This is a genomic window from Reichenbachiella ulvae (genome assembly GCF_025833875.1).
Classification (GTDB): Bacteria; Bacteroidota; Bacteroidia; order Cytophagales; family Cyclobacteriaceae; genus Reichenbachiella; species Reichenbachiella ulvae.
In genome coordinates this window covers 3690974-3806316 of the sequence record NZ_JAOYOD010000001.1, presented here as the reverse complement: position 1 = coordinate 3806316, position 115343 = coordinate 3690974, and the positions used below count along the sequence as shown (strand labels likewise).

Annotated in this window: 100 protein-coding genes and 2 tRNA genes (2 of these 102 running past the window's edge); 46 read left to right on the top strand and 56 right to left on the bottom strand. The window is 42.3% G+C overall.

Annotated elements, in window-relative coordinates; translation table 11 throughout:
• A protein-coding gene (gene acs, locus N7U62_RS15355) for an acetate--CoA ligase (RefSeq protein WP_264138882.1) crosses the window boundary here: on the bottom strand, nucleotides 1-1699 show its 5' portion. Its footprint begins 197 nt before the window's first position; only the first 1699 of its 1896 coding nucleotides appear in the window; its start codon is at nucleotides 1697-1699; its stop codon lies beyond the left edge, outside the window.
• Nucleotides 1700-1930: 231 nt separating this feature from the next.
• Here acs and N7U62_RS15350 point away from each other — a divergent pair, with 231 nt between their 5' ends.
• Nucleotides 1931-3103, top strand: a complete 1173-nt coding sequence (locus tag N7U62_RS15350) for an AIR synthase related protein (RefSeq protein WP_264138881.1) — start codon at nucleotides 1931-1933, stop codon at nucleotides 3101-3103.
• A 129-nt stretch (nucleotides 3104-3232) separates the two neighbouring features.
• Nucleotides 3233-3916 (top strand): toxin-antitoxin system YwqK family antitoxin, encoded by a 684-nt coding sequence (locus tag N7U62_RS15345; RefSeq protein WP_264138880.1) that lies wholly within the window; start codon nucleotides 3233-3235, stop codon nucleotides 3914-3916.
• A gap of 38 nt (nucleotides 3917-3954) precedes the next feature.
• Here N7U62_RS15345 and N7U62_RS15340 read toward each other — a convergent pair.
• Nucleotides 3955-4031, bottom strand: a tRNA-Ala gene (locus N7U62_RS15340).
• Between the two features lie 139 nt (nucleotides 4032-4170).
• Between N7U62_RS15340 and asnB the strand changes: the two genes are divergently transcribed.
• Both asnB and N7U62_RS15330 read left to right on the top strand, forming a co-directional pair.
• Nucleotides 4171-6045 carry an asparagine synthase (glutamine-hydrolyzing) gene (gene asnB / locus N7U62_RS15335; RefSeq protein WP_264138879.1) on the top strand — a complete coding sequence of 625 codons (1875 nt, stop codon included), beginning with the start codon at nucleotides 4171-4173 and terminating at the stop codon, nucleotides 6043-6045.
• A gap of 66 nt (nucleotides 6046-6111) precedes the next feature.
• Nucleotides 6112-6975 carry a universal stress protein gene (locus N7U62_RS15330; RefSeq protein ID WP_264138878.1) on the top strand — a complete coding sequence of 288 codons (864 nt, stop codon included), beginning with the start codon at nucleotides 6112-6114 and terminating at the stop codon, nucleotides 6973-6975.
• Here N7U62_RS15330 and N7U62_RS15325 read toward each other — a convergent pair.
• Complete coding sequence (locus N7U62_RS15325; protein WP_264138877.1) at nucleotides 6972-7535, bottom strand: hypothetical protein; 564 nt, start codon at nucleotides 7533-7535, stop codon at nucleotides 6972-6974. The two genes, N7U62_RS15330 and N7U62_RS15325, sit on opposite strands and share 4 nt — an antisense overlap.
• 183 nt (nucleotides 7536-7718) lie before the next feature.
• Here N7U62_RS15325 and prfA point away from each other — a divergent pair, with 183 nt between their 5' ends.
• The 4 genes from prfA to N7U62_RS15305 all read left to right on the top strand — a co-directional run bounded on the left by prfA (nucleotide 7719) and on the right by N7U62_RS15305 (nucleotide 15256).
• Nucleotides 7719-8786, top strand: coding sequence for a peptide chain release factor 1 (gene prfA / locus N7U62_RS15320; RefSeq protein ID WP_264138876.1), 1068 nt, complete (start codon nucleotides 7719-7721; stop codon nucleotides 8784-8786).
• A gap of 105 nt (nucleotides 8787-8891) precedes the next feature.
• Nucleotides 8892-10193, top strand: a complete 1302-nt coding sequence (locus N7U62_RS15315; RefSeq protein ID WP_264138875.1) for a hypothetical protein — start codon at nucleotides 8892-8894, stop codon at nucleotides 10191-10193.
• Nucleotides 10168-11157, top strand: coding sequence for a ComEA family DNA-binding protein (locus tag N7U62_RS15310; protein ID WP_264138874.1), 990 nt, complete (start codon nucleotides 10168-10170; stop codon nucleotides 11155-11157). The genes N7U62_RS15315 and N7U62_RS15310 overlap by 26 nt, the downstream gene beginning before the upstream one ends.
• Before the next feature lie 58 nt (nucleotides 11158-11215).
• Entirely contained in the window at nucleotides 11216-15256 is a 4041-nt protein-coding gene (locus N7U62_RS15305; protein WP_264138873.1) for an AAA domain-containing protein, read from the top strand.
• On the opposite strand, the gene N7U62_RS15300 is transcribed toward N7U62_RS15305, so the two are convergent.
• The 4 genes from N7U62_RS15300 to recQ form a co-directional block, all read right to left on the bottom strand.
• The gene (locus tag N7U62_RS15300; RefSeq protein ID WP_264138872.1) at nucleotides 15253-15732 is read right to left on the bottom strand and encodes a gliding motility lipoprotein GldH; all 480 of its coding nucleotides are present in this window, start codon (nucleotides 15730-15732) and stop codon (nucleotides 15253-15255) included. The genes N7U62_RS15305 and N7U62_RS15300 overlap by 4 nt on opposite strands.
• A complete protein-coding gene (locus tag N7U62_RS15295) occupies nucleotides 15729-17012 on the bottom strand; it encodes a PSP1 domain-containing protein (RefSeq protein ID WP_264138870.1) in 1284 nt (427 codons plus the stop codon). The genes N7U62_RS15300 and N7U62_RS15295 overlap by 4 nt, the downstream gene beginning before the upstream one ends.
• Before the next feature lie 83 nt (nucleotides 17013-17095).
• On the bottom strand, nucleotides 17096-18379 hold the full coding sequence (purD, locus tag N7U62_RS15290) for a phosphoribosylamine--glycine ligase (RefSeq protein WP_264138869.1): 1284 nt from the start codon (nucleotides 18377-18379) through the stop codon (nucleotides 17096-17098).
• Between the two features lie 84 nt (nucleotides 18380-18463).
• The gene (gene recQ, locus N7U62_RS15285) at nucleotides 18464-20647 is read right to left on the bottom strand and encodes a DNA helicase RecQ (RefSeq protein WP_264138868.1); all 2184 of its coding nucleotides are present in this window, start codon (nucleotides 20645-20647) and stop codon (nucleotides 18464-18466) included.
• Between the two features lie 175 nt (nucleotides 20648-20822).
• Between recQ and N7U62_RS15280 the strand changes: the two genes are divergently transcribed.
• Complete coding sequence (locus N7U62_RS15280) at nucleotides 20823-21896, top strand: mannose-1-phosphate guanylyltransferase (RefSeq protein WP_264138867.1); 1074 nt, start codon at nucleotides 20823-20825, stop codon at nucleotides 21894-21896.
• Here N7U62_RS15280 and rlmB read toward each other — a convergent pair.
• Nucleotides 21893-22669, bottom strand: a complete 777-nt coding sequence (rlmB, locus tag N7U62_RS15275) for a 23S rRNA (guanosine(2251)-2'-O)-methyltransferase RlmB (RefSeq protein ID WP_264138866.1) — start codon at nucleotides 22667-22669, stop codon at nucleotides 21893-21895. The two genes, N7U62_RS15280 and rlmB, sit on opposite strands and share 4 nt — an antisense overlap.
• Nucleotides 22648-23838: a GWxTD domain-containing protein gene (locus tag N7U62_RS15270; RefSeq protein WP_264138865.1), complete on the bottom strand. Its 1191-nt coding sequence runs from the start codon at nucleotides 23836-23838 to the stop codon at nucleotides 22648-22650. The genes rlmB and N7U62_RS15270 overlap by 22 nt, the downstream gene beginning before the upstream one ends.
• 63 nt (nucleotides 23839-23901) lie before the next feature.
• On the opposite strand from N7U62_RS15270, the gene N7U62_RS15265 reads away from it, so the two are divergent.
• The 7 genes from N7U62_RS15265 (at nucleotide 23902) to N7U62_RS15235 (ending at nucleotide 31403) form a co-directional block, all read left to right on the top strand.
• Nucleotides 23902-24675 (top strand): class I SAM-dependent methyltransferase, encoded by a 774-nt coding sequence (locus N7U62_RS15265; protein ID WP_264138864.1) that lies wholly within the window; start codon nucleotides 23902-23904, stop codon nucleotides 24673-24675.
• 134 nt (nucleotides 24676-24809) lie between these two features.
• Nucleotides 24810-26255, top strand: coding sequence for a glycoside hydrolase family 28 protein (locus N7U62_RS15260; protein WP_264138862.1), 1446 nt, complete (start codon nucleotides 24810-24812; stop codon nucleotides 26253-26255).
• A gap of 18 nt (nucleotides 26256-26273) precedes the next feature.
• Nucleotides 26274-28391: a hypothetical protein gene (locus tag N7U62_RS15255; RefSeq protein WP_264138860.1), complete on the top strand. Its 2118-nt coding sequence runs from the start codon at nucleotides 26274-26276 to the stop codon at nucleotides 28389-28391.
• An 85-nt stretch (nucleotides 28392-28476) separates the two neighbouring features.
• Nucleotides 28477-28551 (top strand) — tRNA-Val (locus N7U62_RS15250).
• Nucleotides 28552-28938: 387 nt separating this feature from the next.
• Nucleotides 28939-29934 (top strand): WD40/YVTN/BNR-like repeat-containing protein, encoded by a 996-nt coding sequence (locus N7U62_RS15245; RefSeq protein WP_264138859.1) that lies wholly within the window; start codon nucleotides 28939-28941, stop codon nucleotides 29932-29934.
• Between the two features lie 6 nt (nucleotides 29935-29940).
• Nucleotides 29941-30390: a 3-oxoacyl-ACP synthase gene (locus N7U62_RS15240; protein WP_264138858.1), complete on the top strand. Its 450-nt coding sequence runs from the start codon at nucleotides 29941-29943 to the stop codon at nucleotides 30388-30390.
• A gap of 281 nt (nucleotides 30391-30671) precedes the next feature.
• Complete coding sequence (locus tag N7U62_RS15235) at nucleotides 30672-31403, top strand: GIN domain-containing protein (protein WP_264138857.1); 732 nt, start codon at nucleotides 30672-30674, stop codon at nucleotides 31401-31403.
• 58 nt (nucleotides 31404-31461) lie between these two features.
• On the opposite strand, the gene hisIE is transcribed toward N7U62_RS15235, so the two are convergent.
• From hisIE to N7U62_RS15180, 12 genes are all read right to left on the bottom strand, one after another.
• Nucleotides 31462-32076: a bifunctional phosphoribosyl-AMP cyclohydrolase/phosphoribosyl-ATP diphosphatase HisIE gene (gene hisIE / locus N7U62_RS15230; protein ID WP_264138856.1), complete on the bottom strand. Its 615-nt coding sequence runs from the start codon at nucleotides 32074-32076 to the stop codon at nucleotides 31462-31464.
• 55 nt (nucleotides 32077-32131) lie between these two features.
• Entirely contained in the window at nucleotides 32132-32887 is a 756-nt protein-coding gene (gene hisF, locus N7U62_RS15225) for an imidazole glycerol phosphate synthase subunit HisF (protein ID WP_264138855.1), read from the bottom strand.
• Complete coding sequence (gene hisA, locus N7U62_RS15220; RefSeq protein ID WP_264138854.1) at nucleotides 32877-33599, bottom strand: 1-(5-phosphoribosyl)-5-[(5-phosphoribosylamino)methylideneamino]imidazole-4-carboxamide isomerase; 723 nt, start codon at nucleotides 33597-33599, stop codon at nucleotides 32877-32879. The genes hisF and hisA overlap by 11 nt, the downstream gene beginning before the upstream one ends.
• Nucleotides 33599-33895: a type II toxin-antitoxin system RelE/ParE family toxin gene (locus N7U62_RS23265; protein WP_404818026.1), complete on the bottom strand. Its 297-nt coding sequence runs from the start codon at nucleotides 33893-33895 to the stop codon at nucleotides 33599-33601. The genes hisA and N7U62_RS23265 overlap by 1 nt, the downstream gene beginning before the upstream one ends.
• Nucleotides 33877-34116 carry a hypothetical protein gene (locus N7U62_RS15215; RefSeq protein WP_264138853.1) on the bottom strand — a complete coding sequence of 80 codons (240 nt, stop codon included), beginning with the start codon at nucleotides 34114-34116 and terminating at the stop codon, nucleotides 33877-33879. The genes N7U62_RS23265 and N7U62_RS15215 overlap by 19 nt, the downstream gene beginning before the upstream one ends.
• Nucleotides 34117-34169: 53 nt before the next feature.
• On the bottom strand, nucleotides 34170-34757 hold the full coding sequence (hisH, locus tag N7U62_RS15210) for an imidazole glycerol phosphate synthase subunit HisH (protein ID WP_264138852.1): 588 nt from the start codon (nucleotides 34755-34757) through the stop codon (nucleotides 34170-34172).
• Entirely contained in the window at nucleotides 34754-35887 is a 1134-nt protein-coding gene (gene hisB / locus N7U62_RS15205; RefSeq protein WP_264138851.1) for a bifunctional histidinol-phosphatase/imidazoleglycerol-phosphate dehydratase HisB, read from the bottom strand. Before hisB ends, hisH begins: the two co-directional genes overlap by 4 nt.
• 24 nt (nucleotides 35888-35911) lie before the next feature.
• The gene (gene hisC, locus N7U62_RS15200) at nucleotides 35912-36958 is read right to left on the bottom strand and encodes a histidinol-phosphate transaminase (protein WP_264138850.1); all 1047 of its coding nucleotides are present in this window, start codon (nucleotides 36956-36958) and stop codon (nucleotides 35912-35914) included.
• Nucleotides 36955-38256: a histidinol dehydrogenase gene (gene hisD, locus N7U62_RS15195; protein ID WP_264138849.1), complete on the bottom strand. Its 1302-nt coding sequence runs from the start codon at nucleotides 38254-38256 to the stop codon at nucleotides 36955-36957. The genes hisC and hisD overlap by 4 nt, the downstream gene beginning before the upstream one ends.
• The gene (gene hisG / locus N7U62_RS15190; RefSeq protein WP_264138848.1) at nucleotides 38253-39110 is read right to left on the bottom strand and encodes an ATP phosphoribosyltransferase; all 858 of its coding nucleotides are present in this window, start codon (nucleotides 39108-39110) and stop codon (nucleotides 38253-38255) included. Before hisG ends, hisD begins: the two co-directional genes overlap by 4 nt.
• A 281-nt stretch (nucleotides 39111-39391) precedes the next feature.
• Entirely contained in the window at nucleotides 39392-40135 is a 744-nt protein-coding gene (locus N7U62_RS15185) for a ZIP family metal transporter (protein WP_264138847.1), read from the bottom strand.
• The gene (locus tag N7U62_RS15180) at nucleotides 40132-40908 is read right to left on the bottom strand and encodes a class I SAM-dependent methyltransferase (RefSeq protein ID WP_264138846.1); all 777 of its coding nucleotides are present in this window, start codon (nucleotides 40906-40908) and stop codon (nucleotides 40132-40134) included. The genes N7U62_RS15185 and N7U62_RS15180 overlap by 4 nt, the downstream gene beginning before the upstream one ends.
• A 133-nt stretch (nucleotides 40909-41041) precedes the next feature.
• On the opposite strand from N7U62_RS15180, the gene N7U62_RS15175 reads away from it, so the two are divergent.
• Nucleotides 41042-41455, top strand: a complete 414-nt coding sequence (locus tag N7U62_RS15175; RefSeq protein WP_264138845.1) for a hypothetical protein — start codon at nucleotides 41042-41044, stop codon at nucleotides 41453-41455.
• A gap of 25 nt (nucleotides 41456-41480) precedes the next feature.
• Here N7U62_RS15175 and N7U62_RS15170 read toward each other — a convergent pair whose 3' ends face one another.
• The gene (locus N7U62_RS15170) at nucleotides 41481-42500 is read right to left on the bottom strand and encodes an FAD:protein FMN transferase (protein WP_264138844.1); all 1020 of its coding nucleotides are present in this window, start codon (nucleotides 42498-42500) and stop codon (nucleotides 41481-41483) included.
• A 144-nt stretch (nucleotides 42501-42644) separates the two neighbouring features.
• Between N7U62_RS15170 and ruvB the strand changes: the two genes are divergently transcribed.
• Both ruvB and queG read left to right on the top strand, forming a co-directional pair.
• Nucleotides 42645-43673, top strand: coding sequence for a Holliday junction branch migration DNA helicase RuvB (ruvB, locus tag N7U62_RS15165; RefSeq protein WP_264138843.1), 1029 nt, complete (start codon nucleotides 42645-42647; stop codon nucleotides 43671-43673).
• Entirely contained in the window at nucleotides 43673-44602 is a 930-nt protein-coding gene (gene queG, locus N7U62_RS15160) for a tRNA epoxyqueuosine(34) reductase QueG (protein ID WP_264138842.1), read from the top strand. The genes ruvB and queG overlap by 1 nt, the downstream gene beginning before the upstream one ends.
• A 127-nt stretch (nucleotides 44603-44729) precedes the next feature.
• On the opposite strand, the gene N7U62_RS15155 is transcribed toward queG, so the two are convergent.
• Complete coding sequence (locus tag N7U62_RS15155) at nucleotides 44730-45242, bottom strand: outer membrane beta-barrel protein (protein WP_264138840.1); 513 nt, start codon at nucleotides 45240-45242, stop codon at nucleotides 44730-44732.
• 152 nt (nucleotides 45243-45394) lie between these two features.
• On the opposite strand from N7U62_RS15155, the gene N7U62_RS15150 reads away from it, so the two are divergent.
• Nucleotides 45395-47434 (top strand): M3 family metallopeptidase, encoded by a 2040-nt coding sequence (locus N7U62_RS15150; protein ID WP_264138839.1) that lies wholly within the window; start codon nucleotides 45395-45397, stop codon nucleotides 47432-47434.
• A gap of 6 nt (nucleotides 47435-47440) precedes the next feature.
• Here N7U62_RS15150 and N7U62_RS15145 read toward each other — a convergent pair whose 3' ends face one another.
• Entirely contained in the window at nucleotides 47441-47866 is a 426-nt protein-coding gene (locus N7U62_RS15145; protein ID WP_264138838.1) for a hypothetical protein, read from the bottom strand.
• A gap of 209 nt (nucleotides 47867-48075) precedes the next feature.
• Here N7U62_RS15145 and N7U62_RS15140 point away from each other — a divergent pair, with 209 nt between their 5' ends.
• Both N7U62_RS15140 and N7U62_RS15135 read left to right on the top strand, forming a co-directional pair.
• A complete protein-coding gene (locus tag N7U62_RS15140; RefSeq protein WP_264138837.1) occupies nucleotides 48076-49482 on the top strand; it encodes an MATE family efflux transporter in 1407 nt (468 codons plus the stop codon).
• A 48-nt stretch (nucleotides 49483-49530) separates the two neighbouring features.
• Nucleotides 49531-51492: an ATP-binding protein gene (locus tag N7U62_RS15135; protein WP_264138836.1), complete on the top strand. Its 1962-nt coding sequence runs from the start codon at nucleotides 49531-49533 to the stop codon at nucleotides 51490-51492.
• A gap of 48 nt (nucleotides 51493-51540) precedes the next feature.
• On the opposite strand, the gene gpmI is transcribed toward N7U62_RS15135, so the two are convergent.
• The 6 genes from gpmI to N7U62_RS15105 form a co-directional block, all read right to left on the bottom strand.
• Nucleotides 51541-53061, bottom strand: a complete 1521-nt coding sequence (gene gpmI / locus N7U62_RS15130; protein ID WP_264138835.1) for a 2,3-bisphosphoglycerate-independent phosphoglycerate mutase — start codon at nucleotides 53059-53061, stop codon at nucleotides 51541-51543.
• Between the two features lie 107 nt (nucleotides 53062-53168).
• A complete protein-coding gene (locus N7U62_RS15125; RefSeq protein WP_264138834.1) occupies nucleotides 53169-54371 on the bottom strand; it encodes a murein hydrolase activator EnvC family protein in 1203 nt (400 codons plus the stop codon).
• Nucleotides 54355-55104, bottom strand: coding sequence for a lipoprotein insertase outer membrane protein LolB1 (gene lolB1 / locus N7U62_RS15120; protein WP_264138833.1), 750 nt, complete (start codon nucleotides 55102-55104; stop codon nucleotides 54355-54357). The genes N7U62_RS15125 and lolB1 overlap by 17 nt, the downstream gene beginning before the upstream one ends.
• The gene (locus N7U62_RS15115; RefSeq protein WP_264138832.1) at nucleotides 55097-56845 is read right to left on the bottom strand and encodes a tetratricopeptide repeat protein; all 1749 of its coding nucleotides are present in this window, start codon (nucleotides 56843-56845) and stop codon (nucleotides 55097-55099) included. The genes lolB1 and N7U62_RS15115 overlap by 8 nt, the downstream gene beginning before the upstream one ends.
• Before the next feature lie 93 nt (nucleotides 56846-56938).
• Entirely contained in the window at nucleotides 56939-58456 is a 1518-nt protein-coding gene (locus N7U62_RS15110) for a lipopolysaccharide biosynthesis protein (protein WP_264138831.1), read from the bottom strand.
• Nucleotides 58457-58471: 15 nt separating this feature from the next.
• Nucleotides 58472-59257 (bottom strand): enoyl-CoA hydratase/isomerase family protein, encoded by a 786-nt coding sequence (locus N7U62_RS15105; protein WP_264138830.1) that lies wholly within the window; start codon nucleotides 59255-59257, stop codon nucleotides 58472-58474.
• Between the two features lie 202 nt (nucleotides 59258-59459).
• Here N7U62_RS15105 and N7U62_RS15100 point away from each other — a divergent pair, with 202 nt between their 5' ends.
• On the top strand, nucleotides 59460-60590 hold the full coding sequence (locus N7U62_RS15100; protein ID WP_264138829.1) for a T9SS type A sorting domain-containing protein: 1131 nt from the start codon (nucleotides 59460-59462) through the stop codon (nucleotides 60588-60590).
• A 1-nt stretch (nucleotide 60591) separates the two neighbouring features.
• On the opposite strand, the gene N7U62_RS15095 is transcribed toward N7U62_RS15100, so the two are convergent.
• Nucleotides 60592-61521: an NAD-dependent epimerase/dehydratase family protein gene (locus N7U62_RS15095; protein ID WP_264138828.1), complete on the bottom strand. Its 930-nt coding sequence runs from the start codon at nucleotides 61519-61521 to the stop codon at nucleotides 60592-60594.
• A 284-nt stretch (nucleotides 61522-61805) separates the two neighbouring features.
• Here N7U62_RS15095 and N7U62_RS15090 point away from each other — a divergent pair, with 284 nt between their 5' ends.
• Genes N7U62_RS15090 through N7U62_RS15070 form a run of 5 tightly spaced genes read left to right on the top strand, consistent with a single transcriptional unit; the run spans nucleotide 61806 to nucleotide 66280 of the window.
• The gene (locus tag N7U62_RS15090; protein WP_264140461.1) at nucleotides 61806-62054 is read left to right on the top strand and encodes a hypothetical protein; all 249 of its coding nucleotides are present in this window, start codon (nucleotides 61806-61808) and stop codon (nucleotides 62052-62054) included.
• Nucleotide 62055: 1 nt separating this feature from the next.
• Nucleotides 62056-63243, top strand: coding sequence for a glycine C-acetyltransferase (gene kbl / locus N7U62_RS15085; RefSeq protein ID WP_264138827.1), 1188 nt, complete (start codon nucleotides 62056-62058; stop codon nucleotides 63241-63243).
• Nucleotides 63244-63987 (top strand): tRNA pseudouridine(38-40) synthase TruA, encoded by a 744-nt coding sequence (gene truA / locus N7U62_RS15080; protein ID WP_264138826.1) that lies wholly within the window; start codon nucleotides 63244-63246, stop codon nucleotides 63985-63987.
• 15 nt (nucleotides 63988-64002) lie between these two features.
• Nucleotides 64003-65772, top strand: coding sequence for an ABC transporter ATP-binding protein (locus N7U62_RS15075; RefSeq protein WP_264138825.1), 1770 nt, complete (start codon nucleotides 64003-64005; stop codon nucleotides 65770-65772).
• Nucleotides 65773-65776: 4 nt separating this feature from the next.
• Entirely contained in the window at nucleotides 65777-66280 is a 504-nt protein-coding gene (locus N7U62_RS15070; protein ID WP_264138823.1) for a shikimate kinase, read from the top strand.
• On the opposite strand, the gene N7U62_RS15065 is transcribed toward N7U62_RS15070, so the two are convergent.
• Both N7U62_RS15065 and N7U62_RS15060 read right to left on the bottom strand, forming a co-directional pair.
• Nucleotides 66277-67848 carry an OmpP1/FadL family transporter gene (locus N7U62_RS15065; RefSeq protein WP_264138822.1) on the bottom strand — a complete coding sequence of 524 codons (1572 nt, stop codon included), beginning with the start codon at nucleotides 67846-67848 and terminating at the stop codon, nucleotides 66277-66279. The two genes, N7U62_RS15070 and N7U62_RS15065, sit on opposite strands and share 4 nt — an antisense overlap.
• Nucleotides 67849-67883: 35 nt before the next feature.
• Nucleotides 67884-69302 (bottom strand): hypothetical protein, encoded by a 1419-nt coding sequence (locus N7U62_RS15060; RefSeq protein ID WP_264140460.1) that lies wholly within the window; start codon nucleotides 69300-69302, stop codon nucleotides 67884-67886.
• Nucleotides 69303-69416: 114 nt separating this feature from the next.
• On the opposite strand from N7U62_RS15060, the gene proS reads away from it, so the two are divergent.
• The 3 genes from proS to floA all read left to right on the top strand — a co-directional run bounded on the left by proS (nucleotide 69417) and on the right by floA (nucleotide 72448).
• Complete coding sequence (gene proS, locus N7U62_RS15055; protein WP_264138821.1) at nucleotides 69417-70901, top strand: proline--tRNA ligase; 1485 nt, start codon at nucleotides 69417-69419, stop codon at nucleotides 70899-70901.
• 75 nt (nucleotides 70902-70976) lie between these two features.
• Nucleotides 70977-71450, top strand: coding sequence for an NfeD family protein (locus N7U62_RS15050; RefSeq protein WP_264138820.1), 474 nt, complete (start codon nucleotides 70977-70979; stop codon nucleotides 71448-71450).
• Nucleotides 71451-71452: 2 nt separating this feature from the next.
• Complete coding sequence (gene floA, locus N7U62_RS15045; protein ID WP_264138819.1) at nucleotides 71453-72448, top strand: flotillin-like protein FloA; 996 nt, start codon at nucleotides 71453-71455, stop codon at nucleotides 72446-72448.
• 266 nt (nucleotides 72449-72714) lie between these two features.
• Here the strand turns inward: floA and N7U62_RS15040 are convergent, their stop codons facing one another.
• The 6 genes from N7U62_RS15040 to N7U62_RS15015 form a co-directional block, all read right to left on the bottom strand.
• Nucleotides 72715-73617: a Cbp1 family collagen-binding glycoprotein adhesin gene (locus tag N7U62_RS15040; RefSeq protein WP_264138818.1), complete on the bottom strand. Its 903-nt coding sequence runs from the start codon at nucleotides 73615-73617 to the stop codon at nucleotides 72715-72717.
• 284 nt (nucleotides 73618-73901) lie between these two features.
• Entirely contained in the window at nucleotides 73902-75239 is a 1338-nt protein-coding gene (locus N7U62_RS15035; protein WP_264138817.1) for a sigma-54-dependent transcriptional regulator, read from the bottom strand.
• An 11-nt stretch (nucleotides 75240-75250) separates the two neighbouring features.
• Complete coding sequence (locus N7U62_RS15030; RefSeq protein WP_264138816.1) at nucleotides 75251-77716, bottom strand: ATP-binding protein; 2466 nt, start codon at nucleotides 77714-77716, stop codon at nucleotides 75251-75253.
• Between the two features lie 102 nt (nucleotides 77717-77818).
• Nucleotides 77819-78580, bottom strand: coding sequence for a phenylalanine 4-monooxygenase (locus tag N7U62_RS15025; RefSeq protein ID WP_264138815.1), 762 nt, complete (start codon nucleotides 78578-78580; stop codon nucleotides 77819-77821).
• A 183-nt stretch (nucleotides 78581-78763) separates the two neighbouring features.
• Complete coding sequence (locus N7U62_RS15020) at nucleotides 78764-79714, bottom strand: methylenetetrahydrofolate reductase (RefSeq protein ID WP_264138814.1); 951 nt, start codon at nucleotides 79712-79714, stop codon at nucleotides 78764-78766.
• Between the two features lie 9 nt (nucleotides 79715-79723).
• Complete coding sequence (locus N7U62_RS15015; RefSeq protein ID WP_264140440.1) at nucleotides 79724-80887, bottom strand: cystathionine gamma-synthase; 1164 nt, start codon at nucleotides 80885-80887, stop codon at nucleotides 79724-79726.
• Between the two features lie 101 nt (nucleotides 80888-80988).
• Between N7U62_RS15015 and N7U62_RS15010 the strand changes: the two genes are divergently transcribed.
• Nucleotides 80989-81657 carry a TVP38/TMEM64 family protein gene (locus N7U62_RS15010; RefSeq protein ID WP_264138813.1) on the top strand — a complete coding sequence of 223 codons (669 nt, stop codon included), beginning with the start codon at nucleotides 80989-80991 and terminating at the stop codon, nucleotides 81655-81657.
• Here N7U62_RS15010 and N7U62_RS15005 read toward each other — a convergent pair.
• On the bottom strand, nucleotides 81641-83257 hold the full coding sequence (locus N7U62_RS15005; protein ID WP_264138812.1) for a mechanosensitive ion channel family protein: 1617 nt from the start codon (nucleotides 83255-83257) through the stop codon (nucleotides 81641-81643). The two genes, N7U62_RS15010 and N7U62_RS15005, sit on opposite strands and share 17 nt — an antisense overlap.
• 384 nt (nucleotides 83258-83641) lie before the next feature.
• Here N7U62_RS15005 and N7U62_RS14995 point away from each other — a divergent pair, with 384 nt between their 5' ends.
• The 4 genes from N7U62_RS14995 (at nucleotide 83642) to N7U62_RS14980 (ending at nucleotide 88469) form a co-directional block, all read left to right on the top strand.
• Nucleotides 83642-85090 (top strand): BatD family protein, encoded by a 1449-nt coding sequence (locus tag N7U62_RS14995; protein ID WP_264138810.1) that lies wholly within the window; start codon nucleotides 83642-83644, stop codon nucleotides 85088-85090.
• Nucleotides 85091-85166: 76 nt separating this feature from the next.
• The gene (gene aroC, locus N7U62_RS14990) at nucleotides 85167-86243 is read left to right on the top strand and encodes a chorismate synthase (RefSeq protein WP_264138809.1); all 1077 of its coding nucleotides are present in this window, start codon (nucleotides 85167-85169) and stop codon (nucleotides 86241-86243) included.
• Between the two features lie 121 nt (nucleotides 86244-86364).
• Nucleotides 86365-87771, top strand: a complete 1407-nt coding sequence (locus tag N7U62_RS14985) for a dicarboxylate/amino acid:cation symporter (protein ID WP_264138808.1) — start codon at nucleotides 86365-86367, stop codon at nucleotides 87769-87771.
• 98 nt (nucleotides 87772-87869) lie between these two features.
• The gene (locus N7U62_RS14980; RefSeq protein ID WP_264138807.1) at nucleotides 87870-88469 is read left to right on the top strand and encodes a NifU family protein; all 600 of its coding nucleotides are present in this window, start codon (nucleotides 87870-87872) and stop codon (nucleotides 88467-88469) included.
• Nucleotides 88470-88513: 44 nt separating this feature from the next.
• Here N7U62_RS14980 and lipB read toward each other — a convergent pair whose 3' ends face one another.
• Nucleotides 88514-89230 (bottom strand): lipoyl(octanoyl) transferase LipB, encoded by a 717-nt coding sequence (lipB, locus tag N7U62_RS14975; protein WP_264138806.1) that lies wholly within the window; start codon nucleotides 89228-89230, stop codon nucleotides 88514-88516.
• 72 nt (nucleotides 89231-89302) lie between these two features.
• Here lipB and N7U62_RS14970 point away from each other — a divergent pair, with 72 nt between their 5' ends.
• The gene (locus N7U62_RS14970) at nucleotides 89303-90067 is read left to right on the top strand and encodes a hypothetical protein (protein WP_264138805.1); all 765 of its coding nucleotides are present in this window, start codon (nucleotides 89303-89305) and stop codon (nucleotides 90065-90067) included.
• A 5-nt stretch (nucleotides 90068-90072) separates the two neighbouring features.
• Here N7U62_RS14970 and N7U62_RS14965 read toward each other — a convergent pair whose 3' ends face one another.
• Nucleotides 90073-90708: a carboxypeptidase-like regulatory domain-containing protein gene (locus tag N7U62_RS14965; RefSeq protein WP_264138804.1), complete on the bottom strand. Its 636-nt coding sequence runs from the start codon at nucleotides 90706-90708 to the stop codon at nucleotides 90073-90075.
• A 115-nt stretch (nucleotides 90709-90823) separates the two neighbouring features.
• Between N7U62_RS14965 and N7U62_RS14960 the strand changes: the two genes are divergently transcribed.
• The 5 genes from N7U62_RS14960 (at nucleotide 90824) to N7U62_RS14940 (ending at nucleotide 95069) form a co-directional block, all read left to right on the top strand.
• The gene (locus N7U62_RS14960) at nucleotides 90824-91201 is read left to right on the top strand and encodes an ArsR/SmtB family transcription factor (RefSeq protein WP_264138803.1); all 378 of its coding nucleotides are present in this window, start codon (nucleotides 90824-90826) and stop codon (nucleotides 91199-91201) included.
• Nucleotides 91194-91922 carry a YjjG family noncanonical pyrimidine nucleotidase gene (locus N7U62_RS14955; protein ID WP_264138802.1) on the top strand — a complete coding sequence of 243 codons (729 nt, stop codon included), beginning with the start codon at nucleotides 91194-91196 and terminating at the stop codon, nucleotides 91920-91922. The genes N7U62_RS14960 and N7U62_RS14955 overlap by 8 nt, the downstream gene beginning before the upstream one ends.
• A gap of 50 nt (nucleotides 91923-91972) precedes the next feature.
• Nucleotides 91973-93580: a sensor histidine kinase gene (locus N7U62_RS14950; protein WP_264138801.1), complete on the top strand. Its 1608-nt coding sequence runs from the start codon at nucleotides 91973-91975 to the stop codon at nucleotides 93578-93580.
• On the top strand, nucleotides 93577-94266 hold the full coding sequence (locus N7U62_RS14945; protein ID WP_264138800.1) for a response regulator transcription factor: 690 nt from the start codon (nucleotides 93577-93579) through the stop codon (nucleotides 94264-94266). Before N7U62_RS14950 ends, N7U62_RS14945 begins: the two co-directional genes overlap by 4 nt.
• 65 nt (nucleotides 94267-94331) lie before the next feature.
• Nucleotides 94332-95069 carry a 1-(5-phosphoribosyl)-5-[(5-phosphoribosylamino)methylideneamino]imidazole-4-carboxamide isomerase gene (locus tag N7U62_RS14940; RefSeq protein ID WP_264138799.1) on the top strand — a complete coding sequence of 246 codons (738 nt, stop codon included), beginning with the start codon at nucleotides 94332-94334 and terminating at the stop codon, nucleotides 95067-95069.
• Between the two features lie 13 nt (nucleotides 95070-95082).
• Here the strand turns inward: N7U62_RS14940 and N7U62_RS14935 are convergent, their stop codons facing one another.
• The 4 genes from N7U62_RS14935 to N7U62_RS14920 form a co-directional block, all read right to left on the bottom strand.
• Nucleotides 95083-96555 carry a DUF5723 family protein gene (locus N7U62_RS14935; RefSeq protein ID WP_264138798.1) on the bottom strand — a complete coding sequence of 491 codons (1473 nt, stop codon included), beginning with the start codon at nucleotides 96553-96555 and terminating at the stop codon, nucleotides 95083-95085.
• A 2-nt stretch (nucleotides 96556-96557) separates the two neighbouring features.
• Nucleotides 96558-98156, bottom strand: a complete 1599-nt coding sequence (locus N7U62_RS14930; protein WP_264138797.1) for a hypothetical protein — start codon at nucleotides 98154-98156, stop codon at nucleotides 96558-96560.
• 185 nt (nucleotides 98157-98341) lie between these two features.
• Nucleotides 98342-98824, bottom strand: a complete 483-nt coding sequence (purE, locus tag N7U62_RS14925; RefSeq protein WP_264138796.1) for a 5-(carboxyamino)imidazole ribonucleotide mutase — start codon at nucleotides 98822-98824, stop codon at nucleotides 98342-98344.
• Nucleotides 98825-98837: 13 nt separating this feature from the next.
• On the bottom strand, nucleotides 98838-99974 hold the full coding sequence (locus tag N7U62_RS14920; RefSeq protein ID WP_264138794.1) for a 5-(carboxyamino)imidazole ribonucleotide synthase: 1137 nt from the start codon (nucleotides 99972-99974) through the stop codon (nucleotides 98838-98840).
• A 479-nt stretch (nucleotides 99975-100453) separates the two neighbouring features.
• Here N7U62_RS14920 and N7U62_RS23340 point away from each other — a divergent pair, with 479 nt between their 5' ends.
• Nucleotides 100454-100765, top strand: a complete 312-nt coding sequence (locus N7U62_RS23340; protein ID WP_507173544.1) for an immunity protein CdiI family protein — start codon at nucleotides 100454-100456, stop codon at nucleotides 100763-100765.
• A gap of 278 nt (nucleotides 100766-101043) precedes the next feature.
• Here N7U62_RS23340 and N7U62_RS14915 read toward each other — a convergent pair whose 3' ends face one another.
• The 5 genes from N7U62_RS14915 to N7U62_RS14895 all read right to left on the bottom strand — a co-directional run bounded on the left by N7U62_RS14915 (nucleotide 101044) and on the right by N7U62_RS14895 (nucleotide 106742).
• Nucleotides 101044-101517 (bottom strand): hypothetical protein, encoded by a 474-nt coding sequence (locus N7U62_RS14915; protein WP_264138793.1) that lies wholly within the window; start codon nucleotides 101515-101517, stop codon nucleotides 101044-101046.
• 238 nt (nucleotides 101518-101755) lie between these two features.
• Complete coding sequence (locus N7U62_RS14910; RefSeq protein ID WP_264138792.1) at nucleotides 101756-103546, bottom strand: MutS-related protein; 1791 nt, start codon at nucleotides 103544-103546, stop codon at nucleotides 101756-101758.
• A gap of 90 nt (nucleotides 103547-103636) precedes the next feature.
• A complete protein-coding gene (gene feoB, locus N7U62_RS14905; RefSeq protein ID WP_264138791.1) occupies nucleotides 103637-105748 on the bottom strand; it encodes a ferrous iron transport protein B in 2112 nt (703 codons plus the stop codon).
• A 6-nt stretch (nucleotides 105749-105754) separates the two neighbouring features.
• Nucleotides 105755-105976 (bottom strand): FeoA family protein, encoded by a 222-nt coding sequence (locus N7U62_RS14900; protein WP_264138790.1) that lies wholly within the window; start codon nucleotides 105974-105976, stop codon nucleotides 105755-105757.
• A 121-nt stretch (nucleotides 105977-106097) separates the two neighbouring features.
• Complete coding sequence (locus N7U62_RS14895) at nucleotides 106098-106742, bottom strand: PH domain-containing protein (RefSeq protein WP_264138789.1); 645 nt, start codon at nucleotides 106740-106742, stop codon at nucleotides 106098-106100.
• A 141-nt stretch (nucleotides 106743-106883) separates the two neighbouring features.
• Between N7U62_RS14895 and radA the strand changes: the two genes are divergently transcribed.
• Entirely contained in the window at nucleotides 106884-108263 is a 1380-nt protein-coding gene (gene radA / locus N7U62_RS14890; protein WP_264138788.1) for a DNA repair protein RadA, read from the top strand.
• Nucleotides 108264-108324: 61 nt separating this feature from the next.
• Nucleotides 108325-108858, top strand: coding sequence for a DinB family protein (locus N7U62_RS14885; protein WP_264138787.1), 534 nt, complete (start codon nucleotides 108325-108327; stop codon nucleotides 108856-108858).
• 71 nt (nucleotides 108859-108929) lie between these two features.
• Here the strand turns inward: N7U62_RS14885 and N7U62_RS14880 are convergent, their stop codons facing one another.
• The 5 genes from N7U62_RS14880 to N7U62_RS14860 all read right to left on the bottom strand — a co-directional run bounded on the left by N7U62_RS14880 (nucleotide 108930) and on the right by N7U62_RS14860 (nucleotide 115115).
• Nucleotides 108930-109349, bottom strand: coding sequence for a DUF1987 domain-containing protein (locus N7U62_RS14880; RefSeq protein ID WP_264138786.1), 420 nt, complete (start codon nucleotides 109347-109349; stop codon nucleotides 108930-108932).
• 214 nt (nucleotides 109350-109563) lie between these two features.
• Complete coding sequence (locus N7U62_RS14875; protein WP_264138785.1) at nucleotides 109564-111600, bottom strand: CHU_0125 family OmpA-like outer membrane integrity protein; 2037 nt, start codon at nucleotides 111598-111600, stop codon at nucleotides 109564-109566.
• A 30-nt stretch (nucleotides 111601-111630) separates the two neighbouring features.
• A complete protein-coding gene (locus tag N7U62_RS14870; RefSeq protein WP_264138784.1) occupies nucleotides 111631-112113 on the bottom strand; it encodes a hypothetical protein in 483 nt (160 codons plus the stop codon).
• A gap of 44 nt (nucleotides 112114-112157) precedes the next feature.
• On the bottom strand, nucleotides 112158-113186 hold the full coding sequence (locus N7U62_RS14865; protein ID WP_264138783.1) for a TerC family protein: 1029 nt from the start codon (nucleotides 113184-113186) through the stop codon (nucleotides 112158-112160).
• Between the two features lie 141 nt (nucleotides 113187-113327).
• Nucleotides 113328-115115, bottom strand: coding sequence for an ABC transporter ATP-binding protein (locus N7U62_RS14860; RefSeq protein WP_264138782.1), 1788 nt, complete (start codon nucleotides 115113-115115; stop codon nucleotides 113328-113330).
• 130 nt (nucleotides 115116-115245) lie between these two features.
• On the opposite strand from N7U62_RS14860, the gene N7U62_RS14855 reads away from it, so the two are divergent.
• Nucleotides 115246-115343: the 5' portion of an LOG family protein gene (locus N7U62_RS14855; protein WP_264138781.1), read on the top strand. Its footprint extends 484 nt past the window's final position; the window shows 98 of its 582 coding nt (coding positions 1-98); the start codon lies at nucleotides 115246-115248; the stop codon falls past the right edge of the window.

Below are 115343 nucleotides of genomic sequence, written 5' to 3'. Positions count from 1 at the left end.
TCGCGCGAATTTCCTCTTTCAAGTTCGCCTCGGTACGGCCTTCCATATCACAGATTACATAAGCGTATATGCCCTGACCTTTGATATCGTGAGGGTATCCTACGACTGCTGATTCTACCACTTTTGGATGCTCATTGATGGCATTTTCCACTTCAGCGGTTCCCATTCTATGGCCAGAGACATTGATTACATCGTCTACACGTCCCAGGATTCTGTAGTAGCCATCCTCATCTCTTTTTACACCATCTCCTGTAAAGTACATGCCTTTGTAAGTGGAGAAATAGGTGTTCTTGCAACGCTCATGATCCCCATATGTCGTTCTGATCATGGATGGCCAGGGTTTACTGATGCAGAGGTTTCCTTCCACTCCATTTCCTTTTAATTCTTTGCCGTCCGCATCGACGATCACTGGTAGTATACCCGGCAGAGGTAGCGTGGCATAGGCCGGTTTAGTCGGAGTATGCCCTGCCAATGGAGAGATCATAATTCCTCCTGTTTCCGTCTGCCACCATGTATCTACGATTGGGCATTTGCCCTTGCCTACATGGTCATGGTACCAGTGCCAGGCTTCTTCGTTGATCGGTTCACCCACTGTACCTAATACTTTCAGTGAATCTAACTTATAAGGCTCTAATGGTTCCAGGCCGTAGGCCTGAAGGGCTCTGATCGCAGTTGGAGCGGTATAAAATTGATTGACTTTATATTTATCCACGATTTGCCAAAAACGTCCTGCATCAGGGTAGGTAGGCACACCTTCGAACATTACGGTCGTGGCTCCTGAAAGTAACGGTCCATAGACAATATAGGAGTGGCCCGTGATCCAACCCACATCGGCTGTACACCAATAGACATCATCCGAATTGTACTGGAAGACATTTTGGAAAGAAAACTGAGAATAGACCATGTAACCACCGGTCGTATGAACTACTCCTTTCGGTTTGCCAGTCGACCCAGAGGTGTAGAGAATGAAAAGCATATCCTCTGAATCCATTTCTTCAGCAGTATTTTTGCTCGATGCTTTGGCTACTTCTTCGTGCCACCAAAGGTCTCGACCTGCCTTCATTTCCACAGGTGTTTTGGTTCGCTCTACAACTATTACCTTTTCTATCGTGCTACACTTTTCCAGTGCTTCGTCCACTACTTTTTTTACTTCGATGGACTTGGCTCCTCTAAAATTCCCATCTGAGGTCAGGACCATTTTGGCTTCACAGTCTATAATTCGATCAGCTAAAGCTGAAGATGAAAAACCTGCAAATACCACCGAGTGAACGGCACCTACTCTAGCACATGCCAGCATGGCTATGGCCGCTTCTGGCACCATCGGCATATAGATGATCACACGATCTCCTTTTTCTATACCATGGCTTTTCAGCACATTCGAAAATTCACATACCTTATCAAATAATTCGTGGTAAGTCAAAGTGATATTTGCCTCTTTGGGATCGTTGGGTTCCCAGATGATGGCAGGTTTGTCTCCATGGGTGAAGAGGTTTCTTTCGAAGATATTTTCAGTGATGTTGAGTTTTCCATTGATAAACCATTCTACTTTGGCCTCCTCAAAATCAGATTCAACAACTTTATCCCATTTTTTTCTCCAATAAAATTGATTGGCTACCCGCTCCCAAAAAGTATCGGTGTTCGCAATACTCTTTTCGTAAGCGAGAAAGTACTCACTTAAGTTTTCTACCTTATTTAGCATTTAATAATTATTTAGTCTTTGGTTTCTTGTTTTTGTGTTCACCTATTCGGCTACTTGAACTGACAATTTTTTAAAAATTTAATTCTTTTCCTACATCCCGAATGATTTATTCGCTGGGATGCAAAGAATTGGGGCTAAGTGTCTTCAAGTTACGGCTAATAAAGCTGGAAGTATTTCTGAGAAGGCAAAGCATAGTTTATTAGCTTTGCGGCAATATTCATTGCACGGATCATGGACGAAAGATATATGCAAAGAGGGGTTTCTGCCTCTAAAGAAGACGTACACAACGCGATTAAAAACATTGACAAAGGGGTATTTCCAAATGCCTTTTGTAAGATCGTGCCCGACATGCTGGGTGGTGATGCAGATTACTGCAATATCATGCATGCAGATGGTGCAGGAACTAAATCGTCTTTGGCGTATATGTACTGGAAGGAAACAGGAGATCTTTCCGTCTGGAAAGGAATCGCCCAAGATGCCGTGATTATGAATACGGATGACCTGCTTTGTGTAGGTGCCGTGGACAATATCTTGCTTTCTTCTACCATTGGCAGAAATAAAAACCTGATTCCGGGAGAAGTGCTAACTGCATTGATCGAGGGCACTGAAGAGGTGCTGCAGATGCTCCGTGACAATGGAGTGGATATTCAATCCACAGGAGGTGAAACTGCTGACCTGGGAGATCTGGTCCGAACAGTGGTTGTGGATAGTACGGTTATTGGCCGCATGAAAAGGTCAGATGTCATTAGCAATGAAAAAATTCAGGGTGGTGATGTGATCGTCGGGCTAGCATCTTATGGCCAAGCTAACTACGAATCGGAATATAACGGGGGAATGGGCAGTAATGGACTGACCTCTGCACGTCACGATGTGTTTGCTAAGAAATACATGGAGAAATATCCGGAGTGCTTCGATCCATCAGTTCCCGAAGACTTGATTTACTCAGGTAGCAAAGACCTTTTGGACAAGGTAGAAGGCTCGCCCCTGGATGCAGGCAAATTGGTCTTGTCTCCTACTCGAACTTATGCTCCGATTATCAAGAAAATATTTGAGCAGGGGCATCGATCAGCCATTCACGGAATGGTGCATTGTAGCGGTGGGGCACAGACTAAAGTGCTACACTTTGTAGATGGAGTTCATGTGATAAAAGATAATCTTTTCGAAATCCCTCCTTTGTTCAAGTTGATCCATCAGGAAAGTGGTACAGATTGGAAAGAAATGTATAAGGTATTCAATATGGGTCACCGCATGGAACTATATGTACCGGAAAACCTTGCTTCAGAAATCATCCAAATATCTGAATCTTTTGGAGTAGCAGCTCAGGTGATCGGTCGCGTTGAGCAATCAGAAACCACGAAGGCTACCATTCAGACCGAGAATGGTGAGTTTGAATATTTGAAGTAAGAGCTAGTTTTTCTTCCTAAGGAGTATGTCTGAACATACTTTTTTATATCTCTAAGGGGACTTAAGGCGGCCGTACTATTATTAGTGCGGGCAATCCACTATATTTATGCTATACCTAATCTTGATAGCATGAAATTTAAGCTGATCCTACTCCTAATAACTTTTCTGCCTTTTATTCTTTCCGCCCAGGATTCTGAGATTCTTTCCCATAGAGATATTGAGCAAAGAGGAGATGATCTTTACTATTTAGTCGATTCTGACAAACCTCTTGATGGTGTGGTTAGGTATAAGAAATTCGGGACTAAAATCATTGAGGATACGTATAAGAAGGGCGTTAAAGATGGGCTCAGTACCGTTTACTATAAAACAGGAGAAAAGAGATCAGAAACGCACTATTCTAAGAATAAAATGGACGGGCCATTTGTAGAGTGGTATGCCAATGGCCAAAAAATGATCGAGATGACCTATGTCAATGATCTGGCAGAAGGGAAAGTGACCAAATGGTATGAGAATGGCCAAAAACGATTTGAGGCTCATTATGTCAAGGGCGAATTTGAGGGAACAGATACCTGGTGGTTTGATAATGGGAAGAAGAAATCAGAAACCAATTACAAAAAGGGTCGAAAAGACGGCCTGCATACTGAATGGTATCCTAATGGTCAGATTGCTGCCAAACTCAAATATGTAGATGACAAAGTCCAGGGCTACTGCGCACGATGGCACTCGAATGGTCAGCTAGAAGCAGAATTAACTTTTAAGGATGGCGAAATCGTTGAGAAAAAATATTGGGACGAGAACGGAAATGAGCGCTGAAAAATAAAAAAGCCGACTCGTATGAATCGGCTTAAGGGTGGTGGAGCATATCGGATTCGAACCGATGACCCCTACGCTGCCAGCGTAGTGCTCTAGCCAGCTGAGCTAATGCCCCATGCGGGTGGCAAATATATGTCGATTTTTTAATTTCTTATTGTTTCGCTCACAGCTTTCGCAGGTTTTTCTGATTGCTCCAGATAAATCATCCAAAAGACAATAGGCTTTCATTATTATTGTGAGCAAATCAGTCTTATATGTGCGGCATTACCGGTATTTGGTGTTTCAATGAAGTGGGGCGTTTTCAGATGACTAATCTGGAAAAATCCACTCGATCTCTCGAACATAGAGGGCCAGATGATCATGGTACATGGAATGATCATTTGGTTGGTTTGGGACATAGAAGACTTTCCATTATTGATACTTCTGATCTTGGACATCAGCCGATGCAAATCCTCGATGGAAGATACATCATGGTCTTCAACGGGGAGATTTTTAACTACCAGCAGTTAAGAAAGGAACTAGAGAGTAAAGGCGTAAGATTCGAATCTGAGACGGATACTGAGGTAATCATGCATCTCTATGCTCAAGAAGGTAAAGCGTGCTTGTCCAGGCTGAATGGTTTCTTTGCTCTGGCCATTTATGACACTCAAAAGAAGACCTGTCTGATCGCTCGTGATCGTATTGGGATTAAACCCTTGCTCTACTATCAAGATGAATTTAAGGTGCTTTTTGCGTCTGAGATGCAGGCCATATTGGCATATGGGATGGATCAAAAAGTCGATAAAGATGCACTGCATTATTACCTTCAACTCAACTATACCCCTGCTCCTCTCACGATGGTGGAGGGAGTGAAAAAGTTGATGCCAGGAGAATGTATAGAGATCATTGATCAGGAGATTCGCTTGAGTCGGTATTATCATGTGGATGAGACAAGATCTCCATTGACAGAATTGAGTTATGAGCAGGCGATCAAAGAATTGAAGAGTCGCCTGGATGCATCTGTGCAAAAAAGAATGATGGCTGATGTACCACTAGGTGCTTTTTTGAGTGGGGGGATCGATAGTAGTGTCATCAGCAGTTTGGCAGCAAGACATACAGATCATCTGTCTACATTTTCAATAGGGTTTGAAGGAAATAAATTCTTTGATGAAACCCAATATGCAGAAGCTGTAGCCAAGAAAATAGGGTCCAATCATACCACTTTTCGTCTTAGCAATGATGAGATATTTTCCAATCTGGATGATTTTGTTAGGCATATAGACGAGCCATTTGCAGATTCGTCCTCTTTACCTGTTTACATATTGAGCAAAAAAACCAGAAGGCATGTCACGGTGGCTTTGTCAGGTGATGGAGCTGATGAAATATTTTCGGGGTACAACAAGCATGCTGCCTGGTATGAAATGGAAAATGGCGGATTGAAGAGTCTAATGATAAAATTGATGCTGCCAATGGCTAGCAGAATGCCCAAATCGAGATCAGGATTTTTGGCCAATAAAATGCGCCAGGTCATGCGGTATGAGGAGGCGAAAAAATTATCTCCGAAGGATCGCTACTGGTTTTTGGCCTCTTTGGGGTCTGCAGAACAATCCAACAACTTGGTCAGGGAGCCTAGTTTAGATTCAGAATACTTTGAAAGATGGATGACGGGGATGAATGAGTATAAGGACATCAATGATCTGATGAAAATGGATGCTGCATTTGTGCTACCCAATGACATGTTGAAAAAGGTAGATATGATGTCTATGGCGGCTGGGTTAGAAGTTAGAGTGCCCTTTTTAGACCATGAATTGGTTGAGTTTGTTCAGCGTTTGCCATTTGAATATAAAATCAATGGCAAGATGAGAAAGCGAATTCTTCAGGACACATATAGAGATATTCTTCCGCCAGAGCTATATCGTAGACCCAAAAAAGGTTTTGAAATGCCCTTGTTGGATTGGTTGAAGAGTTCATTGAGAGGTGAGTTGGATCAATACCTTTTTGATCAGGAAAGAATTGAAGACGGTGGTGTTTTTAATTGGAATCAAATAAAGAATTTAAGGGAGAAATTACACTCCTCAAATCCAGAGGATAGTCATGCTCATGTTTGGGCATTGTATGTTTTCCAAAAATGGCATTCCCGTCATTTTTAATTCGCCGGGTTCTTGCGATCCATGCTTTTTAACTTAATTTTAATTCATAAATAAACTGCTACTTGAATGCTGAATCTCGACAATCTGCTAGTCTGCCTGGATGGTACCAATCTTGACGATAATCTTCTCGAATATGCCTCCATGATGGTAGGTTTTTTCAACAATAGGAAAACTACTTTTATACATGTAGCTCCTACCAATATGGACACCAAGCTACATCACGAGCTGAAGGCAAAGGTTGATGCCAAGTTCAAGGTGGATTGTGAGAAAGAGGTGGTCGTGATTCAAGGAACGGGTGCCAACCATATTCTAGGTTGGGAGGGTCTGAAGGATATTGATTTAGTAGTGTTAGGTATAAAGCCGCGTAGCATTTCTACTGGTGTCAATGCAACTAAGGTTTTGAATGGGTCTTTGTGCTCGGTGATGTTGGTACCAGTGACAGACAAGTTTGAAGTCAATCGAGTGTTAATTCCGCTGGACTTCTCAGAGAACTCCCTTCGCTCGCTTAATACCGCCCTCCGCATCAAAGAGCACACGGACATTAAGATATTCTTGCAGCACGTGTATTTCGTACCAACAGGGTATAGCAGTACAGGTAAGACCTACGAAGAGTTCGCCGAAATCATGCTTAAGAACAAGAAGAATGAATATGAGGCTTTTAAGAAGCAAAACGATCTGGATGACAGCAAATTTGAAGTGATATTTACTTTAGACAATGATCAAAAGCCGTCGGACAATATCTATGAAATGGCTCAGGAAAAAAATGTTGACTTGATCATTATCGCTTCAAAAGGCAGAACCAAAGCTGCCTCAATGCTTTTGGGTAGTACAGCGGTTAGCCTAGTACATTATGATGAAGACGTGCCGTGCCTGGTCGTAAAGGACAAAAATGAAAGCATGAGCTTTTTCGATGCCCTTTTGAAAATCTAGAGCTTAACTTTTCCTCTGATTTGATAGCCAGTTGAATCTAAAGCAATGATTTTTTGAAGTCCTTGTAGTTGATAGTTTGAAATAAGTCCCTCTGATTTATCAAAATCAAATTGCGCTTCATTTCGTGTGCGATACAGATAATTGTCCCTCTCTTCGATCAAATAAAGTTGGGTTAATTGATCATCGTCAAAGGTCAGCTGAAGGAGCAGAGGCCCAGCATATTCTTCGGGTTTTCGTTGGTAGGTGGTTATGTTGCCTTCCTCGGTTTTGGTGTAACCGCCATTGGTGAAGATATAATCGAACTTTTTGTTGTTCAGTACCTTGAATTCTGATTTTACAAAGCTGGTATCAATTTGGATATCTAGGGTCTCTTGCACGCCGTTGATACTGCCAGATTTACTCAGGCTTTTTCCGTCAAGCCCGGTTTTTTGAAGATTAATGAGGGAATCTACCAGCGCCAATTTTTGATCAGACTTCACTACAATTTCTTTCTGATCAATACAGGAAGAAAGTATTAGGGTTAAAAGAAAAAGGGAAGTAATTAAAAAGTTTATTTTCATATTGTCATCGATCAGCGGCTAAATTAAACGAAATATGCGGGAGAGGGTTAGTCAATTGAGGCAACTTGAGATGAATTGACATTCTATAGGGATTCAATGCTAATTTGACGTAAAGTTTCGCTTGTGAAACTTTAGATTTTTTAGAAGGATTCCATTCATTAGTTTTGTAGAAAATAAGAATACATGATTGACAAGCTAGAAGAAATAAAGCATCGTTTTGAGGAAGTTGGCCAATTGATCGTTCAGCCTGACGCTATGAACGACATGAGCAATTATTCGAAGCTCAGCAAGGAATACAAGGACCTGGAAAAGATTGTCAATAAGTATAACGAGTATAGTATTGTGCTCGAAAATCTAAAGAACTCCAAAGAGATCCTTGAGAATGAAAAAGATCCTGAGTTCAGAGAAATGGCCAAAATGGAGCTGGATGAATTGAATCCAAAGAAGGAGGAATTGGAAGATGTTTTGAAAGAGATGCTGATTCCAAAAGATCCTAACGACGATAAAAATTCTATTTTGGAAATCCGTGCTGGAGCAGGAGGGGATGAGGCGGCAATATTTGCTGGAGATCTGTTCCGTATGTATCAGCGCTATGCAGAGAAGCAAGGCTGGAAACTCAATGTGATGGACCTAACCGAGGGACCTTCTGGTGGATATAAAGAAATCATCAGTATGGTAACTGGCGAGGATGTATATGGCAAATTGAAGTTTGAATCAGGAGTACATCGAGTTCAACGTGTACCTGCCACGGAAACTCAGGGTCGTGTTCATACCTCAGCTGCCACAGTCGCAGTACTACCCGAAATGGAGGAAGTGGATGTGCAGATAGATATGAATGACGTGCGAAAGGACACTTTCTGCTCTAGTGGGCCAGGTGGACAGTCTGTGAATACCACTTATTCGGCCATTCGTTTGACTCATATTCCTACTGGTTTGGTGGTTTCTTGTCAGGATGAGAAAAGCCAAATCAAGAACCTTGAAAAAGCTCTGAAGGTTCTTCGCGGAAGGATTTATGATATCGAGCTACAAAAACACAACGATGAAGTAGGGGCCCAGCGAAAATCTATGGTGGGTAGTGGAGACCGCTCTGATAAAATCAGAACCTATAACTACGCTCAGGGTCGTGTAACGGATCATAGAATTGGTTACTCTCAGCACAACCTACCCACTGTGATGGATGGCGAAATTGGTAACTTCATAGAGGAACTACGAATCGCTGAGAATGCAGAAAAAATGAAAGACGGTGCTTAATTCAAAAAATTGAAATTTCGGTCCCCCCTATTTTTACTTGCCATTATCTGGTGTTGTCTGCAGGCTTGTGATCCGGTGGAAGAGCAAATCTCAAGAGACAGCTCGATGCAACTTCAGTTTTCCACTGATACGGTTCGATTCGATACCCTACTGAGTAGTGTAGCCAGTATTACGCGAAGATTTCGAGTTTATAATCCCCATAAGCATGCCGTTGAGATCAATCAACTTTCGCTGGGGCGATTGAATGATTCTCCTTATTCCTTGACTGTAAACGGAATTAAAAAAGAGCGCTTTGATCATGAAGTGATATTTGGTAAGGATAGTTTGCTGGTGTTGGTTGAGGTTTTGATTGATCCCATGGACGAGGACTTGCCCTACTTGGTGAAGGATTCAGTAGTATTTGATTATAATCAGAATCAGGATCATGTGAAGCTGGTAGCCTGGGGTCAGGATGCTAATTTCTACGACCGTGAGGTCATAGAATGCGATGCAGTCTGGACAGCAGGAAAACCCTATGTGCTATATGATACAGTGCTAGTTGCGGAGAATTGCCGATTGACAGTTGAGCCAGGGGCCAGAATTTTGATAGATAATAATTCTGCTCTGGCTATTGCAGGTACGTTGCAGATACAAGGAACAGCAGAAGATAAGGTGCTCATTAGAAATACTCGCTTTGATGACAACTACGATATTGCACCCGGACAGTGGAATACCATTTTATTTTTAGAAGGAAGCAAGGACAATCTGATTGATCATGCAGAAATCAGAAATGGAGTAATTGGTCTACGAGTTGGGAGTCCGGATGATGATGATGAGTATGATTTAGTGGTATCCAATACCAGTATCGGTCATATGTCTTCATCGGGGATATTGGCATTTACCTCGGATATTTATGCCTATAATACGGAGGTCTTCAACTGTCAGGCAGAGTTGCTGGGCAACTACATCGGGGGCAACTACAAGTATGAGCACTGTACCTTTTCGAATGAACCTAACCTTTATACTAGAGATATTCCTTCGGTGATATTATCAGATTATATCGATTTGGGAGATGGAAATACATTGGTGGAGGATTTGAATCTGGAGATGACCAATTCGATCATCTGGGGTGAGGAAGATGAAGAATTGTTAATCGCTGCTTCGGGTCAGTCGAATGTTACCATTTTGCTCAACAAAAACCTGATTAAGTCTGAAAATGAAGATTGGGTGACATTAGGCAATTATATCGCTCAAGGGCGCAATTACCCAGAGTTTTATTCGCCTGCCTTTTACAATTTCCAGATCGATTCTTTGTCTCCCGCCAGAGATTCGGCAGCTGTTTCTAGCATCACGATGGATCTATTGGGTACCCCAAGAGATGAGTTTCCGGACATCGGAGCTTATGAAAGAAAGGATTCTATCCCTTAGGATTTCTTTCCGAATTCATTATTTTAGATGGATGACCAGCCGAATTGCCAACTATCTCCGCCGATACTTCGGTTTTTCCAGCCACGAAATCAGAGGCTTTTTTGTCCTCATCCCTTTGCTGATTTTAGTGCTTGTACTTCCCCGGTTTTACAAAATGTATTTGCTCTCACAACCCGATGACTCTTCGGAAATCGATGAAGCGATATTGGTTGAGTGGAAAAAGGAGATTGAAGCCTCTCTTACTCAAAAGGAGAATCAATTTGAAATTACTGAGCGTTTTGATCCCAATATAATAAGTGCCGAAAGATGGGAGCAGTTGGGTTTTAAGCCCTATATAGCTGCCAGAATCAGGAAATACCTGGATAAAGGAGGGAAGTTTTGGGAGGTAGAGGATGTGAAGGCCATCTATGGAATAGACGAAAGTCGTGTGGATGAGATAGCAAAATGGATGATATTCCCGGAAAAACAAAGAACATATAAGAGGCCTGTTAGAGATAATAATCCGAGCTGGAAGTCTAGTGAGAACTCCTCTACCAAGTCAGCGTCTCCGGCAAAAGAAAAGACCATATATGAATTGAACCTGGCGGATACCGCCCAATTGCAAAGCATCAGGGGAATAGGTTCTTATTGGTCCAATAAAGTGGTGAACTATCGAGAGGCGCTGGGAGGATTTGTCGATCGTATGCAGATCTATGAAATATATTACATGAAAGACAGCGTGGCAGATTTGATCATTGACAATACGCGTTTCGAAGTGCAAAATATTAGGCAACTGAATGTGAATGCGGCAGATCAGGAAACACTTTCGAAACACCCCTACATGGATTACAAACTAGCGAATGCCATAGTCAAATACAGAAATCAACATGGTGATTACCAATCCTTAGAGGAGTTGAGAAAAATCTATATCTTGACCCAAGAGGATTTTGAAAGACTTCAGCCCTATTTAAAAATTTCAGATTAAATCAGGATGCCGATGTAATGTCCCGGCACTTCCTTATTTTAGGATTTGAAGCTTCGCTATGCAAGAGATACTTAAGTCATACCTGTTACGTCTAACCAATCTTTCGGGCAACAATCGTTCATTGCTTCTGATGAAATTGTTGAGAGAGCAATTTGTCGACCTCCATGATTTTGATTTTGCTCTTAACGCCCCTTCATTTGAAGTTTTAGAGGGAGTGATAGCACGTAAGTCCAAGATTCCATTGTGTAGTATTCAGGATAGTCGCGATGCTGATAGTAATCGGCTGTCTACCCGTTTGAAAAGGTTGCAACGTATAGATCGAATGGTCTTCGAAGAGCGGGGGGCAAAAGATCTCTACATTGGCTGGCCGTTCGTCAAAGGCAAATTCAATGACGGTACTTTGGTTCGTTGCCCACTTATGTTTTTTCCAGTCACCTTGGAGTCAGATGAGAAGCAATGGTCCTTGAAATTCCGAAAGGATGTAAACATCACGCTGAACAAATCTTTTGTACTGGCCTATTCATTCTACAACTCACTTCCCTTAGATGAGGCTCTTTTGGAACGTGTATTCGATGATTTTGATCGTGAAAGCCAGGGTTTCAGAACAGACCTGTATGAATTGCTAAAGGAGCACAACCTTGAAATCAATTTTAATCAGGATAATTTTCAGGATATACTTAGGCGCTTTGAAGACTTCAAAAGACAGGATTTGGAGCTTCATGAAAAAGAAGGAGTTTTAAAACTGTTTCCAGAGGCGGTTTTGGGGATTTTTCCACAAGCAGGGTCTTATTTGGTCCCGGATTATTTGACGCTCCAGCAACAGGACAGATATAAAAACCTGGAGGAATTTTTTCTTGAAAGAAACCTGGATGAGTCAGTGGATGAAGAAAAAGGTTCTGCCTCTTACTACCGGTTTTTGAAAAAGGTGAAGGAAGATCAGACTTTCACTCCTTTCAAAATGGACGCCTATCAGGAGAATGCGATCAAGGCTATCAAAAAAGGGAATTCTGCAGTAGTACAGGGCCCTCCCGGAACGGGCAAGTCGCAGTTGATTTGTAACCTCGTGGCAGACTACATAGCCAGAGGCAAAAACGTGCTCGTGGTAAGTCAAAAAAAGGCAGCTCTGGATGTAGTTTTTCAGCGTCTGAAAGAAAAGCAATTAGATCGTTTTTTGGGTTTACTTCATGATTTTAAAAATGATAGAAAGCCCATCTACGAACAGCTAGAGGGACAGGTCAATCGGTTGGAGGACTACATGAGCATGAACAATTCTCTGGATGCCATTCAGATTGAAAGAAGTTTTCTCAAAACCAGTCGCAGGATAGATCAAATCGAGGAGGAACTGGAGGAGTTCATGACCGCTTTGTTTGATGAAAAAGAATGCGGCGTGTCGGTCAAAGAGCTTTATTTGTCTTCCGATCCGAATGCCAGGGCCTTTCCTCTTAATCAAGAATATAGAAATATCACCTTTGATAAGGTCGATGATTTATTAAAGAAAATAAAGTCATACGGGCAGTATGCTTCTCGCTTCTTGAATGAGAGATATGCCTGGTACAAGCGAAAGTCATTTGCCAAAATGAATATGACCGACCTCAATACCATGATCAAAGATCTGGATGAAATGGAGAGTTATATTCATGTATTAGAAACCGTGACTGAGAAATCTGTTGGAAAGAAGCTGAAGTTTGAAGATGCAGTAGAGATCATCGACAAGCAGGAAGAGATAAACCACCTGTCCGAGTTGCTATATGAGTCTGAGGTATATAATGGTGTGCTTCGTTTGCAAAAGAATACCATACGTCCCATCACTAAGAAGGAGGTGATCGATGTGGAAAAAATCGCTATGCAATTCTTTAAAGGGGCTGGACCGGAATTGTCACTGCAAAGTGCTGAATTGGGAAGGTTTCAGGAGGTTTTGGAAAGAGGTATTGATGCGCGGCAAAACATCTTCAAATGGTTTATGTGGAAGTTTTTCTCCAAGGACAAAATTTTTATCACGCGAGTGCTGGTAGCCAACCAGATGAAGAACAATAAGGAGGATTTTAGTCGTTTGGTTCAGATGGTCGACAACCGGCTTAATCTGGAACATAATTTCTCAAAATTCAAAGACAGAGAAGGATTGAATCGTTTGCCAGAAACCTACAATCGCATCAATGTTCAGAACTGGTTCTTCTTCCAAAAACAAACGATAGAAGCAAGAGATCTTCTCAATCAAGTGAGGCCCCTGAGAGATTACATAAGTCTCGAATCACATGATGAAAATACCTATACAGAGAAACTAAAGAAGCTGGTAACCTCTCTGAAACCGATAGCTGAGAAACTGGATAAGTGGCTGGAGCATTTTAGCATTCCTCAAATGCGAGAGGTTTTTTCTAAGCAGGTGGATACGGAGTTTTTGTTGTCCACTCTGAAAAAGGACTTTGATTCTCTCTGTGAATTTGACCTCCTGAGTGAAAACCTGAGGGAAGAGGAAAGAGGCGTGATTGAAAAGCTGAAGGACGAATCAGAGGAAATCGATTCTGATATATGGCAGCAGTTGTTTTTGAATTCTCTAAGGCTAGCATGGATCGATCACATCGAGCTCAAGTACCCTATCCTACGTGCAGTAAGTTCGAGTAAGTTGGAGGAACTGCAGGCGGAACTTCAGGACTGTGTGCGCGAAAAGCTGAGGTTGAGCAACGAAATATTGCTGATCAAAGCGAGAGAGCGTGTATATAAAAACGCTGAGTACAACCGCCTCAACAATATGGTCACCTATCGAGAATTGTTTCATCAGGTCACCAAAAAAAGAAGAATCTGGCCAGTGAGAAAATTGATGGCCAATTTTCCTCGGGAGATTTTTGATTTGATGCCTTGTTGGCTGGCTTCACCTGAATCCGTTTCCGCCATTTTTCCCATGGAGAAAATGTTCGACCTTGTAATATTTGATGAGGCCTCTCAATGTTTCGTCGAAAATGGTCTTCCAGCCATGTACAGAGGAAAACAGGTGGTAATCGCAGGTGATGACAAGCAGCTAAAACCCAACGACCTCTATCAAGTGCGATGGGAAGAAGAAAATGAGGAGGAGCTTCCAGAGCTCGAATTTGATTCTTTGTTGAATCTGGCGAGTCAGTACATCATGTCTGTTCAACTCAACGGTCACTATCGAAGTAAGAGTCTTGATTTGATTCGTTTTTCTAATGAACATTTTTATGGTGAGAGGCTAAAGATGTTACCTGATTTCGAGGAGGTCAATCGCCATGAACCTGCGATAGAATATATGAAGGTAGATGGGGTCTGGGAAAAGAATAGCAATGAAGTAGAAGCAGAGCAGGTTTGTCGACTAACAAAAAAATTGCTTGAAGAAAGGCCTGATATAGAAATAGGAATCGTGACTTTCAATTCCCGACAGCAGCTTTTCATCATGGAGTATTTGGAGAATTATGCGGTGGCTCAAGATTTCCTGATTCCGGAATCATTAATTGTAAAGAACATCGAAAATATCCAGGGGGATGAAAAGGATGTGATCATTTTTTCTACTGTCTATGCTCCTGATTTGACAGGTAAGATGAATATGCAGTTTGGTAGCTTGAATGCGGATGGTGGGGAAAATAGGCTGAATGTAGCAATTACCAGAGCACGAGAAAAAATATATTTGGTGTCAAGTATTCACCCTCAGCAGCTGCGGGTTGAAGATGCCAAAAATGAAGGGCCAAAGCTGCTGAAGAAATATCTTGAATATGCCCATAAGATCTCGAATAAGGAGTTGCTGCACTATGATTCTCGTGATACCCCGCATTCGGAAGCATGGTATCTAAAGACACGCCTAGCTGAACTCGGTTACGAGCATTTCAAAAATGTCGACCTTATACAGCATTATCCCAATATTGATCTTACGATTAGAGAAGGGAAGGATTATGTGGGTGCAGTTCTGACAGATGATGACGACTATCGACAGTCAGTATCTGTCAAAGATGCCCATGTATATCGTGAGTTTAATCTAAGACAAAAGAAATGGCCTTTTACCAGAATCTACAGTAGGCAGCTTTGGGTGGACCCAGATCATGTCAAGGAAAGAATCAACCGACTCATCTCCCGAAACATCAAAGAGGAGAATTAATCTTCGTTTTCAGTTACTTTTAATCCAAAGGATAGAATGCCCGGAAGCTCTTGCATGCGCATGTAATGCTTGACTTTAAAATGGTATTTCATGGTTTGGTCAAAAGTGTAATCCTCAAAAATTTTGACCTCCCGATCATACAAATCCCCTAAGCCAGTACCTAGAGGCTGTCCTGTGGTTTTGTCAAATAGAATCAGCTCCTGTTGTTGTGAGTTTAGAATATTCCCAACGGAATCCTCCAGATAATAGGTCACATATAAGTTGTAATAAGGATAGTCAACGGCATACCTGACCAGATAGGAGATGTCATATTTAAGAGTGGTATCCTCTATCACATAATCGAAACTAGCCAAAGAGTCTACGTGCCATACACCTTCAGACATATCCTGACTTTGATCAATAAGCGTACCTCCAGAGCATGAATATAGTGCAATAGCAACTGCAGTGCAGCAAATTAACAACAGGTGTTTTATCATGATTGATCTGGTTTCTTAAAGTTTTTGTTTGGCTTCTTCTTCCTTCTTTTTTTGCCCTTTGGTTTGTTTGTAGCAGTCGGATTATCAGGTTTTTGAACCTGTGTGGCTTGTGGTGTTTGCTCCTGTCCCTTAGGCTTATTGAATTTCTTTTTATTCTTATTTTTTCTCTTCTTGCTTGGGCCAGATTTGGATTTCTTTTTGAATTTCTTATCCATTTGTTCCAAGTCGCTATTCAAAGATTGGAACTCGTTGTTTTGGCCTCCTTTGGAATCTTCTAAAAGTGTTTCTGGTTTTTTACCTTCCGCATTTTGTTTTTGAATCTCGATTACTCTTTCTGTATCCAGAGGGATCCATGCATTGTCGTTCTTGTAGCCAAACCACATGATTTTTCTAAAGATATCCGTCTTTTGCAAGCGTGCCTCTCCTTTTTCTGTTAGCAAGCCTTTTTCTACTTTCGGGATATGCTCCAGTGCCTCCATGTATGTTTCCAGCTCGTAATTGAGACAGCACTTTAAGCGACCACACTGACCTGAAAGTTTGCTTGGGTTCAATGAAAGGTTTTGATATCTCGCGGCAGAGGTCGATACACTCTTGAATTCTGACAACCAGGTAGAACAGCACAATTCCCGACCACAAGAACCGATACCTCCTAGTCGACTGGCTTCTTGTCTTAGGCTAATCTGACGCATCTCGACGCGAATTTTAAACTCAGCAGCTAGTTGCTTGATCAACTCTCTAAAATCGACTCTTTCGTCTGCCGAATAATAAAAAGTTGCTTTTGAGTTGTCAGCCTGATATTCGATGTCCGTGAGCTTCATTTTCAGATCAAGTTGGTCTATGATCTCACGAGTTCTGAAGAGTGTTGGGTTTTCGCGTTTTTTTACTGATTCAAATTTTTCTAAATCCTTTTGATTGGCCAGGCGATAGATGCTACGAATGTCATCGTTGTTTTTGACTTTCTTTTTTTGCATCTGCAACCTTACAAGCTCGCCCTGTAAGGATACGTGACCTAGATGATGGCCATTAGGCACATCTACGACCACCGCATCGCCAGGGTAGATTTCTAGATCGTTAGAGTTTCGGAAGAAGTCTTTGCGTCCATTTTTGAAGCGAACTTCTAGAATGTCGAACCTGGACTCTACAGGTTGATCCATATTGGATAACCAGTCGAAGACATTCATTTTGTTGCATCCTCCGCTACTACAGCCACCATTATTCTGACAGCCCTTGACCTGGCCGTCTGCTGCTGTTAGTACTCCACACGAACTACATCCTGACATAGATTCTATTGATTTAGATAGCCCTAAATATAATGAAGATTTACAAGGTTAAAAGCAGGGCCGTACTTTGATCGCTGCAGATGTTACGAAATGTAGGGTAAAAGGTCCTGACCGATATCTTTTCTGTAATTCATGCCGTCCCAGTCGATTTTTTCTAAATTGGCATAAGAACCTTTAAGGGCTTCTTGGATCGATCCTGCCAGAGTTGTTGCGGCAATCACACGCCCTCCGTTAGTCACTACTTGGCCATCATTTTCTTTGGTTCCTGCATGAAACACAATGCCTTCTTTTATTTGATCAAATCCTGAAATTGGAGTGCCTTTTTCATAGGACCCAGGATATCCGCCAGCTACTGCGACCACTGTTGTTGCAGTCTCATTTGAAAACTCTATCGTTTCATTTTTAAGTTCCTTTTTTGCGGCTGCAATCAAATGCTGTAGCAAATCAGATTTGATTCTTGGCAAAACAGCCTGTGTTTCTGGATCCCCCATTCGTACGTTGTACTCGATCACGTTAGGTTCACCATCCTTGTTCATCAATCCGATAAAAATAAAGCCAACATAGTCGATATTATCTTTGGCCAATCCGGCTACAGTTGGCTTGATTACTTTCTCTTCGACTCTTTTCATAAAGGCTTCATCGGCAAAAGGAACAGGTGAAACGGCTCCCATACCTCCAGTATTTGGTCCAGTATCACCATCGCCGATTCGTTTATAATCCTTGGCTTCTGGAAGGATCAAATAGTCTTTGCCATCAGTCAATACAAAAACGGAAAGCTCAATGCCATGTAGGTACTCCTCGATCAAAACTTTGCTACTTGCGTCTCCGAATTTTCCAGCCAGCATTTCGTCTAACGTGTCCTCAGCTTCTTTGATGTCTTCTGTAATGATCACACCTTTTCCAGCAGCCAAGCCATCGGCTTTTAGGACATAAGGAGCTTCCACTTCTTGAAGGAAAGCCTTGCCTTCTTTAATATTTTCTTTGGTGATGGTTTTGGCACCAGCAGTTGGAACGCCATGTCTTTGCATGAAGTCCTTTGAGTAGTCTTTGCTACCTTCTAGACGAGCACCTTTTTCTTCAGGACCGACTAGCAGAATGTCTTTCAAGTCTTCGCGAGAGGTGAAGTAATCGCGAATTCCTTTTACCAAAGGCTCTTCCGGACCTACTACCACCAATTCGATGTTGTGTTCCAGAACTGCACTTGCGATTTGTTCAAAATCATTGACGCCAAATGGAAGGTTAACCGCTAAATCTTTAGTGCCAGCATTACCAGGCGCAGCATAAATGTCTCCACAAAGTGGACTTTGTTTGATTTTCCAAATTAGGGTGTGTTCTCTTCCTCCTGAGCCTATGACAAGTACATTCATCTTCTATTTTGCTTTGATTTCGACTCGCAAAATTAACTGAATTTACTTATCCGCCACATGCTGCAGGATTAATTCAAAAAAGAATTAATTCGCATATTCAGACATGAATTTGATCCGCATGAGCCTTACTTCTTCTTCGCTATATCCATCATCCTCCAATTCGTCCATTGCTACATCCAGATCGTCAGTGTCTGCTGTCAGGAAGTAGTCCAGCAGGTCATCCTGCCTTTCTTCATCAATGAAAGAGTCGATGTAGTAATCCAAATTCAACTTGGTGCCTGAGTAACAGATGTTTTCTATTTCAATAAGAATATCATCAAAGCTCATGTTTTTGATTTCGGCAATTTCCTCCAAATCTACTTTTCGGTCGATTTGCTGAATCAGAAAGATCTTGATTTTGGATTTGTTAACAGCTGATTTGATTACTACATCTGATGCAGTTGTTAGGTCATTTTCCTCTACATAATTAGCGATCAAGTCTATGAAAGGCTTTCCGAACTTCATCACTTTACCCATACCCACTCCGTTGATCTGAGCCAGATCATCATTGCTAGTTGGGAAGGTTGTTGCCATTTCTTCGAGCGATGGATCTTGAAAAATCACATAAGGAGGTAGATTTTTTTGTTTGGCTACCTTTTTTCTGAGGTTCTTCAGGAGTTCAAATAACTCTTTGTCGTGAGCCTTCACTGCCGATTTTTCCTCATGTTCGAGTTCTTCAGCTATGTAATCGTGGTCTTTGGAAAGCTGAATCGAGTAAGGATTTTTCAAGAATTCCCTGCCCTTATCTGTTACCCTTAAGATACCAATATTCTCAATGTCCTTTTCAAGAAATTCATTGAGAAGCGCTTGTCTCACTACCGATCTCCAAAACACTTCTGTGTCGTCTTTGCCAATTCCAAATACATCTAATTTGTCATGGCTATAGCTTTTTACATATTGGCTTTCGATCCCTCTGGCGACATTGACAATATGTTTGATGCCAAATCTTTCCTCTGTCTTTCCAGCTATATCAATGGCATGTTGGATGTAGTCTTTTCCTTCAAATATCTCTTTGGGGTGAGCACAGTTGTCGCACATGCCCTCTTCTGAGCAATTGCTATCGGTGTACTCCTCGCCAAAATAATGCAGAAGCTGTTTTCTACGACAAACAGAAGATTCTGCATAGGATGACATTTCTTCCAGTAGCAATTTGGCATTCTCGCGCTCAGTTACCGGTTTGTCTTTGTTGAATTTTTCTAGTTTGATAATGTCATCCAGGCTGTAAAACATGATGCATTTACCTTCCAGGCCATCTCTTCCTGCCCGTCCGGTTTCTTGATAGTAGCCCTCTAGTGATTTTGGTGTGTCATAGTGGATCACGAAGCGAACATCTGGCTTGTCAATGCCCATCCCAAATGCTATGGTCGCTACAATTACATCTACATCTTCGTTGAGAAAATCATCCTGGTTCTTCATGCGAACAGAACCGTCTAGACCCGCATGGTAGGGAGCTGCATTGATGCCATTTACTTTGAGTAATTCAGCAATTTCTACTACCTTCTTTCTGCTCAAGCAATAAATGACTCCTGATTTTCCTTTGTGTTCCTTTACAAATCGGATCAGCTGTTTGTTTACATCAACCTTAGGGCGAATTTCATAATAGAGATTCGTCCTATTAAAGGAAGATTTGAAAACATCTGCATCCTCCATTTGTAGGTTTTTTTGGATGTCCAACTGGACTTTAGGAGTGGCAGTAGCGGTTAAAGCTATGATTGGAATATTGCCCAACTGTTCTACTATCGATTTTATCCTTCTATACTCTGGTCGAAAATCATGTCCCCATTCGGAAATACAGTGAGCCTCATCGATGGCCACAAAAGAAATTTTTGCCTGACTTAAAAATTCTACATTTTCTTCTTTGGTCAAAGATTCCGGAGCAACATATAGGAGCTTAACTTCTCCTTCAAGAGTCTCTTTTTTGACCCTTTTCATTTCCGTTTTGTTGAGCGTAGAGTTTAGGAACTGAGCGTTTATACCAAATGCATTCAACTGATCCACCTGATTTTTCATCAAAGCGATCAAAGGAGAAATAACTATGGCTGTTCCCTCTTTGATAGTTGCGGGGAGCTGATAGCACAGCGATTTCCCAGCACCAGTTGGCATAAGAACGAAAGTGTTTCTTCCATTTAGGATATTGTTGATAATATCCGCTTGATTTCCTCGAAAATTACTGAACCCAAAGGTTTTCTTCAGTTGTTCACGAAGTTGTTCCTCCTGATTAACAACCATTATACTTATTGTTTAATGTCACATAATTTAACCATAATCCATTGAAATTGGAATGGTATTTATGTTCTGACATTTAATTGAACCAAAATTTTTCTCGTAATAACTTTTTTCACTTCTGCCTCCTGTGCTCAATAAGCCTGTTATATTTGCCTCCTAACTCATAGTAATTAGAACCATGAATTCGAATACGCATATAGTAATAATGGCTGGTGGAGTCGGGAGTAGGTTTTGGCCATACAGTAGAAACACTAAACCCAAACAATTTATTGATGTTATGGGCATTGGTAAATCGCTTCTACAGCTAACCTATGAAAGGTTCCTGTCAGTTTCAAACAAAGATAATATAATAGTAGTTACAAACCATGATTATGCAGGCTTGGTAAAAGAGCAACTGCCTGATCTATCCGATGATCAGGTGCTTTGTGAGCCAAGTAGAAGAAATACAGCTCCTTGTATCGCCTATGCAGCCTATAAAATTCATAAGAAGGACCCAAATGCTGTAATGGTAGTCACTCCTGCAGATCATGTGGTGCTACAAGAAGAAAAATTTGCAGGAATTGCTCAAACTGCTATCGAGGGCGCTACAGGAAAGGATAGTATCGTGACTATAGGAATCAAACCCACCCGTCCAGAAACGGGGTATGGTTATATTCAATATCTGGAAGGCTCAGAGAGGGTTAAAAAAGTAAAGACGTTTACTGAAAAGCCAGAACTAGAACTGGCAAAAAAATTCATCGATAGTGGCGATTTCGTTTGGAATGCGGGGATTTTTGTTTGGTCTACAAGCACAATTATTAAAGCATTCGAGATGTATTTGCCTGAAATGGCGGAGACTTTTGCTGAGGGTAGTGATAAGTATTTTACTGACGAGGAGCAAACTTTCATAGACAAGGTCTATCCTGCATGTCAAAATATTTCCATTGATTACGGCATTCTGGAAAAGTCACAGAATGTTCATGTAATCGAGGGTGATTTTGATTGGTCTGATTTGGGATCTTGGGATTCTCTTCATGAATTGAGAGAGAAAGATGAGGATCAAAATGTGATCGATGGAGATCCAATTATGTTTGATTGTCAAAATAATATCGTTCGCAGCGAATCAGATCGCTTGGTCATCCTTGATAATCTAGATGGCTATTTGGTGGGGGATTTCAAAGACGTATTGATTGTTTGTAAAAAGGACAATGAGTCCAAGTTTAGAGAGTACGTAGCTAAGGTGAAAGAAGAAGGGAGAGACAAATATCTTTAAGATCTTTGTCTCATGCTTTCGTAAAGAATAACCCCTGCTGCTACCGAAACGTTGAGAGAATCGATATTTCCCATGATTGGAATTTTTACTTTCAGATCAGCTGCATTGAGTAGCTCTTCCGAAATTCCGTCTTCTTCTGAGCCCATAATGATAGCAGTAGGGATGCTCAAGTCAGCACCATATACAAGTTCGTCTGTCTTTTCGGTACAGGCGAGCACTTGAAATCCGCTGTCTTTCAAATATTTAACAGATTCTAAAAGGTTGGCTTCTTTGGCAATGGATAAATAATTCAGGGCCCCCGCAGAAGTTTTTACTGCATCGCTATTAATCATTGCTCCGCCTTTGGACGGAATGACAACTCCATTTACTCCGACACATTCGGCAGTTCGGCAAATCGCCCCAAAATTTCTAACGTCAGTCACTCTGTCAAGTATAAGTACCAGAGGTGCAAGTCCATTTTCGTAGCTGGTGGCAACAATGTTGTGCAATGGAACAAAGTCGATCGGAGAGACAAAGGCGACAACTCCCTGATGATTCTTTCTGGTAAAGCGATCCAGTTTTTCAACTGGCACACGAGCCACAATCCCCATAGAGCCACGAAGCAATTCCAATAGTTCATTGGTTAGCTCATTACTTATGCCTTTCTGAAGAAAAATTTTATCGATCGTCTTTCCAGACTTGATGGTTTCGATTACCGCTCTGGTACCAAAAACCATGTTGTCATATTTGATCGCCTTTGGGCGATTTTTATTTACAAAATTCCTTTTCTCCATTTTTTTACTTCGCTAAACCAAATACCCGAATAGCTCTTGTCTCTCTCTAAAACATAGTGATATTGGGTAAACAGATTTTTATGTTTGGCAAAAGTAAAGGTTATCTCACCCTGATAGACCGAATATTTCCATATTTCTTTTTGTTCCTCTTTGTCTACCACATCAGGTGGCCCATAAATAGTGTATATCATCCCTTGATCGGTCTTCCAGCCTTCCTTATAAGAGGTAAATAGGGAATTGGCCTCCTCGATTCTTTGATAGTATTCTTTTATCGTATTAGCAGCTGTTTTTTTCGAAGGAATAATTTTCAGCCAGAAGTTTTCGAAGGCTTCTTTTTTGTCCTCTGCCGTCATTACTTTTTGATATTCTTCGCTAGTACTGATGTAAACCAAGGGCACAATCACTTCTTCTATCAAGGTCAGTTTTGGGTAAGTCCCTGAAGAAGCGAAGCACATTTGTCCCACACTGCTCTGTTCATTTTTTTGAATGAAACTCAATCGGTCTAATGAATCCAGAATAATAGAATCGCTTTTCAAAACTCTCTTTTTGATATCGAGAGGTACTTGCGTACTGTCAGGAAGAGTCAAAACCATAGGTGGGACCGAGTTATCAAAAGCATGTTTATCGTATTGAAAAATGAAAACAGTTTGCTGACTAGTATCTTGGTCTATCAATGATATCTTTTCGCCTGGAGAGAAATCATTGTGCATGCGGTTCGTGTCAGGTTGAACGCATAGAAAATCGGCTAGAGGAAAAGCCAGATTTTCGTTGATAGGGATATCAAAGTAGTATTGGCGAGTGGCATATTCGAATGCTACCACCAGATAGTTGTGGATTTGTTCTGTTTCAAATCGCATCTCGAATTCTTCACCAGGAACCAATCGCCGTTTTTTCATTCCATCCAATGGGATTTCGGTATGTTTGGAAGAGTTGAATTTTTCTTGTGAGAGTAACTGAAAATTTTCAATCTTGTCTAATCCTGAATAGCGTTGAAACCTCAGGGCAACAATCAAATGATATTCGCGACCAGTTTTCGCTATACTGTGAGAAAACCGAACCCCACTTTTACGGTAATTGTTGCTGTGATTGATCTTTGAAAGGTCGATGGCTTGGGCAGGTTTAAAACTCCAACCCAAAAGGAATAGGACCATCAAAATGGTTTTAATCATTGGCATGAGCTAAATATAAATGATTTTCATGTTTTGAGTTGATGAATGAATTAGTTTTGCCGGATGTCAACATTTACTACGGAAATAGCATCGGACAAAATTGTCTCTGACAATCCTATCCATCAGCGTTTACTCAAGGCATATATCGAGGCAAAACCATTTGTCAAAGGCAAAGTTTTAGAGCCTGGTTGTGGAGAAGGCAGAGGGATTGAGGTTTTGTCTCCTTTGGCCGATGAGTATGTGGCATTGGATAAAATCACAGAAGTGATCGATGCGCTAAAATTGAAATATGAGGGCATTGATTTCCGTCAGGCTGTTTTTCCTCCATTCAGTGATTTGGAGGATGATTCCTTCGATACTGTTATTAGTTTTCAGGTAATCGAACACATTAAGGAAGATCATCTTTTTTTGAAGGAGATACATCGTGTTTTGAAACCTGGCGGCAGAGCGATCATCACTACGCCTAATATCAAGATGTCCTTGTCTAGAAATCCATGGCATGTAAGAGAATATACAGGCGCCGAGTTGAAAAAACTAGCGGCTACTATTTTCAGTGGTGTCGAAATGAAAGGTATAGCCGGAAACGAGAAAGTGATGGAATACCATGAAGAAAATAGAAAATCTGTAAACCGAATTATGCGATTTGATATTTTCGATCTTCAATACAGATTACCAGCACCAGTTTTGAGATTTCCGTACGAAATTCTGAACCGTTTTAATCGAAACAAATTACAGGATCAAGACGCAGGTCTGGTTTCTCAAATCCATCATAGTGATTTCTATCTAGCAGATGCATCAGATGAAAATCTTGATTTATTCTGTATCTTAACTAAGTGAGCCAATACGACCAATACGAACCTGAAAGTGAAAGAAGAAATAAATTTTGGGGCGTGATACTGTTCATTATTGTCATGGGCATACCCTGGTTGATTTATTATTTTTTTGGTTGACTCTAAGAAACTTAAGCCGATTTGCCCAACCCCGGACAATGCAGTAGTTTAGAAGATCGTTTGGTGCATGCCTATGCGTTTGGTGCCATTCAGTATAGACTAATTGCGATTCGAATTATGAGCAAATACTTGCTAATACTCTTGGCGTCAGCCTTACTTCGCTGTTCACCAGCTAACCCACAGGTTTTTGATGTGAAAAAATATGGAGCTATAGGAGATGGTGTCACCAATGATCAAAAGGCCATTCAGAAAGCCATCGATGCCTGTCAGGGTAGTGGTAAGACCGTTCTTTTCCCTCCAGGAACATACCTTACTGGCCAATTGATGCTAGGTAGTAATATGACCCTACAAATCGATTCAGCGGCCACCATTCTCGGAGTTCAGTCCGATTCAGAGGAGGTCTATCCACACGGCATGATTGAGACTAAGTATCCCAACCGAATGCTAGAGGACTGTCAGCGCCGTTTGATCTATGGTGACCATGTGCAAAATGTAACTATCACTGGGAAAGGTAAAATCGATGGCCAGGGTGATTATGAGTCATGGATGAATGTCAAGGAGCTAGGCACAGAAAAAGATCGTCCTTCCATTCTGGCTTTCGTAGGATCCCAGAACATAGAGGTGTCTGGTATCACTATGGTCGATCCGGCTTGTTGGACTCAGGTTTACATCGAATCGGACAGCATCACCATCCGAGATATCAAAGTTCACACAGGCAACCTCACACCTAATCGCGATGGTATAGATATCGTGGATTGTCATCATGTACTGATTGAGGGCTGTGACATCAAATCTGAGGACGATGGCATTTGCTTCAAAAGCGGAAGTGAGTACGGTTGTAAGGATGTGGTGGTGCGTGATTGTGTCATCGATAAGCTGAATGTAAATGCCGGTAATTGCTTTAAGTTTGGTACCGACGGGCTGGGTAGTTTCATGAATTTTGAAGTCTCTGGATTGACCCTGAAAAATGCCCATCAAAACTCCGCACTGGTGATTGAATCTATGGATGGGGCCTACATCAACAATATTAACATCAGCGATTGCGACATTACCAACTGTGGTCAGGCTATATTCATGTTGCTGGCAAACCGGAGAAGAAACGTCCCTGGCAGAAAGACCCGGATCGGCAGTATCTCCAATATACATTTCAAAAACATCAGGGGTAAAGATTTTACACAGCAGTATCCATCCATCATCACTGGGATGGAAGGGCACCGGATTCAGAATGTGACTTTCGAAGAATTGAATCTAGAGCTAAAAGGCGGAGTAGAAAGCAATGAGCAAACCGTGATGGAGTATGATGGCAAATACCCTGAGGGAAGCAAATTTGGCAACACCAGTGCCTATGCTTTTTTTACCCGGCATGTGGATCAAGTTAATTTCATCAATTGTGAGATCACCAGTGAGCAGCCTGATGCACGCCAATGGCTGGTGCAGGAAGATGTTGGAAGTGTGAACATTCAGTAATCAAAAATGATCATTCGTATGAAGAAATTCAGTATTTATCTACTTGCAGTTGCTTGTCTCTCCTGCACTAGAGCAATAAATGAAAAAGGTGCGATCGACCGAGAGGCCTTAGTGACCAGACATAACATCAGCCATCAGCAGATCGATTCATTAGCGGTGCTGACGGTAGGCAACGGAGAATTTGCCTATAGTGCAGACATCACGGGCATGCAGACTTTTCCTGATTTTTACGAAAATGGGATTCCTCTAGGTACCCAGTCGCAGTGGGGCTGGCATTCTTTTCCTAATCCAGAGGATTACTCGTTGGCGGATGTGCAGACCCACTACTGGAACGGGCAAGATTCGGTTTATTACTTCGATCAGCATAGCAGTGGCTCGGCAAGAAAAGTAGGCGCTACTGACTGGCTGAGGCAAAATCCACACCGTCTCCACTTAGGGCTCATAGGTCTGGAAATAGAAGGGTTGGACGAAATACGCAAAGTGGAAAACCCAAAACAAAGCCTCAATCTCTGGACGGGTGAGCTCAAAAGTAATTTTCAGGTTAATGGAGAGGCGGTAGAGGTTATCACCTATTGTCATCAGGATAGGGATCAAGTGGCCTTTAGGGTGCAGTCTAATCTGATCAAGCAGAATAAACTCCGAGTGAAAATTCGTTTTCCCTATGCCAGTCACGAAAAATTTGATTCTGGACTGGACTTTGATCATCCGGATGATCACCAAACGAAGGCAGTCACAACGACCGACACTGGCGTATTTTTCGAACGTAAGTTGGATGATGCAACTTACTACAATCAATTAGAATGGTCAGCGGGCACATTGGATGAGGAAAAAGCACACCAATATTTGATCACTCCTGATTCATCCGGCGATCAGTTTGAGCTTGCAGCCTCTTTTTCAAACAAACCAATAAAGTCAAGACTCGTGAACTTCTCTGAGACAGAGTCTAACAACAGGGAAAAGTGGAAGACCTTTTGGGAGAGTGGTGCTGCCGTAGATTTTTCGCAGTGCAGTGATCCCCGAGCGGAGGAGCTGGAGAGAAGGGTGGTCTTATCTCAGTACTTGACTAAAATCCAATGTACAGGTCGGTATCCTGCTCAAGAAACAGGACTAACCTACAACAGCTGGCATGGCAAGTTCCATCTGGAGATGCACTGGTGGCACGCGGCCCATTTTATTAAGTGGAGACGGGCCGAACTCATTACTCAGCAGTTAGATTTTTATTTTGATATCTATGATCAGGCAAAAAAAACGGCGGAAATGCAAGGTTATGAAGGCATACGCTGGCCCAAGATGATCGACCCTTCAGGTAGAGAAAGCCCTAGCGGCATAGGAGTTTTCTTGATCTGGCAGCAGCCCCATATTATCTATCTTACCGAAGCACTTTATCAGCAGAAGCCTAGCCATGAGCTGTTGAAAAAGTACAAAAAGCTGGTTTATGCCACGGCTGATTTCATGGCATCCTACGCTCGTTTGGATTCAGCAAGAGGAGCATACGTTTTAGGCCCTGCCTTGATCCCTGCGCAGGAGCGATTTCATCCAGAGACCACTCTGAACCCAGCTTTTGAACTGGCATACTGGTACTGGGGATTGAAAACTGCTCTCCAATGGCAGGATCGGATGGGAGAAACAAGAAACCCAAAATGGGAGGAAGTGCTGAATCAACTGGCTCCACTGCCTGTTCAGGATGGCCGCTACTTGTTTACCGAAGATGGTACGGACTCTTATGATAACCCACGATATCTTACAGATCATCCTATAGTATTAGGTGTGGCAGGTTTCGTACCCCTCACGAATAGGGTGGATACTTCGATCATGAAAACTACCCAACAAGCCATCATCGAAAAGTGGGATTGGCCCACGACCTGGGGTTGGGATATGCCACTAGCTGCCATGAATGCTAATGCTTTGGGACAACCCGAACAGGCAGTAGATTTTTTACTGATGGACACACCCAAAAACACCTATTTGATGAATGGGCATAATTATCAGAGAAGCAGTTTAACTCTTTACTTGCCAGGTAATGGAGGATTGTTAGCGGCAATTGCAGATATGTGCATATCGAAAGATGGATGGCCTAATAACGGAAGTTGGAATGTACGTTATGAAGGTTTTTCTCAAGGAGAAACATTGGAGTAGATTAGTTTTGATAATCTAATATTTTTCATGGTTGCTTTTTTGTTATGCCGTTTGTTTGGGTGATATTTGTCCGCTCCTAAATAATGGGGTATTAGCTCAGCTGGTTTAGAGCGCTGCCTTGACAGGGCAGAGGTCACTGGTTCGAATCCAGTATATCCCACATATCTCCCTTCCTTATTACAATCCTACCATCTCTGCTGCCTTGACAGGTCAGAGGTTGCTGCGGTTCGGCGTTCCGATTCGAATCCAGTATATCCCACAATTTCGCCTTTCGCTAATCGCTTTTCGCCATTGGCTTATCGCTCTTCGCACAATCTACCCTACTAAATTGATTGCCTTGACAGGTCAGAGGTTGCTGCGGTTCGGCGTTCCGATTCCAGTATATCCGATTACAATCGGATTCATCCTGTCTTCTATTGCTAAAGATGTGTTGAGAAGCCCTTCTTTCATGTCGTAGAATTTTTAGTTTTTGATTATCCAAACACATTTCCATATTGATCTTTAAGGATATATTCCGATTCAGTTAGAATTTGATTATTTTGTATCGATGAAAACCCCTCTTCTCCTTCTCCTTTGCCTACCCATTTGGTTACAGGCACAAACTGTTGTGGATTCTACTGCCTCCCTTCGAGGGATATCTGTATTGGATGAGAATGTCATCTGGGTCAGTGGAAGCAACAGCACAATTGCCAAAACGGAAGACGGAGGCACCACCTGGGTCAAAATATCAATACCAGAAACAGATGGATTAGATTTTAGAGATGTGGAGGTGTTTTCGGCAACTGAAGTTTTGGTGATGAGTGCTGGAGAGGGCGAATTATCCAATATTTTTAAGACAGAAGATGGGGGCACCACCTGGGAAAAGGTGTATGCTAATTCGGAACCCAAAGGATTTTTCAACGGCTTCAGTTTTGATAAAGACGGAAGAGGAGTGCTGACTGGAGATCCAGTAGATGGAAAACTATTCGTTTTAAAAACTAAGAATAAAGGAGCTAGCTGGAAGAGAGTTAGAGCTGATAAGTTGCCACTGATGGCTCAAGACGAGGCAGGGGGCTTTGCAGCTAGCGGCAGTCACTTGTATCTGGGAGAAGAATTTTTTATCAATGGGACAGGAGGTCGAATGTCTAGAATAATTAAATCAAATCGATCTTTAAGCGTTTGGAAGCCCATATACGTTCCTATGATTCAAGGAGAGTCCAGTCAGGGAATCTTTTCTATAGACTTTTGTGATAAGAATAATGGAATAGCTGTGGGAGGAGACTATACTCAACCAGACATAGGTGAAGATAACGTGATGATTACCTCTGACGGTGGTGAAGTATGGGTTCCGGCTGATAATTTTCCTGTTTATCAATCTTCTGTTAAATACTTGAATTGTGATCGGGTTATTTCTACAGGGCCATCTGCTACTTATTTGTCAAATGATGGCGGGTTCACCTGGGAGAGGGTTGATGCCCCGGGGTTTCACACCCTGGGAGTTGGGCCTGATGGCAATATTTGGGCTGCCGGCAGTGGTGGACGAGTCATGAACATCAAATTATAAGTAAAGTTGAAAAAGAAGGAGTTGCTCTTTCGTGCATGTATGGATGTACTAGAGCAGAAAATCGCTATTGCTAAGGACGGCATGCAGGCCGCTCAGGATTCGGCTAACAATGAAACCAAATCATCAGCGGGAGATAAATACGAGACAGGTCGCGCCATGAGTCAAAATGAGCGTGACATGTATGCAAAACAGTTAGCCGAGTTGCAGCATCAATACAAAATGCTGAAGTCAATAGATCCAAAAAAGAAGTTGGATCGAATCGAAACAGGCGCATGGGTGACTACCGAAAGTGCTGAATTTTTCATATCCATTGGTCTTGGATTAGTCAAATGGGAGTTACAATCGATCATGGCCATATCACCGGTATCCCCAATTGCACAACAGTTACTTGGAAAGGGAGAGGGAGATAGCTATTCCTGGATGAATAAGGACTTCAAAATTCTAAAAGTACAGTAAAAAGAAACGGCACCATGATTATGGTACCGTCAGCAGCATTTATTCGAGAAAAATTATCTTGTAGACTTGATTTATTTATTCGACTACAATTCAAAGGTGGGCAATCTGCTGACTTAATTCAATACCCAAATTTGGGTATATTTTATAAAACTTGCAGAAAAGTTGGATTAAATGGCATCCCAAAAATCAGCGTATCAACATGTTATGTAGTGTTGTGCAATTATGGCATACTTCTTGTCAATTCATGTTTGAATAAAATATTGTGACTAAACAAGAAGAAGATGAATACCAGTTATAAAAATTTGATGGGAGGATTGATGGCAATGGTTGGACTATTGATTTTTTCCTCCTGTGAAGATGAAATTAGTCCTTCCTCTACTGTAACTACCGAGGAGTTTACTGTTGGCGATTTTCATGCTGTAGAAGTTTCCAATGATTTTGATGTGGAGATTTTTTACTCTGATGAAGAGTATGTTTTAATCGAATCCAATGAAAATTTACATGATTTTATCACGGCAGTTCAGGAAGATGGGAAATTGAGAATCAGTTTGGATGGTGTCAATGTTAGTGGAAATACCATTTTGAAAGCGAGGGTTTATACCAACAATCCTCTTGATTTTATTTCTGTAAATAACGCTTCTAGATTAACCGCTACAGAAGCTATTTTTTCTGATCAGGTAGAGCTGCATGTGAACGGCGCGAGTTTTTTGAGGACGCAACTGGATGTGGAACGACTGGATGTAGAAGTCTCGAATGCATCTAATTTGGAAATTCAAGGTAGCTCCAATCATATCGGCATGGTTGTAAAAGCCGGTGGTATGGTTCAGGATGATAGATTGGTAGTCAATTTTGCGAATATGGACTTGTCTGGGGCTAGTAGCGCGGAATTGGTGATCAATCAGGAGATCAGATTAACTGCCAGTGGGTCTAGTGTACTACGATATGCAGGTGATGCCGTCATCAAGGCAATAGATCTTTCTACCGGTGCTACCATAGAAAAAATTGATGCCTAAAAAGATCATAACACGAAACAAATAGAAAAGGTCCCGGAACTATTCGGGACCTTTTTCTTTACTTGTGTCTTTCTTCGAGAACTTTTACCACATCCTCCAGATCATAACCTTTGGCACGTAGCAAAATCATATAGTGATAAAGAAGATCCGCAGATTCGTTTAGGAATAATTCTTCGCTGTTGTCCTTGGCTTCTATCACCACTTCTACGGCTTCTTCTCCTACTTTTTGGGCGACCTTGTTGATTCCTTTTTTGAATAGGGAAGAGGTGTAAGACTTCTCGTCTGGGTTATCATGGCGGTCTTTGATTACTGCCTCCAGTTTGGAAAGAAAGCTGAAATTCGATTTGTTTTCTTCTGCCCAGCAAGTATCTGTACCCTTGTGACAAGTAGGTCCGATTGGATTGGCTTGAACTAGGAGCGTGTCATTGTCACAGTCCAGTTTTATATCTACCAGTTCTAGAAAATTACCACTCTCTTCGCCTTTGGTCCAGAGCCTTTCTTTGGTGCGGCTGTAGAAAGTCACTTTGCCACTCTCCTGAGTTTGAGTCAAAGCTTCTTCATTCATATAGCCTAGCATCAAAACGTTTTTCGTTTTCGCATCTTGAATGATGGCTGGCACTAGGCCTTCAGTTTTATTCCAATCGATATTCATAGTCAATAGTCTGTAGACCATAGTCAGCAGTCGAGTTTTGTCAATCTATTGACTATCGACTCTGGACTCTCGTCTGTTATATTCTTACAGGTATTCCCTGCTTTTTCAATTCGTTTTTCAAGGTTGGTATTTCGATTTCTTTGAAGTGAAAAACACTAGCCGCTAATGCCGCGTCTGCTTTTCCTTCAACAAAGGTATCTGCAAAATCCTGAATGCTTCCTGCTCCCCCAGACGCAATGATCGGAATACTCACCATGTCCGATAGTTTTGCCAAGGCTTCATTGGCAAAGCCATTTTTCGATCCATCATGATCCATAGAGGTAAATAGCACTTCGCCAGCACCACGGCTTTCGGCTTCTTTTACCCAATCGAACAGATCAATTTCAGTTGGCACTTTGCCGCCTACCAGGTGAACCTTCCATTGTCCATCGATTTGTTTGGCATCTACAGCCAGTACCACGCACTGACTCCCAAACTGCAAGGCCAATTCGTCGAGTACTTTTGGTTCTTTTACCGCCCAAGAGTTGATAGAAATCTTGTCTGCTCCCCTGTGCAGTAGTTCATAGACATCCTGCACAGATTTGATTCCTCCTCCTACGGTGAATGGAATATTGACTTTCTCGGCAACCTTTTCTACCAGCTCAGCTGTCGTTTTTCTGCCGTCACCTGTTGCTGTGATGTCCAAAAACACGAGCTCATCCGCCCCTTGCTCAGAGTAGATGGCAGCCAGTTCTACCGGGTCACCTGCATCTCTTAGATTTACAAAGTTGACGCCTTTCACGGTACGTCCATCTTTGATGTCCAGGCAGGGTACGATTCTCTTAGTCAGCATAGGCTTCCAGTTGTTTCAGTGAAATTTTGTTTTCGTAGATGGCTTTACCGATGATGATGCCATCCATGTTCAGAGCAGCGGCAGCTTCTACATCTTTGATGTCCTTAACTCCGCCGCTCGCGACTATTTTTTGGGAAGGGAAAGTAGCCATTAAGTCTTTGTATAAGTCTACGGCTATGCCTTGCAACATTCCATCTTTGCTGATATCGGTGCAAACCATGTATTGGTTACCCATTGCTTCATATTCTTTGATCAGATCGAAAAGATCGACTTGAGATTCTTCCTGCCAGCCGTTGATGGCTATTTTTCTGTTAGTAGAATCTGCACTGAGGATGATCTTTTCAGCTCCAAACTTTTTCAGCCATTCGCCATAGAGCGTTTTGTTCTCCAGAGCGACACTACCCAAATTGACCTGAGTAGCTCCAGCATTGAAAGCAATGTCTATGTCCTTGTCAGATCGAATGCCTCCACCAAAATCGATAGTTAGTCCAGTATTCGCAGCGATGTTTTCCAGCACAGCGGCGTTTTTGATCTCTCTGGCTTTCGACCCGTCCAGATCCACCAAATGAAGATACTTGATACCAGCATCTTCGAATTCCTTGGCTACTTCCAGAGGATTCTCATTGTATACTTTCTTTTGGTCATAGTCGCCCTTCGTCAATCGGACACATTTGCCATCTATTAAATCTATTGCGGGAATAATACGAATCATTATAACTTTAGTTTATTGGGATCTTGTCGAGCATCCCAAACTCTTAATATTGTAATGGTGTTTTCTGAAAATTGATAATACAGAATGTAATGTTTGACTACTCTTGCCCTAGTGTATTTATGTTCTGTTAGACGACCGGATCGAGGGTAAATAGCTAGAGTTTCGATTGATTTATTGAACAGCTTCTCTAGTTTTTTACCATAGCTGTGATTGTTCAATTCATTAAACCAATAACTATAAATTTGGATTTTATCCTCTAATGCAATCTGAGACCAAACTATTTTCCTTCGAACCACTTATCGATTTTTTGTTTGGCTTCTTCATGTGTTAAAACACGGCCGTTGGCAACATCGTCCAATCCTTCTTCTATCGCTGCTTTTTGGGATTGGGTCAATTTTAGAGGTATTTCCTCATTATTTAGCTCAATTTCCAACTGGAGCATTTCAAGAATATTGGAGAGAACCTCTTCTTCATGAATTTGGTCTAGTTTTTCCTTTATTAAATCCTTTGTGCTCATAACATAAAAATACTAATTTCTTTGATCAATCATTCTATTAGACGGTCGACCGATTACATTCTAACAAAATTCTCTAAAATCTTCTGACCAAAAGACCCGCTCTTTTCAGGGTGGAACTGGCAGCCATAGAAGTTATCCTTGTGAAGTGCGGCACTGAAAGGGGCCGGATAGTTCGCTTTGGCAATGGTCCATTCCGAATCTGGCACATAGTAAGAGTGCACGAAATACATGTACTCCTTTTCCTCTAGACCATCGAAAATGGGTGTCTGTAAATCTTCTACCTGATTCCAGCCCATGTGAGGTACTTTGACATCTGTGCTGTCAAATAATTTCACCGGAAGAGGAAAAATTCCCAACCCCTTGGTGTCGTTTTCTTCTGAAGACTCACACATCATCTGCATGCCCAAACAAATGCCTAAAAACGGCTGCTTGGCATCTTTGATTACTTCGGTAAGCCCATATTCTTCCAGTGCCTTCATCGACGAGCTGGCTTCACCCACACCAGGGAAAAGCAGTTTGTCTGCAGACTGAATGGTCTCCGCAGAGCGCGATAGCTCATACCCGATACCTAATCGATCCAGGGCGAATTTCACAGATTTGACATTGCCTGCACCGTAATCTATAATTACTATTTTGCTCATAGCATTCCTTTCGTAGAAGGTAAAATCATTTTGTCTTTGTCTTGTTTCACTGACATTTTGATAGCCTTAGCAAAGGCTTTAAAAATGCCTTCGATCTTGTGGTGTTCATTGTCTCCTTCCGCTTTGATATTCAGGTTGCATTTTGACGCATCCGAAAAAGATTTGAAGAAGTGAAAGAACATCTCTGTTGGCATCTTGCCTACCATTTCTCTTTTGAATTCGGCATCCCAGACAATCCAGTTACGACCACCAAAATCCAGTGCTACCTGACACAGGCTATCGTCCATCGGAAGGCAGAAACCATAGCGTTCGATTCCTTTCTTGTTGCCGAGGGCTTCCAAAACAGCTTCGCCCAGCGCTATTCCAGTATCCTCGATGGTGTGGTGCTCGTCTACCTCCAGGTCACCTTTCACTTTTATTTTCAAGTCGAGAAGGCCATGCTTGGCAATCTGGTCCAGCATGTGATCAAAGAATTTGATTCCCGTATCGATATCAGCCTGACCTGTACCGTCTAGTTCTACTTCTATGTCGATATCCGTTTCTTTGGTGGTGCGTTTTACGCTACCTTTTCTGGATCCTCGACTTACCAGATTGTATATATCTTCCCAATCCGTAGTGGTGAGGGCGATGCAGCTCTGCAACTCTTCCACCTTAGAAGAAATTTCTTCAGCACCTAAACCTTCTTGGTTTTGGATAAAAATAGCTTTGCAGCCCAGATTCTTCGCAAGCTCCACATCGGTGATTCGATCGCCAATGACGAAAGAGTTTTCCAAATCATAACTGCCATCCATGTATTCGGTTAGCATGCCTGTTCTAGGCTTGCGAGTAGGTGCATTATCAGCAGGAAAACTGCGATCGATCTTTACATCATCGAAGATCACCCCTTCGTTTTCAAAGGCCTTCATGCACTTGTTGTGTGCTGGCCAGAAGGTGTCCTCTGGAAAGGAGTCTGTACCCAAACCATCCTGATTGGTCACCATGACCAATTCGTATCCTAACTTGGCGATTTTAGACATCCACTGGAATACGCCTGGATAAAATTCCAGCTTCTCCAAAGAGTCCAGTTGGTAATCAACTGGTGGTTCCAATACCAGGGTGCCGTCTCTATCTATGAATAATACTTTTTTCATTTTTCTGTTGCTTGCAGCCTTGGGCTATTCGCCTTGAGCACTTTCATATTCTTTAATTCCGTCTATCAATCGATCATTTTCCTTTGGCGTACCAATCGTGAAACGCAGACTTTCTTCGCATAGATACTGGGTCGAGCGATTCCTTACAATCACTTTTCGTTCCAATAGAAAATTATACAAAGCCTTGGCATTGTCTACTCTAGCCAGTACAAAATTGGAAACGGTAGGAAAAACCTTCGAAACACAACTGGCGGCTTCCAATGCAGCAATTACCTTTATTCTTTCGCTTAGAATGATAGCTACTTGTTCCTTAAATGCCGGCTCATTATTCAATACTTCTAATGCTGCCTTTTGTGAAAGCACATTCACGTTGTACGGCGGCTTGATGGCATTGAATACAGCTATGATTTCCTCCGATGCGAAACACATACCCATTCTCAATCCAGCCAATCCCCAGGCCTTAGATAGTGTCTGACAAACGACGAGATTTGGGTAATGGTCTAGCTCGTGTATCCATGATTTTTCCTCAGCAAAGTCGATATATGCCTCATCGATCACTACGATTCCTCTCTTCAAATCCAGGATTTTTTTGATCTCATCCTTTTGTAGCAAGTTGCCCGATGGATTGTTAGGAGAGCAGATGAAAAATAGCTTCGTATATTCGTCGGAAGCATCAATCATCGCCTGGGAATTTAGCTGAAAGCCTTCTTCCAGATTGACCTTGCGCAGTTCGATATCATTGATCTCAGACAAAACCGGATACATACCATAGCTCGGGTTGTGAGAGATGATATTGTCCAATCTAGGTTCGCAAAAGGCACGAAAGATGATGTCCAGTACTTCGTCACTACCATTGCCTAGCAGGATTTTCTCTGGAGCAATCCCTTTGATCTCGCTCAGACGTTTTTTGACCTCTTTTTGATAAGGATCTGGATAGCGGTTCATGCCATTCTCAAATGGATTTTCATTAGCATCCAGATAAACATCCGCTACATTGTCGAACTCATCACGTGCTGAACTGTAGGGAGTCATTGCCTTGATATTGGCTCTCAAAAGATCTCTCACATTCATGATTTTAGATTTTTCGAGTTGAGGTATGCCAGTCTTTTGGTCACCGCATTTTTGTGTGCATCCAGTTGCTCTGCTGTGGCCATTTGCTCGATGGCTGGACCGATTCCTAATATCCCCTTTTCAGTGATTTTTTGGAAAGTGATCTTCTTCATGAATGCATCCAGATTCACACCGCTGTATGATTTAGCGTAACCATTGGTTGGTAGGGTGTGATTGGTACCAGATGCGTAATCACCTGCACTCTCCGGCGTATAATTACCGATGAAAACAGAACCCGCATTAATCACTTGGTCCAGATAGAAATCTTCATTCTGCACACAAAGGATGTAGTGCTCTGGTGCGTATTCGTTGATGAAATCGACACAGTCCTGATCCTCTGGTAAACAGATGATTTTGGAGTTTTCTATCGCCTTTTCAGCTATTTCTTTCCTTGGGAGTAAAGCCAATTGTATCTCTAGTTCCTTTTGTATGGGTTCGACTTGTTCCTCGCTTTTGACAACACAGATCACCTGACTGTCAACACCGTGTTCGGCTTGAGAAAGTAGATCCGATACCACGAATTCAGGCACAGCCGTTTCGTCAGCCATCACCAACAGCTCTGAAGGACCCGCAGGCATATCGATCGCCACGCCCAATTGTGCAGCACGCTGCTTGGCGGCAGTCACATATTGGTTGCCCGGACCAAAGATCTTATCCACTTTCGGAATCGACTCTGTTCCAAATGTCATCGCCCCGATGGCCTGAATGCCACCTACTTTAAAAATCTGTTTGACGCCTGCATACTTCGCTGCAAACAAAATGGCAGGATTGATTGAGCCGTCTGGGCCGGGAGGCGTACATAGCACGATTTCTTTGCATCCAGCAATTTTCGCTGGAAGTGCTAGCATGAGCACAGTAGAAAATAGGGGAGCTGTGCCTCCAGGGATATAAATGCCCACTTTTTGGATGGCTTTGGCTTCTTGCCAGCAAGTAACCCCAGGAGCCGTTTCTACTTCCACTCTTTGTGGTTTTTGGGCCGTGTGAAAGGCCTCAATATTTTTTGCAGCCAGCTCGATCGCTTCCTTTAATTCACCACCGACCAATTGATCGGCATACTGTAGTTCTTCTTCACCAGCTACGGTGTTGATCAGGGTAGCATTGTCGAATCTCTTAGTGAATTCGAGTACAGCCTTATCCCCATCGGATTGGATTGACTTGAATACCTCATCGACTGTGGATTGCAGATTTTGCTGCTCCAGGGCAGGGCGCTCAGCCAGTTGCTCCCACTCTTCTCTTTTTGGATTAATAGCAACTATCATAGTACCATTTTTTCGATTGGAACGATCAAAATACCTTCTGCTCCAGCTGCTTTTAGCTGGTCAATGATTTCCCAAAATTCTCCTTCGCCGATCACCGTGTGCACCGAACTCCAGCCTTCCTCTGCCAATGGCAGTACCGTTGGGCTGCGCATCCCCGGCAATAGTTGAATGACCTGCTCGATTTTGTCATTCGGTACATTCATCAGTGCATATTTGGATTTTTTCCCTTTCTGCACTGCATCTAGACGAAACAAAAGCGTGTCCAATAGCTCCTCTTGTTCTACAGTCAGGTTTTTATTTTTAACCAATACTGCCTGAGATTTGAGGATCAGGTCTGTTTCTTTTAGCCCGTTTTTGAACAAGGTGCTACCTGAGCTAACCAGGTCACAAATCCCTTCAGCCAGACCAATGTTTGGCGCGATTTCCACAGAGCCCTTGATCACGTGGATGTCTGCATTTACCTTGTTTTTAGCAAGAAATTTTTTCAGTGTATTAGGGTAGGAAGTTGCAATTTTCTTTCCCTCAAAAAATTCTACGCCAGGATAGTCAACCTCCTTTGGCACAGCCAGAGACAACTTGCATTTAGAAAAGCCCAGCTGTCTAACCGTTTCAATATCATTTTCTGTTTCCTCGAGTAGATTTTCGCCGACTATGGCTATATCCGCCACACCATCTTCTACATACTGTGGAATGTCTCCATTGCGGAGGTAAAGTACGTCCAGAGGAAAGTTGGAAGCACTGGCTTTCAATTGGTCTTTGCCATTGTCGATGTGGATACCACAGCTCTTTAGAAGGTCGATTGATTCATCGTTGAGTCTTCCGGATTTTTGTACTGCGATTTTAAGCTTGCTCATGGTTTTTGATTTAATGTCTTCTCAGTGTTTGGAGGGACTATAAACAAAAAATCCCGTCCAAAATTAATCAGACGGGATTAGTGAAATATTTTTATAGACATACCTCTACCACCTCGCCTGTGCGATCATTGTATGGTGATGATGTTGTCTGTTAGTAATCATAATTATTTTCTTGCGAGGCAAATTTATAAAAGTTGTTGGAATATTGTCTTTTTGCTGTAGAAATATTCAATGATTTCTGTCATTTGTTTTGACTGTCACAATTGACACATTTGTTATTGCTAAAACAAAAACTCGGACAGTACGGCCAACCCCGCTCCCAGCAGGCTGATTAAAAGCTTTTTCGTGCTCCAGCTGTGTTCAGGACTAGATTCGATAAATATGGTGGTCGATATGTGTAGGAAGTTACCTGACACAAAAGCAAAAAGAAAGGTCATCGAGGCGTGATCCATCCATCCAATATCCTCCATGAAATGCCCTGCAAATAATCCAAGAGGAGAAGCCATCGCAAATATAGTGAGCAGAAACAGTTGCGTTTTTCGAGACTGGTACTGACAGGAAAGCACCGAAATCAAAGCCAGAGCAGCCGGCACCTTGTGAAAGATGATGCCTGCCAGTAAAGTTCCTTCGGTATGATTGCCATGCACACTTTCTGGGTGGGCCAGGAGTGTTCCTTCTAACAAACCATGAATACTAAGCGCTACGATTAAGGATAGACTTTTCAGGCTGGAGTGCTTTTCTCCATGATGATGATGGTGCATATGTCCATGCTCTACACCGTCGGTAAAATACTCCAGCACCTGTTGGAAAAAGAAACCCAACAGAATAAAGAGTCCGATATGAAGATGGTTGTCTCCTGCTTCAAAGATTTCGGGTAGAATATGAATGACTGTAATGGAGAACAAAAAGGATCCCGCAAAAACCAGCAATATCTTGATGTTTCTTTTGACAGCATCTACAGAGTTGATTGCTAGTAGGCCACCTAGCATGGCCGAAAGGAATAATATGATAGCAGATTTGATCATGCGGGTTTTTGAATGACGAAGATTAAACGTTCAGATTGGTCATTGATATAAGGATTGAGTTGATAGTCTCCGAATATGTCCAAAAGCTTAAGTCCAATTTGATCAAAATAGTTCAAAAAATCTGTTCTTCGGATCGCCTTTACTTTTTCCATGTATTCAAAATGCTGGCCATGATCATCCACTTCGATGTTTTTGACGATATAGTCGTCTTTGGTATGCTCCCTTGTGATTTTGAAATGAATGTTGTCAATGGTTTTGTCTTCCTCGCTCACCAGTTGATTGATTACTACATAGGGATTGAGGAAATCGATAAGCAATTTCCCGCCAGGTTTCAAAGATTCGCAGGTGGCTCGAATTACATCCAGGTTTTCTTCTTTAGAATCAAAATAACCAAAGGAGGTAAATAGGTTGAAAACATAATCGAAAGTAGCAGGCTGAAAAACCTCCCTCATATCATGAATGTGGAAGTGCAGCGAGTCATTTGCTTTTTGTCGGGCAAAGGCGATGTTTTGCTCCGATAGGTCTACACCAGTTACATCAAAACCCCTATTGTTTAAATAGATCGAATGGCGCCCTTTACCACAAGCAAGATCCAAAATTTTGGCATCCTTAGGCATTTCAAAATAATGGATGAGCTTGTCCAAGAACTTGCCAGCTTCTTCGTAACTCCGGTTTTTGTATAAAATATGGTAGTAAATGGTATTGAACCATTCATCGAACCATTCTTTCTTTTGTGTTTGCTCCTCCATCATAGTGCGCTGCAATATTAACATGCATTGCTTTCAAGACCTAGTCGCTCGGTTGACGGGAGTGAAATAAATCAATATCCATAATGATTTTGGTCATTGTCCAGATTTATTGGCTCTCCTACTTTTACGCCTCATTTAAACGCAAACAAATAAAACGATGGATCAAGACATTAACCAGGTAAGGCTCAGCTATGGCCGATGCGTAGCTTCGCCCACATTTTTCGACGATTTTTATCAATTCTTTCAATCTTCATCACCAGCTGTCAAGGACAGGTTCAAAAATACAGACATGGTCAAGCAAAAGGATCTTTTGAGGCATGGGCTGTCGCACTTGATCATGTTTGCCGGTGGTAGTAAATCTGCTGAAATGAAGGTGGAACAACTTTCGACTTCTCATGACAAAGACCATATGAATATACCCGGATGGATGTACCGAAATTGGTTAGACGCTCTGCTTCGTACGGTCAAACTTCACGATAAAAAAATGACACAGGAACTAGACGCTCAATGGAAGTCCGTTCTTCAATTGGGTATTGATAAAATGATCGCTGCTCATAGTAGAACAAAGTAATCCATCCAATAGAGTCAATAAACCCTTATTCTACAATCTCAATTATTGATGTGATCCCTTCGGATGCATAATAGTTGAGGTTGCCCTTCTCGTCAGAAAATATCAATAGTCCTTCCAGTTCGTTATTGGATTCAATCATAGCAATAGATTTGTCTACACCCAGCACCATGCAAGCAGTCGCAAAACCATCTGCCAGTGCACAGCTCGGAGCATAAATAGAGGCGCTCAGGAGATTGTGTCTAATAGAGTAACCGGTATATGGGCTGATGGTGTGAGAAATAATTCTACCCTCTTCTTTGTAGTAATTGCGGTAGTTTCCAGAGGTGGCCAATGCCGTGTTTTTCACAAATGTAGTAGCATATAGGTCACTCATTTCGGGTGACATGTCTGGTTTTTCAATACCTATTTTCCAGTAGGTGTTTTTGTCATTTTTACCATTGCAAACCACTTCTCCACCAATCTCAACCATAAAGTTGTGGATGCCCATCTCTTCTAGAAAACTGGCTACTACATCCACTGCATAACCCTTGGCAGTCGCACTGAAGTCTAAATATACGCCCGGTAGTTTGGCCGCTTTCTTATTGTCAAATAGTACATTGTCAAATCCAACTGTCATCAATAGGGAATCAACCAAAGCACTGTCCAGGGTAGATTTTTTCTCTGGCCCAAATCCCCAGGCATTTACCAATGGCCCGATGGTGGGATCAAAAGCTCCTTCGCTTTTCTCAAAGATATCCTTGCTGATATTGAGCATAGGATAGAAGTATGGCGTACGATAGTAAATCGAATCTGTGCGGTTAAATTCGGAAACCTCTGAGTCATGAATGTAGGTAGATAACGATTGGTTAAAATCAACGAGTAAGGAATCAATCTCCTCTTTATAATCTCTCTCTGCCATGTCAAGGTACTTAACAGAATAGGGAACCACGCCCATAGTTTCTCCTGTCAAATGAATCAACTTTGCCTCTTCCTCCTTGTGCAACTGTCTCCACACAATCAGTATGCCCAGTGCGAGCACTACCAATAAAATTCTTCTCTTCTGCATTTTCTTCTTTTACTACCGGTGCGCAAAGAAACTTAAGTTTAATAGAAATAAGAAATTGACCTGCAGACTTATGCCCTCCTTTGTCTTTCATTCTCACTACTTTTGCAGGCAAATGGCTATTTTAGCTGATATTAATTGGATTAAATGAGAGAAGATTATTTAGACCCGGATGGGGAGGACATGATGCCCGAAGAAGTAGAGTTTGAGAAAGCGCTGAGACCGCTCTCTTTTGACGACTTTGCCGGCCAGCAAAAGGTGGTAGACAACATCAAGGTGTTTGTGCAAGCTGCCAAGCAACGGGCAGAACCACTGGATCATGTGCTTCTGCATGGACCTCCTGGCTTAGGAAAAACTACGCTTTCTCATATCATCTCCAATGAACTTGAGTCCAGCATCAAGATTACTTCAGGACCAGTGTTGGACAAACCGGGAGATCTGGCTGGTTTGTTGACTAATCTAGAGCCAAACGATGTACTGTTTATAGATGAAATACACAGGCTGAATGCTGTCGTGGAAGAGTATCTTTATTCGGCGATGGAGGATTTCAAAATTGACATCATGCTGGATACAGGGCCCAATGCGCGATCGGTACAGATTGGTTTGAACCCCTTTACACTGATAGGTGCGACGACACGATCTGGATTGTTGACCTCACCCCTTCGTGCCCGCTTCGGGATCAATGCGCGATTGGAGTATTACGATGCGGAATTGTTATCCGGCATTGTTAAAAGGTCCTCAGCTATTTTGGATACTCCAATAGAAGAAAACGCTGCTTTGGAATTGGCAAGAAGGAGTAGAGGGACGCCTCGTATCGCGAACAACCTCCTACGCAGAACGAGGGATTTTGCACAGATCAAAGGCAATGGTACCATAACCAAACCCATCGCGGATATGGCATTAGAAGCTCTAGATGTAGATGCCAATGGGTTGGACGAAATGGATAACCGCATCCTTTCTACGATCATCGAAAAATTCAAAGGGGGGCCGGTTGGCCTCACCACGATTGCCACTGCATGTAGCGAAGAGGCTGACACGATAGAGGAGGTCTATGAACCCTTCCTGATCAAAGAGGGCTATATCAAAAGAACCAGCAGGGGTAGAGAATGCACCGAATTGGCATACAAGCACCTGAAGATTGTGCCGCCTTCGAGAACCGGGACCTTGTTTGACTGATGTCGAATCAAAGCAAGCTTACACAATTCATTAAAAACAAAGCATCAGAAGAGGGCTTTCAGGCTTGCGGTATTGCTCGGGCTGAATTTCTCGAAGAGGAAGCGCCAAAACTCGAAAAGTGGTTGAATCAGGGCATGCATGGTGAGATGGCCTATATGGCCAATCACTTCGACAAACGACTCGATCCTCGTAAGTTGGTGGATGGCGCCAAATCTGTCATTTCTCTGGTCTATAATTATTTCCCAGAAAAGGATCTGGCTGAAGAGGGCAATTATAAGATTGCCAAATATGCTTATGGCAAGGATTATCACTACATCATCAAACCAAAGCTGAAGACCATCCTAAATGAAATCATCGATCAAGTCGGTGAGGTCAATGCCCGAGTATTTGTGGATTCTGCTCCCGTGCATGAAAGGGCCTGGGCTGCCAAATCCGGTTTGGGCTGGGTAGGGAAGAACTCCCTCTTGCTTAACAAGCAGATGGGTTCATTTTTCTTCTTGGCAGAGATTATTCTGGACGTAGAGTTGGACTATGATGGGCCTGTGACGGATCACTGTGGCACCTGTCGCAGATGCATGGATGCCTGTCCTACTGATGCGATTCCAGAGCCCTATGTGGTGGATGGCAGCCGTTGCATTTCTTACCTTACCATAGAATTAAGAAACGAAATCCCTGCTGAGTTTGAAGGCAAGATGGCGGATTGGGTTTTTGGATGTGACATTTGCCAGGACGTTTGTCCTTGGAATCGTTTTTCCAAATCGCATCAAGAGCCCGCGTTTGATCCTCATGAGCAATTGCCCGATATGAAAAAATCTGATTGGGAAGAAATTAGCGAAGAACTTTTCCGAGAGCTTTTCAAAGGTTCGGCGGTCAAAAGAACAAAGCTTTCAGGTCTACAGAGAAATATAAACTTCGCTAAGAAGAAGTGATTGAGCCCTTTTAAAGGGCTCAGAGTTGTTTTTTGCCCTTTCGCTTCAATGAGCTTTAATAAAAGTCAAGCCTGATAACTAGTCGTCGGGAGCTATCAGGCCAGAAGTTCTAATGACAATTTTGGGTTTAACCATTGCCTCCTTTGATTGTATAGAGAATCCCCACGTTGAAAAGGGGTTGCTCGGTCATGTTCACGTCCAGGATGAAGCTGTTGTTGATTGCACCGAAGCGAGCCAGTCGACCAATGATCTGCCACTTAGGGGCGATTTGATATCCAATCCCTGCATCGGCATAAAAATCCGTAACCGAATTGGTATTGCCCGGGTCTTGGGTGATATAATTTACCTTGAGGTTTGCGCCTACATAAAGGCCAAATTTTTCAGTAATAGGAAACCAGTAGCGACCATATACATGAGGTGCTACGGTTGATTCATCTAGTCCCGCAACTCTTTTGTCATTTTCTATGGTAAAGGACGCACCTAATTGGATTTGATCGGTAATCCAATAGCCACCTTCAGGAGCTAACTTCCAATAATTCTCCTGAAAACTGAGGGCTCCACCTCCGTAGATATTTCCTTCTTGTGCATACAATGCGGAAGTGGCACATAGTAGTACCACTAGTGTTAGCATTCTTTTCATGATGTTTAAATAATTATATTTTTTACAAAAATTGTTATAAAAGAATTCTTGACAAATAGTAGCACATAAAATGTCGTGTAAAAGATTTCGATCTCAGGTGAAATACTTTCGTATGCTATAATTTAGCATTCTCAAAATTGTATTGAATCAGTATGAACAATCCTTTATTAAAGCCCTTTGACGGGCCATTCGGAGTGGCTCCCTTTTCTACCATAGAGCTTCAACATTACAAACCAGCCATTGAGCAATTGATTAAGGAATCACTCGAGGAGATCGATCAGATTGCGAATAATGAGCAGACTGCAACTTTTGAAAATACCATCGTAGCATTGGATCGCAGCGGCAAGCAATTGGATAGTGTTGCAGAAGTGTTTTTTAATCTGAACTCAGCGGAGACTTCAGATGAGATGCAGGCCTTAGCGGCGGAACTATCGCCCATGCTCACAGATTTTGGGAATCAGATCATGCAAAATGAGGCCCTATTTGCCAGGGTAAAGGAAGTCTATGAAAATGCCGACCGATCCAATCTTGACAAAGAGGATTTGATGCTATTGGAGAAATCCTACAAGGGATTCATCAGAAGTGGTGCTAACCTAAGCAAAGAAGAAAAAACCAAATATGGCGAGATATCTAAGGAGTTGTCCAAACTGCAGCTGAAGTTTGGGGAGAACGTTTTGGCCGAAACCAATTCCTATGAACTGATCATCGAAGACGAGGCGGATTTATCGGGATTACCTGACGGAATCAAAGAAGCAGCCGCTATGACTGCCAAATCTAAAGGGCATGAGGGCAAATGGTTGTTCACCCTACAGGCGCCTAGTTTCGTACCTTTCATGGAGTACGCAGACAATCGCGAATTAAGAGAAAAGCTCTATAAGGCTTACATGTCCAAGGCCTTTAAAGGAGACGAGCGAGACAATCAGGAAAATGTCAAGGCTATAGTCAAGCTGAGAAACGAAAAAGTAGGCCTATTGGGCTATGCGACATATGCGGACTATGTGCTGGAAGAAAGAATGGCAGAATCTGCTGAGAAGGTGAATGGCTTCTTGAATGATCTGCTAGAAAAGGCACTACCTAAGGCCAAAGAAGAAGTGAAGGAAGTTCAGGCCTTTGCTAAGGCCAATGGACTCGAAGGAGATTTAGAAAGATGGGATTGGGCCTATTATTCTCAAAAGCTCAAGAACGAAAAGTTCCAAATCAACGATGAGATGCTCCGCCCTTATTTCAAATTGGAATCGGCGGTAGAAGGCATTTTCGAAGTAGCCAAAAGACTCTATGGACTGACTTTCAAAAGAAACGAGTCCATTCCGGTTTATCACCCAGACGTTAAGGCCTATGAGGTTTTGGACGATGAAGGTAAACATGTTTCGGTATTCTTTGAAGATTATTTCCCAAGAGAAGGCAAAAGAGGCGGTGCCTGGATGACTTCCTACAAGAGCCAATACAAGGACGAAAATGGAGATCACAGACCGATCGTTTCTATCGTTTGTAATTTTACACCTGCATCGGCCAGTAAGCCTTCCCTTTTGACCTACAATGAAGTGGAAACGCTCTTTCATGAGTTTGGTCATGCCCTGCACGGGATGTTGGCAGATAGCAAATATGGTTCACTGAGTGGCACGAGTGTGTACTGGGACTTTGTAGAGCTGCCATCGCAGATTCTGGAGAATTGGTTGCAGGAAAAGGATTGTCTGGATCTATTTGCCAAACACTACGAAACAGGAGAAGCCATCCCAGAAGAGTACATCCAAAAAATCAAGGACTCTTCCAACTTCAATGAAGGTTATCAAACTATGAGACAGCTAAGCTTTGGTTTGATGGACATGGCCTGGCACTCGCTACAGCAAGAAGAAATCGATGTGGAAGATGTTGCAGCATTTGAGCAAAATGCCATGGCTAAAACGGAGCTTTTCAAAAAAATACCGGGCACCTGTATGAGTACCCAGTTTAGCCACATTTTCCAGGGAGGATATGCTGCAGGGTATTATAGTTACAAATGGGCTGAGGTCCTGGATGCAGATGCTTTTTCCGTATTTAAGGAAAAAGGAATTTTCAATCCAGAGGTGGCACGCTCCTTTAAGGAAAATATATTGTCCAGAGGTGGAAGTGAGCACCCAATGGAGCTTTACAAAAGATTCAGAGGACAGGAGCCTACTGTAGAAGCATTGTTAGAAAGAAGTGGCTTGAAATAGCCACTTCTATATTTTCTCAATTAATAAAGTCACGGTATTTGGGTGTGTAGCATCTACTTTGTCATCAGAATTGACAGGGTAAATAATTGCTTCCAATTGTATTTTATATCCATGGACAGTATCCGTGCTGGGAAGGCCTAAATCTCCAATTGATAATTCAGAAGAGCTACTAGCGAATTGAAGGCTCATGGTGAAATTACCTTGTCGTATGCACACCAGATCCTGAGGACATAGTGAGTTTTCTTTCACTTCTTGAAAAACGATAGAAAAACCGGAAGAATCCAAAAGGTGTTTGCTTTGACCTTCTGTTATTTCGAAGGGCACCCCAAGTTCAATGGTGTTTTCGCCCTCTTCTTCGCACGACGTGATCCATAGCGAGACTATGATAGCAGCCACTATGGTGCCCAGATATAGGATGAGTTTTCGTTTCATATTGTTAAAGACACCACATGAGATTGAATGGTTGGAAAGAAAATATATTATGAGTACGTGTGTAGTTATTATTGAAAAACTGCTTACCTTGCGGCACTTATTAAAATAATAGTGTCATGTTAATTGTAAAAAAGAAGTCCGTCAACTGCACCTGCGTCTAATCCCAGACGCTGCAATAGTTTCTTTTTTTACATTTAACATTTACAACCTTGACACATTTCATTCAATCTATAAGAAAAGCCTATCATTACTTTTTTCTCGCCTTGAAGGGGGAAGAAACCGAATTTACTACTGGTAGCATCAACAAAGCCATCTTCTTGCTTTCGGTACCTATGGTGCTGGAGATGATCATGGAGGCATTGTTTGCAGTAGTGGACGTCTACTTTGTAGGCAAAGTCAGCGTGGACGCTGTAGCGACCGTTGGTCTTACTGAGTCTGTGATGATGATCGTTTACTCTATTGCCATCGGTTTGAGCATGGCAGCTACTGCGGTTGTTTCTCGTCGAGTAGGCGAGAAGGAATATAAGCGCGCGGGTGATGCGGCTTTTCAGGCCATAGCGATAGCTGCTGTGCTATCAATAGTCATTTCCATAGTTGGGATCGTTTATGCAGAGGATATTCTCCGATTGATGGGAGGATCTGAAAAACTGATCGCCAATGGTTTTGGATACACCAGGGTGATGCTGGGAGGTAATCTATGTATCATGCTTTTGTTCCTGATCAATGCCATCTATCGGGGAGCAGGAGATGCATCTATGGCGATGCGCTCGCTCTGGATTGCCAATGGATTCAATATTATCCTTGATCCGATTTTCATATTTGGTTTGGGTCCTGTTCCGGCATTTGGAGTAGAGGGTGCTGCCATTGCTACCACCATTGGTCGCTCTTTGGGTGTGTTCTACCAGCTATTCGGATTGCTAGGAGGTGAAAGAATCATTCAACTAGGAGTAGATAATATCAGACTCAGATGGAGTACTGTAAAAAATATCTTTGGTATCGCCATGGGAGGTATGGGGCAGTTCTTGATAGAGTCTGCCAGCTGGTTATTCCTCGTGCGTATTATTAGCGAATTTGGCTCTGCTGCCCTGGCGGGTTATACGATTGCCTTCAGGATCATCATATTCACCATTCTACCTTCATGGGGAATGGCCAATGCGGCAGCTACCCTGGTTGGGCAAAATTTGGGAGCTAAAAAGCCTGATCGTGCGGAACGTTCTGTATGGATCACAGCACACCTCAATACGGGGTTTTTGTTTTGTGTGTCAGTTTTGTTTTTCATCATGGCGCCTGAGTTTGTAGCCATATTTACCACAGATGCTGTTGCTGTGGAGCATGGTTCCCTTGCACTTCGAATCATCTGTGTAGGCTACATTACTTTTGCATATGGTATGGTGATCAGTCAGGGATTCAATGGCGCAGGTGATACCAAGACACCAACGATCATGAATGTGCTCTTTTTCTGGTTGATTCAAATTCCATTGGCTTATTTTTTAGCTATTTATATGGATTTTGGGTTTCCAGGCGCGATAGTCTCTGTTTCGGTTGCTTTTGGATTACATGCCATGGCCTGCATCTATTGGTTTAGAAAAGGAAAGTGGAAATTGATTGAGGTCTGATTAAATTTTAGGCTTTGTTCAATTAGAAAAATATGTATCTTTTCAATTATGAAGAGATGCATATTGCTTTTATTCTTCTTGTCGAGTTTTTCAACTGCTTTTTCTCAATCAACATGGATTGATAGTCTTCGCAATGCATCAAATTCTCTTCCCAATTCCTCAGAAAAAGTAGATGCCCTCAATCACCTGGTCTTTGAGTTGAGTTATGGGGACAAACACGAGGCGTTGGAAAAATTGCGGGAGTCTATTCGCTTATCTCAAGAACTAGATTATCAAAAAGGCTTGAATCGAGCCTATCAAATACTCGGAATAATTTATTTGGATAAGGGGGAGCTTGATTCGGCAGAGATTTATTTTCATAAGGCACTTGGCTATTTTGAAAAAACTCAGGATAAAGCGGAGCTCTTTAAAATTTATCAAAAATTGGGTCAGGTTCAGTCTTCACGAAATAGTTTTCAGCTGGCTGGAGATTATTATGAGCGAGAAATGCAGATCGCCCGGTCTTTGGGAGATACCATTATGCTGGGCAATGCCTACAACGATCGAGCTGCCCTGTTAATAGAGCAAGGATGGCATGCGATAGAAAGAAGTGATAGTTCCATTTATCAGCAATATTTTGAGGAGGCCATACCGCTTATCTATAGAGCCATCGATGAATTTAGAAAAGCGGGCTATGACAAAGGGGTCGCCCTGGCTTATGCCAATCTGGCTCTACTCCAAGATGAACTTAACGAACCTGATGCTTCGATACATAGTATGAAGGCCGCCCTTCAATACTTTGAGGAGATGAACTACAAAGTGTATATGGTGAGTGCCTATAACCATCTCAATAAGGTAATGCAGGGCCAGCAAGACTATGATTCGGCCTTGTACTATGTCAATTTGAGCTTAGAACTATCGAAGGAAATTGAGAGTAAAGTAGATCTGAGGAATGCATATGGCCAATTGAGCCAGTTGTATGAAGCGATGGCGCATTATGAAATGGCGCTGAAGTACCATAGAGAATATGATTTGTTGAATGATGAGATATTTTCGGAAGGGAAACAGGAAACGATTGAAAAATTAGAAATGCAGTTTCAATCCAGAAAACAACTTGATGAGATTGCTTTTCGGGAAGTTGAAAATAAGAATCAGCGCTACATCATTTTTTTAGCCGCGATATTGGTCATACTTATGATGATTTCGACCTTTATTTTTTGGAGAAAGAATTTGTCAAAAAAGCGTTTCAATCTGCAATTATCCAAGCAGTCGGCACAGCTCAGAAAAAGTCATGATCTGATCGCTCAGAAAAACGCAGAGATAACAGAGTCTTATAATGAGCAAAAGAATTTAATGGCTATAGTGGCTCATGATCTGCGTTCTCCTTTAAATAACGTCAAGGCACTGATGGTTTTAATGAAGGATTCGGGGCCTTTGAACGAGGAGCAAGATATGCTCTTGAGCAAGGCTTTTCAGGTTCTGGAGGGAGGGGATTCATTGATCAGCGATATGGTGAACCTATCACGATTTGAAAGTGGCACCAATATCAATTTGGAAGATATTCATTTGAATAGCCTGATTGCTGAAATTTTAGAAATACACACCTCATATGCAGAGCGAAAAAGTATTTCGTTTGAGATGCATGCCAACGACAATGAAATTTACCTTGAATCAGATCAGGTGAATCTTTCTCGTATTATGGACAATTTGATTTCCAATGCCATCAAATTTTCACCTTACAACAGTAAAATTAAAGTCGTCCTTTTTGAAGCCACAGATGAGGTCACCATTAGCGTGATTGATCAAGGTCCAGGTTTGTCAGAAGACGATATTGCTAATGCTTTTAAGAGGTTTAAGAAATTGTCTGCTCAGCCGACGGGAGGAGAGAATTCAACTGGACTAGGGTTATCAATAGTTAAAACATTGGTTGAAAAGATACAAGGAAAAATCAGTATCGAATCCAGATTGGGACGTGGAGCCTCGTTTCATATAAGGCTTAAGAAGAAACTTTCTATTTCAAAAGAGCAATAAAAAAGCCGAAGCAAATTGCCTCGGCTTTTTATTAACCTTAATTATTCTTTAGATCAAGATGTCTCCAGTCATATCCGCTGGTATATCCACACCGATCATTTTGAGAATCGTTGGTGCCAAGTCACCCAATTTACCATCCTTAACTGGATCTTTGATGTCATTGTCAACGAAGATACAAGGAACCAAATTGGTCGTGTGAGCAGTATTAGGGCTACCGTCCGCATTGACCATGATGTCTGAGTTGCCGTGGTCCGCGATGATAATCGCAGAGTATCCATTGGCTTGTGCTGTTTCTACCACTGACTGTGCACATGCATCTACGGTTTCACATGCTTTAACTGCAGCCTCGAATACACCTGTGTGTCCTACCATGTCCGGGTTGGCAAAGTTCAGACAAACGAAGTCTACTTCACCTTTTTCCAGTTCAGGATTGATTTTGTCTCTGATATCTGCAGCGCTCATTTCTGGTTGTAGATCGTAGGTAGCTACTTTAGGAGAAGGACATAGCAATCTGGTTTCGCCTTCGAACTGTTCTTCTTGTCCACCAGAGAAGAAGAAAGTCACGTGAGGGTACTTTTCTGTCTCTGCGATTCGGATTTGTTTCTTTCCAGCATTGGCCAATACTTCGCCAAGCGTGTTTTTCAGATTGTCCTTATCGTACATCACCGTTACTCCTTCGAAAGTGTCGTCGTAGTTGGTCATGGTGTAGTATTTAAGGGCTAGTTTTTTCATTCCAGCTTCTGGAAAATCCTTCTGAGTCAAGGCTTCAGTAATCTGACGGCCTCTATCTGTACGGAAGTTAAAGCAAATCACTGCATCACCTTCCTCAATTTTTCCAACCGGATTGCCAGATGCGTCTACCTTTACGATTGGTTTGATGAACTCGTCCGTTACGTCAGCGGTATATGATTCATCAATGGCAGCTAGTACATCACTGCTTTCTTTTCCGATTCCGTTGACCATGGCATCATAGGCGAGTTTTACTCTTTCCCATCTTTTGTCTCGGTCCATGGCATAATACCTACCTGTAATAGAGGCAATTTCGCCAGTTGTTTTATCCAGATGATTCTGTAGATCGGTCAAATATTTTTTTCCACTCTTCGGGTCTGTGTCACGACCATCAGTGAAAGCATGAACAAAAACATTGTCTAATCCCTGAGCTGCAGCTCCATCACAAAGTGCCTTCAGGTGATTGATGTGAGCATGAATACCCCCGTCAGATACCAGTCCGATAAAGTGAACTTTTTTACCATTGCTTTTGGCATATTCAAATGCCTCCAACAAAGTCTCGTTTTTTGCTAATGAACCTTCTTCTGCAGCTTTATTGAGTCTTACCAGATCCTGGTATACTACTCGACCAGCGCCGATGTTCATATGTCCTACTTCGGAGTTTCCCATCTGACCTTCTGGCAGGCCTACTGCCAATCCAGATGCTTCCAGTTTGCTATGGGCAAATTTCTCATACATAGAATCTATGAATGGAGTTTTTGCACTGTTTATCGCAGACACCTCGGGATTAGTACCGATTCCCCAGCCGTCTAGTATCATTAGTATTACCTTCTTGTTCATGGCGCAAATATAGAATTTGCTACCATGGATGTGAAGCGTTCACACCAAAAGAGTAGATGATTTGAAGCAGTTTAGGAGATAATTTGGGTCATGGGTGCTTTTGCCAATTATTTACTAGACAACCATTTTTCCGGATCCAGCTTTACATTGTTTTTCCAGACTTGAAATTGGAGCTCAGAAATGCCGTCTTTGTTGGTGTAAACGGTGCCCAAACTTTGGTTGGGGCTGATGGTTTGACCCTTCTTTACATTCACCGTTTTTAGTTTGGCATAGAGCGTATAGTAGTCGCCGTGCTGGACGATTACTACGCTGTTCATACCTGGCACGAAGGCAGTAGTAGCTACTTTTCCTGCAAAAACAGGTTTGACACTGGCGTCTTTTTGGGTTTGAATATCAACACCCTGGTTTTCGACAGTGATGTTTTTCAAAACGGGGTGGGGGTGCTTTCCGAATTTTTCGGACACGAAACCTGAGGCCACTGGCCAAGGAAGTTTGTTTTTGTTGTCTTCGAACGAGGCGGATAGCACAGCGCCCTCTGCAGACAGTGCAATGGTATTGGCCTCTTTACCCTTGTTTGAATCACGAATCTCTTTTTTAATGATTTCTGCAAGCAGTTGATCCAATTGTTCGATCGATCTTTTTCTGTTGGCTAACTCACGTTTTAGTTCTTTTTCGCGTTTGCTCAGATCCTGTATGATTTTGCTTTGTTTGCTCTGCAGGCCAATCAGGTTTTTGTTTTCCTCGATTTTTGATTCCAGGAGTTTACTTTGTTCTTCTTTCTTACTTACCAGTGAGGATTTTTGACTGTTGAGTGCATCTTTTACTTTTTCGATTTGCTGAACCTGTCTTTCTCGTGCATTGGCGTACTGTTCCAGATATTTCAGTCTTAAGAAGAGTTGGTTGAAGGTGCTGGCCGAGAAAATAAAAGTCAGCTGGCTATATCCATGGTTAGTTTTGTAGGCACTATAGATCATCTCGGCATACTCTTTTTTGAGCTGGTCCAGATCCGATTCCAGGGCTACTGTCACGATGGTTAGATCGTTGATTTCCCCATTGATCATCGAGATTTCCTGGTTGATTGACTTAATCAGATCCTGACGAATGGTGATTTGGTGATTGATGGCTTTGAGCTGGCCTAGCGTTGATTTTTTCTCAGTAGCGGTTTGCTCCAGGATTTTTTGTGTTTCAGATATCCTTTTGAGGTTTTCCTTCCTTTCTTTTTCTAGTTGTGCTTTACTCTTTTGGGCATGGGTAGTAAAGGCACAGAGTGCTACGAATGCGAATAGTAGCAGGCTAATTTTTAAGCGCATACTTGGACGGAATGCTGATAGAAAAATCGTATTCTCTCTGGTCAATTTCTACTTTACTATGATTCATTGTAATATTAGCATTTTTTTCCTTTCTGTACCTTGTATCGTAGTAGTCTGCAGAAATATCTATGTTTTTTGGGTAGACCATATTTTCCTGTTTTTCGAAATTGGAAAACTTAATGGTCATTCGATTGGGAGTACTGATGCTTTGAGCCTCTAGTTTTTCCATTTTCATCGAATTGCTATTGACATAGCTAATCAGTCGCAGATCACCTTTTTCCTGAGTGATCACATAGTTGTTGTTTTGTCTGACCACATTGTCTCGGCTTTCTACATGCCATAGCAGATTTCCGATAATGATCGATTCGATCATCCCGATTTCGAAATGGAAATTAAATCCTTTGAAAAGTTGTTCCAGATTACGGACCGAGTATTCCTTGTGAATCTTGTCGATCACGACGATAGAATCAGTGTCAACCAATCCTCTGGCTGCTTCTATGCCGAAACCAGGGGATAAGGAGAACCATACCGCACTGTCTTTTTTCATGCGGATGTTGGCGGTAAACCTGAGGTTTTCATCGCCTTTGTATCGCATTCGTGATTTAATGGAAAGCGTCTCGTATTTGAGGTCGTTGAGGTGAAACTTTTCATTGCTTGATGTGAAAAGTTTCTTGTTACATGAAGGCAAAACCAGTATGGATACCAGAAGGCATGCCAGGAGTGTCTTATTCATAAAGCTGTCTGTCCGCAATTTTCTTATCTAATGTACTGGTGTCTTCTACCAAATCCCGTGCCTTTTTCCATTGTGCCACTGCTTCTTCTGTTTTGCCTAATTGGAAAAGGGCATCTCCGTAGTGTTCGATGATCACAGCGCTGGCATCATATTTTACAGCTTCTTTTAGGTAGTGTGCAGCACCTTCATAGTCTTCCATCATATACAGCACCCAGGCATGAGTATCCAGGTAGGTTGGGTTAGTGGGGTAGTCTTCGACTAATTTGGAAGACATTGACTTAGCTTTTTCCAAATCTTTTTTTCTGAGCGAAAGAAAATAGGAATAGTTGTTCAGCACATGATCATTGTCCGGCTTGGATTCAAGGGCTTTTTCATAGGCCTCATCAGACTTGTTGTGTTCGCCGATACTGTTGTAGGCATCTCCGAGCTGACCATAAAACAGACTGTTTAGATTGGCGTCTCTGGCGGCATATATTTTTCCGGCGTTAAAGGTTTTAATGGCTTCTTCGTATTCCTTATTGATGAGGTGAGCCGTGCCGTTGTAGTAGTACAAAGAGGCTTGGTTGGGGAAAACTTCAAGGGCTGTGTTAGTGTGTTCGATTACACTATTGTAGTCTTGAAGTTCCATGTCAAGGTTTAGGATGTTTTGCCAAACGTTGAAATTGGATCTATCAATAGTGATGGTCTGGAGATAAAATTTTCTGGCATTGGAGAGTTGACCCAAATTGTAGTATAAATCACCAGTCATGGCCAATGCCTGATAAGAATCAGGATGAGTTTCAACCAAAGTAAGAGCAAGATCAATCAGTGGCTGATTGAGGTTGTCGTCTGGTAGCATGCCCAAATAGCCAGCCAAGGTTCGTATTTTGGCATTGAGGTCGACACTGGTGCTTTCAAAAGGTACCTTGAGAGTCTCTAGTGCTTCACTGGTTTTTCCTTGTTTGCGATATACTTCGGACAGCATCACAAAAAGCGTTTCATTCTGAGGATTCTCTTTCGTCTGAGTTTTTAGGAAAGTTTCTGCCTCCTCCAGTCTTTCGTTCGAAATCAAAACTCGGGCCTGAGTCATGACATAGGATTCGTCCTCAGGGTTGATTTTGATTAGTTTGTGACCTTCTTCAATCGCCTCGTCTAACTTATTTTGCTTGAGATAAACTTGCTGTTTTTGAAGGGCAATTTCCTCCATCGGCCCGAGTTTCTCTTCTGCCAGGTTGTAGGTTTCGATAGCCTCATCCAGTTTTTGTTGATAGATCTGTAGGGCAGCCAAATCAAAGAGATGTCTTTCTGTACCCGGCACACGGTTGATCATTTCACTATACGTTTCTTCTGCATTAGCGAGTTCTCCTGTGCTCGTTTGGATATTGGCCAGTAGTAGATAGTAATACTTGTTTTCTGGTGCTAACTCTTTTGCTTTTTGGGCAAAAGGCAGTGCATCCATCATCTCATTGTTTTCGCTATAGATTTGAGCGATTTTGAAGTTGGCAGTGGCATGGCTCTCATCGATTTCAATAACCCTTTCAAAATAGGTTATTGCTTTTCCATAGTCCTTTAGAATGTAGTATTTCTCCCCTTCCAGAAAATAGTGGTCCAACTCAGTCCTTTTTTCCTCGCTGATTTGATCAACAGACTTTTCTTTCTTGCGGTTTTTTCGCTGGGCTTGACCAGGATTAACTGAAGCCATCAGGACCATCAGCACAAGAGTCAGATAAATAAAAGATTTGCTATGGAAAGAAAAAGTCATTCGAAACTATTGATCAAAAAACAAAACTAATGAAAAAGAGCACTTCGCTATCATATTTGCAGCCTTAATGGGCTTTAATGACGTGTTTTATACTCATGGGATTTTGAAACCGAAAACTTTGATGCCCGAAAGTTGTTTTCTCTCCCTAAAGTAGATGTACGCAATAAATAGAATGACAGTCAGGTTTTTGATTACAAAATCGAGAAACCAGTGACCTAGTTCGAGTGGATATATAATGGCTACTCCTATGGAGGATAGTACAAGATATTCTAGTGCTTTAGGTAGATCATAGGGGATTGGGTAGTACTTTCTTCCTAAAATATAGCTGATTGTGGCCATTGTGAAGAAGGTCGCAAAGGTCGCAATGGCACTTCCCAGATAGCCCCAGACAGGAATCAAATAGTAGTTGAGTGCTATAGTTATGATAGCACCTATACTGGTTATAATCGCGCCATATTTGGTTTGATCTGTCAGTTTGTACCAAACAGATAAGTTGTAATTGATGCCACTAAAAAGGTAGCCCATCAGAAGAATCGGGACAATAAAAATGGCCTCACGATATTCTGGATTGGTAAGGAAAACTACACCTATCGGTTTCAAGTTGACAGAGACAGCATAGAAAACCAGACAGTTGAAAATGATGAACCCAGTCATAACTTTGGTGAAAAGCTGAGGAGAGTTTTTGTTTTCAGAATGAGAAAAGAAAAAAGGTTCTGCAGCATATCTAAAGGCCTGGATACCCAACAACATGAAAACAGAAAGTTTGTAGCAGGCTCCAAAAATACCAAGTACTTCTTGATTGCTCAATCCTGGATAGTACCCTTCTGGTAGCCAATATTTAAGTATTGTGCGAGATAGCATTTCGTTAGTCACCACAGCTAAACTCATGATCAAAAGGGGCATGGCGTATTTGATCATGGGTTGGAGTTTTTCACGATTGAGTGAGAAGCGAAAACCTTTGAACTCTTGATAGAGCAAGAAAACTACAGAGGCATTAGCGATTAGGTTGGATAGAAAAATGTATTTGACCTGAAAATCCAGGTCATACCAGGGGGAGATGTAAGATGCTAGACTGACTAAAAATTTTCCCTCTATAATTTGAAGACAGAATGCATAGAAAAACAAGTTGAGCAAGACCGTAAAACTGACATTGAACAATCGAATGAATGCAAACTTTCTGGGTTTTTTCTCCCTTCGCAGTTTGGCATAAGGAATCGCTACGATGGCATCTATGGCGATGATGCTTGAAAGCCAATATATTACTTGTTCCTGCCCCTGGTATTCCAGTAGTTCAGTGATGGGAGTAGCCAACAAGCACAAAGCTCCTGAAATAGAAATACTGACGACCAATATGGAGCTAAGGGAAACATTGAAAGTGGACTGGGGATCATCTGTTTTGGAGGCGTACCTAAAATAGGAGGTCTCCATACCAAAAGTATAAATCGCATATAAGAAGCCTACATAAGCATAGAATTCTGTATAAACCCCAAACATGTCTTTGGCTAAAACACCTGTATAGAGTGGAGTAAGAAAGTACGTGATCATTCGACCGATGATACTACTTAGCCCATACCAGACTGTATCACCAGCCAGTCCCCTCAGTCCTGCCATATTTGGTCTAATTGATTATTCCCCTTTGAAATTGGGTTTTCTCTTTTCGATGAAGGCTTGAGTCCCTTCAATAAAATCCTGAGTGCCACAGCATCTTCCAAAAGAATTGGCCTCTGTTTGAAAGCCGTTTTCTCCACTGGTATGAACTGCATTGACACTGTCTATGATGAGACCAACAGCAATTGGAGCTTTCTGCCTGACTTTGCCTAGAATTTCCAAGGCCTTATCCATCATGGCAGCTCTGTCTTCCAAAACATAGTTGACCAGGCGAAGCTTCTTGGCATCTTCAGCCCCGACCATGTCGCCCGTCAATAATAGTTCTAAGGCCTTTCCTTTGCCGACCAATCGAGTGAGTCTCTGTGTGCCACCATATCCGGGTAGTATTCCCAGATTGATTTCTGGTTGTCCGAACTGAGCAGATTTAGAAGCGATTCGTATATGGCATGCCATTGCCAATTCACACCCGCCTCCTAATGCGAATCCGTTGATTGCCGCGATAACAGGTTTGGACAACCTTTCGATTCTTTCAAAGAGTTCCTGGCCTTTTTCGGCCATACTTCTGCCATTGACTTCAGTGACTTGCGCGAGTTCTTTGATGTCTGCACCCGCTACAAAAGCCTTGTCTCCAGCTCCAGTTATGACGACTCCTTTTATCGTTTTGTCATCATCTATCTGCTCAAAAACCTCGCTTAATTCGTTTAATGTGGCATCATTAAGTGCATTGAGAGCAGACTCTCTATTAATGGTGACAATACATATTTCATCCTTTTTTTCAACTATCAGGTTTTTCAGCTGCTCCATAAAAATTGCTTCTGGCCTTGTCAAATGTATTTAATGCAAGGTATAATTGCTAGTCCTAATAGGAAATATAGTGGACTAAAAAATTCTAATCTATACTCCTGGTTCATTGATCGGGAATTTACCGCCATTCGTCGAAATGATAAAATGTCGTCTTGAGATATTCGTTTTTTTGCGTTGATTCTTTCTAGCAGCATTTTTCTAAATGAGAAAACTTATAGTTTTGACAATGATAGTGGGGTTGGGTATCAATGCGAATGCACAATTGTCCACTTTAGATTTTTATACTGGCACATGGTCCAATAGTAATTCCTGGACCGATGGGGTTCAACCGAACCCTTTGACCACCAATATTGATGAACAACAGAATATTACCATTAATGGGTATATCACCCGGAATGGAGGTTTGAGTTTTGCGAATATTGGAGCCAATAGTTACAAGCTTTTGGTCAGAGATACTTTAATTGTGATTGGTGATTTGAGTTTTGCTAACAATTCTATCAATTTGGAGGTAGTCACTGGCGGTGTTTTGGTGGTATTTGGACATTTCACAGCTGAAAACAAGGTGGTGCTAGACAATGGTGGTACTATGGTTGTTACCGAAGGTATGACCTTGAGCGGAGGGCAGCAAGATTATGTGGATAATGGAGGAGGTCTTTATGTAGATGGTGGTATCAACGGAAACGGAGATACAGATGGGGCAGGATCTGTGGATGCTCCTATCAGTGATCTTAACAGTGGGACTTCTGAACAAAAGGCATTATATAATTTTATTGATGGAGGTGGCACAACTCCTCTTCCTATTAAGTTGGCTTCATTTGATTTGGAAGCCACTGATAGTGGAGTGAAAATTACATGGGAAACTCTAAGCGAGGTAAACTTCAGCCATTTTGAGGTGCAGAGATCTAATGACGGGCGGTTTTTTGAATCGATTGCGGAGATAGGTAGCAGTGGCAGTGAGGTGGATGGCGCCTCATATTCTTATTTGGATGAGCAAGTGAAAAGCCAATTGGTCTACTTCAGGCTCAATGCCATTGATTATGATGGTAGCAACGAGATTTTTGAAACAAAAAGTATCAATGTTACGGGGCTCCAATCCGAGGAACTAAATATTTATCCGAATCCTTTAGTGGGACAAAAATTGACTTTGAGTTTGCCTGAAAGTATTTCAGAAAAGCAAGTATCAATTTTTGATCTGCAAGGAAATCAGATTTACACAAGTCATTCAAATGAAACGAGATTGGAGATTCAGAATCTAAATCTCCAACCAGGAATTTATTTCGTTAATCTAGAAGTCGATGGACATCAATTGAAACAAAAATTATTGGTTCGATAGCCTATAGGTTTTCTAACATTACTTCTGTCATTCTTTTCAGGTCATATTCAGGTTTCCATCCCCAGTCCCTTTGAGCTACAGAATCGTCTATGCTTTGATTCCATGAATCTGCTATTTCCTGTCTAAAATCAGGCTCATAGCTGATTTTGAAGTCTGGACAGTGTTTTTTGATCTCCTCATAGACATCTTCTGGAGTGAAACTCATGGCAGCTACATTGTAACTTGATCGTATCGTGATCTGGTCTGCAGGTGCCTGCATGAGTTCGACAGTGGCTCTTACCGCATCTTCCATATACATCATAGGCAGTTTGGTGTCCGCTCTTAGGAAACAGCTGAAATCTTCACCCGCTTTGGCCTTGTGATAGATGTCTACTGCATAGTCCGTAGTCCCACCTCCAGGTAGAGATTTATACCCAATCAGACCAGGATAGCGGATGCTTCTCACATCCATATTGTGCTTGTCAAAATAATAGTCGCACCATCTTTCACCAGCCAATTTGCTGATTCCATAGATTGAACTTGGATCCATGAAAGTCTGTTGAGGCGTATTGACCTTTGGCGTGTTGGGACCAAAAACAGCAATGGAGCTAGGCCAATACAATCTTTTGAAATGTCCTTCATTTGCCAAATCCAGGAGGTTGACCAGGCTATTCATGTTAAGTTCCCAGGCAAAGCGTGGACTGGCTTCAGCGGTTGCAGATAGTAGGGCTACCAAATGATAGACTTCTGTAATTTGATATTTTTTTAGAACCTCTTTGACACGGTTGATATCCATGATGTCGAGCACTTCGAAAAGACCCTCTTTCAGATCAGAAACAGGCTCTTTTTTGTCTGCAGCGACTACATGCTCCTCGCCATAGATTTCTCTCAACCTCGTGGTGAGTTCGGTGCCCAGCTGTCCGCAGGCACCTATGACTAATATATTATTCATAAGGGTAAATGTTGTTTGTGCCTGAATTCTCAGGAGTAAATAGTTATTGATAAAAAGTTATTAGGATAAAGGCTCGTCATTTTTGAGTTATTTTTTTCGAAACTTTAACCTGATATGGGGATAGAAATTCAGTCGCTTGGTATCACCTATTAACCAATTAACTTATTTTCTATTATCCACCGCACATGTGGGGTTAAAGTTAGGAAGATTCCGCTGTGAAAAGTTCGAAAATGCTCCATAAAAGCCATAAATTGCCCAAAATCTGAACTCTAGCCAATTGAGATATGGAAAATGAAATGAGCTTTGAAGAGTATTTAATTTCGAAGAAAATCGATTCTTCGAAATTTAAATTGGGTGATGCGCAGCAATATTCGGAATTGAAAGCTGAGTTTGAGCAGATGAACCCCAATAGCTTCACTCAACAGAAGCTTTTCATCATCAATCCTCTAAGGAGGAAATATCAGTTGACAGAGTCAGATCAGGCTGTAAAGGCCAAACCCAAAAAAATGTTTAAACCCAAAATCCAAAAATGATATGTACGATAGCCTTCAGAAAAAGCTGAAAGCCAATTTGGCTGAAATAGAAGAGGCGGGTCTCTTTAAAAAAGAAAGAATTATCACCACTCCACAAGGAGCGGATATTAAAACCGATGAGAGTGGGGAAGTAATTAACTTCTGTGCCAATAATTATTTGGGGCTGTCTTCTCATCCCAAAGTAATAGAGGCCGCCAAAGCTGCCATTGATTCCCATGGTTATGGTATGTCTTCGGTACGTTTCATCTGTGGTACTCAGGATATTCACAAGGAACTAGAGCGTAAGATTTCGGAGTTTTTAGGAACAGAAGATACCATTCTATATGCTGCTGCTTTCGACGCGAATGGTGGAGTATTTGAGCCGCTTTTTGGGCCAGAGGATGCCATCATTTCGGATGCGCTTAACCATGCATCGATCATCGATGGTGTACGGTTGTGTAAAGCTCAACGATACCGATATGCCCACAATGATATGGCTGATTTGGAGGCCAAACTGATCGAGGCTAAGGATGCCAAATGTAAGATCATCGTAACGGATGGTGTGTTTTCTATGGATGGTACCATCGCGCAATTAGACAAGATTTGTGATCTGGCTGACAAGTACGATGCAGTGGTGATGACGGATGAATGTCATTCGACGGGTTTTATGGGAAAAACCGGGCGCGGTGTTCATGAATACCGAGATGTGATGGGCCGAGTCGATATCATAACCGGAACTTTGGGTAAGGCCCTGGGTGGGGCATCTGGAGGTTTTACTTCCGGACCAAAAGAGATCATCGAGATTCTTAGACAAAAATCCAGACCTTATTTGTTTTCGAACACGGTGGCTCCATCCATAGTGGGTGCGTCGATTGCAGTCATCGATATGTTGAGCGAAACCACTGAGCTAAGGGATAAGTTAGAGTTCAATACACAGTATTTCCGCAAAGGGATGACCGAGGCGGGATTTGACATCAAGCCAGGAGACCATGCGATAGTGCCTATTATGCTCTATGATGCTGTATTGGCGCAGAATTTTGCTGCTAAGCTGCTAGAAGAGGGGATCTATGTCATTGGGTTTTACTTCCCGGTAGTGCCAAAAGGACAGGCAAGAATCAGAGTGCAACTCTCTGTGGTTCACGAAAAGGAACATCTGGATAAAGCGATTGCTGCATTTACTAAAATTGGAAAGGAGTTGGGAGTCATCTAAATGCGCTACTTCCTGGAGATATCTTATGATGGCACGGCCTATCATGGTTGGCAAATTCAGAACAATGCCTTGACAGTACAAGAAGTACTGAACGAGGCATTGTCAACTATTCTCCGTCAGGAAGTAAGTACGATCGGTAGTGGTCGAACAGACAAAGGTGTACACGCACTGAATCAGGTAGTTCACTTTGATGTGTCGGCTGAAACCAAAATAGGAGACCTATGTCACAAATTAAATAGCATCCTTCCTAGTGATATTTCGGCCAATGAATTAGCAAGAGTACAGGAGGAGGCCAATGCACGTTTTGCGGCGGTATCGCGCTCTTACCTCTACCGTATACATCAAAAGAAAAATCCTTTTTTGGTCAATCGATCCTATTTGTTTCATCGTCCATTAAATGTGGAAATGATGAATGAGAGCTGTGAGATCATCAAAAGATGGATGGACTTTGAAAGTTTGAGCAAGGTGCATACCGATGTGAATCATTTTAATTGCGAAATTTTCGACGCAAGGTGGCAGGAGTACAACGGTGAATTGCATTTTCACGTTAGTGCCAATAGATTTTTGAGAGGGATGATCCGAGCCATGGTAGGAACCATGCTGTTGCTAGGTGAAGGCAAGATTAATTTAGATAATTTTGAGGCAATATTGGAAGGCAGGGATCGAACCAAAGCTGGGCGAAGTGTGCCGGCTCACGGGCTTTACCTCAAGGACATCATTTATCCAAAAGACGTATATCTATAATCATAACATAGGATTTTGAAGAAGGAACAGGCAAGTGGAAACATTGTAGATTTTAAGGTGCTCAAGAGGCTTTTTACCTTCGCAAAGCCCTATATGCTTCAGTTCAATTTGCTGATATTTCTTACGGTAGCACTTGCCGTCTTAGTCCCAATCCGTCCTTATTTGATTCAGTATACCATTGACTCAGATGTGGCCAATGGAGACTATCAGGGATTGGTTCAGATGGTATGGTTATTGGTCGCCTTGTTGGTCGCTCAGGCCATTGTGCAATATTTTCACACTTATTTGTCTAGTTGGCTGGGGCAGCATATCATCCGAGACATACGAACTACACTCTATGCACATGTTCAGCGACTGAAGCTTAAGTTTTTTGATAACACCCCAATTGGTAGGCTTGTTACCAGAAACGTTTCAGATATAGAAACACTGGCAGATGTTTTCAGTCAGGGGATTGCCATGATGATTGGTGATTTGCTGCAACTGGTATTCATACTGATCTTTATGTTTTATACCAATTGGCAATTGACACTGGTGAGTTTATCGACTTTGCCGATTTTGATTTTTGCCACTTATATATTCAAGGAAAAAATTAAAGTCTCTTTCAACAACGTTAGATCAGCTGTAGCCAATCTCAATTCCTTTGTTCAGGAACACATTACTGGAATGAATATCGTTCAGATTTTTAATAGTGAGGATGAGGAACTCAGGAAATTCAAAGACATTAACAAAGAGCACCGAAGGGCTAACATTCGCTCTGTGTTGTACTATTCTATTTATTTTCCAGTAGCGGAAGTCATTCAGGCAATAGGTATCGGATTGGTGGTTTGGTATGGGGCAATACGAATGATTGATACAGTATTTGAGCCTGGCGAGTTGATTGCATTTATCATGTACATCATGATGTTTTTCCGTCCGATACGCATGATTGCCGATAAGTTCAATACCCTTCAGATGGGGATCGTAAGCTCCAATCGTATCATGAAGCTTTTGGATAGTGAGGAGCACATTCCTAATGAGGGGACTTTCGTTCCAGAGAAATTTGAAGGGGCGGTTTCATTCAAGCATGTGTGGTTCGCTTACAACGATGAAAACTACGTGTTGAAAGACATTAGTTTCGATGTAGAGCCAGGTCAAACCATCGCGCTGGTAGGAGCTACTGGAGCGGGGAAATCTTCAATTATCAATTTGCTGAGCCGCTTTTATGATATTAATAAAGGTAGTATCTCCATAGATGGTAGGGATGTCCAAGACTATGAGTTGCAATCCTTAAGGAGGAATATAGGAGTGGTACTTCAGGATGTTTTTCTGTTTTCTGATACGATCAAAGCGAATATTTCTTTGGGCAATGAGGATATTCCTGAACAAAAAATCGTTGATGCGGCTGATTTGGTTGGAGCGAGAGAATTTATAGACAGGTTGCCGGGTGGTTTAGAGTACAATGTGATGGAAAGAGGTGCCACACTATCAGTGGGGCAGAGGCAGCTGATCTCTTTTGTAAGGGCTATGGTCTATGATCCTAAAATCATCGTGCTAGATGAGGCAACTTCTAGCGTAGATACCGAGACGGAGGAGTTGATTCAAAATGCCATAGATAAGATGATGAAAGGCCGAACATCGATTGTGATTGCGCACCGATTGTCTACGATTCAGCATGCTGATAAAATCATCGTTTTGGACAATGGGGAGATAAAAGAAAGCGGAACTCATGAAGAATTACTTGCGAAAGACAGTTATTATTCGCAGCTTCACAAAATGCAGTACAAGGAAGTAGTAATTAGTGAATAAGTAATTGGCATACCCTAAAAAAATATACTTGGTCGGCATGCCCGGTTCGGGCAAGAGTACTTTTGGGAAGAAATTAGCTGAAAGGCTCGGGAGACAGTTTTTTGATCTGGACGAACAGATTGAAAAGATGTCTGGTATGACCATCCCAGAAATTTTTGCCGATGCTGGCGAGGACCAGTTTCGCATGTTCGAAACTTACGCTTTGGGTATGATCACCCAATTAAACGAACCTTCTTTGATCGCCACTGGCGGAGGTGCCCCATGCTTCAATGGCAACATGGACTTGATGAATGAGGCTGGTTGTACGATTTTTTTAGATACGCCCTTAGATGAAATCATCAATAGGGTCTCTAACGACAGAGCTACTCGCCCACTAGTTAATGATATGGGAGATGTAAAGGCAGAAATGACTGCATTGTACAATGAAAGACTCACTTTCTATCAGCAGGCTAAATTCACTTCAGATTCCGATATCGAAGAGATCATGTCTTATCTTGATGCTCTTTAAAAATTCACACCAAAAGTTACAGAAACGTTTACATTACTATGATCGATGGATGCCGTTGGACTGATGTCTAGGTTAGGGTCGTCAAAGCTATAAATGGTGTATGGGCTTCTTCGAGATTGCCATGAAGTGTGAACCACAGCGAGATCCACGAAGTAATCTTTGTTTCTGTAGCCTATGCCTCCTGTGATTCTTTGAATACTATTGTCTATAGCGCTGTTTTTATAAGGATCACCATCCAGATTGTATCCACCTCTAATCATGAATTGGTTGATTCTGAACTCCCCGCCAAAGCGCAAATTGATTGTATTCTGATACAAATCTTTGATGGCATTGTTGTCATCTGTCTCGATAAAATCATTAGAGCTAACACTGGCCTGAGAGTAGTCCATGAATTCGATATCAGCAGATAAAAATCCTATTTTACCGAGAAAAAGCGACCCACCAGTAGTGAGTTTCCAGGGTGTAGTTAAGCTATATCTTGATTCTGATAGGTATTCCGAATAATATTCTCCGTCGAGAGTGATGTCTTCAGTTCCATCATTGAAAGTCAGGTTATTGTAGAGGGTAAGGAAATCATCTGAGGTTTCCTCTCTCATTCCATACAATGTAGGAGTTTTGATAGTTGCGCCTAACCTAAGAATCGGTATGGGTCTTACAATCATCCCAAAAGTCCCGCTTACCCCTGTGCCGTCTACCTTCAAAGTGTTTCTGCGGCTATGAAGGTCGATTCCCTCATCAATGGATCCTTCGAAAACGTATTCTGACTCAGAATATGTTTGCTCGGTGTAATATCTGATGGTGTTGATGCCTAATGCTCCACCAAAGTAAATTTTATCCATGAAATTGGCTCCCAGAGCAAAATCCCATTCGTATTGAGCGCCTCGAGATCTGACTTTTTCGATTTGTCTAGGGAAGTCCCCAATTACTTTATAATATCCAGTAAAGTCCTGTCCAGTTCCGGCATCTGTTAAAATTTCAGGGTTGATAAGGTATTGGTCATAAGCATCCAACAGGTCTCCGCCGAGATCATCAGGATCCAATCCCCAGGCTCTGTCTAAATAGGAGTCTACTATTGAAGATTTTCCTGCTTCCTCATCATTAAATCCATCGTAGAAATAATTCTGATGGAAGTTGTTTTCGCGGGTAAGTGTGATGGCAAAGGTTAATCCTTTGAAGCCACTTTCATTGTCCTCATTTGGGAAGTGTAAAGCCATTCCTAAATTGGCAAAATTGAAATTGCCTTTAAAATCACCAGAGTAGTTACCCATAAATTTAGACTCGGTGTTACTGAAATCTAAGGAAGGAGTAAAGGTAATCCCACTGCTAAGTAAAGAACCCAGACCAGCAGGATTGACATAGGCAGCATTGATGTCCGACCCAAGAGAAACTTGAGCCCCTCCAATTCCTTGCATCCGAGCGCTACCCCCTGTATAAGTTCGGCTAAATAATAGTGCATCGTTGTAATACCCGAAGGCATTATCAACAGAGTTTTGAGCCCATAGCGGAGTCCCGATGATCATGCTCAGAAGCAGTATGCTTATCTGTCTGGACATAGTATTCTTGTTCATCACTAAATGAATTGTAAGTTTGGACTGATTAATTATTACCTTCTTCTACTACTGGAAGAAGAGCTAGATCTACTTCCAGACGAGCTGCTTCTTGAGCTTCCTGATGATCTGCTGCTCCCTGAAGACGAGCCTCTAGAGTAGCTGCTGCTAGAAGAAGATCGACTTGGTGCAGAATAGCTGCTTCTACTGTTCGATGAGCTGCTGCTGCGACTAGGGCTATATGAAGAAGACGAACTACCTCCCGAATACCTTCTGCTATTAGAAGAGTTGCTATAACTCGAACTAGAGCTTCTGTTGTACGTCGAGCTTCTTTGTGGACTAGAGCTGGTACTGCTATTTCTAGTAGCCTGACTTCTCGTTCTTGAGCTGCTCGTGTTGTTATACGAGTTGTTTCTGCTTGATGTAGAGCTACTTGCTCTGTCGTAGCTTCTACTGCTGGTAGTAGGAGCTGGTCTTGACGAAGCTGCTCTGCTTCTGCTGGTTGAGCTTCTACTCGTACTTGTTCTAGCAGTCGCATATTCGTTTTGAGTCGAACGGGTTCTGGCTACACTAGAGTTAGATGTTCCTACAGTTCTGGTTCTTCTGCTCATGTCACCTGTGGCGCGAGAAGAAGAGGCGGTTCTTGCGTAGGTATTAGAGCTACTTCTTGCAGAAGAACTTCTAGTAGGTTCTACAGAAGACATTCTCGACAATCTGCCGTTGTTGGAAGATATGTTAGAACCTCTACTGTATCTAGCGCCTCTGTTTACATACCTGTATCGGTCATAGTACCCATTGCTTGCATAGTATCCATCATAGAACCCTCTATAGTAGCCGTTGTTGTAAGCCCAATAGCCACCACCATATCCATAATATGGGCTATACCATCTGTATCTATTGTAGCAGTAAGCAGGAGAATAGAATGGGTCATAAAAGAAAGGATCGTAGTATCCCCACGAATTGCCCCAGCTATAACCAAAACTCATAGACCATCCCCAGCCTGATCCATAACTCAAGCCCCAGGAAGGTCCATAGTATGGATTAGCATAATACGGGTTATTGAAATTTCCGTAGTAAGGGTTGTTGTTATTATATCCATAATAATTATTGACTACCACAGGTTGCTGGTCTGTGCCATAGTTGCGATCGTCTACCTGATCGTACTCTTCCACATAGTAGTCATCATTGTTGTAGATAGGTGCATTGCCGGCTTGGGAGCTGGCTTGACTTTGGTCCTGATAGCGCTGGAGGTAATCTGGATTCACCTGCTTGTCGGCATAGGTATTGTTGTACGCGTCATTGTTGAAGGCTGTTAGAGTCTCCTCCGAGTCTTCCGCAATGGTTTCTTCTCGCTTTTCCTCTTTTTTTCTATCCTTAGATGTATAATACATGTCGTCGTACTCCTGTGCCAGTACGCTACCTGCCATCATAAAGATGAGCGAGAAAATGGTGATTTTGATAATGTTTCGTTTCATAGTGACCTCCTGCTAAATGTGAGACTTCTCATTACATTATACGTCAAAGAAATTATATTTGCCGCATAATTCTACTTGGAATTTAGCAATTTTCATACCAAAGAAATAATCAAGATGAGTAAAGGATTACCAAAGAGAAGCGAAGACTATTCGCTATGGTACAATGAATTAGTGAAAAGAGCAGATTTAGCTGAAAACTCAGCTGTGAGGGGCTGTATGGTGATCAAGCCCTATGGCTATGCCATCTGGGAAAAAATGCAGGCAACTCTAGACGAGATGTTCAAGGAGACGGGCCATAGCAATGCTTATTTTCCACTTTTCATCCCCAAATCATACTTGAGTAAAGAAGCCGATCACGTAGAGGGATTTGCAAAAGAGTGTGCAGTGGTGACACACTACAGGTTGAAAAATGATGAGAATGGAAATGGAGTAGTGGTAGATCCTGATGCTAAGTTGGAAGAAGAACTTATTGTTCGTCCTACTTCAGAAACCGTGATCTGGAACTCCTATAAAAACTGGATTCAATCTTATAGAGATCTTCCAATACTCGTGAACCAATGGGCCAACGTGGTTCGCTGGGAGATGAGAACTCGACTGTTTTTGAGAACGGCTGAGTTTCTATGGCAAGAAGGACATACTGCACATGCAACCAAGCAGGAAGCGATAGATGAGACCGTTCAGATGATGAACGTTTATGCCGAATTTGCGGAGACATACATGGCTGTGCCTGTATTGAAAGGAGTAAAGACGGAAAGCGAGCGATTCGCAGGCGCAGAGGATACTTATTGTATCGAAGCTTTGATGCAAGATGGGAAAGCACTTCAGGCAGGAACTTCTCACTTCCTTGGGCAGAATTTTGCCAAGGCTTTTGATGTGAAGTTTGCCAATAAAGAAGGCGGTGCGATGGAATACGTTTGGGGAACCTCCTGGGGCGTAAGTACCCGATTGATGGGGGCATTGATCATGGCGCACTCTGATGACAATGGTTTGGTTTTGCCTCCTAAACTGGCTCCTTTCCAGGTAGTGATCGTTCCAATCTTCAGAAATGAAGAGCAGTTGGCGCAGATCAGTGAAGTGGCGGAGAAAATCAGAAAGGATTTGAAAAAGCTTGGCATTAGCTCCAAGTATGATGATAGAGATACTCACAAGCCAGGTTGGAAATTTGCCGAATATGAATTGAAAGGCACACCGGTTAGAATTGCCATTGGGCCTAAAGATCTTGAAAATGGTACGGTAGAAGTTGCTAGGAGAGACTTGCTTGAGAAAATGGTGATGAATCTGGACGATAGTTTGGCTTCTCATATTTTAGATCTATTGGACAACATACAAGAAACCATCTATCAAAAGGCTCACAAGTTCAGAGAAGAGCGTTCGTTCCAAGTCGATACTTACGAAGAGTTTAAGAAGATTATCGAGAGCGAAGAAGGCGGTTTTGTCTATGCCCACTGGGATGGCACTACTGAAACTGAAGAAAAGATCAAAGGAGAAACCAAGGCAACCATTCGTTGCATTCCTTTGGATCAGCAAGCCGAAGAAGGAAAATGTATTTATTCTGGAAAGCCTTCTAAGGGTCGCGTAGTATTTGCGAAGGCCTATTGATATAAAATTCCTTTGTGAGCCTAGGTAATCAACCTTAATTGGCTGTATCTTAGGCTCACAACTAAAACCACCACATTGACTGACTGGATTATAATCATATCCCTTATCCTCGGAGGTATCGGCCTCATCATCATCGAAATTATTTTTGTTCCGGGTACTACTATTGTAGGAATTGGTGGCTTTCTGTTGAGTGGCTATGGGATCTATCATAGCTATGAGCTGTATGGAAGTGGGACTGGGCATACCGTATTGGCTGTGTCGCTCATCACGGGAGTAGGGTTGGTCGTGTACAGTTTCAAAGCAGGTCACTGGGAGCGTTTTGCTCTGAAGCAAACCATGGAAGGAAAAGTCAATGAAGGTTTGACCAGTCAATTGACTGTGGGGATGACTGGAGTGGCCAAATCAACCCTGAGACCTGTCGGCAAAGCAGAATTTGATAACAAAGAATATGAAGTAACTACACTAGGCGACTATGTAGATGCCTCCACACAAGTAGAAATTATAAAAGTGGACTCAACCAGAGTCTATGTGAAACCCATAATAAACTAATCATGTCTACGAATATTATGACAATAGCCATCGCAATTGCTTGCATCGTTGGTTTTTTCCTTTTCTTTTATTTTGTGCCAGTCGGTCTATGGATCAATGCGCTTTTCAATAAGGTTCGCGTGACCATTGGAGAGTTGATTGGGATGAGAATTCGAAAAGTTCCTCCTAGTTTGATCGTGAACTCATTGATCACAGCGACTAAAGCTGGCTTGAAATTGACCACTTCGGAATTAGAAACACATTATTTGGCTGGGGGCCATGTTCCATCAGTGATCAAGGCTTTGATCTCTGCCGATAAAGCAAATATTTTGCTTGGCTTTCAGCAGGCAACTGCCATTGATTTGGCAGGTAGAGATGTATTCGAGGCGGTACAGATTTCAGTAAACCCTAAAGTGATTACCACTCCTAGAGTAGCCGCAGTGGCTGCCGATGGGATTCAGTTGATCGCGGTGGCGAGAGTTACCGTTAGAGCTAACATCCAACAATTGGTAGGGGGTGCTGGTGAAGACACGATCCTGGCTAGAGTAGGTGAAGGCATCGTAACTTCAATTGGTTCTGCCAAGACCCACAAGGAAGTACTGGAGAATCCGGATAAGATTTCAAAACTGGTGCTTTCAAGAGGTTTGGACGCAGGTACTGCTTTCGAGATCCTTTCCATTGACATTGCAGATGTGGATGTTGGGAAAAACATCGGAGCAGATCTTCAAACTGATCAGGCAGCAGCTGACTTGAAGGTGGCTGAAGCTAAAGCGGAGGAAAGAAGAGCTATGGCGGTAGCTGTAGAGCAAGAAATGAAAGCAAAAGCACAAGAAGCCAGAGCTAAAGTAATCGAAGCAGAAGCAGAAATACCAAAAGCAATGGCAGAAGCCTTCAGACAGGGTAATTTAGGAATCATGGATTATTATAAAATGGATAACATCAAGGCGGATACTGAGATGAGAGAGTCCATTTCCAAGCCTAAATCTTCTGGCGGAAAAAAGAAGAGCGGGGATAAATAATCTCCCTTTTTAATATCGATAGAAATACAAAAAGGTCAGCGATCGCTGACCTTTTTTTGGAGGTTTCATACACCCCGCTGCACAGGTTGGACCAAAAGGTCACTGGTGCAGACAAATCCCATAGCTGATTTTGAGATCTTGTATCTGACCTAAAACTCCGATTCTCTAGCGAATCGGTTTCTTTGTTTAGGGGAGGAAGTAGGTCAGGATGGAAAAAATTGGAACCCTCCGGGAGGCAAGGCCCGGAAAGGTTCCATTCAGCAGGTTTAGCTATTGACAGCTACTACGAGATATTTTGAAATCTTCCAGAACTCTTCTGGATTGGTGATTTTAATTGATTTGATTTTGTCCCCGTCCTTCACTAGTTCATATGAGTGAGGAGGGTGCTCTGTAATTAGACTGACTTTTTTGGAATCAACCTCTAGACTGGTTGTAGTCCTAATGTCAATTTCATCGAATTTTTCCTGTGGCATCTGGTTGTTGATATCCGTGATCTTCCCGATTCCCAGAAATCCACCTTCTCTTACTACCAGTCCTTCTTCCTGGAGGATTTTTTCAGTGCCAATGGCCATGTAAGCCTTGTGCATCTGCTCCTCCTGCAGATCTATTTTCTTTCTTTGAATGTCTATGGTTGAATTTTGAGATTCTACCTTTTCGTTCAAAGAATTCACATTTGTAGTCAATTCAACGATTTGAACATCTTTAGCATTGAGATCCTCCTTAAGTGCGATCATCGATAATTTTCTTTCTTCAAGCTCTTTTGTTAAGTCTTTCACCTTGTTCTTGAAAGATTTGAGATTGAAAGAGGCTTGATCTAATCTGCTCGACAGATTGGCTACTTTGTCATTAGTTTCCAGGATCAAACTATCGATCATGTTAAGATCTTTTGATAGTTGCATTTTATCCATCTGATTCACTTCACCTACCGATAGGTCAGATATCAGGTGCTCTCTATCTTTGATCTGCTCTATTTTAGATTCAACAGAATACATGATAGAGATGATTTGATTGTAGGCCGAATCACGTGCAGCTAATTCTTTTTCCAATTGAAAAGATTGCTCAGACAATTGGGTCTTTTCTTCCTCCATGGTATAGAAAAGAGCGCAAAGTCCGCCAGTCACTACCAAGGCTGCTACGATTAATGTTATTTTTAATGATTTATCATTCATGATATACCTTTCTTATTTGTTTTTGTGTCCCTGATTAAAAATCATAAAGGGATTCTCATCTTGAGATTTTTTGATTTTTACGTAGGCACGTAAGACAACAAAAGCTCCCATCCATATGTAGAATATCCCCATCATTTCAATAAAAGTATTTTCCATGTTGACTGGTGTTATTGTTCGATGGACATAAGACTACTACTGTGCCAAAAATGTAAATAGCACTTATACAGATAGTTAAGTATGTATAGGGAGTGGAGTGTTTTCTCAAAATGAGAAAACGACTCTCTTTATAAGACGGGATTTTCTTTCAGGAGGCGATATATCGTAGATTGACCAATGTCTAGCTTATCTGCAACTACTTTGATATTGTCGTCGTGTCTTTTGAGGTATAGCTTGATGATTTTTAGCTGGTACTCTTTCATGGTCATTTCTTCGGACAGTACATCTGGGAGTACATCTTTCTGCGCAAATGTGATATCCTCAGGTAATATTTCGTCCTGATCGGATAGCACCATGGCGAGCTCTATCACTGATTTTAATTCGCGAATATTACCTGGATAACTATAGCTGAGTAATTTTTGTTGGGCTGCTTTGCTTAGTGACTTTTCTGGTTGTTGGTTCTCTTTGGCAAAACTAGAGGCAAAGTGCTTAGCTAAAATGATGACATCTTTATCTCGTTCTCTTAGTGGAGGCAGAGATATAGGCAATCCAAATAAACGGTAGTAGAGATCTTCTCTGAAATTCCCTTTTTTAATTTCTTCCTGAAGGTTTCTGTGGGTGGCGACTATTACTCTGCTATTTACCTTGATCGTTTCGTTACCTCCTAGTCTTGTGATTTCTTTTTCCTGCAGGGCTCTTAGCAATTTGGCTTGTAGCGAAATATCCATTTCGCCAATCTCGTCTAGAAACAGGGTTCCATTTTTGGCTTGTTCAAATTTGCCAATGCGCCGTTCTGCTGCGCCCGTAAAGGCTCCTTTTTCATGCCCGAACAATTCACTTTCAGCAAGATCCTTTGGGATGGCACCCATGTTGACAGGGACGAAAGGTTCTTTGGCTCGAGCACTACTATAGTGGATGGTTTTAGCCACTACTTCCTTTCCTGTTCCGGTTTCACCAGAGATGGTAACTGTCAGATTAGTAGGGAGAGCTTTTTCAATCAATCGAAACACCTTTTTCATTTCGGGGCTATGGCCGATGATGCTGGATTGAAAATCGTATTTGGTCGCCACCTCTTGTTGCAGGGTTTCTACCTTTTGAACCAGATCTTTATTTTTTTGCAACTGGTTGATCACATGAATCAATCGATCTCGGATGTCCTCACTTTTGGTCAAATAGTCAAAGGCTCCCTTCTTCAGGAAGTTGATGGCTGTGTCGATATCCTGTTGCTCGGATATTATGACAACTTCAATATTGGAATTGAAAGATTTAATTTTTTCAAAGATTTCGGCACCTGTATAGTCCGGAAGGCGAAAATCTAGTGTGACTAAATCAGGACCTTCTTTCAAGTGTTCCAATAGAGATTTTCCGTCTCCAAAGGTTGTCACTTCAAAATTTTGATTCAGTTGTAGCGTGTGCGTCAATAACTTACTGTACCAGGGGTCATCCTCTACTACGAATACCTTCATTTCCCGATCTGTCATATGGTTTTGCAATCGCGTAAATATAGTTGAAGCGAATCAATTAGGGATCGAATCTGATTCTCGATGTCTTCTTGTAACATGATTGGTATGGCCTCCCCTTTTCTTGCAGCTATCTCGGAGTTCTTTAGTTTTTTGACTAATTCAGGTACGCCGAAATGTCTGGCGGGCGCAATAATTTTATGCAGAATATCCGCAGCTTTTTCCCAGTTCTCCTCCTCTACGGCTATTTTCCATGCTGCCAGGTTGTCCCTGGAGCTGTCTACAAACGTTTCGACCATGTCAAAAACAAAATCGTCATCTCCCATTTTTTTGAGATTTTCCAGGGAAAAGTCCTGAATGGAATCAGCTGGGCTTTTATCTGTATTAACCTTTCTGTTTGTGCACTTGGCGATCAGTTGGATCAGGTCTTGTGTATCAAATGGTTTTCTTAATATGTGATCAATTCCACTATTCTTTGCTTCCAATATATCTTCATCTGATACTGTGGCGGTCAAACCGATGATAGGGGTAGATTGATTTAAGCCCTCTTCACTTTTGATTTTTTTGGAGATTTGGGGCCCGCTTAATTTTGGCATCCTAAAGTCTAGTAGGATTAGGTCAAAAGGTTTTTGATTGAGTAAGTCGTAGGTCGTTTGGCCGTCCACGGTCTCTTCAAATGTGATGTTTTGCCCATCAAGGATCGTTTGCAAGAGTTTTCTATTGAACAACTCGTCATCGGCGATTAGAATGTGAAGGCCTGCTAAGTTGAATTGCTGCCGGGTATCATTTTTTTTCTGTAAACCTTCTGTTTCAGCTTCTTGGTAAGGTATTGCGATAGAAAAGGAAGTCCCATGCCCGGGTCGACTTGTAAGTGAAATTTGACCTTTCTGAAGGTCAATTAATTTTTTGGAAATGGCCAGGCCTAAACCCGTACCAGTCATTCGGTCGCTGGCACTTACCTGCTCAAATTCACTGAAAATGCTGGCTTGTTTTTCTTTTGGGATACCAATACCTGTGTCAGTCACAGAAAACTGCAAGACCTTATTTTCTTGAATCCACTTTGCGTCAATTGTGATTCCGCCTTTTTCTGTGAATTTGATGGCGTTGAATACCAGATTGAGTAAAATTTGTTTCAATCGATAGGGGTCGCCGGACACAGGGCTAGAGGTGTCTGTATTATTGGCTTTCAGGTATAGACCTTTCTCGTGGGCCTTGGGTAGTAGCAGGTCTAAGGTTTCCTGAATTACTGTTTCTGGGACAAAGGCTTCAGTTTCTAGTTTGAAATTTCCTGATTGGATTTTAGTGAAGTCTAAGATATCATTGAGAATGTAAAGAAGGTGGTCAGAGGATTTTTTAATTATTCCCACCTGGTTTTGCTGTTGGTCTGTTAGTTGACCCTGCAAAAGAACCTGAGAGAAGCCTGCTATAGCGTTCATGGGTGTACGGATTTCGTGGCTCATATTCGCCAGAAATTGTTCTTTTTCTTTGGCCGTGTTTAATGCGCTTTGCCTGGCTTGAGACAATACCTCCTGATACTTTCTGGATCGTACCATATAGATGAACAAGACGACTAGTGACATCAAAAGAATGATGCTCGCCATGACGCTAAAGATCGAAATATAGCGATTGGTAAATCGAGCTCTGTCTTCCGCATATTTAGCCATTTGCTTGATACGATCTACTTGATAATTTTCAATTTCGTTAATAGCAGCGGTGATTTGTTTGTCGACTTCCAGATGATCTTGATAGAGCGTGTACTCTTTCATTTTCTGATTGTAGGCCTCTTTTTCGGCGTTTCTGGCTATGGAATCCAACTGGTTATTTATATCCTCCCAGAATCTAGCATCCTCATCAGAATTGGCTTCCTCGGTAGTATTAGTTGTTGTTGCTTCTGTTATTTCTTCATTTTCTTCTTCCTTCTTTTTACCCAAAAGTCTGGACCAAAAGCTTTCTTTTTTTTCGTTTTCGTCAGCTTTCTCATTTGAGGTATCTTGAGATATTGATGGTTTTATGTTTGCTTTCTCTGCTGTGCTCTTGGGTTTCTGCTCTTTGCTGATTTTTTTGATCCCCTCCATCGCTTCACTCATTGAAATAGGGTTAAGCTCTGACGCTTGTTTCAGTAAGGTTGCTTTATCCAGGATCAAGTTTTGAAGCTCATCTAGTTGATTAAGCAGATGGGGGTCTGAACTTCTTTTTTTGAGTTGATCTACTCCTTTGATACTTTGACGCATGCTTTGGCCAAAGACATCCATGTATGTGGAGTCATGATCGAAAACAAATCCTTCGATAGCGTTTTCCATCTCTTCTAATGAGATAGATAGCTCTCCCAAAAGGATCAAATCCATGTTGGGTTTCACTTCCTCTTCGAGCGTACTGACAATATGATTCAGGTTGCGATAGGCAAAATATCCAATCACAGATGCACCTACAATCACCAGCAGCAGAGATGCACTAAGGAAATATGGGTAGTAAGATTTCTTCAAAATCGCGGCAAATCTATCAAGTTTGAACTGTCATAGATACGAATAGTATACCGACTTTGCCAACCCCTGCCACGATTTTTGAATTGTATTGTGCCAGATTATCTAATTGGCCATTTCTTCAATGCATCGATCCAGTTCGTCGAGACTGTCGAATAGCTGCTCGTAGCTATCTATCACAAAATACTGTTTTTGAAAATCGTGCTTGTAAAAAGGAGTTTGTAATATGGTTTTCACGTCATAGGGTATCCTTGGCACATTGGGGTCTTCGATGGAATAAACCGATTCTCCGGGGGAAGAGGCGATACCAGCACCGTAGATTTTGATTTGGTTGTTTTCTTTGATCAAACCAAATTCGACCGTAAACCAATAGAGTCGACTCATGAGTTCAATGGCATCAGGATTATTGATGTGCTTGAGCGAAATGGCAGCCAGGCCTTTCATGAATTCACTAAAATGAGGGTTGCTTAGCAGTGGTACATGGCCAAATACATCATGAAACATATCGGGTTCTTCCAGGTATTCCAATTGCTCCAATTTTCTGAGCCAGGTAGTCACGGGAAAATGTTTGTTGTGGAGAAATTCGAAGAATGGCTTGTCTGCAATCAGTCCCGGCACTACATATAATTGCCAACCCGTGGCTGCCATCAAATTTTCGTTGACATGATCCAAAACTGGGATTTTGTTGGCCGTAAATCCACATACCTTCAATCCTTCAAAATAGGCTTCTGAAGCTCTGTTTTTGAGCACATCCATTTGCTTTTCGTATAGCAGTCGCCATACCTCAAAGTGCTCTTCAGTATAGCTGTCATATTCCTGACGCATCGCTTCGGTCGGGAACTCATATGGGGTTCTATTCTCCAACATTAATCTTTCATTTTGGGTTAAATCTTGCAGATGAGCCAATCTAAGCTTCAATAAGCTGGAGATTGATTTACTGCCGATGTTGCTTGTGAAATTTAATTGGAATCTTCCAATAAAAAGCAAATGTCACCCTAATAAACGACGTGTTAAGAATTAACCTATTCTAAATGGGGAGAATCTGTAAGATTATTCTACTTCTTTCAAAAGTTGATTTTTCAGGGCAGAGGCACGTTGCATCAACTGCACTTCCCTCAGTAGCTCTATAGAAGCATCTATCTCTGCCTTTCTGATAGCCACACTTTCGATATTGAATCCAATAGGTATCCCTTTTACTCTGCTAAACTCCAAAAGTTCCTTGGCAACAGATTTACAAATATCCATGGATCGACCCAGGATGTTTTCAGAATGCTTCAGGTCATTCTTAAGCCAACGAGGGATGTGTATGCCTAGCCATTCCATAAACTGAAGGGTCTTCAGCGATCCACAAGGAGTCAACGTGAAGATGATAGGAGCCATAGGCTTCTTCTTCTCTTTGAAGTAATAATAATAGTCAGACAAAAAATCTTTAGCGTTGTCCGTACTGTACACACACTGCGAGATGAAGAAACTACAGCCGTTTCTTATTTTTCTGGATACACGGATGTGTTCGTCTTGTTTTTTGAAGTGGCGCTCAGGTATAGTGACTCCACCAATTAATAGGTCTACTTCTGTGCTTTTTTTGGTCTTGTAGGCTTCTCCCAGAGTAAGTCCCTTTTCTCGGGAGGATGGAGATCCAACAAACACCGAATACTTGAGGTCATTTGGGTTGTTGGCAAGCCATTCCTTGAATGTGCTTTCACTGAATTTGCCCACACTCTTATAAACGATCTTTGGTATTTCTAGCTTATTCAGGTATTGAGAGCTGTAGATTCCCGGATCCATAGTCTGCATAAAAGGAAAAGGCCTGGGCATATCCGTACGAGAGGATTCGTCCTGGATGTCATAAAGCACTAAAGCATCCAGGGCCACATCTTTCAGGCGATCCATTTGCTTTTCGGCAATGGTTCTGATTTTGTCAGTATCTTCAGTGTATTTAGGAGGCGTCAGTCCATAAAAGAGGTAGTGACCTTCCCTGTTAAGAATTCTTTCTTTAAGCATATAATAGTACTAGCCGAGTGCTTTTTCGAGATCCGAGACCAGGTCTTCGGCATCTTCGATTCCAACGCTCAGGCGAATCAATGAATCTTTTAACCCAGATTTTAATCTTTCTTCTCTGGGGATGCTGGCGTGCGTCATACTGGCTGGGTGTCCAACCAATGATTCTATACCGCCGAGCGATTCGGCCAATGTAAATAACTCAAGTCGCTCCATCATCTGAATGGCGCTTTCTAGTTTGTCATCCTTTAAGACAAAAGATATCATACCTCCAAAATCACTCATCTGCTTTTTTGCGATGTTGTGATTAGGGTGGTGATCAAACCCCGGCCAATAGACCTTGTCCACCTTCGGGTGGGACTTTAAAAAATGCGCTATACGTCTACCGTTTTCGCAGTGTCGCTGCATTCGGACATGTAGCGTTTTAACTCCACGTAAAACCAGAAAACAATCTTGAGGACCAGCCACAGCTCCGCTGGCATTTTGAATAAAAGCCAATTTATCTTTCAGGTCGTCTTTGTTCATCATCAAAGCACCCATCACCACATCCGAGTGACCCGAGATATATTTGGTCACAGAGTGCATCACGATATCCGCTCCCAGATCTAGAGGGGTCTGGAGAAAAGGAGTGGCGAAGGTATTGTCCACACAAAACAATGCTCCGAACTTTTTGCAAACTCCAGCCAGTCCCCTGATGTCAATGATGTTCATCATTGGGTTAGATGGAGTTTCGATCCAGACCATTTTGGTGTTGTCGTTGAAATGCTCGGAGATCCGATTCAATTCATGCATATCCACGAACTTGAACTTAATACCAAAGTCCTGATAGATTTCTGTAAATATCCGATAGGTACCTCCATACAAGTCGTTGGAGCTTAATACTTCGTCTCCAGGTTTTAGTAGTTTTAGGACTGCATCTATAGCTCCCATTCCGCTGCTGAAAACCAAACCATGGGCTGCGTTTTCTAACGAAGCAAGGTTGGTTTGCAATGCATCGCGAGTTGGGTTTTGTGTTCTGGAGTATTCATACCCTTTGTGCTTGCCTGGGGATGGTTGGGCATAGGTCGAGGTTTGGTATATAGGAGTCATAATGGCTCCAGTAGTTGGGTCAGGTTCTACACCCTTATGAATAGCTTTGGTACCAAATTTCATGTGAGTTGGGTTTTGGCTTTCGATAAATGCTGATTGAAAATAATAATGTTTTTGGGAACATTGTCGAACAAAAGTAATCAATATAGGATATTCGCGATACTTTTCAGCATTTCAATTATGACTTGATGCAATCGAAGTTTTTATCCTTAATCAATGAACAAAAGAACATGGGCTTGCTCATGCTCTGGATGGCAATAATACCCATCGCCAGTTCACTTACGGCTACTTATATTTTTATATCACTCGAAGAGGAGATTTTAGCTTTCAATGGGTGGCAGTGGGGCCTGTTTTATGTGCTGTCCATGCTTACCATGACCTTTGCTGTGACCCCTACTACCTATGTGGCTATAGTGAGTGGTTATTTTCTGGGATGGGAGAGTCTGCCGATGGTGGTCGTTTCCTACCAACTGGCTTCCCTGTTGGGGTATTTTTTTGCAGGTAGGTTAAGTGAAGGATTTATCTCTGGGATTGAAAACTACTATCCAAAATCGCGTAGATATTTTTACAACGTGGAACGAAAGCAATGGAGCACTACTTTTTTGTCTAGAATCTCTCCAGCTCTGCCATTTGCCTTAATGAATGTGGTTTTATCAGTATCCAGAATCCGTCTGGCACCTTTCTTTTGGGCTGGTTTGATTGGCATGCTGCCAAGAACTGTTTTCTTTATTTGGGTGGGAAGTCAGGCCCAGTATTTTTCTGAGGCGATTCAAAACAAAGAAGGGCAATTTTGGATGATTGCCCTCTCTGTGTTAGGAATTTATTTGCTCTATAGATTGATCAAGCCTCGGGGTTGAAATACTTGTCTTTTTTGGCTCTTAGCTCCTCTTTGGTCCATGTATAGTTGGGAGATAAACTCTGCTGCCCAGGCAGGTCTTCGATATGTAGAGTCTGAGTAGGGAAGGCAAAATGTACACCTAATTCTCTCGCTAATTTCAGAATCTCTAGTATTATCTCCTGACGGAATTTCAATTCGGCAGACCAGGTAGGCGCATGAAAAAAGATATAAAATAAAACATCTAAAGACGAAGCTCCCATTTCATTTAAGTGGATCTCATAATTCTCCTTGTTTGTATTGGGATGTCTCATCAATATTTCTCTCAAACCTTCTACAAATACTTCGATCCTTTCTGGAGGGGTATCATATTTAATGGAAAGGGTACTCTTGAATCTTCGGAATTGGCGCAAACCATTATTGTCAATGGTTTGATCTGCCAGCTGTCCATTGGGAACAGATATCAATGAATTTCGAAAGGTTCGGATGCGAGTAGATCTGAACCCGACCTCTTCTACCATACCATCGATACCATCCGATACGATCCAATCACCTATCTGAAATGGCTTGTCAATGAAGATCATCATGGACCCAAAGAAATTTTTGATGGTGTCCTGAGCGGCCAAAGCAAAAGCCAAACCACCAATGGATAGACCAGTCAACAGCGGTAGTATTGGCACATTCATATTGTCCAGGATCACCAATACGCCAATGATCACCACGATCAGGCGAAGGACCTTTTTCAACAGAGGTACCAACTGATCGTCCAGCTTGCTTTCTGTCTTATTGACCAGGCGGGTGAGATACATCTCCAGGATATTGACCAATCGGTAAACCGAGATCATAGCATACAAGGGAATCAGCGCCTTGAGTGCCATGGTTACGTAATACCCTACCATTTCATGCATTTGCAACACTGGGTATACCAAACTGATGAATATGAAAACACATATCATTCCTATAGGTTTGGTAATAGGGAGGAGGTATTTACTTCCAATTTGTTTTTGTTTGAATCGGTCAAGAAGGCGGATGAAAATCTTTTCAAATACAATGGAAAATATGTATCGAATCAGAAGACTGATGAGAATGATGATCACGATTCCAATGATTTGCCATAATTCCATCCCAAATATTTTGGCTCCAAACCAACTTTCTTTTTTCTCTGGGCTCAAAAGAAAATCGGTTCCGAAACGAAAAATTTCTTTGTGAATGGTATCCATTTCAGAGATTACCTCTGGTTGAAACTGCCATCTTCCTCTTTTTCTTTGAAGGTAGATCTCAGGGTATCGACTATTGATTACATATCTGTGCTCGTTGGAGAGAGAATCAAAGTAGTCTTTGGTTTTCGGTACATCATCAAAGAAGATGAAGATTCCGGCCCCTTCCATGATTTGCTCAAATTTTTTGACGTACTCTATTTTTTCATCTGTGCTGAGTTGGGGATCATTGAAGATAATAGAGGCTGCTGCTAGATTGGGTTCATTGGCCTTGGTGTTGCTTACGAAAGTTTGTAGTGCCTCATAGGGGGATTCTAGCCTTGAGGTGATGGTGTCTTTTTCTACCTCTAGCGCATTAGAGAAAAAAGGAGAAAATAGAAGGACTAAGAAAAGTATCTTTCGCATTTTGGATCAGTTTTTTTGCTGATGCAAAACTAAAAATAATCCTCGCTCCACCCATTAAAAAAGCCACAACTAAGTGGCTTTTGATTAGTGAGAAAATTTAAATTGTCTGTCAAGAATCTTTGGATAAAGCTGGCTGAATGTTTCATAGCACCATGCTTTCAACGCTTCTAAATGTTCGCCAACGAGCCGAATGGCCTTGGCTAGTTCCTTTTCGAACAATAATCTGTCAAAACTTACTTTAGACAGAATCGTTTTAGAGTACTCTAACATGTAATTTTGGTTTAGTGCTGATCAAAATAGACAGTACGTTTACTGTTTGTTTTTATCGGGGAATGAATATAATGAGATATAATTAGATTTGCAATTTGTCAATTGATTTAGGCCATGAGAAAAATCATATTTGCTGTCATATATCTATGTGCACTGAGCGTCACTCAAAGTTGGGCCCAGCAGGTGACAATAGAGCTGGGACCGGACGAGATTGCGCTCAATCAGCTCTTTACTGTAAGCATTAGAGTTGAAAATGCCAGATTACAGAGTTACAGTGGTTTTCCGGAAATTGAGGGCTTTCAAAAAAGAGGGACCTCTTCCTCTTCCTCTACCAATTTTATCAATGGTGTGAGGAGCTCCACGCAGAGCATCATTCAAAACTATCTGCCGACACAAGAGGGTACATTTACTTTGCCTCCATTTGAGATTACAGTGAATGGCAAGACGTATTCCTCTCCAGGCAAAAGAATAAAAGTGGGCCCAGCTGCTCAGCAGCAGTCTCGCAACAATGGCCAGTATGGTTATGATCCTTTTGAAGACTTCTTTGGTAGAAGAAATAATAACCAGCCTCAGGAATTTGTAGATGTGGAGGCGGACGCTTTCCTTGCCCTTACTACTGACAAATCTTCTGTCTATCCAGGAGAGGGATTTACCATGACTTTAGCCTTTTATGTATCTCATGACAACCGTGCAGAGATGCGTTTTCACAATCTGGGGGAGCAGTTAGAGGATATCATCAAGAAGATCAAACCAGAAAATTGCTGGGAGGAGAATTTTAACATAGAGAGTATCACAGGAGAGCCTGTCACCATCAATGGGGAGAAGTACAACCAGTTCAAAATTTATCAGGCAACTTTCTATCCACTCAACAATGAGACCATTGAAATCCCTAAAGTAGGTTTGGAGATCATTAAGTATCAGGTGGCCAAGCAGCGGACATTTTTCGGGAGAAATAAGAAAGAGGAATTGGTGACTTTTAATTCCAAACCTAAAAAAGTCACAATCAAAGAAATGCCTGACCACCCGCTGAAAGAAAGAGTGGCTGTCGGGGACTATCGCCTGGAGGAGCGCATCAGCTCTGATCAACTACAGACTGGCAATAGTTTTAACTATGAATTTAGCATAGTAGGTGAGGGGAATATTTCTGGAATCAATGACATAGAGTTGAACAGCGACGAAAATTTTGACCTCTTTCCTCCCAATGTAAAGCAGGATATCAGTCGCAGCAACGGGAAAGTCAGAGGTAGAAAGTCTTTTAGTTTTTATGGAATCCCTAATGAGCCGGGCACTTTTGACATGGGCGAGTATTTCAATTGGATTTACTTCAATACTCGAACCGAAAAATATGATACGCTAAAATCTGAGGTGAAACTGAATGTAACTGGGGAGAGTAAAAAGAACGAATCGATCATGTCCAATGACATGGGGAGCTTTTATGACACCATGATTATGGAGAATAATTCACTAGTGTCGTTAGATAGTCGCAAAAACCTGCGTACTGTCATCAATGTTATTATTTTTGCGCTCATTGGACTCACCGTTGCTATCATGTTCAAAAAATAGATTCGGAAAGACCAAAACAACATCCCACTTCACTAATACGAGCGGCGGAAGCCCTCGATAGACTAAACATTAATAAATGAGCAATTCATTTGGATCTGCATTTAAGATCACCACATTTGGAGAATCGCACGGAAGAGGATTAGGCGTGACTATAGATGGATGTCCTGCAGGGATAGAAGTCGATATGGAATTCATCCAATCTGAATTGACCCGAAGAAAGCCGGGACAATCTAAAATCACTACACAGCGCAAGGAGCCAGACGAATTCGAAATCCTAAGTGGTATTTTCGAAGGTAAGACGACTGGTACCCCCTTGTCGATGGTGATCTTTAATACTGATCAGAAAAGTAAAGATTATTCGCATATCGCCGATTCTTTTCGTCCTTCTCATGCAGACTATACCTATCAGGAAAAATACGGTATTCGTGACTATAGAGGCGGAGGGCGTAGCTCTGCTCGCGAGACAGCTGCCCGAGTGGCTGCAGGAGCGATTGCCAAACTGGCATTGAAGCAGCTGGACATAGAGATATTTGGCTATGTAAGTCAGGCTGGTGATATTAAAACTGAGAAATCTCACACTGAGCTAGATTTTAGCCTGACGGAAAGCAATATCGTAAGATGCCCTGATACCGAAGTGGCGAATCAAATGATCGAATTGATCAACAACATCAGAAAGCAAGGGGATACCATCGGCGGAGTAGTTAGTTGTGTGATCAAGGGTACGCCAGTAGGATTGGGCGAGCCTGTGTTTGACAAGTTGCATGCCCGATTAGGTGCGGCTATGTTAGGGATCAATGCTGTTAAGGGATTTGAGTACGGCAGTGGTTTCGAAGGAGCCAAAATGAAAGGTTCGGAGCACAATGATAAGTTTGAAAACAAGGATGGTAAGATCAAAACCCTGACCAATCTTTCTGGAGGAATTCAAGGGGGTATATCTAATGGTGAAGACATCTATTTCAATGTGGCCTTCAAGCCAGTGGCTACCATCATGAGAGATCAGGATTCTGTGGATAAAGATGGCAACACCGTGACGGTCTCAGGCAAAGGTCGACATGACCCATGTGTTGTTCCTAGAGCAGTGCCAATTGTAGAAGCCATGGCAGCCCTGACGATTTTGGACTTCTATCTTTTGAATAAAACAACGAAGCTGTAGCGAGCTTATCAACCTGCCATAGGTCCTCAACAGGGCCCATTGATGGAATTTTTAACAACATGATTACTAAGCGGAAACTTAATTTGTTAAGTTTCCGCTTAGTTTATAGCAAAACCCCAAAATGAAAAAATTACCTCTACACGTCAAGATTATACTCGGTCTGGTGGCCGGTATCATTTGGGCCTTGATTTCAAGTGCTCTTGGTTGGAATGAATTTACCATCACCTGGATAGATCCGTTCGGTACCATTTTTATCCGACTGCTTAAATTTATTGCTGTACCTCTAGTGCTTTTTTCCATTATCAGTGGGGTAGCAGGACTTAGTGACGTGTCTAAATTGGGAAGGCTTGGAGGTAAGACCCTGGGGGCTTATCTGGTAACTACGGTAGTCGCAGTGGGGATTGGTTTGGTATTGGTCAACCTTGTCAAACCAGGGACCTTTATGGACGATGACCAGCGCTTGAAAAACCGTGTAGCCTATGAGGTTTGGCTCAAGGACAATGGGATGAAACCAAAGGATGGGGAATGGTTTATTAATCTCCCTGAGAATAAACATCTTTTGTCGGATGCGATGAATGTGCAGATTGCTGAGAAGGATCTGAAAGAGGTAGAACAGAAGATGAAATTGGCTCAGCAACAAAAAGATGCCAGCCCACTTCAGTTTATCGTAGAGATGGTGCCTGAGAACATTGTCAAATCGATATCCGATAATAAGCTGATGCTGCAAGTGATCTTCTTTGCCATCTTTTTTGGAATCACTATCGTGGTGATCCCAAGGGAAAAGTCCCAGCCTGTAGTAGATTTTATAGAAGGGCTAAATGCCATCTTTCTGAAAATGGTAGAGATGGTCATGCAGGCCGCTCCTGTTTTTGTTTTTGCGCTCCTGGCTGGGGTAATTGCGAAAATGGCAGATACTCCAAAAGAAGTATTGGAGATATTCTTAGGCCTGGGATCTTACTCGGTTACGCTATTCGTAGGGTTGGCCTTTATGGTATTTGTCTTCTATCCTGTGTTGTTGAAGTTATTTGTGCAGAAAATCAGCTACAAGGAGCTTTTCAAGAATATCAGCCCGGCTCAGTTTTTGGCTTTTTCTACCAGTTCTAGTGCGGCTACCCTGCCTGTAACCATGGAGTGCGTGGAAGAAAACATGGGTGTACCTCGCAATGTCACTAGTTTTGTATTGCCTATCGGTGCAACTGTAAATATGGACGGTACAAGTCTCTATCAAGCTGTAGCGGTTGTGTTTTTGGCTCAGCTGCATATGGTGGACTTGACACTCGGACAGCAGTTGACGATTGTGTTGACAGCTACTTTGGCTTCTATCGGGGCAGCTGCTACGCCTAGTGCGGGATTGGTCATGATGATCATCGTTTTGCAGTCTGTGGGCTTGAACCCTGCCTGGGTAGCCATCATTTTCCCAGTGGATAGGATCCTGGATATGTGCCGCACAGTGGTGAATGTAACTGGAGATGCGACCGTTTGTACGCTGATTGCGAAATCTGAAGGCGAGCTGGAAAAATATTCCTGAGAATACTGATAAGCGACACAACAAGGAAACATAACTCATCGTCTTAATTGAGAACGATAGAATCATTATTTTTGTAATTCATTAGAAACGATACAATCATGGAAGACGGAGTAAAAAACGCACCCGTAAACATATATCTGGAGTCTAACCCCAATCCAAACACATTGAAGTTTGTGGCGAACTACTTTTTGATTCCTGAAGGGATGAATTTCGATTATCCTACAGTGGAGTCGGCTACCAATTCACCATTGGCTCAGGAGTTGTTCACTTTTCCTTTTGTGAAGGGAGTGTTCGTGATGAGCAACTTTGTGACTGTGACTAAAGATGAGCAGACGGATTGGTCAGAAGTTCAGAATGGAATTCGCGATCATATCAAGGCATATTTGGATGCTGGTAAACCTGCAGTAGATCTTTCCAAAGCCTACGAGGCACAACAAGAAGAGGAGGCAAACGCGGGACCTTCTTCTGACATAGATGAAAATATTAAGGGTATTTTGGCCGAATACATCAGGCCTGCTGTGGAGCAGGATGGGGGAGCGATCAGCTTTCACTCTTTTGACGAGGGTGTGGTGAAAGTGGTGTTGCAAGGCTCATGTAGTGGATGCCCTTCTTCTACACTTACGTTGAAAGCAGGGATTGAAAATCTCCTTAAGAGAATGGTTCCTGAGGTGAAAGAAGTGGAAGCTATCAACGGTTAAGTTGAGCTCTGAAAATATATTAAAGCCCTTTCAAAGGGCTTTTTTTATGTCCATTCGAATCCAAACAGATCGCCTAAATGACCTTTCAATTTCCCTTCTACTTCTTTTATATCTGGCTTTTTGCCAAGTTCCTGCTCTAAGGAAGTAACAGCCTTGTCATCAATCCCACATGGGACGATGTGACCGAAATAGCTGAGATCTGGATGCACATTAAAAGCAAAACCGTGCATGGTCACCCATCGGCTGGCCTTTACTCCCATGGCACAGATTTTTCTGGCCTTTTCCTCTGATTCAAAGTCAATCCACACACCCGTTAAGCCCTCGATTCTTCCTGCTTCTATGCCGTAATCTGCACAAGTGAGAATAATAGCCTCTTCCATCGTTCGGAGGTACTTGTGGATGTCTGTGAAGAAATTGTCGAGATCCAAAATCGGATATCCCACTATCTGACCAGGTCCGTGATAGGTAATGTCTCCGCCGCGATTGATTTTGAAATAAGATGCCTGTCTCGAACTCAAGCCTTGATCATCCAATAATAGATTTTCTTCCTTTCCAGATTTTCCTAGCGTGTAGACATGGGGATGTTCACAAAATATCAAATAATTGGGAGTGATGTGTTGCTCCTCAATGGGCAACTTTCGATTGGCAATTTTGAGCTCAACCGTTTCTTTGAAAATCTTTTCCTGATAGTCCCAGGCCTCCTGATAGTCGATCAATTCCAAATCGATGAATTGGACGCTTTTGTTGATGTGATGGTTCATATTCTGAGTTCTCACTACAAAACTACACCCTTATTGCATTATTTTAGTATTTAAATAACTGGCCAAATAACTATGAAGTATTTCCAGCCAATACTACTGATTTTACTTTTCTGCTCTCAAATCCTTACTACAGGATGTACAGTGTATTATGGTGTTGCAGATTTTTCATCTGAAGCAGAATATACTCCTAAACCTTTTGTGCAAGATTCTGCCCGTCAACAGCTGTTTTATGCTGGCGGAAGTTACTATCGGAACAATGTCGGTTATGGCGGTGTTTTCACATCAGATGTACAGGTGGATTTAGTCAACTTAACTTTTGGCACTACAGTAGCTGAAGAAGGATATTACTATTCTTATGGCGGTTTAGTTAATTATGGCAATTATATAGAAGATGGCAAAGAGTATGATTTCTACGGAGGAGGAATAAATACTGAAGTGGGGTTGGTCCGCTTCTTTGGTAAAGGAAAGGGTTTTAATGTGAAGCCCGGTATCAAAACGGTTTTGCAGTATGAGGACGGCTCTTATGGAACCCTTAGAAAAAGCATAAATGATGAATATTTTGGTGAAGGATCTTGGTTGATGGAGCCGCTAGAAGGGCAGGATGCCGAACCTAATGGCTTGGCATTTTCGGGTCTAGCAACTGTGGAGTTTTCATATAGATTGGATGAAAATATTTTTTCGGTTTATTCCGCAGGAGGAATTACATCGCATGGATTAATCGGTGCAGGTGGGATTTCATATAATCGACATTGGTTTGTTACGAGAGCCTCTTGTACAATATCCCCTATTGGAGGCGTCTACTACGGTGGAGGAGTTTCTTTTCTCATCCAAAGATAATTATGCTATTCCTGCTTCCGCTTCTTTATCGATTTGATGAATTGGTTCCAGGCGAATGGATTTAAGAGAGAAATAGAATTGGGCTGGTATTGCAGGTTCTGTGCCTGAGCTTGCTGCTGCATATAATATTCGTAGTTGCCGCTGGCACCCATGCTCAGGCTACCCGACATGCGGTAGAGCATGCGTTGATCCGTATTGCGGCGCATGTTGTTGAGATCCTGTTGGTTGGGTAGTTGCAGGGCCAGAACCGCTTCTTTGAACATCTCTTCACTAGGGAATGGATATACTTCCAGTTCGTCCAGATAGGTAGTGTCACCTTTCAGGTTGATCACTACGGTGTAGCTGTCGCGATCTTTCATCAGTCTGGGGATTCGAATTTTTTCTTTTTCATATCCGACTGCCGATACGATCATACTGTCCCCTTCTAGTACTGCCATGGAGAAATACCCATAAGGATTGGTAGTCGTTCCTCTTCCTGATTTAGGCGCATAAATATGGACACCGGGTATGCCCTGTTCTACCTCCTGATCGATGACAATTCCTGAAAACTGAATGACCTTATTTTCTTCTTGTCCCAGACTTTTTTCAGTGAAGGAGAATAAAATTAAAAGGGTCAATATGCTCGTCAGTAATTGCTTCAAGGCTTTTTGTAATTATTAATGCTAATTTGCACCAGAAAGTTTTCCTATGAAGCAAATTTACTAAATAAATAGGGAATGCGTCTTTTGTAAAACGAAGTGAAGCACGACTTAAAGTATGAAGCTCAAGCATTTTAACCTTCAGTACGGTTCTCAGATTTTTAAATCATTTTCGGATGAAGCGAGAATCCGCATCCTGTTTTTGCTTTACAATCACGAAGAACTTTGCATCTCGGATATCGAACATATTTTGGAGTTCACACAGACTAAAACATCTCGTCACATTACCTACCTGAAGAACGCGGGATTGTTGAATTCCAGAAAAGTAGATCAGTGGGTATTTTATTCTATCAAGGAGGAGGTAATGGGCATCGTCGCTCAGATATTCAAATACCTGAACCGAGACCAGCAGCTTCAAAAAGATAATGAGATCTATGAAGTTCTGCGATCCAATCGCGAGTTAGCCATCATTAAAACACAAAACCGATTTGAGTAAGAAGTCATACAAATATCTATTTTTTGATCTGGATCATACCCTTTGGGATTTTGATGCCAATGCCAGAGAGGTGCTACAGGAGCTGTATCATCATCATGATTTGGCTAATATGGGTATCGAGTCTGCAGATCATTTTTGGGATCGATTCTATACAACCAACAACGGCCTGTGGGCCAAGTACAACAAAGGAGAAATTGATAAGTTTTACCTCAGAAACGAAAGGTTCAAGTTGATATTTGAGGCGGCAGGGGCTGTAATGCCTTTGGTTCAGGATAATTTTCTTAAAGAGTTCAATAAGCAATTTTTGCACCTCTGTCCGCGTAAAAGCAAGCTGATAGATGGAGCGATGGACTTGTTGGAACAGCTGCATGGCAAGTACCCGATGTTCATCATTACCAATGGTTTTGAGGAGGTGCAATCTATCAAAATGGCCAGCTCAGGCATTGGTCACTTCTTTGATCGGGTGATTACCTCTGAGAAAGCAGGTTTTAAGAAGCCCTATGCTGGGATTTTTAACTATGCGATGAAATGGTGCCAGGCTCATCCCGAGAAATCTCTTATGATAGGAGACAACCTGGGGGCCGATGTAGTAGGAGCACGCGAGTATGGGATGGATCAGGTTTATTTCAATCCGGAGGGCCAAGTGCACGAAGAGGAAGTAACCTACGAAGTGTCACATCTCAGCGAAATTCATTCGATAATCGCCCAGCCGCTGCGTTAAAAAAGGTTAATTAAAGGCAGACTGAGGCTGATATCACTAAATTTGACGCTATGACAAGGGTGAAAATTAGTTGGTTGATCGTGGCTATGGGAGTGGCTTTGGTGGGCTTGATCGTGTTTCAGGTAGCCTGGCTTGACAACCTGATCAACTCCAACGAACAGGCCTTCAAGAATCAGGTGCAGTCTGCCTTGAGTAGTGTGGCTTCCAAGCTAGAGAAGCGAGAAGCACTTGAGGTGACTGTAGATAATTTTCACACCGATTTCATATACAAAAGTTTGTCTAGCGTAGACAGCAGCCGCGTCGAATTGATAGAAAGCACCTTCGAAAAAAAGATCATTGAGATACAGGATTTCGCACAGGATTCTAGTAGCCGGCCCGAATGGATGAGTTTTTACTTCAATGCCGATGCGAAGGCTGATGGATTGAAAAACACCCCTGTGTCGGTTAATTCTGATCTTCATCCACAAGACAACAAGGTTATTTATCTGGGCGAGAATACAGACTCAACTGAGAATAAGAAGGCCTATGAAAAGCGCTTGAGAAGAGTGGCCAAAAAAACAGAGTACGTACAACTCGCGCTCAAAGAATTATTTACAGGGAAAAGAAAATTGGCTGAGCGTCTGCCTCAGGAGGAACTCGATTCTCTGATTAGAAGTAGTTTGGAAGATAATGGGATTCAGCTCGATTATGAGTTTGCCATCTATGACCCCCTGGAAGGCATCGTTTTGCCTGAAACAGCGGATACTACGATTTTACGGTCTGAGCTTAAGGCTTCTCTCTTTCCGAATGATGTGATCGGTGAGGTCGGGTATTTATTTGTGAACTTTCCTGGGCAGCAGCGCTATATTTTGGGTCAGGTTTGGGTGACTTTATTGTCTTCGCTCCTTTTCATTTTGATTGTCCTGTTCTGTTTTGCCTATGCGGTGCGTACGATTTATGTACAAAAGCAACTTTCTGAGATCAAAAATGATTTCATCAATAACATGACGCATGAGCTAAAGACCCCGATATCTACTGTCGCCTTAGCTTGTGAAGCATTGCGTGATCCGGACATTCAAAATGCAGACACCCTAAAGGATCGCTACCTCGGGATCATAGATGACGAAAACCGAAGGCTGGGAACACAGGTTGAAAAAGTGCTGCAGATGGCAGTGATCGACAGGAGAGACTTTGAGTTGAAATTGGAGATGCTCAACATTCACGATATCATAGAAAATGCCTTAGAGAAGATCGCTTTGCCGATAACTGAGAAAGGCGGAGAGGTTCAGAAGGAATTGAAAGCAGTTAAGCAGTCCTTGAAGGCAGATCGGGTGCATTTGACCAATATCATTTTCAATCTGCTGGACAATGCCAATAAGTATTCTGGAAATGACCCTTTTATCAAGGTTACGACTGAGGATAAAGCCGAAGGAATTTTGATTCGGGTAATTGATCACGGCATAGGGATTTCCAAAGAGGGCTTAAAGAGAATCTTTGAGAAGTTTTATCGAATCCCAACTGGCAATCTCCATGATGTCAAAGGTTTTGGTCTGGGCCTTTCTTATGTAAAAAGCATGGTAGAGGCCCACGGCGGTGAAGTAACCGTACGAAGCGAATTAGATAAGGGCAGTGAGTTTAGGGTCTTTCTTCCCTACGAACTAAAAAAAGATGACGCATGATAAAAATACTGGTAGTAGAAGATGACCCTAATTTAGGTCAGATTTTAAATGAATATCTGCAGCTCAAGGGCTATGATACGACCCTCTGTACAGATGGCGAGGCAGGATTCGAACGATTCAAAAATGAGTCTTTCGATTTCTGTATTTTGGATGTAATGATGCCAAAAAAGGATGGTTTTACATTGGCAACAGAAATACGTGCCATGGACAAAGAGATTCCTATCATTTTTCTGACGGCCAAATCCATGAAGGAGGACACCATAGCAGGGTTGAAGATAGGTGCGGATGATTATCTGACCAAACCTTTCAGCATGGAGGAACTGATCCTGAGGATTCAGGCGATTTTGAAGCGTACGGGCACCAAGTCAGATCAGCCAAGTGCTGTTAACAAATTTGAGTTAGGGGAATTGACTTTTCATTATGACAAGAGTCTTTTGGAACGTCCCTCTGGTGATGTGAAGTTGACTTCAAGAGAGAATGAATTGCTAAAGATGCTGTGTGACAATCTCAATCAGACCCTTGACCGAACGGCTGCTTTGAACGCGATATGGAAGGACGACAGCTACTTCAACGCTCGAAGTATGGACGTCTATATTGCCAAATTGAGGAAATATCTAAAAGAAGAGGAGCAAGTTCACATTCTAACTGTACATGGTCAGGGATTTAAGCTTGTCAAAGTGGAATAATTAACGTAAATTTTACTATCTCTGCTGTTCGAGAAAACATTCAACATTAACAACACCAAAAAACTATGCAACTCGTCCCGTCTATAGCCATCAAAGATGGCAAAGTCGTGCGTCTGACCAAAGGAGATTACGCGTCAGCCAAAGTATATGATCAGAATCCGATAGATCTAGCCAGGCAGTTTAAAGATCATGGGATCAAACGAATCCACATGGTGGATCTGGATGGAGCCGCCAAAGGTAAAGTCATCAACTATCACATTTTAGAAGCTGTGGCTGGTCATACCCATTTGAAAGTCAATTTTTCTGGAGGGGTTCACACCGATGGGGATATTACCAAGATACTAGAGTGTGGTGCAGAAAGTGTCACCTGTGCTACCATGGCGGTCTATGCCAGAGATATGTTTACGGCCTGGATTATGTCCTATGGTCGTGAAAAAATTGCCTTGGCGGCAGATAGCTTGGATGGCCTGATTCGAGTGGGTGGCTGGCAAAAAGACACGAAGATAGATGTGTATAATCACATCAGCTATTTCTACGAAAGAGGATTGAAATATCTGAAGACCACTGATATATCTAAAGAAGGTGGTTTGAAAGGCCCTTCCTTTGTGCTTTACGAAGAGATTTTAAAAAGGTACCCTGGTATATTTCTATTCGCCAGTGGTGGGATCAGAAATGTAAAGGACATCGAAAAGCTACAGAGCATCGGTGTACATGGTGCCATATTTGGAAAGGCCTTTTACGAAGGACATATTACCCTCAAAGACATCGAAAAATTTTCGGCAGAAAGTACGGCTAGTGAATAATCACTAGCCTTTTTTATTTTTCTGTAAACTCTGGATCCTCATTGTAGATAGGCCTAGGCTTCTTTTTAGGGATGATCCAGTAGATACCGTCACTCTTTTCTACTTTTTCTTTCTTACCAAATGCGGATGGGTGTAGCAGGTCTTTGCGGCTATCTTTTTTGATTTTGTCTCTGCCAAAGACAAAATTGATTCCAAATCTGATATCAAAAGCCTTTGCATTGGGTACATCCCAAACTCGAATCAGCTGGTCACTGGCCATATACAGTTGCACGCCTCCTACAGTCAGGGCAGTGGCCATCCCAAAATCTATCCCTTGTTGAGGTTTGCGAATGGCATTGGCCGAGACACTGAAGAAATTGCCAAACTGGCGGGTATAACCCAGTGCATATAGCATTCGCCAATTACCCTGAACCACATGTGGAGATAAAGTGGCCGTAAAATGATCCTGCTTTGTCAGATGATAAGTACCGCTGATATAAGCACTAGTGTTCAAACCTGAAGAATAAGACTTGTACATGATCGAATCCTCGAATCGGTTGAGTAGAGAGTCTTTTATGGCCTGCTCGATGTTGTCGATTTCACTCAATTCTAACCCTGAAAAGGTGAAAGTAGTATCTGCAAGCATATAGTTTTTGGCGTCATCCTTCCAATTGATGTAACCTAGATCGTTGACCGAAATAGCAGTTGAGAAGTATTCGTTGATTTGCCAGTTCATACCCAGATCTATCCCGAATCCAATATTGCCATTGCTCGTAAAGTGAGATTGGATTTCGGAATTACTGCCGTTTTCTAGTAGGTTAAGGCCAACAGTATTTAGGTTGGCATTTTCAGTGATAATGGTGTGACTATAGTCGTCATCGTCTATACGGATGTTACCATTAAAATTCTGGTCACTGATGACACTGACCATACCATTCAAGAATTTGACGCGAACGCCTACTTGAAGTTTTTGTTTGGGGATTTCTTTCCAAAACCCTAGCCCATACTCTCTGTAATATCGAGTGTCTGCTGCCATGGTAGACATGTCCAGATAGGTGCCCACATAGTTTCTATTTCCATTCCAGGCAAAATCCAATACCTCTTGAGAAAAGAACCCTCTTGCTGCGATGCGTTCTCTTACAAAGAGGGACAATCCAGTCGTACTGTTGGTTTTGAAACCAACATAGAAGGTGGATATTTCAGATTCCAGACTAAAATAATTTTTATCTGTGGCTTTAGAAACCATACCGGAAATGTCCCATTCTCTTTCTCCCAGTTCATTGATGGTGGTGGCATCATTGTAACTGTAAGGTGAATTAATATCCAACATGACGCCAGAGAGCACAGGGAGCCCCATATAAAACTTCCCATTGGGAACAAATGATGGGTTCATGTGGTTGCCCTGAAATGTGGTATTGCCTAGATGATACAGTGACATACCAGATTGTGCGTTTGCTTGGCAGCAGGCAATCACTACTAATAGGATGATATATATAAATTTCTTCAAGGCTATTCAAGTTCTAGGTTGAGGGTAGCTTCTATACCCAGGTTAACTTCTAAATTGTAATCCGCATAGATTTTCACGAAGGTGTCATTGTCTGCATCGTAGCTATTGACATTGATCACCAGTCTGATCGTAGGCTGAGTGGTGATGGCTTCTAGTCCCTCCCCATACAATTTGATGTAGTCGACACTCTCTGCCCCTTCATTGATCTTGCTACCTACTGGCACTACTGGAGAGGAGAAAACACTGACGTTAGGGATTTCATGCACTACAGCACTGTCTGCATCAAGTATCTGCAAATCGATATCACCATTCAATGGCAACCTATTGATGGTTTTTAATCGTAGATTCAATGAATCCGCATCATCAAAATCAAAATCATCGAGACTGTAGTCAATGGTCCTACTGAGACTAGTTAGCTGTAGATCAAGCGGAATCTCGAGTTCCATAATGGTAGTCGCTGTACTGTTGATGTCTACAAAGTTTCTGTCCTCTTCGGGTACCACACTGCCCCTATCGGTGTAATTGAGCTCTGCAGCCACACTGATATCAAACAGATTGGGCCCTAAGTTGAGCAAGTCGGCTATGTTAGAATTTTCATTGTTGATCCTGATAATGGAAGATCTAGAACTGCCCACAGAGTTGACGTCTGGTGCGTTGATGAATTGCAATTCCTCTGTGATTGCCCCACTTAGCGCTAAACTTTCTCCATTGCTATTGGATGCTGATATGTTAGATAGCTCCAGCCCCATAGTGACGCCAAAACCATTGCTGATGAGTAGGCTTATCTGAGGATCTCCAAAATTCAAATCCCCTTCTATCTGATCGAAAAAGTCCATTTCGATTTGCTGGGATTGGATGTCGAATGTTTTGGTTCCAAAATAGCCATATATCGTTTGGAATTCGACTCCTTCTATATCTATCCGATATCTAAACTCATCAGTAAGGAACACACTACTACCTTCTTCTATATACAGCGTCCCATTGAATGTACCCGTGAAGATATTTTGGTTGAGGTCGTTTCGGGTGGCAATGGTTCGATGGTTGGCTAGCGATGCGGAGGAACTACCTGAGCCATTGGAGCCCACTGAGCCACTTAATCTCAATGTATCACCCGTGTTAATGTCTGTAATGTCGTCGATGACCATTTCAAAATCGAGAGGTACATCAAAATCAGATTCGAAAGAGATCGAAATGGTTCCTGCTCGATAGATAATAGAGTCGAGTTCCTCTCCATCAGATATGGGGTATTCGAAACTAAGACCCTGATTTAAAGGTAGAGTCACTTCTACAGGAGAATTGATCACTTCTTGTGGGGATTCAATCAGGCCATCGTTGCTTACATCGTCTATTACAATGACTTCATCCAAATCTGAAAATTCGGCTGTATCTCTATAGACTAACGTAAGGATTCCTGCCTGAGTGGTATCTATGTCTAGTTTGTCATCCTCCAGATCCTCCAGTAGTTCACTAGCAGTGAAGGTGGTGCTACCTAATGGAAGATAATGCCGCCCTTCATAATTGGGCAGCTTTATGTCTTCAAAATCTAACTCGCCCGTATTACACTGTGTAAGGGTGAAAAGTGATAATAAAGTCAGTACCATTAGGTATCTGGACTTTTGTAGGTTGCTTTGTATCAATCTCTTTCTAAATAACAGTTTTTATTCTATAAACCTTTGTCACATTGCTGGTCGAAACTAGGTCTTTCGATAATACAACGACAATATAGCTATAGACCCTAACGTGGCGCAAGGGTTTTATTGTAGGAATTCGTCGAAATATAAGAATACTACAACTCCTTGATAGAATCCTCCACTTTTTTCTTAAGTCCTTCTTTGTATTGTGCTAAATTGTCTCCGATCTGTGAGTCGTGGCATCCGATGATTTGAGCGGCTAATATCCCGGCATTTTTTGCGCCATCCAAAGCGACTGTCGCCACGGGGACACCACCTGGCATCTGTAGGATAGAAAGAACAGAATCCCAACCGTCGATGGAGTTGCTAGATTTGATCGGAACTCCGATCACAGGTAGGGTAGTCAGAGAGGCTACCATGCCTGGTAGATGAGCCGCACCACCTGCTCCAGCGATGATCACTTTCAGACCTTTGGATTTGGCTTGCTCAGCATATTCCACCATGCGATGAGGAGTACGGTGAGCCGATACGATGGTCAGCTCGTAGGACACTCCTAGTTCCTTCAAAACTTCTGCTGCCTGATTCATGATGTTGAGGTCAGACTTGCTGCCCATGATAATGCCTACTTGTGCGATCATAGTTATTTAGATTTTATGCGATGATTTTGATGCTTTCTTTGAATTCGCGGGCCTTGTCTTTCAGGGCCTGCAGATCGTCTCCCACCAGGGTGGCATGTCCCATTTTGCGGAAGGGTTTGGTTAATTTTTTGCCGTAGAGGTGTAAATGCATGCCACTGTGTGCCATGGCCTCTTCTATGCCTTCGTATTTGGCCTGACCGCTATAGTCCGGATGTCCCAGCAGATTGATCATCACGGCACTGCCTTTGACGCTGGTGTCTCCTAGTGGGAGGTTCAGGATGGCGCGGATGTGCTGCTCGAACTGCGAGGTGATGTTGCCCTCGATGGTATGGTGGCCGCTATTGTGCGTGCGAGGGGCACATTCGTTGACGAGGATTTCTCCGTCTTTGGTGGCGAACATCTCTACTGCTAATAGGCCCACCATGTCGAATTCGGAGATGACTTTTTTGGCCAGATCACGCGCTTTTATTCTTAGCTCTTCTTCGAGCTCGGATGGAGAAAAAAGGAACTCCACTAGATTCTGCTCAGGATGATACTCCAGCTCCACTACCGGGAAAGTCTCCATATCTCCTTTTTCGTTTCGAGCGACGATCACAGATATTTCTTTGTGGTAGTCGACGAATTTTTCGAGGATAGAGGGCGCCTCGAATCCCTTGTTCAGGTCTGCTTCGGTTTTGATGATTTGTACCCCACGACCATCATAGCCTTCAGTTCTCAGTTTGTTAGCAGCGGGTAGGAGGTCGGTGTGGTTTTTTAGTTCTTCTTTTTGATCGATGAACACAAAGTCTGAAGTAGGGATGCCGTGATCCAAATAGAACTGCTTTTGCAAGCCTTTGTCTTTGATCGTTCGTAGCACTCTTGGCTGTGGGAATACCTTTTTGCCTCTTCTTTCTAGTTCTTCGAGTGCTTCTACGTTTACATTTTCGATCTCCACGGTGATCACATCAAAGGCCTCTCCAAAGGCCAGTACCTCGTCGTAGCTGGTGATGTCACCATTCACAAAATGGCTGGCCAGGCTCTTGCACGGGGCGTTGGGATCTGGGTCCATGCTGGCAATCTCCAGGTTGAGATTCATGGCGGATTGGATCATCATGCGGCCTAACTGGCCTCCTCCTAGTACGCCTATGCGAATGCTCGGATCAAATGTCATCTTGGATGCAGTGTATTTGTTAGAAGAAAATAGTTAATCGTCGCATTGCGACTGTATTCCGCCGCAAAAATAATGGGACTTGGATAAGATTTCAGGGTTTGGGGAAAGAATCGTTGGCTGTGGTTTGAGAATCATGCAGTACCACTATAAATTTCTTTAGATAAAGGTGTAAAATTCATTTTTTGGCTTTCTGACGATGTGTAATGAGGGAAAAATCAATTTTTCTACGTTCTGCAAGTTGGGGGAATGCAGAAAAACCAATTTTTGGAGCTTCTGCAAGCTCGGGATTGAAGAAAACTCAATTTTTTGGTCTTCTGCGATTTGGAGAATGGAGAAAAACCAATTTTTGGGGCTTCTGCAATCTTGCGAAATGAGAAAAATTGATTTGGCTGGCTTTTGCAGCTTTTCGGAAGGTTGAAAAATACATTTGGCAAGTAGGAGTCAAATTATTTGACACAGTTTAAATTCTGGTTCTCTAAATTAGATATCTCATCATTGATGCGGAATATGGAGGGACTGGTATTCGAGACCAATACGATGGCTTTATTTCCTTAGATGATATTCCTATTTCAGATGAACTGAAAGTACAAGTTTCAAATTGGGTAAAAAGGTATCCTTCTCTTGGAAATACAAGGTCTTTTGATGGAATAAGTAGTCATGACAAAATAGGCATTGGTATAATGAAAAAGGTAAGAGATGAACTCGGGTCAGACTATAAGGTAAGGTACTATTCGGATATTAGAGGCAAGGAGTTGGTTGAAATAGAGGGTGAGAGGATAGTTGAGATTTAGGATTTCTTTTAAACTCTTGCGCCTTGATCCAAATTGAGTGACGATTATATCTTCTCGGTAATTTAAATGCTATTGAGCTTTTATTGTATTTGGGATGTGATTGAGTGGGGAATATACCCCTTCCGCCTGTCGGCACCTTCCCGATGGAAGGATTGATTTCGAATCTTACTGGTAGAGGGGAAAGATTGGTTTGTTGACGGACGTTAATTGTTGAGTGGGGAGCAGGCCACCATGCCGAGCATGGCGGGAACGGTGGACAATCAATGGTTTTATCCTGTTTAGGTTTTATTTTCTTCAATAAATTTCTTCCAGAATTCGAGAGTCTTTAAAACAGCAGATTCAAAATCTATACTTTTCGAATTACTAATAATAATTTCAAATCGTGGAACATTGTAATCATGTCTAGAATAGTCGTATGGCGAATAATGTCCTTCTCCAATTCTAGTTTCCTTTTTGCTATTCAAGTCCCGTGGGATGCAATGTTTAATTCCATTAGTTATTAGTCTCATATATTCCAGTTCAGGACATGATTTGATTAAATATTGTTGATATAATTGAAGTGCTGATATAAAAATCAAGTTGCCTTTGGAAGTGTATTTTTCACGATCTTGAAATCGTTTATCGGTCGTAAAGAATTCTTGATATGTCCAGTCAGTAAGGTGCCATGAGGTGGTTGCACAATTCATTGCATGCCTTGGGTTTAAGTGCTCTTTGTCAAAGTCTGCATATTCCTCTAATAATTTATCAAACATTCCAGAGAAATTTTTTATTTCAAAGGTTAGCTTGGGGTTGAATCGTTCCGACATAAAATCCTTTAGGTTCTGGTAAAAGTTCTAATTTGAAACAAAAATGTCAATTTTCCTCTAACGTTAGGCAGGGTCTGATTGCTTAAAGCTATAAGTTTGATCTATTTGGCCGAGTGACTCTAGTGATTTTACCCTAGTTTCTCGACTCCTGATTTTCAACCTTCAACTTTTCACTTTGACCTTTCTACTCCTGTATGATTCCCATCTGGCGCATCAGGGCGGAGGCATTGAAGCTCTTGCAGGGGCCGTCTGTCAGTCGGTAGTCGAAGTTGATTTCGTCGTTTTCGAGCTGGCTGTTGAAGCTGTAGTTGGTCATGTGGTCGTTAGACAATTCGGCCAGCTCCACATCGTGGGTGGAAATCAGGCCGAGGCAGTTGCTTTGTGTCAGCTGATTGATTAGCGCAATGGCGCCCGCATGTCGGTCTTTGGTATTGGTGCCTTTCAGGATTTCGTCCAGAAGGTAGAGCACCGTTTGCTCCCCACTGAGCTGATCCAATAGCTGTTTGATTCTTCGGATCTCGGCATAAAAGGAGCTGACGCTTTCTTCCAGATTGTCCTGTGTTCGCATGCTGGTGAAAATATGCAGAGGCGTAAACGAAAGCGACTGGGCCGCTATCGGGGCACCCATCTGAGCCAGGACCAGATTGACTCCAAGCGTCCGCAGGAAGGTACTTTTACCCGACATATTAGAGCCGGTAATCAGAGCCAGCTGCCCTTTGCCTTTTAATCCAAAATCGTTGGCCACTGCCACATCAGCTGGAAGCAAGGGATGCTTCATTTCGCTGGCTTCAAAGCCTTCGATATCTTTGACCTGGGGGAAAATGTAGCTAGCTTCTGCAAAAGTGAAGCTAGCCATATCCGCCAATACGGATGTTTCTTCCACCACTTCCAACCATTGTCCCACCTCCTGGTGGTGACGGGTATACCAATTTTTGATCCGTCCAAGCACGAGTAAATCCAATGCGAAGAGAGAATTGAGTACGCCATATATCAAATTGCCCCGATTGGTCAGGAAGTCCAGCGAAACCTTGAGTTGGGCGATTGAAGCCGAAGCTTGGGTGCCATTTGAAATTCGGGACTGCAGATTTAGGAGTAGGGTAGATTGAAAGTCTTGCTTTTCTATAGCGGTCAGGGCGTACTCATAGCTACTCAGCAGCCGATTGAGCTGGGGCATTTCTTTGGTAAGCTCCAGCAAGGGGGAGAAAATCGCTCTTAAGAACAAGGTGTTGATCGCTACAGGAAGGAAAATCCAACGGTAATCCAGCTCAAAAGCGGAAATGGCAATTATGATGCCCAGGGCAAACAGGGGTAATAAGATTTTCGCTGTGGTCCAGTAGCCTTTGTCCATCACCTGTGTGTCTCTTTTGATGATGTCCAGATGCTGGGAGATGCTCAGTGATTCTTTTTTCTTTTCTTTGATCTCGGCAGAGTGGGCACTCAGCAGTTGGTTCCAGTCTGTTTGGGGAGCGAGCTCTTTTACGGCTTCTTGTCGGGCCTTGATTTCCTCTGCATTGGCTGGTTGGGAAAGCCATTTCGCCAGCAGGTCTTTGGAGCCTTGCAGTTCGTTTCTATTGATCAACTGAAATAGGGCATGTCGACCGAAGATGTCCAGGTCTGGAGCGTAAGAGTGATCCATATCCAGATAGGCGCTGCTATCGGGGAGCTCCTTGAGTTTTCTTTCCAGTCGGAGGATTTCTTCCTGATTGAGGCGGGTCAGCTGAAGCTGGATGTCTCTTTCATGTTTCTGCTGGTTGTGTTTTTTGACCAGAAAACCGAAGACTGGCACATAAGCCAGTAGCGTAAGGATGGCTCCCATCAATTCTCTGTCGTTGATCAGATAGACTACCAGCACGGCCACTATTACAAAGCTGAGTACCCTTGCCCAGCCAGTGATCGCTGCAGTAGACTTTAAATTGACTGCTTCTGCCTGAAATTTTTCCGCTCTGGCCTGAAAGAAATCTTTTTTTGTAGACATTAGATACTAGGTTTTTAGATTCAAGACTCAAGAGCCAAGACTTTAAATCTTTGAATTTTGAATCTTCAACATTGAATGTTTTATTCTAAGTCACTTCAGTAGTTGATACGCAACTAAAGCTGAAATGTAGGCCAGTCCTGACATATAAAAAAGCTGCAACATCGGCCATTTGATTGATTTGGTTTCTCGATAGACCACTGCCAGGGTACTCATGCACTGCATCGCAAAGGCATAGAATATCATCAGCGACAGACCCAGGGCAAAATCGTACATCGGTTCGCCTGTTTCTGGATCTTTTTCGGCTGCCAGTTTTTCCTTGATGGTGCTTTCATCCCCATCGTCACCGCCCACACTATAGATAGTGGCTATCGTACCGACAAATACCTCTCTGGCTGCAAAGGAAGTAATCAGGGCAATTCCAATTTTCCAGTCATACCCTAGAGGTTTGATGATGGGTTCTACCGTTTTACCCAGGATGCCAGCGTAAGAATTTTCCAATTTGTAAGAAGATACCGCTTGCTCGAACTCGTCCGAGCCTGGTTCCAGGTGGCTTTTGGTTTCGGTAATGGCTGCCTCAGCATTTTCCATTTTTTCTCCTGGACCATAAGAGGCCAATACCCAAAGAATGATGGAGATGGCCAAAATAATTTTACCTGCTTCGAACACGAAAGTCCTGCTCTTGGCAAAAATAGTCAACCATACATTTTTCCATTTTGGCCAGCGGTAGACGGGTAGCTCCATGATGAAGTAGCTTCGCTCTTTTACCTTCAGAATTTTTTGTAGGATTAGGGCAGAAAATATCGCCCCAAAAAAGCCTAATAAATACAGCAGCATAAGGGTAAGCCCCTGTAGATTGAAGATGCCGAGCACTTTGGTTTCTGGAATGACCAGGGCAATCAATATCGCATAAACCGGTAGACGAGCCGAGCAGCTCATGAAGGGAGTTACGAAAATGGTGATGATTCTATCTTTCCAGCTTTCGATATTTCGGGTAGCCATGATCGCGGGTATCGCACATGCTACTCCAGAGATCAGAGGAACGATACTCTTACCATTCAGACCAAATTTCCTCATTATTTTATCTGTCAGGAATACCACTCTGGCCATGTAGCCCGATTCTTCTAGAATAGATATGAAACAGAAGAGAATGGCGATCTGTGGGATGAAGATAACTACTCCGCCTAAGCCAGGGATGATCCCCTCTGCTATCAGGTTGGTCAGGACACCCGCAGGCAGGTAGCTACTGGCTAGTGCACTCAGCTGCCCGAAACCAAAATCAATCCAGTCCATGAAAGGGTTAGCCCATTCGAATATGGCCTGGAACATCACGAATAGCACGGAGAGAAATATCAAATAACCGTAGACCTTGTGCGTCAAGATGGCGTCCAGTTTGCTGGTTCGGTTCTTAACCTCACCCATTTTTTGCGATCGGGTGATGACCTGCTCTAGTTTGCTGCGGATGGTTTTGTAGCGCTCAACTGTTTCAGTGGTCTGAAACTGACGGTCACAAAAGTTGTATTTGACCTTAGCCTCGGCGATAAATTCTTTGTCCTCGTTGCTCAGAAAGGTTTTGCTATAGGTCTGCTGCGCGTACTGGTAGCTGATGTAGTCGTTGGCCAGATCAAATTTTTCTTTGATGACGGGAATGATCTCAGGGGAAAGTTCATTGACATCATAAAAGGGCTTGTATTCCGAATGGCAGTCCGATAGAATGGCATCTTTTAATTCGTTCAGTCCTTCGCCTTTTCGACCATTGATGGTGACTACTGTGGTGTTGAACTCCGTTTCCAGTGCAGTGAGGTCGATGTTGATGCTTTGCTTGTTGGCGATATCCAGCATAGTCAGGACCAGAATGGTCGGCTGGCCCAGGTCTTTGATTTGGGAGAATAGAAGCAGGTTTCGTTCCAGGTTGGAGGCGTCTGCTACTACGATGATTTTGTCAGGGAAGTCAGGGGCATGCTCGTCGCTAAGGAAGTCAAAAACCACACGCTCGTCCATGGATCGCGGGTAAATGCTGTAGGTGCCGGGTAGATCCAGTACATTGACCTGCTGACCATTGTGGTTATAAACCCCGGAAACTTTGTCCATGGTCACTCCTGGGAAATTACCTACCTTTTGGTTCATTCCGGTGAGGAGGTTGAACACAGATGTTTTACCGGCATTTGGGTTGCCGACTAGTGCGACGTTGATGGCTCTACTCATATTTAATCAGGAAAGAATGATGGTTTTGGCCTCTTCTACGCGCAGGGAGAGCGCATAACCCGAAACATGTACACAGATAGGGTCTCCGAGGGGCGCAGCGAAGCGCATTTCGATTTCGGTACCTGGCAGCACACCCATTTCCATCAATTTGAGCGAAATGTATTCATCTGTAAAATCTTTGACCATCCCCTTTTGTCCGGGGCTTAGGTCCGCCGCTGACCGTTCCATTTTCCTTATTTAGAATTAATTAAAATAAGGGCAAATGTATTCCTTTTGGTCTTGGCCTGCAAGTCAAGAACTATGAGATGTATCAGCTCTCATTCAATTCACCGTTTTGATTAGCTAATCATCAAGATTCATTATACTCCAGGACAATATCTTTCACCATACCTAGCCATTCATTTTTCTTGGTAGCTTTTACTTTTTGGTATAATTCAGGATTGTCTGCTATCAGAGCTTCAAAAGCTTCTCTGTTTCTTCTTTTGTCATTTAAACTCACTACCCTTTGATTTTTTTGTAATACCAGGGTGTTGAATTTGTATGAACGATTGCCATCTGAACTTTGACAATAATGGGTGTAGGCGTTGATTTTTCCTAAGGTTAGTACTTTGGCAAAGTCTTTTCGGAAGTGAGAGACTTGCGCCTTATTAATTCTAATGTTTGAAACTACTGCAAAGCTATCTGTCCCTATAATTACAGCTTTAGCTTCCCTGTAACTTATCTTGATTTTACCCTTGTTGGCCGTTTTGACTTTAAAGGTTGTAGGTTGTGATCCGAATACTGAGAAATTTGATCGAATCAATTTAATCGAACCATGAATTTTTCTTCCCTTGTAGTCATAATAGTAACCTTCATTAAATCTCGTGTATTCATCTACAGCAGAAGTGTTGAATCCTAAAATACTGAAGGATTGTCCTTTTACATTCGAGACTATAGCGAAGCAAAATAAGATGGCTGATAATGCGAATTTGATAATTCTTTGGTTGGTTCTCATGTCGATTTGAAAATTACAATGGATAAACCTCAATAGTAAACAGCTTTGATTAATTGACAAAGAACTATCTGAATTTATCAATTCCTACTTGCTTATTGGACTCATCGATTTACTATTTTGCACTCCAATTCATTAAAGCTTATGGCCAAGACAAAAACCGTTTATTTATGTCAAAACTGTGGTGCCCAATCTCCCAAGTGGGTAGGCAAGTGCAGTAGTTGTGGAGAGTGGAATTCTTATGTGGAGGAGGTAGTAGAAAGCAATACCAAAAACACCAAGATCTGGACAGAGACGGAATCAAAAGGTACACCAAATAAACCGGTTAAGATACAGGAGGTCAAAGCGGAAAAGAATGATCGATTGTCTACTGGGGATTTAGAGCTCAATCGAGTTTTGGGTGGAGGAATTGTCGCAGGTTCGCTGGTGCTGATCGGTGGAGAGCCAGGCATCGGTAAGTCCACACTGTTTTTGCAGATGGCACTGATGATGCAGGACCGAAAGGTGCTTTATGTATCAGGAGAGGAGAGTCCCCAGCAGATCAAAATGCGCGCAGAGCGGATGACGGAGCTGAGCTCGGATAATTGTTACCTCCTGGCGGAAACATCCGTGAGTCAGATCTTCCAACAGGTGCGACAGATTGAGCCGGATGTATTGATTGTGGATTCTATCCAGACGCTTTATAGTTCGAAGATCGAAAGCTCGGCTGGCAGTGTGAGTCAGGTCAGAGAATGTACAGGAGAGCTACTGCAGTTTGCCAAGTCGACGAATGTTCCGGTCTTTCTGATCGGTCATATCACTAAGGAAGGTACCATTGCTGGCCCAAAGGTATTGGAGCATATGGTGGATACTGTCTTGCAATTCGAAGGAGATAGACATTTGAGCTACCGGATACTTCGCACCATCAAAAACAGATTTGGATCGACCTCAGAGATCGGGATATATGAAATGCTGGGCAATGGCATGCGGCAGGTCACTAATCCCTCTGAGATATTGATCTCAAATAAGGACAATGCCCTTAGCGGCGTGACTATCGGTGCATCTATCGAGGGCAATCGACCATTGCTTATAGAGACACAGGCGCTGGTTAGCACTTCTGCCTATGGTACGCCTCAGCGATCTACTACAGGCTATGATGCCAAGCGTCTCAATATGCTATTAGCAGTATTGGAAAAGCGTGGAGGTTTACGGCTGGGCAATCAAGATGTATTCTTGAATATAGCGGGAGGATTAAAGATTGATGACCCAGCACTGGATCTGAGTATATGCGTGGCGATTGTTTCTTCGCATGAGGAGCAGGTGGTTTCATCAGATATATGCTTTGCTGGTGAGGTAGGGCTGGGAGGAGAAGTCAGAGCGGTGAATCGCATCGAAAACCGTATTTCTGAGGCAGAAAAGCTTGGCTTTTCAGAAATCTACATTTCTGCACTGAACAAAAAGGCCATAGATGCCAGTAAGTACAAAATCAAAATCCACTTGGTTAGCAATATAGTGGAGGTATTCAAAGGGCTTAGTTCAGTTTGATACACTTGAAACTAATTGCTTTGAATTAGCGTTTGACAGTGAAATCAAAACATACATTTTTATGAAAAAACTAATCTATCTATTCATCCTGGTGCCGATGATGTCTTATGGTCAGGCGCCTACCGTTCAGCAGGAATTCACCGGAGGTACTGCTTACAACAAAAACCATATCGTACAGTTAATCAATGCGATTCCTGAGGATAAAATAAGCTGGAAAAGCAGTGATGACGTGCGCTCAGTGTCAGAAGTTGTGGCTCATATAGCAGCAACCAACTACATGTTTGGAAGCTTTTTAGCTACTACTCCACTTCCAGAATCCGGTAAGGATTGGCAATCATTTGAAAAGACTTTGACAACCAAAGCACAATTACTCAAGGCGATTAACGAATCATTCGACTACATCGATCAGGCAGCCAATGCGGTTGCGCAAGATGACTTGACCACACAGGTAGAGTTGCCATTCGGAACCTTTACCAAAAGAAATATCATGGGAGTAGCCAATAGTCATTGTGCTGAACATAAGGGGCAGTTTATAGCCTATGCACGTTTCATGGGGATTACTCCTCCATGGAGTCAGGGCAAGGAGATGAACTAATCTCAATAAAGACTAAAGCAAAAAGGCCCGTTTCGTTAGAAACAGGCCTTTTTTATGGTTTCAAATTATGTTTACTTCTCTTCTTCTTTCATGTCTCCCAATACATTGATTTCAGGGATTTCGACATAGTTGAAGTCATAGTTGAAGAATGAACTCAAATCTTCTCCAGCTTCTTGCATATCCTCATCGCCTTCTTCAAAATACCAGTTTACTTTTACCTGCTTGCCTTTATCCATTCTCAGGTCGTTTACCTTCTTGAATAGGATGTAGATACATTTGGAAGAACTGGTGTTGAAATATTCGTAGGCGATATTCATAACCAAATTTGGAGTATCTGTATTTCCAAATGCATCGATGCTTTCGTGAAGATGCTTATAGAATGCAAGGGGATTTTCGGGACTAGACTTTCCTCGTATATCCAACAGGCCTTTTTGAGGGTTGAAATAAATCGATGGTGTAATTCTGGTCGCTCTTATAAAAAATCCTTTCATGGTGAATATGTCTATATATTTTCTTAAAACTGGTTAATCAAAAATGGAGAATTTCGAGCACATAAAAAATACAGGATTCTCCTAAATCTTCAATAGACAAAAAATTAGTGTTTAATTATCAATTGAAAGCGATTGGTTTGTCACTCTTAAATATATAACCGAACAGGTCATAGGGTGAGCGGGTCCAAAATAAGAAAAATTCTTATAAGAACAATTAATTTTCAGTGTCTTCATCTAAATCAGAGAAGAATCTATCTGTGTCATCATAGTCCTCTTTTGATTCTTTATCTTCTTCTCCAAATTCAAAATCCCCTTCTTCTTCCTCTTCGTGCACGACGTTATACTTTGTCACTTTGAATTCAGTACGTCTGTTTTGCTGGTGTTCTATTTCAGTTTCGGCATCTTCTATGATCAGTTTGGTTTCGCCATATCCTTTGGCAACCAATCGTTTGCTCTCTATACCATTAGAAATAATGTACTTGACAGCAGATTCAGCTCTGCGCTGAGAAAGATTCATATTGTAATCATGGTCAGCTCGTGCATCCGTATGCGAACTCAACTCGATCGTGATTTCCGGATTGTCCTTCATTATGGTTACCAATTTGTCCAATTCCTTGGCTGCCTCGGGTTTGATATCAGCCTTGTCCAGATCATAATAGATATTGTTGAGGACGATCGGCTTTTCAATAACGATTTGGTTGAGTGGTAAATCCTGCTGGAATTCCACATTGGTCACCATTTCTTCCAGTTTCTTTTTATCCAGTGATTTGCCAATGGTCGAAAAGTCAATTCTTGTAGTAAAGTAATTTTCCTTTTCGGCTATCAGGTTATAGTTCTCTTCTGGAAAAACTCTAAATCGGTATTTTCCATCTGCTTCTGTAAAGACCTCTGCTATGATGCCATCTTCCTCATCGACCAATACTACTTTGGTGTTGGGCAGAGGCTCAAGTTCGCCAGTTTGGTTAGGAGTTAGTGTCGTACCTGTTAGGTAGTAGTTGACAATTTTCAGGTTCGGGTCGTCATTCACAAAGGTGTAGATGTCATCGTCTCCTTTGCCTCCTTTTCTGTTGGAAGTGAAAAAGCCTCTTGATGGATTGAAGAGGAACAATCCAAAATCATCTCCGGCAGAATTCATCGGCTGACCTAGATTTTCCATGACCACTTTCCCTGAATTTCTGGTGGCTTCAAATAGGTCCAGTCCTCCAAACCCAGGATGACCGTCGGATGAAAAGTATAGCACGCCAGTTCCTCCTACATATGGGAAAATTTCATTTCCCGGAGTGTTGATTTCTGGCCCCATGTTTCTAACATCGACCCATCTACCACGGCGATTGAGGGTTGCAGTATAGATATCCAGCCCACCGTATCCCCCTTCTCTATTGGAAGAGAAATAAAGAGTAGTGCCGTCAGGGGATAGAGCTGGTGTCGAGTCCCAGGCTTCTCTTTTGTTCACCGAAATGGGTCTGGGTTCGCTCCAGCGTCCGTTTCTGTATCGAGTGAAATACAGGTTCACTTCCTCAGTTCCATTCGCCTTACCACTATTGGCTTTGGCGAAAATGTAAGTCCTGCCATTTTCGGACATCGTGATGGATCCCTCATTGATGTTAGGATCATTGATGATTTCGTCCAGAGGTTGAAGCGTTTCAATATCGACTTTCGCTCCACGAGTTCTTACTCTGTAGATGTCTGTAAAGGGGGTGCCAGTGCCTTTGTAGGTTTTGCCGCCATCTCTATTGGAAGTGAAGTACAGATACCCATTGTTGTAGACTGGAGAATATTCAGCAAATTCAGTATTGATATCATCAAGATTTTTAACTCTGAAATAACTGACTTTTGACCGGACCTCTTCCATTCGGTTGAGGTTATCCAATTCTCTTTGAGCCCATAATACGACTTCCTCTTGTTCGCCTTTGTTGGCCAGGTAGTCTTCGAGTACTTTTTTGGCCTCTTCTTCTTTCTTGTTCGACTTTAGCGCCTGTGCATAGTAGTAATAGGCCTGTTCTTCTTCTATGCCATTGTCAATAGCAGCTTTATAGTAGGGCTCTGCTTTTTTGATTTTATTGGAATGACGATAGGCCTCTGCCAATTTGTAATTGGAAACAGGGTCGTCTTTCTTGAGTGCTCTTTTGTATTGATGAATGGCGGTGCTGTATTCGCCTGCCTCAAAGCTTTTGTTGCCTTGTTTAAGAGGGCTGCACGCAACGAATAGCGCTACTAGCCCGATAGCTATGCGTGGATTAATACTTTTCATCTCTTAGCAATCTAATGAAAGATTAGCGACTTAAAAATACCTTTTCAACCAGCTTTCTTCTGCTGGAATGATCCAGCTGCTTTCCAGTTCATCTTTGTTCGGGACCAGATTGTTGAATGTAGGAGTGTCAGATTGAATTTTGCCTTGCTCTACGAGCTGCTTGATTTCAGTAAGCGAACTCTCGAAAATCTCGTCGTTGACAAGGAAGCAAACTTTGCTTCTGTCGAAGAAATTGATTCCTAATTTTTGCTCAAGTGTTTTAACTAAACCTACAGAGGCGTCTATCGAACAGCCACTGGCCTGATTGAATTGCTCGTCTACCGCTATTACTAAAAATTTGTCGTGAAAGACTTTGTAACTGCTTTTGAGAGGAGCACCATGTGCCGCCCAGCCATCAAAGAATTTGTTGGCTTCCTCAGCAATTACTTCCAAATCCGCTTGTCCAAAAGTTTTATCTGCCTGATAAATCCATACCCTGGCAGTACCAGGTAGTTCGTCAAAAGAAACAATCATAACTCAACCTTTTTTGTTTGCTAACGAAAAAATGAGCCAAAAGGCTACGCTTCTTCCTTGCTAGTTTCTACCGGCTCAACGATTTCTGGCTGCTGAGGGAAGATAACCGACAAAACGATAGAAAAGGTCAGGGCAGACATGATGACAATGAACGACCATATGATCGGAATATGCGCATGTTCAATTCCTACCATTTGGAAAGCCGATTGTATCAGACTCCATTCGAGTAGCATTTTAACACCGATGAAAACCAATACGACTGAAAGGCCTTTTTGAAGCAGATAGAACTTGTCCAGAATATTGGCCAATAAAAAGAACATGGCTCTCAATCCCATAACTGCAAAAATATTTGAAGTATAGATCACAAATTCGTTTTGGCTAATGGCAAAAGCTGCTGGAATAGAATCCACTGCGAAAATCAAGTCAGTAGACTCAATAAGCAGGATAACCAGAAACAATGGAGTGAACCACAATTTTCCTTTTTCTCTGAAGATGAACCTGCCTCCTTTGTCTTCTTTAGAAATCGGTAGCACCTTTTTCGCCCATTTCATTAGGATGTTTTTCTCTGGCTCGATGTCCATATCTTCATCTTCGTTGAAGATTTTGACTCCTGAGTAGATCAGGAATACTCCGAAAATGTATAGAATCCAGTGAAACTCGCCGATCAACAAAGCGCCTAGGAAGATGAAGACCGCACGGAATACAATCGCGCCCAAAATCCCCCAAAACAAAATGTCGTGGTAGTATTCGTCTTTCACCTTAAAGTAGCGCAGTATCAATAGGATGACAAAAATGTTGTCAACAGATAGTGCTTTCTCAGTTACGTAGGCAGAGAAATACTCAAGCGCATCTTGCGAACCTCCTCCAAAGTAATAGATCAAACCTCCAAAGATGCAGGATACGAAAATCCAGAAGATGGTTTGTAGTAGTGCGTCTTTTTGAGAGATTTTTTTAGGTCCCTTATGAACCAATCCCAGGTCAACCGCGAGAAATAATATGATCACGACACCAAATACTCCAAATAGAAGTAGTTCATTGGTTCCGGAAAAAAGATTCGTCAGTATCAATTTCATTCAATCAAGTCGTTAGATGCTGCTTTGCAAAAATGTCATTGCCACAAAGAAAGCCATAATATAACATATAATTGATACATTCAAGAAACACTTTTTCACGGTTTAGATAAGCATTGTAAATCAGGCGGTTAATGCCCGGAATTATTCGACCAATTGTAGATTGACCAGATGGTTGTAAGTGCTCTCACTATTCGCAAATAACTTTTCGTGATTTCCGGTTTCTGTAATCTCTCCATTTTCTAACACGAAAATGTTGTCTGCCGATTTAATTGTGGCTAATCTGTGTGCAATAATTAAGGTTGTGCGGTTCTTCATCAATTCGTGAAAAGCCTGCTGTACAAGGTTTTCTGACTCGGCATCCAGAGAACTGGTCGCCTCATCCAGAATCAAGATGGCTGGATTTTTCAAGATGGTTCTCGCAATAGCGATTCTTTGTCTTTGTCCTCCAGATAATTTTACACCTCTTTCACCCACTTGAGTATCCAGTCCTTCTGGGAAGGAATTGATAAAGTCAAGGGCGTTGGCTTTTTCTGCTGCAGCTAGAATTTCCTCTTCACTTGCTTCAGGATTTCCATAGGCGATGTTTTCTCTGATAGATCCTCCAAATAGGATGATCTCCTGAGGTACGATACCAATATTGCCACGTAGAGCTCGTAGTTCGTAATCTGTAATTTCTTTTCCATCGATGGCTATGCTGCCCTGGTAGCCATCGTATAATCTCATGAGCAATTGTGCCACAGTGGTTTTTCCTGCACCACTTTTTCCAACCAAAGCCACTTTTTGGCCTTGCTCAATTTTGAGGCTGAGGTGGTTGAGGACCTGGATGTCTTTTCTGCTTTCGTAAGCAAAGGTCACATCTTCGAACTTGATATTGCCCTTGATTTTGGTCTCTCCCGTGAATTTTTCCTGATACTCTTCGGTAGCTTCTTCCTGGATTTCTAACACACGTTCTGATGCTCCAATGGCGCGTTGCAGTTGACCGAACAAGTCACCCAATCCTGCTATCGAACCTCCTATAAAGGAAGTGTATAGTACGAATGAGATCAAGTCACCCATGCTCATTTCACCATTTTGTAATAGGGTAGCACCATACCATATGATCGCTACCATAGCGCCAAAAAGTGCGAAAATGATGAAAGAGATGAACCCCGCTCGGTATTTGGCAGCATGGATGGCTGCTTGTACCACTTGATCCAGAGCTGAGCCAAATCGTTTTTTCTCAAAGTTCTCGTTGGTAAAGGATTTGACAGCCAGGATTGACTGAAAGGTTTCTTCGGCTATGGTGGAGGATACCGCTAGTTCGTCTTGAGACTTGCGAGAGAGTTTTCTGATTTTCTTCCCAAAGAGCATTGCAGCGATGATGATAACCGGTAACACCGCGAGCATAAACAAACTTAAAGCTGGGGTAGTGATGAAAATCATGCTTAAACCGACGATCAAGGTCACTATTTGTCTGATAAGTTCCGCTAGCGTAGTGGAAAAGGTAGTTTGAAGCATGCTGACATCTGCTGTCATTCTACTCATGAGTTCACCTGTTCGGTTTTTGTCGAAAAATGCAATCGGAAGATGAATAATTCGTCGGTACAGTTCTGAGCGAATGTCAGACATGGCGTTTTCGCTCACCTGAGCAAAAAGATAAACCCTGAAATAGGAAATGATGCCTTGAAGAAAAAGAATGCCAAGTAAGGCTATTGCGACTTGATTGATGTCGGTCAAAATCCAGCTACTATCACCACTGGCTACATCTATCAGCTTACCAGCTACATAAGGAAAGGCCAGAAGCAAAAAACTACCAACAACTAAAAAAATGAGACCGATTACGAATTTGGATCTGTAGGGGATTAGGTATTCGAATATGCTATATAGCTTCTTTAGATTTTCACTATTTAGCTTGCGTTTTTCTTCGTCCTTTAACTTCTCTCGTGCCATTTCACTCTCGGATAATTTGCGCAAAAGTAAGGTTCTCTGGCTTATGGTACAATCGATATGGATTATTTGCCAATAATGTCTTGAGGCAGGATATATTTTAGATATTTGTAAAACAACATTGAATTGAACTATGAACGGTATTTGTGTGTATTGTGGCTCGTCCACTGGAAATATTTCGACATTTAAAGAAGCAGCCCAGGAGTTGGGCAAATCCTTTGCTGAAAAGGA

Bases quoted from the DNA above. Each gene is read 5' to 3' on its own strand.
- N7U62_RS14995 (WP_264138810.1), top strand. From the start codon at position 83,642: ATGAGAAAAATCATATTTGCTGTCATATATCTATGTGCACTGAGCGTC.
- N7U62_RS15235 (WP_264138857.1), top strand. From the start codon at position 30,672: ATGAATACCAGTTATAAAAATTTGATGGGAGGATTGATGGCAATGGTT.
- N7U62_RS15040 (WP_264138818.1), bottom strand. From the start codon at position 73,617: ATGAATGATAAATCATTAAAAATAACATTAATCGTAGCAGCCTTGGTA.
- N7U62_RS14875 (WP_264138785.1), bottom strand. From the start codon at position 111,600: ATGAAAAGTATTAATCCACGCATAGCTATCGGGCTAGTAGCGCTATTC.
- hisH (WP_264138852.1), bottom strand. From the start codon at position 34,757: ATGAGCAAAATAGTAATTATAGATTACGGTGCAGGCAATGTCAAATCT.
- purE (WP_264138796.1), bottom strand. From the start codon at position 98,824: ATGATCGCACAAGTAGGCATTATCATGGGCAGCAAGTCTGACCTCAAC.
- hisA (WP_264138854.1), bottom strand. From the start codon at position 33,599: ATGATTCGTATTATTCCCGCAATAGATTTAATAGATGGCAAATGTGTC.
- N7U62_RS15345 (WP_264138880.1), top strand. From the start codon at position 3,233: ATGAAATTTAAGCTGATCCTACTCCTAATAACTTTTCTGCCTTTTATT.
- N7U62_RS14930 (WP_264138797.1), bottom strand. From the start codon at position 98,156: ATGGTACTGACTTTATTATCACTTTTCACCCTTACACAGTGTAATACG.
- N7U62_RS14980 (WP_264138807.1), top strand. From the start codon at position 87,870: ATGGAAGACGGAGTAAAAAACGCACCCGTAAACATATATCTGGAGTCT.
- N7U62_RS15115 (WP_264138832.1), bottom strand. From the start codon at position 56,845: ATGACTTTTTCTTTCCATAGCAAATCTTTTATTTATCTGACTCTTGTG.
- hisB (WP_264138851.1), bottom strand. From the start codon at position 35,887: ATGAAAAAAGTATTATTCATAGATAGAGACGGCACCCTGGTATTGGAA.
- N7U62_RS15315 (WP_264138875.1), top strand. From the start codon at position 8,892: ATGCAACTTCAGTTTTCCACTGATACGGTTCGATTCGATACCCTACTG.
- N7U62_RS14880 (WP_264138786.1), bottom strand. From the start codon at position 109,349: ATGAAAGGATTTTTTATAAGAGCGACCAGAATTACACCATCGATTTAT.
- feoB (WP_264138791.1), bottom strand. From the start codon at position 105,748: ATGAGTAGAGCCATCAACGTCGCACTAGTCGGCAACCCAAATGCCGGT.
- hisIE (WP_264138856.1), bottom strand. From the start codon at position 32,076: ATGGTCTACAGACTATTGACTATGAATATCGATTGGAATAAAACTGAA.
- N7U62_RS14920 (WP_264138794.1), bottom strand. From the start codon at position 99,974: ATGACATTTGATCCGAGCATTCGCATAGGCGTACTAGGAGGAGGCCAG.
- N7U62_RS15300 (WP_264138872.1), bottom strand. From the start codon at position 15,732: ATGATAAAACACCTGTTGTTAATTTGCTGCACTGCAGTTGCTATTGCA.
- asnB (WP_264138879.1), top strand. From the start codon at position 4,171: ATGTGCGGCATTACCGGTATTTGGTGTTTCAATGAAGTGGGGCGTTTT.
- proS (WP_264138821.1), top strand. From the start codon at position 69,417: ATGAGTAAAGGATTACCAAAGAGAAGCGAAGACTATTCGCTATGGTAC.
- N7U62_RS15125 (WP_264138834.1), bottom strand. From the start codon at position 54,371: ATGCGCTTAAAAATTAGCCTGCTACTATTCGCATTCGTAGCACTCTGT.
- N7U62_RS14940 (WP_264138799.1), top strand. From the start codon at position 94,332: ATGCAACTCGTCCCGTCTATAGCCATCAAAGATGGCAAAGTCGTGCGT.
- N7U62_RS15150 (WP_264138839.1), top strand. From the start codon at position 45,395: ATGAACAATCCTTTATTAAAGCCCTTTGACGGGCCATTCGGAGTGGCT.
- N7U62_RS14895 (WP_264138789.1), bottom strand. From the start codon at position 106,742: ATGAGAACCAACCAAAGAATTATCAAATTCGCATTATCAGCCATCTTA.
- N7U62_RS15305 (WP_264138873.1), top strand. From the start codon at position 11,216: ATGCAAGAGATACTTAAGTCATACCTGTTACGTCTAACCAATCTTTCG.
- hisD (WP_264138849.1), bottom strand. From the start codon at position 38,256: ATGATAGTTGCTATTAATCCAAAAAGAGAAGAGTGGGAGCAACTGGCT.
- N7U62_RS14915 (WP_264138793.1), bottom strand. From the start codon at position 101,517: ATGTTTGATAAATTATTAGAGGAATATGCAGACTTTGACAAAGAGCAC.
- N7U62_RS15010 (WP_264138813.1), top strand. From the start codon at position 80,989: ATGCAATCGAAGTTTTTATCCTTAATCAATGAACAAAAGAACATGGGC.
- N7U62_RS15105 (WP_264138830.1), bottom strand. From the start codon at position 59,257: ATGGAGCAGCTGAAAAACCTGATAGTTGAAAAAAAGGATGAAATATGT.
- recQ (WP_264138868.1), bottom strand. From the start codon at position 20,647: ATGGTTGTTAATCAGGAGGAACAACTTCGTGAACAACTGAAGAAAACC.
- N7U62_RS14970 (WP_264138805.1), top strand. From the start codon at position 89,303: ATGAAGTATTTCCAGCCAATACTACTGATTTTACTTTTCTGCTCTCAA.
- N7U62_RS15035 (WP_264138817.1), bottom strand. From the start codon at position 75,239: ATGAAGGTATTCGTAGTAGAGGATGACCCCTGGTACAGTAAGTTATTG.
- N7U62_RS15280 (WP_264138867.1), top strand. From the start codon at position 20,823: ATGAATTCGAATACGCATATAGTAATAATGGCTGGTGGAGTCGGGAGT.
- N7U62_RS14860 (WP_264138782.1), bottom strand. From the start codon at position 115,115: ATGGCACGAGAGAAGTTAAAGGACGAAGAAAAACGCAAGCTAAATAGT.
- prfA (WP_264138876.1), top strand. From the start codon at position 7,719: ATGATTGACAAGCTAGAAGAAATAAAGCATCGTTTTGAGGAAGTTGGC.
- hisF (WP_264138855.1), bottom strand. From the start codon at position 32,887: ATGCTGACTAAGAGAATCGTACCCTGCCTGGACATCAAAGATGGACGT.
- N7U62_RS14985 (WP_264138808.1), top strand. From the start codon at position 86,365: ATGAAAAAATTACCTCTACACGTCAAGATTATACTCGGTCTGGTGGCC.
- N7U62_RS15245 (WP_264138859.1), top strand. From the start codon at position 28,939: ATGAAAACCCCTCTTCTCCTTCTCCTTTGCCTACCCATTTGGTTACAG.
- N7U62_RS15065 (WP_264138822.1), bottom strand. From the start codon at position 67,848: ATGAACAAGAATACTATGTCCAGACAGATAAGCATACTGCTTCTGAGC.
- floA (WP_264138819.1), top strand. From the start codon at position 71,453: ATGTCTACGAATATTATGACAATAGCCATCGCAATTGCTTGCATCGTT.
- N7U62_RS15215 (WP_264138853.1), bottom strand. From the start codon at position 34,116: ATGAGCACAAAGGATTTAATAAAGGAAAAACTAGACCAAATTCATGAA.
- N7U62_RS15095 (WP_264138828.1), bottom strand. From the start codon at position 61,521: ATGAATAATATATTAGTCATAGGTGCCTGCGGACAGCTGGGCACCGAA.
- N7U62_RS14950 (WP_264138801.1), top strand. From the start codon at position 91,973: ATGACAAGGGTGAAAATTAGTTGGTTGATCGTGGCTATGGGAGTGGCT.
- N7U62_RS15110 (WP_264138831.1), bottom strand. From the start codon at position 58,456: ATGGCAGGACTGAGGGGACTGGCTGGTGATACAGTCTGGTATGGGCTA.
- aroC (WP_264138809.1), top strand. From the start codon at position 85,167: ATGAGCAATTCATTTGGATCTGCATTTAAGATCACCACATTTGGAGAA.
- ruvB (WP_264138843.1), top strand. From the start codon at position 42,645: ATGAGAGAAGATTATTTAGACCCGGATGGGGAGGACATGATGCCCGAA.
- N7U62_RS14870 (WP_264138784.1), bottom strand. From the start codon at position 112,113: ATGATTGTTTCTTTTGACGAACTACCTGGTACTGCCAGGGTATGGATT.
- N7U62_RS15100 (WP_264138829.1), top strand. From the start codon at position 59,460: ATGAGAAAACTTATAGTTTTGACAATGATAGTGGGGTTGGGTATCAAT.
- N7U62_RS15170 (WP_264138844.1), bottom strand. From the start codon at position 42,500: ATGCAGAAGAGAAGAATTTTATTGGTAGTGCTCGCACTGGGCATACTG.
- truA (WP_264138826.1), top strand. From the start codon at position 63,244: ATGCGCTACTTCCTGGAGATATCTTATGATGGCACGGCCTATCATGGT.
- N7U62_RS15265 (WP_264138864.1), top strand. From the start codon at position 23,902: ATGTCAACATTTACTACGGAAATAGCATCGGACAAAATTGTCTCTGAC.
- N7U62_RS15325 (WP_264138877.1), bottom strand. From the start codon at position 7,535: ATGAAAATAAACTTTTTAATTACTTCCCTTTTTCTTTTAACCCTAATA.
- hisG (WP_264138848.1), bottom strand. From the start codon at position 39,110: ATGAGCAAGCTTAAAATCGCAGTACAAAAATCCGGAAGACTCAACGAT.
- queG (WP_264138842.1), top strand. From the start codon at position 43,673: ATGTCGAATCAAAGCAAGCTTACACAATTCATTAAAAACAAAGCATCA.
- N7U62_RS14865 (WP_264138783.1), bottom strand. From the start codon at position 113,186: ATGAAATTGATACTGACGAATCTTTTTTCCGGAACCAATGAACTACTT.
- radA (WP_264138788.1), top strand. From the start codon at position 106,884: ATGGCCAAGACAAAAACCGTTTATTTATGTCAAAACTGTGGTGCCCAA.
- N7U62_RS15185 (WP_264138847.1), bottom strand. From the start codon at position 40,135: ATGATCAAATCTGCTATCATATTATTCCTTTCGGCCATGCTAGGTGGC.
- N7U62_RS15135 (WP_264138836.1), top strand. From the start codon at position 49,531: ATGAAGAGATGCATATTGCTTTTATTCTTCTTGTCGAGTTTTTCAACT.
- N7U62_RS15020 (WP_264138814.1), bottom strand. From the start codon at position 79,714: ATGCTTAAAGAAAGAATTCTTAACAGGGAAGGTCACTACCTCTTTTAT.
- N7U62_RS15175 (WP_264138845.1), top strand. From the start codon at position 41,042: ATGGATCAAGACATTAACCAGGTAAGGCTCAGCTATGGCCGATGCGTA.
- hisC (WP_264138850.1), bottom strand. From the start codon at position 36,958: ATGAATGTGAGAGATCTTTTGAGAGCCAATATCAAGGCAATGACTCCC.
- N7U62_RS15330 (WP_264138878.1), top strand. From the start codon at position 6,112: ATGCTGAATCTCGACAATCTGCTAGTCTGCCTGGATGGTACCAATCTT.
- N7U62_RS15295 (WP_264138870.1), bottom strand. From the start codon at position 17,012: ATGTCAGGATGTAGTTCGTGTGGAGTACTAACAGCAGCAGACGGCCAG.
- N7U62_RS15090 (WP_264140461.1), top strand. From the start codon at position 61,806: ATGGAAAATGAAATGAGCTTTGAAGAGTATTTAATTTCGAAGAAAATC.
- N7U62_RS15350 (WP_264138881.1), top strand. From the start codon at position 1,931: ATGGACGAAAGATATATGCAAAGAGGGGTTTCTGCCTCTAAAGAAGAC.
- rlmB (WP_264138866.1), bottom strand. From the start codon at position 22,669: ATGGAGAAAAGGAATTTTGTAAATAAAAATCGCCCAAAGGCGATCAAA.
- N7U62_RS14945 (WP_264138800.1), top strand. From the start codon at position 93,577: ATGATAAAAATACTGGTAGTAGAAGATGACCCTAATTTAGGTCAGATT.
- N7U62_RS15025 (WP_264138815.1), bottom strand. From the start codon at position 78,580: ATGTTGGAGAATAGAACCCCATATGAGTTCCCGACCGAAGCGATGCGT.
- N7U62_RS14885 (WP_264138787.1), top strand. From the start codon at position 108,325: ATGAAAAAACTAATCTATCTATTCATCCTGGTGCCGATGATGTCTTAT.
- N7U62_RS14910 (WP_264138792.1), bottom strand. From the start codon at position 103,546: ATGTCTACAAAAAAAGATTTCTTTCAGGCCAGAGCGGAAAAATTTCAG.
- N7U62_RS15180 (WP_264138846.1), bottom strand. From the start codon at position 40,908: ATGTTAATATTGCAGCGCACTATGATGGAGGAGCAAACACAAAAGAAA.
- gpmI (WP_264138835.1), bottom strand. From the start codon at position 53,061: ATGAACAAGAAGGTAATACTAATGATACTAGACGGCTGGGGAATCGGT.
- N7U62_RS14960 (WP_264138803.1), top strand. From the start codon at position 90,824: ATGAAGCTCAAGCATTTTAACCTTCAGTACGGTTCTCAGATTTTTAAA.
- N7U62_RS15005 (WP_264138812.1), bottom strand. From the start codon at position 83,257: ATGCGAAAGATACTTTTCTTAGTCCTTCTATTTTCTCCTTTTTTCTCT.
- N7U62_RS15060 (WP_264140460.1), bottom strand. From the start codon at position 69,302: ATGAAACGAAACATTATCAAAATCACCATTTTCTCGCTCATCTTTATG.
- lipB (WP_264138806.1), bottom strand. From the start codon at position 89,230: ATGAACCATCACATCAACAAAAGCGTCCAATTCATCGATTTGGAATTG.
- N7U62_RS15155 (WP_264138840.1), bottom strand. From the start codon at position 45,242: ATGAAAAGAATGCTAACACTAGTGGTACTACTATGTGCCACTTCCGCA.
- N7U62_RS15310 (WP_264138874.1), top strand. From the start codon at position 10,168: ATGAAAGAAAGGATTCTATCCCTTAGGATTTCTTTCCGAATTCATTAT.
- N7U62_RS14900 (WP_264138790.1), bottom strand. From the start codon at position 105,976: ATGGAACGGTCAGCGGCGGACCTAAGCCCCGGACAAAAGGGGATGGTC.
- N7U62_RS15145 (WP_264138838.1), bottom strand. From the start codon at position 47,866: ATGAAACGAAAACTCATCCTATATCTGGGCACCATAGTGGCTGCTATC.
- N7U62_RS15255 (WP_264138860.1), top strand. From the start codon at position 26,274: ATGAAGAAATTCAGTATTTATCTACTTGCAGTTGCTTGTCTCTCCTGC.
- purD (WP_264138869.1), bottom strand. From the start codon at position 18,379: ATGAATGTACTTGTCATAGGCTCAGGAGGAAGAGAACACACCCTAATT.
- lolB1 (WP_264138833.1), bottom strand. From the start codon at position 55,104: ATGAATAAGACACTCCTGGCATGCCTTCTGGTATCCATACTGGTTTTG.
- N7U62_RS15270 (WP_264138865.1), bottom strand. From the start codon at position 23,838: ATGATTAAAACCATTTTGATGGTCCTATTCCTTTTGGGTTGGAGTTTT.
- kbl (WP_264138827.1), top strand. From the start codon at position 62,056: ATGTACGATAGCCTTCAGAAAAAGCTGAAAGCCAATTTGGCTGAAATA.